At 66.5% G+C, this 111,659-nt stretch carries 108 protein-coding genes (1 of these 108 running past the window's edge); 67 read left to right on the forward strand and 41 right to left on the reverse strand.

The genetic code is table 11. The annotated features are described in order from the left end of the window. The 6 genes from AC1DY7_RS15235 to fadD3 all read right to left on the reverse strand — a co-directional run. On the reverse strand, positions 1–828 hold an 828-nt coding region (locus AC1DY7_RS15235), incomplete at its 3' end, for a DUF222 domain-containing protein (protein ID WP_477494542.1). 40 nt (positions 829–868) lie between these two features. Then, positions 869–2,029 carry a pyridoxal phosphate-dependent aminotransferase gene (locus AC1DY7_RS15240; RefSeq protein ID WP_477494543.1) on the reverse strand — a complete coding sequence of 387 codons (1,161 nt, stop codon included), beginning with the start codon at positions 2,027–2,029 and terminating at the stop codon, positions 869–871. 9 nt (positions 2,030–2,038) lie between these two features. Continuing rightward, entirely contained in the window at positions 2,039–2,974 is a 936-nt protein-coding gene (ipdE2, locus tag AC1DY7_RS15245) for an acyl-CoA dehydrogenase IpdE2 (protein ID WP_477494544.1), read from the reverse strand. Positions 2,975–2,977: 3 nt separating this feature from the next. Beyond that, entirely contained in the window at positions 2,978–3,931 is a 954-nt protein-coding gene (locus AC1DY7_RS15250) for an acyl-CoA dehydrogenase family protein (protein ID WP_477494545.1), read from the reverse strand. Continuing rightward, a complete protein-coding gene (locus AC1DY7_RS15255) occupies positions 3,928–5,058 on the reverse strand; it encodes an acyl-CoA dehydrogenase family protein (RefSeq protein WP_477494546.1) in 1,131 nt (376 codons plus the stop codon). The genes AC1DY7_RS15250 and AC1DY7_RS15255 overlap by 4 nt, the downstream gene beginning before the upstream one ends. After that, on the reverse strand, positions 5,058–6,578 hold the full coding sequence (gene fadD3 / locus AC1DY7_RS15260) for a 3-((3aS,4S,7aS)-7a-methyl-1,5-dioxo-octahydro-1H-inden-4-yl)propanoate--CoA ligase FadD3 (RefSeq protein WP_477494547.1): 1,521 nt from the start codon (positions 6,576–6,578) through the stop codon (positions 5,058–5,060). Before fadD3 ends, AC1DY7_RS15255 begins: the two co-directional genes overlap by 1 nt. A gap of 47 nt (positions 6,579–6,625) precedes the next feature. Here fadD3 and ipdE1 point away from each other — a divergent pair, with 47 nt between their 5' ends. From ipdE1 to AC1DY7_RS15290, 6 genes are all read left to right on the forward strand, one after another. Next, on the forward strand, positions 6,626–7,774 hold the full coding sequence (gene ipdE1, locus AC1DY7_RS15265; protein WP_477494548.1) for an acyl-CoA dehydrogenase IpdE1: 1,149 nt from the start codon (positions 6,626–6,628) through the stop codon (positions 7,772–7,774). Then, the gene (ipdF, locus tag AC1DY7_RS15270; protein ID WP_477494549.1) at positions 7,771–8,559 is read left to right on the forward strand and encodes a (5R,7aS)-5-hydroxy-7a-methyl-1-oxo-2,3,5,6,7,7a-hexahydro-1H-indene-carboxyl-CoA reductase; all 789 of its coding nucleotides are present in this window, start codon (positions 7,771–7,773) and stop codon (positions 8,557–8,559) included. The genes ipdE1 and ipdF overlap by 4 nt, the downstream gene beginning before the upstream one ends. Before the next feature lie 45 nt (positions 8,560–8,604). Next, positions 8,605–11,247, forward strand: coding sequence for a cellulase family glycosylhydrolase (locus tag AC1DY7_RS15275; protein WP_477494550.1), 2,643 nt, complete (start codon positions 8,605–8,607; stop codon positions 11,245–11,247). Between the two features lie 54 nt (positions 11,248–11,301). Beyond that, positions 11,302–11,940 (forward strand): TetR/AcrR family transcriptional regulator, encoded by a 639-nt coding sequence (locus AC1DY7_RS15280; RefSeq protein WP_477494551.1) that lies wholly within the window; start codon positions 11,302–11,304, stop codon positions 11,938–11,940. Next, entirely contained in the window at positions 11,940–13,088 is a 1,149-nt protein-coding gene (gene fadA6 / locus AC1DY7_RS15285; protein WP_477494552.1) for a steroid 3-ketoacyl-CoA thiolase FadA6, read from the forward strand. Before AC1DY7_RS15280 ends, fadA6 begins: the two co-directional genes overlap by 1 nt. 106 nt (positions 13,089–13,194) lie before the next feature. Then, positions 13,195–13,617: a DUF6636 domain-containing protein gene (locus AC1DY7_RS15290; protein ID WP_477494553.1), complete on the forward strand. Its 423-nt coding sequence runs from the start codon at positions 13,195–13,197 to the stop codon at positions 13,615–13,617. Between the two features lie 163 nt (positions 13,618–13,780). Here AC1DY7_RS15290 and AC1DY7_RS15295 read toward each other — a convergent pair whose 3' ends face one another. Beyond that, positions 13,781–14,893 carry an NDMA-dependent alcohol dehydrogenase gene (locus AC1DY7_RS15295; RefSeq protein ID WP_477494554.1) on the reverse strand — a complete coding sequence of 371 codons (1,113 nt, stop codon included), beginning with the start codon at positions 14,891–14,893 and terminating at the stop codon, positions 13,781–13,783. A 49-nt stretch (positions 14,894–14,942) separates the two neighbouring features. On the opposite strand from AC1DY7_RS15295, the gene AC1DY7_RS15300 reads away from it, so the two are divergent. Continuing rightward, entirely contained in the window at positions 14,943–15,920 is a 978-nt protein-coding gene (locus AC1DY7_RS15300) for a cation diffusion facilitator family transporter (RefSeq protein WP_477494555.1), read from the forward strand. On the opposite strand, the gene ipdC is transcribed toward AC1DY7_RS15300, so the two are convergent. Genes ipdC through echA20 form a run of 4 tightly spaced genes read right to left on the reverse strand, consistent with a single transcriptional unit; the run spans position 15,917 to position 19,364 of the window. Next, entirely contained in the window at positions 15,917–16,987 is a 1,071-nt protein-coding gene (ipdC, locus tag AC1DY7_RS15305; RefSeq protein ID WP_477494556.1) for a (3aS,4S,5R,7aS)-5-hydroxy-7a-methyl-1-oxo-octahydro-1H-indene-4-carboxyl-CoA dehydrogenase, read from the reverse strand. The two genes, AC1DY7_RS15300 and ipdC, sit on opposite strands and share 4 nt — an antisense overlap. A gap of 3 nt (positions 16,988–16,990) precedes the next feature. Then, a complete protein-coding gene (gene ipdB, locus AC1DY7_RS15310; protein ID WP_477494557.1) occupies positions 16,991–17,737 on the reverse strand; it encodes a cholesterol ring-cleaving hydrolase subunit IpdB in 747 nt (248 codons plus the stop codon). Continuing rightward, a complete protein-coding gene (locus AC1DY7_RS15315; RefSeq protein WP_477494558.1) occupies positions 17,737–18,615 on the reverse strand; it encodes a CoA transferase subunit A in 879 nt (292 codons plus the stop codon). The genes ipdB and AC1DY7_RS15315 overlap by 1 nt, the downstream gene beginning before the upstream one ends. Then, complete coding sequence (echA20, locus tag AC1DY7_RS15320) at positions 18,612–19,364, reverse strand: (7aS)-7a-methyl-1,5-dioxo-2,3,5,6,7,7a-hexahydro-1H-indene-carboxyl-CoA hydrolase (protein ID WP_477494559.1); 753 nt, start codon at positions 19,362–19,364, stop codon at positions 18,612–18,614. The genes AC1DY7_RS15315 and echA20 overlap by 4 nt, the downstream gene beginning before the upstream one ends. Positions 19,365–19,421: 57 nt before the next feature. Between echA20 and AC1DY7_RS15325 the strand changes: the two genes are divergently transcribed. After that, positions 19,422–20,195 carry an SDR family oxidoreductase gene (locus tag AC1DY7_RS15325; protein ID WP_477494560.1) on the forward strand — a complete coding sequence of 258 codons (774 nt, stop codon included), beginning with the start codon at positions 19,422–19,424 and terminating at the stop codon, positions 20,193–20,195. Between the two features lie 14 nt (positions 20,196–20,209). After that, complete coding sequence (locus AC1DY7_RS15330; protein ID WP_477494561.1) at positions 20,210–21,115, forward strand: SDR family oxidoreductase; 906 nt, start codon at positions 20,210–20,212, stop codon at positions 21,113–21,115. Here AC1DY7_RS15330 and AC1DY7_RS15335 read toward each other — a convergent pair. Further along, the gene (locus AC1DY7_RS15335) at positions 21,112–22,368 is read right to left on the reverse strand and encodes a histidine phosphatase family protein (protein WP_477494562.1); all 1,257 of its coding nucleotides are present in this window, start codon (positions 22,366–22,368) and stop codon (positions 21,112–21,114) included. The genes AC1DY7_RS15330 and AC1DY7_RS15335 overlap by 4 nt on opposite strands. A 270-nt stretch (positions 22,369–22,638) precedes the next feature. Here AC1DY7_RS15335 and AC1DY7_RS15340 point away from each other — a divergent pair, with 270 nt between their 5' ends. Next, the gene (locus AC1DY7_RS15340; protein ID WP_477494563.1) at positions 22,639–22,902 is read left to right on the forward strand and encodes a hypothetical protein; all 264 of its coding nucleotides are present in this window, start codon (positions 22,639–22,641) and stop codon (positions 22,900–22,902) included. On the opposite strand, the gene AC1DY7_RS15345 is transcribed toward AC1DY7_RS15340, so the two are convergent. Genes AC1DY7_RS15345 through AC1DY7_RS15355 form a run of 3 tightly spaced genes read right to left on the reverse strand, consistent with a single transcriptional unit; the run spans position 22,883 to position 24,931 of the window. After that, positions 22,883–23,362, reverse strand: coding sequence for a nitroreductase family deazaflavin-dependent oxidoreductase (locus AC1DY7_RS15345; RefSeq protein ID WP_477494564.1), 480 nt, complete (start codon positions 23,360–23,362; stop codon positions 22,883–22,885). The genes AC1DY7_RS15340 and AC1DY7_RS15345 overlap by 20 nt on opposite strands. Positions 23,363–23,371: 9 nt before the next feature. Beyond that, a complete protein-coding gene (locus tag AC1DY7_RS15350; RefSeq protein ID WP_477494565.1) occupies positions 23,372–23,758 on the reverse strand; it encodes a DUF8021 domain-containing protein in 387 nt (128 codons plus the stop codon). Between the two features lie 9 nt (positions 23,759–23,767). After that, positions 23,768–24,931 carry a steroid 3-ketoacyl-CoA thiolase gene (locus AC1DY7_RS15355; protein ID WP_477494566.1) on the reverse strand — a complete coding sequence of 388 codons (1,164 nt, stop codon included), beginning with the start codon at positions 24,929–24,931 and terminating at the stop codon, positions 23,768–23,770. A gap of 123 nt (positions 24,932–25,054) precedes the next feature. On the opposite strand from AC1DY7_RS15355, the gene AC1DY7_RS15360 reads away from it, so the two are divergent. The 24 genes from AC1DY7_RS15360 to AC1DY7_RS15475 all read left to right on the forward strand — a co-directional run bounded on the left by AC1DY7_RS15360 (position 25,055) and on the right by AC1DY7_RS15475 (position 53,145). Beyond that, the gene (locus AC1DY7_RS15360) at positions 25,055–26,287 is read left to right on the forward strand and encodes a cytochrome P450 (RefSeq protein ID WP_477494567.1); all 1,233 of its coding nucleotides are present in this window, start codon (positions 25,055–25,057) and stop codon (positions 26,285–26,287) included. Positions 26,288–26,328: 41 nt separating this feature from the next. Continuing rightward, a complete protein-coding gene (locus AC1DY7_RS15365) occupies positions 26,329–27,327 on the forward strand; it encodes an acyl-CoA dehydrogenase family protein (protein WP_477494568.1) in 999 nt (332 codons plus the stop codon). A 34-nt stretch (positions 27,328–27,361) separates the two neighbouring features. Further along, positions 27,362–28,525 (forward strand): acyl-CoA dehydrogenase FadE29, encoded by a 1,164-nt coding sequence (gene fadE29 / locus AC1DY7_RS15370; protein WP_477494569.1) that lies wholly within the window; start codon positions 27,362–27,364, stop codon positions 28,523–28,525. Then, positions 28,522–29,481, forward strand: coding sequence for a bifunctional MaoC family dehydratase N-terminal/OB-fold nucleic acid binding domain-containing protein (locus AC1DY7_RS15375; protein ID WP_477494570.1), 960 nt, complete (start codon positions 28,522–28,524; stop codon positions 29,479–29,481). The genes fadE29 and AC1DY7_RS15375 overlap by 4 nt, the downstream gene beginning before the upstream one ends. Further along, the gene (locus AC1DY7_RS15380; RefSeq protein ID WP_477494571.1) at positions 29,478–29,888 is read left to right on the forward strand and encodes a MaoC family dehydratase; all 411 of its coding nucleotides are present in this window, start codon (positions 29,478–29,480) and stop codon (positions 29,886–29,888) included. The genes AC1DY7_RS15375 and AC1DY7_RS15380 overlap by 4 nt, the downstream gene beginning before the upstream one ends. Before the next feature lie 2 nt (positions 29,889–29,890). Beyond that, positions 29,891–31,045, forward strand: a complete 1,155-nt coding sequence (locus AC1DY7_RS15385; RefSeq protein ID WP_477495043.1) for a lipid-transfer protein — start codon at positions 29,891–29,893, stop codon at positions 31,043–31,045. Between the two features lie 97 nt (positions 31,046–31,142). Continuing rightward, entirely contained in the window at positions 31,143–32,246 is a 1,104-nt protein-coding gene (locus AC1DY7_RS15390) for a hypothetical protein (protein WP_477494572.1), read from the forward strand. Positions 32,247–32,252: 6 nt separating this feature from the next. After that, on the forward strand, positions 32,253–33,011 hold the full coding sequence (locus AC1DY7_RS15395; protein WP_477494573.1) for a hypothetical protein: 759 nt from the start codon (positions 32,253–32,255) through the stop codon (positions 33,009–33,011). A gap of 452 nt (positions 33,012–33,463) precedes the next feature. Next, positions 33,464–34,285 carry a response regulator transcription factor gene (locus tag AC1DY7_RS15400; RefSeq protein ID WP_477494574.1) on the forward strand — a complete coding sequence of 274 codons (822 nt, stop codon included), beginning with the start codon at positions 33,464–33,466 and terminating at the stop codon, positions 34,283–34,285. A 169-nt stretch (positions 34,286–34,454) separates the two neighbouring features. Further along, a complete protein-coding gene (gene glmS, locus AC1DY7_RS15405) occupies positions 34,455–36,245 on the forward strand; it encodes a glutamine--fructose-6-phosphate transaminase (isomerizing) (RefSeq protein WP_477494575.1) in 1,791 nt (596 codons plus the stop codon). A 49-nt stretch (positions 36,246–36,294) separates the two neighbouring features. Further along, a complete protein-coding gene (locus tag AC1DY7_RS15410; protein WP_477494576.1) occupies positions 36,295–37,188 on the forward strand; it encodes a glycosyltransferase family 2 protein in 894 nt (297 codons plus the stop codon). 59 nt (positions 37,189–37,247) lie between these two features. Beyond that, complete coding sequence (locus AC1DY7_RS15415) at positions 37,248–38,231, forward strand: NAD-dependent epimerase/dehydratase family protein (RefSeq protein ID WP_477494577.1); 984 nt, start codon at positions 37,248–37,250, stop codon at positions 38,229–38,231. Positions 38,232–38,360: 129 nt separating this feature from the next. Then, positions 38,361–38,708, forward strand: coding sequence for a hypothetical protein (locus AC1DY7_RS15420; protein ID WP_477494578.1), 348 nt, complete (start codon positions 38,361–38,363; stop codon positions 38,706–38,708). Further along, the gene (locus tag AC1DY7_RS15425; protein ID WP_477494579.1) at positions 38,705–39,661 is read left to right on the forward strand and encodes a glycosyltransferase family 2 protein; all 957 of its coding nucleotides are present in this window, start codon (positions 38,705–38,707) and stop codon (positions 39,659–39,661) included. Before AC1DY7_RS15420 ends, AC1DY7_RS15425 begins: the two co-directional genes overlap by 4 nt. Then, positions 39,658–40,455 (forward strand): polysaccharide deacetylase family protein, encoded by a 798-nt coding sequence (locus tag AC1DY7_RS15430; RefSeq protein ID WP_477494580.1) that lies wholly within the window; start codon positions 39,658–39,660, stop codon positions 40,453–40,455. The genes AC1DY7_RS15425 and AC1DY7_RS15430 overlap by 4 nt, the downstream gene beginning before the upstream one ends. Beyond that, the gene (locus AC1DY7_RS15435) at positions 40,448–41,842 is read left to right on the forward strand and encodes a lipopolysaccharide biosynthesis protein (RefSeq protein WP_477494581.1); all 1,395 of its coding nucleotides are present in this window, start codon (positions 40,448–40,450) and stop codon (positions 41,840–41,842) included. Before AC1DY7_RS15430 ends, AC1DY7_RS15435 begins: the two co-directional genes overlap by 8 nt. Then, positions 41,830–43,974, forward strand: coding sequence for a hypothetical protein (locus tag AC1DY7_RS15440; RefSeq protein WP_477494582.1), 2,145 nt, complete (start codon positions 41,830–41,832; stop codon positions 43,972–43,974). Before AC1DY7_RS15435 ends, AC1DY7_RS15440 begins: the two co-directional genes overlap by 13 nt. Continuing rightward, entirely contained in the window at positions 43,971–45,545 is a 1,575-nt protein-coding gene (locus AC1DY7_RS15445; RefSeq protein ID WP_477494583.1) for an amino acid adenylation domain-containing protein, read from the forward strand. The genes AC1DY7_RS15440 and AC1DY7_RS15445 overlap by 4 nt, the downstream gene beginning before the upstream one ends. Next, complete coding sequence (locus AC1DY7_RS15450; RefSeq protein WP_477494584.1) at positions 45,542–45,763, forward strand: acyl carrier protein; 222 nt, start codon at positions 45,542–45,544, stop codon at positions 45,761–45,763. The genes AC1DY7_RS15445 and AC1DY7_RS15450 overlap by 4 nt, the downstream gene beginning before the upstream one ends. Next, positions 45,760–47,148, forward strand: coding sequence for a flavin monoamine oxidase family protein (locus tag AC1DY7_RS15455; RefSeq protein ID WP_477494585.1), 1,389 nt, complete (start codon positions 45,760–45,762; stop codon positions 47,146–47,148). Before AC1DY7_RS15450 ends, AC1DY7_RS15455 begins: the two co-directional genes overlap by 4 nt. Further along, positions 47,145–48,581, forward strand: a complete 1,437-nt coding sequence (locus AC1DY7_RS15460; protein ID WP_477494586.1) for a KamA family radical SAM protein — start codon at positions 47,145–47,147, stop codon at positions 48,579–48,581. The genes AC1DY7_RS15455 and AC1DY7_RS15460 overlap by 4 nt, the downstream gene beginning before the upstream one ends. 82 nt (positions 48,582–48,663) lie before the next feature. After that, the gene (locus tag AC1DY7_RS15465; protein WP_477494587.1) at positions 48,664–49,575 is read left to right on the forward strand and encodes a hypothetical protein; all 912 of its coding nucleotides are present in this window, start codon (positions 48,664–48,666) and stop codon (positions 49,573–49,575) included. Positions 49,576–49,756: 181 nt separating this feature from the next. Continuing rightward, positions 49,757–51,088, forward strand: coding sequence for a xylan 1,4-beta-xylosidase (locus AC1DY7_RS15470; RefSeq protein WP_477494588.1), 1,332 nt, complete (start codon positions 49,757–49,759; stop codon positions 51,086–51,088). 431 nt (positions 51,089–51,519) lie between these two features. Beyond that, positions 51,520–53,145: a hypothetical protein gene (locus AC1DY7_RS15475; RefSeq protein WP_477494589.1), complete on the forward strand. Its 1,626-nt coding sequence runs from the start codon at positions 51,520–51,522 to the stop codon at positions 53,143–53,145. A gap of 67 nt (positions 53,146–53,212) precedes the next feature. Here AC1DY7_RS15475 and AC1DY7_RS15480 read toward each other — a convergent pair whose 3' ends face one another. The 3 genes from AC1DY7_RS15480 to AC1DY7_RS15490 form a co-directional block, all read right to left on the reverse strand. Beyond that, positions 53,213–53,866 (reverse strand): GAF and ANTAR domain-containing protein, encoded by a 654-nt coding sequence (locus tag AC1DY7_RS15480; protein WP_477494590.1) that lies wholly within the window; start codon positions 53,864–53,866, stop codon positions 53,213–53,215. A 122-nt stretch (positions 53,867–53,988) separates the two neighbouring features. Next, positions 53,989–54,723, reverse strand: a complete 735-nt coding sequence (locus tag AC1DY7_RS15485; RefSeq protein ID WP_477494591.1) for a GAF and ANTAR domain-containing protein — start codon at positions 54,721–54,723, stop codon at positions 53,989–53,991. 550 nt (positions 54,724–55,273) lie between these two features. Then, entirely contained in the window at positions 55,274–55,399 is a 126-nt protein-coding gene (locus AC1DY7_RS15490; RefSeq protein WP_477494592.1) for a hypothetical protein, read from the reverse strand. 30 nt (positions 55,400–55,429) lie between these two features. Here AC1DY7_RS15490 and AC1DY7_RS15495 point away from each other — a divergent pair, with 30 nt between their 5' ends. Beyond that, positions 55,430–56,095: a LuxR C-terminal-related transcriptional regulator gene (locus tag AC1DY7_RS15495; protein WP_477494593.1), complete on the forward strand. Its 666-nt coding sequence runs from the start codon at positions 55,430–55,432 to the stop codon at positions 56,093–56,095. Beyond that, positions 56,055–57,299, forward strand: a complete 1,245-nt coding sequence (locus AC1DY7_RS15500) for a glycosyltransferase family 4 protein (RefSeq protein WP_477494594.1) — start codon at positions 56,055–56,057, stop codon at positions 57,297–57,299. The genes AC1DY7_RS15495 and AC1DY7_RS15500 overlap by 41 nt, the downstream gene beginning before the upstream one ends. A gap of 15 nt (positions 57,300–57,314) precedes the next feature. Here AC1DY7_RS15500 and AC1DY7_RS15505 read toward each other — a convergent pair whose 3' ends face one another. Beyond that, complete coding sequence (locus AC1DY7_RS15505; protein ID WP_477494595.1) at positions 57,315–58,175, reverse strand: MaoC/PaaZ C-terminal domain-containing protein; 861 nt, start codon at positions 58,173–58,175, stop codon at positions 57,315–57,317. 1 nt (position 58,176) lies between these two features. Beyond that, the gene (gene kstD / locus AC1DY7_RS15510) at positions 58,177–59,865 is read right to left on the reverse strand and encodes a 3-oxosteroid 1-dehydrogenase (RefSeq protein ID WP_477494596.1); all 1,689 of its coding nucleotides are present in this window, start codon (positions 59,863–59,865) and stop codon (positions 58,177–58,179) included. 73 nt (positions 59,866–59,938) lie between these two features. Here kstD and AC1DY7_RS15515 point away from each other — a divergent pair, with 73 nt between their 5' ends. The 6 genes from AC1DY7_RS15515 to AC1DY7_RS15540 are packed head-to-tail and all read left to right on the forward strand — an operon-like array spanning position 59,939 to position 66,451. After that, positions 59,939–60,724: a 2-keto-4-pentenoate hydratase gene (locus AC1DY7_RS15515; protein WP_477494597.1), complete on the forward strand. Its 786-nt coding sequence runs from the start codon at positions 59,939–59,941 to the stop codon at positions 60,722–60,724. A 26-nt stretch (positions 60,725–60,750) separates the two neighbouring features. Continuing rightward, entirely contained in the window at positions 60,751–61,668 is a 918-nt protein-coding gene (locus tag AC1DY7_RS15520; protein WP_477494598.1) for an acetaldehyde dehydrogenase (acetylating), read from the forward strand. Continuing rightward, entirely contained in the window at positions 61,665–62,714 is a 1,050-nt protein-coding gene (gene dmpG / locus AC1DY7_RS15525) for a 4-hydroxy-2-oxovalerate aldolase (protein ID WP_477494599.1), read from the forward strand. Before AC1DY7_RS15520 ends, dmpG begins: the two co-directional genes overlap by 4 nt. 29 nt (positions 62,715–62,743) lie before the next feature. Beyond that, positions 62,744–63,730 (forward strand): permease, encoded by a 987-nt coding sequence (locus AC1DY7_RS15530; protein ID WP_477494600.1) that lies wholly within the window; start codon positions 62,744–62,746, stop codon positions 63,728–63,730. Beyond that, complete coding sequence (locus AC1DY7_RS15535; RefSeq protein ID WP_477494601.1) at positions 63,727–64,392, forward strand: TIGR03943 family putative permease subunit; 666 nt, start codon at positions 63,727–63,729, stop codon at positions 64,390–64,392. The genes AC1DY7_RS15530 and AC1DY7_RS15535 overlap by 4 nt, the downstream gene beginning before the upstream one ends. Continuing rightward, positions 64,349–66,451, forward strand: coding sequence for a RecQ family ATP-dependent DNA helicase (locus tag AC1DY7_RS15540; protein ID WP_477494602.1), 2,103 nt, complete (start codon positions 64,349–64,351; stop codon positions 66,449–66,451). The genes AC1DY7_RS15535 and AC1DY7_RS15540 overlap by 44 nt, the downstream gene beginning before the upstream one ends. Here AC1DY7_RS15540 and AC1DY7_RS15545 read toward each other — a convergent pair. Continuing rightward, positions 66,413–67,093, reverse strand: a complete 681-nt coding sequence (locus AC1DY7_RS15545; protein WP_477494603.1) for a GNAT family N-acetyltransferase — start codon at positions 67,091–67,093, stop codon at positions 66,413–66,415. The genes AC1DY7_RS15540 and AC1DY7_RS15545 overlap by 39 nt on opposite strands. Positions 67,094–67,229: 136 nt before the next feature. Here AC1DY7_RS15545 and AC1DY7_RS15550 point away from each other — a divergent pair, with 136 nt between their 5' ends. After that, a complete protein-coding gene (locus AC1DY7_RS15550; protein ID WP_477494604.1) occupies positions 67,230–67,676 on the forward strand; it encodes a hemophore-related protein in 447 nt (148 codons plus the stop codon). On the opposite strand, the gene AC1DY7_RS15555 is transcribed toward AC1DY7_RS15550, so the two are convergent. Next, positions 67,673–68,563, reverse strand: coding sequence for an IclR family transcriptional regulator (locus tag AC1DY7_RS15555; RefSeq protein WP_477494605.1), 891 nt, complete (start codon positions 68,561–68,563; stop codon positions 67,673–67,675). The genes AC1DY7_RS15550 and AC1DY7_RS15555 overlap by 4 nt on opposite strands. Positions 68,564–68,695: 132 nt before the next feature. Here AC1DY7_RS15555 and AC1DY7_RS15560 point away from each other — a divergent pair, with 132 nt between their 5' ends. Genes AC1DY7_RS15560 through AC1DY7_RS15570 form a run of 3 tightly spaced genes read left to right on the forward strand, consistent with a single transcriptional unit; the run spans position 68,696 to position 71,750 of the window. Beyond that, complete coding sequence (locus tag AC1DY7_RS15560; protein ID WP_477494606.1) at positions 68,696–69,823, forward strand: hypothetical protein; 1,128 nt, start codon at positions 68,696–68,698, stop codon at positions 69,821–69,823. 2 nt (positions 69,824–69,825) lie between these two features. After that, on the forward strand, positions 69,826–70,608 hold the full coding sequence (locus AC1DY7_RS15565) for an SDR family oxidoreductase (protein WP_477494607.1): 783 nt from the start codon (positions 69,826–69,828) through the stop codon (positions 70,606–70,608). After that, on the forward strand, positions 70,608–71,750 hold the full coding sequence (locus AC1DY7_RS15570; protein ID WP_477494608.1) for a sulfotransferase family protein: 1,143 nt from the start codon (positions 70,608–70,610) through the stop codon (positions 71,748–71,750). The genes AC1DY7_RS15565 and AC1DY7_RS15570 overlap by 1 nt, the downstream gene beginning before the upstream one ends. 3 nt (positions 71,751–71,753) lie before the next feature. On the opposite strand, the gene AC1DY7_RS15575 is transcribed toward AC1DY7_RS15570, so the two are convergent. Continuing rightward, positions 71,754–72,407 carry a sensor domain-containing protein gene (locus AC1DY7_RS15575; protein ID WP_477494609.1) on the reverse strand — a complete coding sequence of 218 codons (654 nt, stop codon included), beginning with the start codon at positions 72,405–72,407 and terminating at the stop codon, positions 71,754–71,756. Positions 72,408–72,670: 263 nt separating this feature from the next. Between AC1DY7_RS15575 and AC1DY7_RS15580 the strand changes: the two genes are divergently transcribed. Beyond that, positions 72,671–73,468 (forward strand): phthiotriol/phenolphthiotriol dimycocerosates methyltransferase, encoded by a 798-nt coding sequence (locus AC1DY7_RS15580; protein ID WP_477495044.1) that lies wholly within the window; start codon positions 72,671–72,673, stop codon positions 73,466–73,468. 19 nt (positions 73,469–73,487) lie between these two features. Here the strand turns inward: AC1DY7_RS15580 and AC1DY7_RS15585 are convergent, their stop codons facing one another. After that, complete coding sequence (locus AC1DY7_RS15585) at positions 73,488–73,943, reverse strand: hypothetical protein (protein ID WP_477494610.1); 456 nt, start codon at positions 73,941–73,943, stop codon at positions 73,488–73,490. 4 nt (positions 73,944–73,947) lie between these two features. After that, the gene (locus AC1DY7_RS15590; protein WP_477494611.1) at positions 73,948–75,102 is read right to left on the reverse strand and encodes a 3-ketosteroid-9-alpha-monooxygenase, oxygenase component; all 1,155 of its coding nucleotides are present in this window, start codon (positions 75,100–75,102) and stop codon (positions 73,948–73,950) included. A gap of 97 nt (positions 75,103–75,199) precedes the next feature. Here AC1DY7_RS15590 and AC1DY7_RS15595 point away from each other — a divergent pair, with 97 nt between their 5' ends. After that, positions 75,200–75,724, forward strand: coding sequence for a gamma carbonic anhydrase family protein (locus AC1DY7_RS15595; RefSeq protein ID WP_477494612.1), 525 nt, complete (start codon positions 75,200–75,202; stop codon positions 75,722–75,724). Here AC1DY7_RS15595 and AC1DY7_RS15600 read toward each other — a convergent pair. Genes AC1DY7_RS15600 through AC1DY7_RS15620 form a run of 5 tightly spaced genes read right to left on the reverse strand, consistent with a single transcriptional unit; the run spans position 75,711 to position 80,036 of the window. Then, positions 75,711–76,334, reverse strand: a complete 624-nt coding sequence (locus tag AC1DY7_RS15600) for a hypothetical protein (protein ID WP_477494613.1) — start codon at positions 76,332–76,334, stop codon at positions 75,711–75,713. The two genes, AC1DY7_RS15595 and AC1DY7_RS15600, sit on opposite strands and share 14 nt — an antisense overlap. Before the next feature lie 60 nt (positions 76,335–76,394). Then, positions 76,395–76,796 (reverse strand): nuclear transport factor 2 family protein, encoded by a 402-nt coding sequence (locus AC1DY7_RS15605; protein WP_477494614.1) that lies wholly within the window; start codon positions 76,794–76,796, stop codon positions 76,395–76,397. Beyond that, positions 76,793–77,968 (reverse strand): thiolase domain-containing protein, encoded by a 1,176-nt coding sequence (locus AC1DY7_RS15610; protein ID WP_477494615.1) that lies wholly within the window; start codon positions 77,966–77,968, stop codon positions 76,793–76,795. Before AC1DY7_RS15610 ends, AC1DY7_RS15605 begins: the two co-directional genes overlap by 4 nt. Before the next feature lie 2 nt (positions 77,969–77,970). Next, positions 77,971–79,026, reverse strand: a complete 1,056-nt coding sequence (locus AC1DY7_RS15615; protein ID WP_477494616.1) for a thiolase domain-containing protein — start codon at positions 79,024–79,026, stop codon at positions 77,971–77,973. Positions 79,027–79,034: 8 nt separating this feature from the next. After that, entirely contained in the window at positions 79,035–80,036 is a 1,002-nt protein-coding gene (locus AC1DY7_RS15620; protein WP_477494617.1) for a Zn-ribbon domain-containing OB-fold protein, read from the reverse strand. A 58-nt stretch (positions 80,037–80,094) separates the two neighbouring features. Here AC1DY7_RS15620 and AC1DY7_RS15625 point away from each other — a divergent pair, with 58 nt between their 5' ends. From AC1DY7_RS15625 to AC1DY7_RS15635, 3 genes are all read left to right on the forward strand, one after another. Then, complete coding sequence (locus tag AC1DY7_RS15625) at positions 80,095–81,126, forward strand: LLM class F420-dependent oxidoreductase (RefSeq protein WP_477494618.1); 1,032 nt, start codon at positions 80,095–80,097, stop codon at positions 81,124–81,126. Between the two features lie 88 nt (positions 81,127–81,214). After that, positions 81,215–81,895 carry an acetoacetate decarboxylase family protein gene (locus tag AC1DY7_RS15630; RefSeq protein ID WP_477495045.1) on the forward strand — a complete coding sequence of 227 codons (681 nt, stop codon included), beginning with the start codon at positions 81,215–81,217 and terminating at the stop codon, positions 81,893–81,895. 8 nt (positions 81,896–81,903) lie between these two features. Beyond that, a complete protein-coding gene (locus tag AC1DY7_RS15635) occupies positions 81,904–83,100 on the forward strand; it encodes a cytochrome P450 (protein ID WP_477495046.1) in 1,197 nt (398 codons plus the stop codon). Here the strand turns inward: AC1DY7_RS15635 and AC1DY7_RS15640 are convergent. Then, entirely contained in the window at positions 83,097–83,498 is a 402-nt protein-coding gene (locus AC1DY7_RS15640; RefSeq protein WP_477494619.1) for a nuclear transport factor 2 family protein, read from the reverse strand. The two genes, AC1DY7_RS15635 and AC1DY7_RS15640, sit on opposite strands and share 4 nt — an antisense overlap. A gap of 118 nt (positions 83,499–83,616) precedes the next feature. On the opposite strand from AC1DY7_RS15640, the gene AC1DY7_RS15645 reads away from it, so the two are divergent. Continuing rightward, positions 83,617–84,966, forward strand: a complete 1,350-nt coding sequence (locus tag AC1DY7_RS15645) for an MFS transporter (RefSeq protein ID WP_477494620.1) — start codon at positions 83,617–83,619, stop codon at positions 84,964–84,966. A gap of 59 nt (positions 84,967–85,025) precedes the next feature. On the opposite strand, the gene AC1DY7_RS15650 is transcribed toward AC1DY7_RS15645, so the two are convergent. Continuing rightward, a complete protein-coding gene (locus tag AC1DY7_RS15650; RefSeq protein ID WP_477494621.1) occupies positions 85,026–85,826 on the reverse strand; it encodes a crotonase/enoyl-CoA hydratase family protein in 801 nt (266 codons plus the stop codon). A 33-nt stretch (positions 85,827–85,859) separates the two neighbouring features. Here AC1DY7_RS15650 and AC1DY7_RS15655 point away from each other — a divergent pair, with 33 nt between their 5' ends. Both AC1DY7_RS15655 and AC1DY7_RS15660 read left to right on the forward strand, forming a co-directional pair. Next, on the forward strand, positions 85,860–87,545 hold the full coding sequence (locus AC1DY7_RS15655) for an acyl-CoA synthetase (RefSeq protein WP_477494622.1): 1,686 nt from the start codon (positions 85,860–85,862) through the stop codon (positions 87,543–87,545). Continuing rightward, positions 87,545–88,666 carry an NAD(P)H-dependent flavin oxidoreductase gene (locus tag AC1DY7_RS15660; protein WP_477494623.1) on the forward strand — a complete coding sequence of 374 codons (1,122 nt, stop codon included), beginning with the start codon at positions 87,545–87,547 and terminating at the stop codon, positions 88,664–88,666. Before AC1DY7_RS15655 ends, AC1DY7_RS15660 begins: the two co-directional genes overlap by 1 nt. Positions 88,667–88,671: 5 nt before the next feature. Here the strand turns inward: AC1DY7_RS15660 and AC1DY7_RS15665 are convergent, their stop codons facing one another. Continuing rightward, positions 88,672–89,760, reverse strand: a complete 1,089-nt coding sequence (locus AC1DY7_RS15665) for a glycosyltransferase (RefSeq protein WP_477494624.1) — start codon at positions 89,758–89,760, stop codon at positions 88,672–88,674. A gap of 127 nt (positions 89,761–89,887) precedes the next feature. Beyond that, positions 89,888–91,441, reverse strand: coding sequence for a succinic semialdehyde dehydrogenase (locus AC1DY7_RS15670; protein WP_477494625.1), 1,554 nt, complete (start codon positions 91,439–91,441; stop codon positions 89,888–89,890). Positions 91,442–91,570: 129 nt separating this feature from the next. On the opposite strand from AC1DY7_RS15670, the gene AC1DY7_RS15675 reads away from it, so the two are divergent. After that, positions 91,571–91,963 carry a VOC family protein gene (locus AC1DY7_RS15675; protein ID WP_477494626.1) on the forward strand — a complete coding sequence of 131 codons (393 nt, stop codon included), beginning with the start codon at positions 91,571–91,573 and terminating at the stop codon, positions 91,961–91,963. On the opposite strand, the gene AC1DY7_RS15680 is transcribed toward AC1DY7_RS15675, so the two are convergent. The 6 genes from AC1DY7_RS15680 to AC1DY7_RS15705 form a co-directional block, all read right to left on the reverse strand. After that, the gene (locus AC1DY7_RS15680; RefSeq protein ID WP_477494627.1) at positions 91,903–92,631 is read right to left on the reverse strand and encodes an AraC family transcriptional regulator; all 729 of its coding nucleotides are present in this window, start codon (positions 92,629–92,631) and stop codon (positions 91,903–91,905) included. The genes AC1DY7_RS15675 and AC1DY7_RS15680 overlap by 61 nt on opposite strands. 66 nt (positions 92,632–92,697) lie before the next feature. Beyond that, positions 92,698–93,423, reverse strand: a complete 726-nt coding sequence (gene lpqN, locus AC1DY7_RS15685; RefSeq protein WP_477494628.1) for an envelope biogenesis lipoprotein LpqN — start codon at positions 93,421–93,423, stop codon at positions 92,698–92,700. Positions 93,424–93,604: 181 nt separating this feature from the next. After that, positions 93,605–94,411, reverse strand: a complete 807-nt coding sequence (locus AC1DY7_RS15690; protein ID WP_477494629.1) for an SDR family NAD(P)-dependent oxidoreductase — start codon at positions 94,409–94,411, stop codon at positions 93,605–93,607. A gap of 9 nt (positions 94,412–94,420) precedes the next feature. Further along, positions 94,421–95,941: a long-chain-fatty-acid--CoA ligase FadD17 gene (gene fadD17, locus AC1DY7_RS15695; protein ID WP_477494630.1), complete on the reverse strand. Its 1,521-nt coding sequence runs from the start codon at positions 95,939–95,941 to the stop codon at positions 94,421–94,423. 2 nt (positions 95,942–95,943) lie between these two features. After that, positions 95,944–97,053, reverse strand: a complete 1,110-nt coding sequence (locus AC1DY7_RS15700) for an acyl-CoA dehydrogenase family protein (RefSeq protein ID WP_477494631.1) — start codon at positions 97,051–97,053, stop codon at positions 95,944–95,946. 8 nt (positions 97,054–97,061) lie between these two features. Then, positions 97,062–98,243, reverse strand: coding sequence for an acyl-CoA dehydrogenase family protein (locus tag AC1DY7_RS15705; RefSeq protein ID WP_477495047.1), 1,182 nt, complete (start codon positions 98,241–98,243; stop codon positions 97,062–97,064). 188 nt (positions 98,244–98,431) lie between these two features. On the opposite strand from AC1DY7_RS15705, the gene AC1DY7_RS15710 reads away from it, so the two are divergent. The 12 genes from AC1DY7_RS15710 to AC1DY7_RS15765 all read left to right on the forward strand — a co-directional run bounded on the left by AC1DY7_RS15710 (position 98,432) and on the right by AC1DY7_RS15765 (position 110,238). Then, positions 98,432–98,623, forward strand: coding sequence for a ferredoxin (locus tag AC1DY7_RS15710; protein WP_477494632.1), 192 nt, complete (start codon positions 98,432–98,434; stop codon positions 98,621–98,623). A 13-nt stretch (positions 98,624–98,636) separates the two neighbouring features. Next, a complete protein-coding gene (locus tag AC1DY7_RS15715; RefSeq protein WP_477494633.1) occupies positions 98,637–99,572 on the forward strand; it encodes a 3-oxoacyl-ACP reductase in 936 nt (311 codons plus the stop codon). A 275-nt stretch (positions 99,573–99,847) separates the two neighbouring features. Continuing rightward, complete coding sequence (locus AC1DY7_RS15720) at positions 99,848–100,612, forward strand: MlaE family ABC transporter permease (protein ID WP_024453767.1); 765 nt, start codon at positions 99,848–99,850, stop codon at positions 100,610–100,612. A gap of 9 nt (positions 100,613–100,621) precedes the next feature. Next, positions 100,622–101,464 carry an MlaE family ABC transporter permease gene (locus tag AC1DY7_RS15725; protein WP_477494634.1) on the forward strand — a complete coding sequence of 281 codons (843 nt, stop codon included), beginning with the start codon at positions 100,622–100,624 and terminating at the stop codon, positions 101,462–101,464. A 7-nt stretch (positions 101,465–101,471) separates the two neighbouring features. After that, positions 101,472–102,674, forward strand: a complete 1,203-nt coding sequence (locus AC1DY7_RS15730; protein WP_477494635.1) for an MCE family protein — start codon at positions 101,472–101,474, stop codon at positions 102,672–102,674. Continuing rightward, positions 102,674–103,711 carry an MCE family protein gene (locus tag AC1DY7_RS15735; RefSeq protein WP_477494636.1) on the forward strand — a complete coding sequence of 346 codons (1,038 nt, stop codon included), beginning with the start codon at positions 102,674–102,676 and terminating at the stop codon, positions 103,709–103,711. Before AC1DY7_RS15730 ends, AC1DY7_RS15735 begins: the two co-directional genes overlap by 1 nt. Continuing rightward, positions 103,704–104,762 (forward strand): MCE family protein, encoded by a 1,059-nt coding sequence (locus tag AC1DY7_RS15740; protein WP_477494637.1) that lies wholly within the window; start codon positions 103,704–103,706, stop codon positions 104,760–104,762. Before AC1DY7_RS15735 ends, AC1DY7_RS15740 begins: the two co-directional genes overlap by 8 nt. Next, positions 104,759–106,180 (forward strand): MCE family protein, encoded by a 1,422-nt coding sequence (locus AC1DY7_RS15745; protein ID WP_477494638.1) that lies wholly within the window; start codon positions 104,759–104,761, stop codon positions 106,178–106,180. Before AC1DY7_RS15740 ends, AC1DY7_RS15745 begins: the two co-directional genes overlap by 4 nt. Further along, positions 106,177–107,340, forward strand: coding sequence for an MCE family protein (locus AC1DY7_RS15750; RefSeq protein WP_477494639.1), 1,164 nt, complete (start codon positions 106,177–106,179; stop codon positions 107,338–107,340). Before AC1DY7_RS15745 ends, AC1DY7_RS15750 begins: the two co-directional genes overlap by 4 nt. Continuing rightward, positions 107,340–109,046 carry a virulence factor Mce family protein gene (locus tag AC1DY7_RS15755; RefSeq protein ID WP_477494640.1) on the forward strand — a complete coding sequence of 569 codons (1,707 nt, stop codon included), beginning with the start codon at positions 107,340–107,342 and terminating at the stop codon, positions 109,044–109,046. The genes AC1DY7_RS15750 and AC1DY7_RS15755 overlap by 1 nt, the downstream gene beginning before the upstream one ends. 11 nt (positions 109,047–109,057) lie before the next feature. Further along, entirely contained in the window at positions 109,058–109,753 is a 696-nt protein-coding gene (locus AC1DY7_RS15760) for a mammalian cell entry protein (RefSeq protein WP_477494641.1), read from the forward strand. Next, positions 109,753–110,238, forward strand: a complete 486-nt coding sequence (locus AC1DY7_RS15765; RefSeq protein ID WP_477494642.1) for a mammalian cell entry protein — start codon at positions 109,753–109,755, stop codon at positions 110,236–110,238. The genes AC1DY7_RS15760 and AC1DY7_RS15765 overlap by 1 nt, the downstream gene beginning before the upstream one ends. Here AC1DY7_RS15765 and AC1DY7_RS15770 read toward each other — a convergent pair. After that, positions 110,235–111,659: the 3' portion of an alpha,alpha-trehalose-phosphate synthase (UDP-forming) gene (locus tag AC1DY7_RS15770; RefSeq protein ID WP_477494643.1), read on the reverse strand. 39 nt of this gene lie beyond the right edge of the window; the window shows 1,425 of its 1,464 coding nt (coding positions 40–1,464); the start codon falls outside the window, past its right edge — the gene reads right to left on this strand; it ends in the stop codon at positions 110,235–110,237. The genes AC1DY7_RS15765 and AC1DY7_RS15770 overlap by 4 nt on opposite strands.

A 111,659-nucleotide genomic window follows, 5' to 3' on the forward strand; every position in this document is an offset into this window, starting at 1 on the left:
GACGAGGGTGCAGGCGAACCCGGCGGGCACGGGTCCGTAGCCGTCGAGCCAGGCGGGTTCGTCGTCGTCGCCGGCGAGGGTGGTGTCGGCCATCACGAGGTGCAGTGCGATCGGGGCGGGTTGTTCGGCGGGGCGGCCGGTGATGCGTTGCACCACCGTGTCGGCCATGACCTGGCCCCGAGTCCGGCCGTCGCAGGTGGTGTCGGCCTCGCGTTTGAGGGTGGCGTAGACCGCGACGCCTTGGGCAACAGGGAGTAACGCCGTCACATACACCATGGTGTCGGGTGCCGGGCGGATCCAGACGCACCGGTCTTTGGTTGCGTTGGCGTTGCGGTCGATGACGGCGGCCAGGTCGAGGCGGATGACGATCTTGCGGGCTTCGGCGGCGATGCGTCGGTCACCCCAGCCTTCGAGCCGCGACGTATCGCTGCACAACTCGGCGTCCAGTTGGCGGCGGTCCGGCACCGACAGGCAGGCCGACTCTTTGACGATGAGGGTGGCGCGCCATTCGTTGAGCACGCCGGATTCCAGGGCGGCCAGGGTGTGGGGCATTTCGCGGACCAGGGYGGTGGCCAGTCCGAGGTGGCGACCGCCGCGCACAGGTGCGTCGTGGCGGGCCAGGGCCACTTCGGTGGCCAGTCCGCGGCCGCGTTTGTTCGTCGAGACGCCTGCGGCTGCTTCGGTGGCGTGGCGTTTGGTGGCCCAGGCTTCGGTGGCGCGGGCCTGTGCTGCCGCGGCGGCGGCCTTGAGATGCTCGAAGCGTTCGACCGCGGCGCGCAGGACCGCTTCATCGGCGTCGGCATCGAATTCGAACAAACTTTCGAACATGAGGACGACGATACGCGCCGCCACCGACAAGCTCGGCGAGTCAGCGTAGCCAGGGCCCCATCCGGGTAAGTGCCTCGTCGATGTCGGCTGCCGCGCCGGCGAAGGACAGCCGGACGAACGACCCGCCGTGCACGGTGTCGAAGTCGACACCCGGCGCGATGGCCACTCCGGTGTCGGCCAACAACTTCGCGCAGAATGCCAGGGAGTCGTCGGAGTACCGGGAGATGTCGGCGTAGACGTAGAACGCGCCGTCGGCGGGCGCGAGACGGTCCAGTCCGATGGCGGGCAGGCCGCGCAGCAACAGGTCCCGGTTCACGGTGTAGTCCTGCACCAGGGCGTTGGCCGTCGCCAGGGACTCGGGCTCGAACGCCGCGACCGCAGCCAGCTGCGGCAGTGTCGGCGGGCAGATGGAAAAGTTCCCGGTCAGGCAGTCGACGGCGCGGCGCAGCGGCTCGGGCACCAGCAGCCAGCCCAGCCGCCAGCCCGTCATGGCGAAATACTTCGAAAAGCTGTTCACCACAACGGCATTACGCGAGGTCTCCCACGCACAACTGGTGGCCGGCGCACCCGGGTACACCAGACCGTGGTAGATCTCGTCGCTGACCAGCTGCACGCTGTTGGCGTCGCACCAGGTGGCGATCGCCGCCAGATCGGCCGGGGCGATCACGGTCCCCGTCGGGTTGGCCGGGCTGGCGATGATCAGGCCTTTCACCGACGGATCGAGGGCCGCCAGCATGGCTACAGTCGGCTGGAATCGGGTCTCGGGTCCGCACGGCACCTCGACCACGTCGCAGCCCAACGCGGACAGGATGTTGCGGTAGCACGGGTAACCGGGGCTGGTCACCGCGACGCGGTCGCCCACGTCGAAACACGACAGGAACGCCAGCAGGAATCCGCCGGTGGAGCCCGTGGTGACGACCACGGCGTCCGCGTCGACCTCGATGCCGTACGAACGCCGATATGACGCGGCGATGGCCTCGCGGAGTTCCGGAATGCCCAGTGCCACGGTGTAGCCGAGGTTGTGGTTCTCCAAGGCGTCGGCCGCCGCCGCCCGTACCGGGGCGGGGGCCTGCGCGCTGGGCTGCCCGGCGGACAGGTTGACCAGATCTCCGTGGGTGCGCTGCCGCTCCGCGGCCGCCAGCCAGACGTCCATCACGTAGAACGGCGGGATACCGGCACGCAGCGCCACGGGATTGGTCACCCGTTCACGCTAGAACACCTCGGCTTCGAGCCTGCGCAGGTGCTCTCGCGGGGGACCGAGCAGCTGCGCGCTGCCGTGCGCCCGCTTGAAGTACAGCTGGATGTCGTGCTCCCAGGTGATGGCGATTCCGCCGTGCATCTGGACGGCCTCGGCCGTCACCGCCGACAGTGTCTCGCTGGCCAGGACCCGGGCCAGCGCCGCGGAGGCGGGCGTGGGTTCGGCGATCGCCTCGTAGACCACTGCCCGCGAAGCGGACACCTGCACGTACAGGTCGGCCATCCGGTGCTTGAGGGCCTGGAAACTGCCGATCGGCCGGCCGAATTGCACGCGGTCCTTGGTGTAGGCGACCGTCAGGTCCAGCGCACGAGCCGCCGCGCCGATCTGTTCTGCCGCCATCAGCAGGGCGGCGTAGTCGGCCAGCCCGGGGTCAGCGCCGAGAGCCGTGGTCTCACCCGGGGTGACTGCCGACAGCCGCCGGGTCAGGTCCATGGTGGGCTTGGCCTCGGTGGTGAACGTGTCCCAGCGGGTCAGCTCGGTGCCGTCGGACGCGATCACCACGTCGGCGATTTCGCCGTTGATCACGAAGTCGGGATCGAAGACGACGGTGCCTATCGCGGTGCCTTCGGCCAGTCCCTCCAGCGGCTCATGCGCGTCGACGGCCAGCAAGGCCAACTCGGCGAAGGTGGTCCCCAGCAGTGGCGTGGGCACCAGTGCCTTACCGAGTTCTTCCAGAACCACAGCGGCGTCGGCCAATTCGCCGCCGGCGCCGCCGAGATCCTCCGGCACGACCAGAGCGGCCGCACCGACCTGTTCGCACAGCAGCTTCCACAGCGCCTCGTCGTAACCGCGCTCGGATTCCATCGCCGCGCGAACGGCTTCCGGTCCGGCGTGTTTGTCGACCAGTGCGGCGACGGTGGTGCGCAGCAGTTCGCGTTCTTCACTCATGGTCTACAAAGCCTCCAGCAGTCGGCGTCGATGCAGGGTGGGGTCGCCCCACGCCGAGCGCAGCGCCTGCACCCGAAGCAGTAGCAGCGACAGGTCGTGCTCCTGGGTGAACCCGATGGCGCCGTGGGTCTGCAACGAGTTGCGGGCGGCCAGCAGTGCGGCATCGGCGGCGGCCACCTTGGCGGCGCTGATATCCCGCGCGGTGTCCGGCGAACCCTCGGCCAATGCCAGGGCCGCGCCGTACACCAACGGCCGGGCCAGTTCGACGGCGATGTGCACGTCGGCCAGCTTGTGCTTGAGTGCCTGGTAGGAGCCGATGATCCGGCCGAACTGGGTGCGCTGCTTGGCGTATTCGACCGACTGGTCGAGCATCGCCTGCCCCGCTCCGACCAGTTGTGCGGCGGTGGCCAGCACGCCGAACTCGTAGGCGCGGGCCGTGTCAGCCGGGCGTGCGGCTCCGGATGCGGTCACGTCGAACAGTTTCCGGGTGGGATCAACGGAGTCGTGTGCGGCGCCGGCGGATGCGTCGGACACCTGACCGTCGGCGGCCAGCAGCGTCAGGCCGGCGACGTCGGCGTTGACCGCCCGCGGAACCGACGGCGGCAGGGCGACGGTGGCGATCAGCTCGCCGGCTGCCAGCGCGGCGGCTCGTTCGTCATCTGCCAGCAGGATCGGCGCCACCGCAATGGATTCGGTGACGGGTCCGGGGACCGCCCAGTAGCCGAGACGTTCCAGGGCGACCACCAGGTCCACCGGATGCGCGTCGATACCGTCGTACTTTTCGGGGACCAGGAGGGCAGTCACGCCGAGGTCGGCCAGCTGGGCCCACACCTTGCGGCCGGCGGCGGTGTCGCCGGCGGCCCATGCGCGCACCGCGGCGGGTACGTCGGCAGCGCTCAGTGCGGCGTCGATGCTGGACGCGAAATCACGCTGCTGTTCGTCAATCTCGAAATTCATTTCGGCTCTCTCGGCAAGCCCAGCAGACGCTCGGCGATGATGTTGCGCTGAATCTCGTTGGTACCCGCATAGATCGGTCCGCCCAGGGCGAACAGCAGCCCCTCGGTCCAGTGGTCGACGATCTCAGCGTCGGCGCCACGCAGGTCCAGGGCGGTCTGGTGCAGTGCGACATCGAGGTCCGACCAGAACACCTTGGTGACCGACGATTCCGCGCCGAGTTCGCCACCACCGGCCAGCCGGGTTACGGTCCCGAAAGTGTGCAGCCGGTAGGCCTGCGCCTTGATCCACGCATCGGCCACCCGATCGGTGAAAACCGGGTCCGGGTTCGACTTCCATTGCGCGACCAGTCGTTCCGCGGGCGCCAGGAAGCGGGCCGGGCTGCGCAGCGACATGCCGCGCTCGTTGCTGGACGTGCTCATCGCGGCGCGCCAGCCCTCGTTGACCTCGCCGATGACGTCTTCGTCCGGCGCGAAAACGTCGTCGAGGAAGACCTCGCCGAAGCCGGTGTCGCCGCCGAGTTGCGCGATGGGACGCACGGTGATGCCGTCTGCCTTCAGGTCGAACATGAAGTAGGTCAGGCCCTTGTGCCGTTGAGCTTCCGGGTCCGAGCGGAACAGGCCGAAGCCGCGCTCACCGAACGGGGCACGCGAACTCCAGATCTTCTGCCCGTTGAGCTTCCAGCCGCCGTCGACCCTGGTGGCGGTCGACCGCAGGGAGGCGAGGTCGCTGCCCGACTCCGGCTCGGACCAGGCCTGGGCCCAGATCTCTTCACCGCTGGCCATTTTCGGCAGAACCCGGTCCAGCTGTTCCTTGGTGCCGTGCGCGAACAGGGTGGGGGCCAGCATCGAGGTGCCGTTGGCACTCGCCCGCCCGGGAGCTCCGGCGCGAAAGTACTCCTCTTCGAACGCGACCCATTGGAGCAGGGTCGCGTCGCGGCCGCCGTACTCCTTCGGCCAGGCGATCACCGACAGGCCTGCGTCGAAAAGCACCTTGTCCCAGACCCTGTGCTGTTCGAAGCCTTCGAGGGTGTCGTAGGACTTCGTCGGGAAGGACTCCCGGTTGGCCGTCAGGAATTCGCGGACCTCGGCCCGGAACTCCTCGGTTCCCTCATCGAAATTCAGGTCCATCAGATCGTCTCTCGCAGTTGTGGTTTGACCACTTTGCCTCCTGGGTTACGCGGCAGAACATCGAGGAACACCACCGAACGTGGTGCCTTGAAGTTCGCCAGATGTTCGCGTGCGTAGGCGATCACGGCCGTCTCATCGAGTGCGGTGCCGGGCTTGAGCACCACGAAGGCCTTGCCGACCTCGCCGAGCCTGTCGTCGGGAACGCCGATCACCGCCGAGTCGGCGACACCGTCCAACCGGGCCAGCACCTGTTCGATCTCGGCGGGGTACACGTTGAATCCGCCGCAGATGTACATGTCTTTGAGCCGGTCGGTGATGGTCAGGTTGCCCGCTGCGTCCAGGGTGCCGATATCGCCGGTGTGCAACCAGCCGTCGGAATCGATGGCAACCGCGGTGGCGTCCGGGTCATCCAGGTAGCCCAGCATGACGTTCGGGCCGCGCAGCAGTACCTCGCCGGAATCAGCAAGGCGCAGTTCGAAATCCGCGATCGGTCGGCCACACGTGGTGGCGACGGTGACGGCATCGTCCGACGAGCGGCACATGGTGCCGAATCCGCTGCCCTCAGTCAGGCCGTACGCGGTCAGCACGACGTCGATGTCGAGTTCGGACTGCATCCGTTCGATCAGCACCACCGGCACCACCGCGGCACCGGTCACCGCGAACCGCAGCGAGCTCAGGTCGTAGTCGCCGCGCCGCGGGTGATCCAGCAGCATCTGATAGATCGTCGGCGGGCCGGGCAGCACGGTGATCTTCTGCTCGGCAACGGCTTTCATCGCCTGCTCGGGGTCGAAGGTCAGCTGCGGAATCAGGGTCGCGCCGGTCTGCAGGCAGGCCAGGATGCCGGCCTTGAACCCGAAGTTGTGGAAGAACGGGTTGATGCACAGGTAGCGGTCGGCGCTGGTGACCTCACCGCATGCCGCCCAGGCCGCCGACGCATCCAGGGATTGCCGGTGCGCGCACCGCACCCCCTTGCTGCGCCCGGTGGTGCCGGAAGTGAACAGGATGTCGGAGACGTCGTCGGGTTGCACCGCCGCCGCGCGCGCGTCGACGGCATCGAGATCGGCGCCGCGGGCCACGAACTCGTCCCATGTGCCGTCTGCTTTGTCGATGGGCACCCGCACGATGTGGCGCAGCGCGGGCAGGGCATCGCGGTCGAGTTGCGCCGTGCGGTCGGCGCCGAGGAACTCGCCGGCGGCGATCAGCAGAGGAGCCTCGGTGCGGGCCAGGATGTCGGCGGCCTCGCTGGCCGTGTAGCGCGTATTCAGCGGCACGACGACGGCGCCCGCGTAGTGCGTTGCCAGGGCGGCGACGACCCAGTGCCAGGTGTTGGGGGACCATATGGCGACGCGGTCACCCGCGACCACGCCCAGGTCGATGATGGCGGCCGCGGCCTGGCGTACTTCGTCGCGCAGCTGTCCGTAGGTGAGGCTCTTATCGGTCGTGACCAGCGCGTCGTGGTCCGAAAGCTGCACGGCAATACGGTCCAGCACGGCTGGAACGGTCCGCGGGTCGGTCGTCATCGACGCTCCTCTAACAAAGCAAGTGCTTGGTAGGTTAGCCTACAAGGGTGATAGAGGTCGAGGACTTCCGGGCCGAGGTCCGGCAATGGCTCGCCGATAATCTCGTCGGCGAATACGCAGCGCTCAAGGGCCTCGGCGGCCCGGGTCGCGAGCACGAGGCGTTCGAAGAGCGTCGCGCGTGGAACCAGCATCTGGCCGCCGCCGGGCTGACCTGCCTGGGCTGGCCCGAGGAGCACGGCGGCCGCGGACTGACCGTCGCCCACCGGGTCGCGTTCTACGAGGAATACGCCAAGGCCGACGCTCCCGACAAGGTCAACCACTTTGGTGAGGAACTGCTCGGGCCCACGCTCATCGCCTACGGCACCCCCGAACAACAGCAGCGGTTCCTGCCCAAGATCCTCGACGTCACCGAACTTTGGAGCCAGGGCTACTCCGAACCCGGCGCCGGCAGTGACCTGGCCAATGTGGCGACGACGGCGACCCTCGACGGCGATGACTGGATCATCAACGGCCAGAAGGTGTGGACGTCGCTGGCGCACTGGGCGCAGTGGTGCTTCGTGGTGGCCCGCTCCGAGAAGGGTTCCAAGCGGCATGCGGGGCTGTCCTATCTACTGGTGCCCCTGGACCAGCCCGGCGTCGAGGTCAGGCCGATCATTCAGCTGACCGGTGACTCCGAATTCAACGAAGTGTTCTTCGATGACGCCCGCACCGACGCCTCGCTGGTGGTCGGGCAGCCCGGCGACGGTTGGCGGGTGGCGATGGGCACGCTGACCTTCGAGCGCGGAGTGTCCACGCTCGGTCAGCAGATCCGTTACGCCCGTGAGCATTCCAACCTGGTAGAGCTCGCCAAGCGCACTGGCGCAGCCGACGACCCACTGATCCGCGAGCGGCTCACCCGGTCCTGGATCGGATTGAAGGCGATGCGGTCCTACGCCCTGGCCACCATGGATGTGGAACAACCGGGGCAAGATAACGTCTCGAAACTGTTGTGGGCCAACTGGCATCGTGAGCTCGGCGAGATCGCGATGGATGTGCAGGGCACCGCTGGACTCACGCTGGATGACGGCGAGTTCGACGAATGGCAGCGGCTGTACCTGTTCTCCCGCTCTGACACCATCTACGGCGGATCCAACGAGATTCAGCGCAACATCATCGCCGAGCGGGTGCTCGGCCTACCCCGAGAGGCAAAGGGATGAGTCTCGCCGACGCTCCGAAAGAGATTGAGGGCCACGGACTTCTGAAGGGCAAGGTGGTCCTGGTGACCGCCGCCGCCGGCACCGGGATCGGATCGACGACGGCACGTCGGGCGCTGGTGGAGGGTGCCGACGTCGTGGTGTCCGACTTCCACGAGCGCCGCCTGAACGAGACCCGCGACGAACTGGCGGCCCTCGGGCTGGGCAAGGTCGACGCCGTGGTCTGCGACGTCACTTCCACCGAGGCCGTCGACGCGCTGATCACCGGCGCGGTGGAGAAGGCCGGCCGGATCGATGTGCTGGTCAACAACGCCGGACTCGGCGGTCAGACCCCGGTGATCGACATGACCGACGACGAATGGGACCGCGTCCTCAACGTCACGCTCACCTCGGTCATGCGCGCCACCCGGGCCGCGTTGCGGTACTTCCGCGATGCCCCGCACGGCGGCGTCATCGTCAACAACGCCAGCGTGCTCGGCTGGCGCGCTCAGCACTCGCAGTCGCACTACGCGGCGGCCAAGGCCGGCGTGATGGCGCTGACCCGTTGCAGCGCAATCGAAGCCGTCGAATACGGAGTGCGGATCAATGCGGTGTCGCCGAGCATCGCCCGGCACAAGTTCCTGGAGAAGACATCGTCGGCGGAACTGCTCGACAGGCTCGCGGGCGATGAAGCCTTCGGCCGCGCCGCCGAACCGTGGGAGATCGCGACCACCATCGCCTTCCTCGCCAGTGACTACTCCAGCTACCTGACCGGCGAGATCATCTCGGTGTCGAGCCAGCGCGCCTGACAATTTCGCAGATTTCCGCGACGATGTGAGTTAGCGTCCGATTTCATGCAACAGGTATCGGCGTGGGTAGGTGCCGGGCTCGTGACGGCAGGTGTCTCGGCAGCCATGCTGGCCGGCGCAGGCGTGGCCACGGCGGAGACCCCGGCCGGTTCGGACACGGGAACATCCTCGGCGAGCGCTCATTCTTCCAATGAGGCTGCTGCGGAAAATAATTCGGTCAAGCCCACCGCAAAACCGCATCGCAAGAAGAAGAGTCGCGTCACCGACACCCGCGAGTCGGCGACGGCCGCGGTACAGGCCGCCGCAGACTCCGATGCCCCGGCGGCCAAGCCGGCGCACCGCCGCCGGTCGACGGTCGCCAAGGCTGCCGACTCGACACCGGCGCCCGCCGTCACCGCCGCACCCGTGGCCAAAGAGTCGGTGGCCCAGAAGGTTTCCGCAACCGCGATGCCGCTCGCGACGGCGGGCGGCACCGCGGCGCCCAAGGTGCCCGCGGTCGTCGGTCTGGTCCAGTCGGTCGTCGCCGGTGCCGCGCGCGAGATACGGGTGATCGTCAACGGCGTAAGCACCGTCGCTGCGGCCGCCGTGCATGCGGTGCAGGTCGTTGCGACGGGGCCGGTTCCCACGTCGCCCGTCGGCATGTTCCGGCGTTTCGTCTACACACCCGTGCACACCGTGGCCGAGGCCTGGATCGGCACCGAACTCGGGCACCAGGTCAACGGCGTCGTCAACAGCGTCGCCGGCTCGTACGTCATCGGGGACGGCGCGGCGGGCACCGCCGAACATCCCGACGGCGGCGCGGGTGGCTGGCTGCTCGGCGACGGCGGCGCGGGCTGGACCAGCACGGTCGCCGGACACGCCGGCGGTGCAGGCGGTAAAGCCGGGTTGCTCGGCGACGGCGGAGCGGGCGGTGACGGCGGTGCCGGAGCGACCGGTGGTCGCGGCGGAACGGGTGGCGTGCTCCTGGGAATCGGTGGCGGCGGTGGTGACGGCGGCACCGGAACGACGGGTGGCGCCGGCGGCAAGGGCGGTGACGGGTCCGGTCTGTTGTTCGGGATCGGCGGCCTGGGTGGCGACGGCGGAGATGGGATCGACGGCGGCAGAGGCGGAAACGGCGGTGACGGCGCTCGCGTGCTCGGCAGCGGGGGCGACGGTGGCGACGCGGGCGACAGCGGTGTCGGCGGCGAACCGACCGGCCTGCCCGCGCTCGGCGGGGCAGGTGGCAACGCGGGCCTCCTCGGAACACACGGTGACGTAGGGCATTTCGGAGCATCGGGGAGCGCCATTGCGGCGTCGGTTGGGGGACTGTCGACCACCGGGACCTGGATCACCAATAGCGATGGCCAGGTCGTCCTCTTGCATGGCGTCAACCAGGTGTACAAGCTGGCACCGTTCGAGCCGGCCGCCAGTGGGTTCAGCGAGGACGACGCGGAGTTTCTGGCTGCCAACGGATTCAACGTGGTGCGCCTCGGCGTCATCTGGGAGGCAGTGGAACCCGAGCCCGGCGAGTATGACACCACCTACCTGGCTTCGCTCAAACAGACCGTGCAGATGCTGGCCGACCACGGCATCTACACCTTGCTGGACATGCACCAGGACCTGTACGGCGGCACGTTCGCCGGCGAGGGCGCCCCGGAATGGGCGACCCAGACCGGCGGGTTGCCCAACCAGAACTTCGGTTTCCCCGGCAGCTACTACCTGAATCTCGCGATGAACCATGCCTGGACCCAGTTCTGGAACAACGCCGGGTCGCCGACGGGGCTGGGCCTGCAGGATGCCTACGCCCAGATGTGGGAGAACGTCGCGAGCTATTTCAGTGGCAACACCGCGGTGATCGGCTACGACGTGATCAACGAGCCGTTCCCGGGCTTCTCCTGGCTGCCGACCCTGCTCGGCAGTCCCTTCTTCGGATATCAGCAGTTGACCCCGTTCTACAACCAGGTGATCTCGGCAATCCGGGCCGTCAACCCGACCACGCCGGTGTACATCGAACCTGCGAACCCGGCGGTGTCCGAAATCTTGGACATCCTCGGCTTCCCCACCAGTCTCGGCACGGTCGATGACCCGAATGTTGTTCTGGCATTTCATGATTACTGCGGCGGATCGAGTCTGTCCGCGCTGTGCGGCTATATCGCCAAGGCGCTGGCCCGCGGCGCGCACAACTACGCGGCGCACCACGGGATACCGGCTTTCATGAACGAGTTCGGGGCCACCAGCGCCAAGGGGGATCTGACCAAACAGATGCGTGCCGGGGACAGCTACCTGATGAGCTGGGCCGTGTGGGCCTACACCGGCAAGGGCGACATCACTACCAGCGGAACGCATGACGGCGAGGCGCTCGTCTACGACCCGGAGCAGCCGCCGACCGGTGACAACGTCAACACCGGCAATCTGGCGATCCTTTCTGCGCCGTATCCGCAGGCGGTGTCCGGCACCCCGAAGAAATGGTCCTACGCCGACGGCATGCTTGCGTTCGAGTACTCCACCGCGAAGGCGGACGGCTCCGGCAACTTCGGCGAGGGTGCGCTGACCACCATTTCCGTCCCGGCCGTGCAGTACCCGAACGGTTACCAGGTGACCGTCACCGGTGGGCATGTGGTGTCGGGGCCCAACGCGACCAAGCTCGTCATCGCGGCAGAGGACGGGGCGTCCGCGGTGAGTGTCACGGTGACCGGCGCTGCGGTGTGAGTGCCGAGCACCACACATTCGACCTAGCAAGCGCTTGGTTGCTATGCTGCAGTGATGGCGACGGATCCGCCCAGTCAGCCGGCGAGCAGGCGTGACGAGCTCCTTGAGCTTGCCGCCACCATGTTCGCGGAGCGTGGCCTGAAAGCGACCACCGTCCGCGACATCGCCGACTCCGCAGGCATCCTCTCGGGCAGCCTGTACCACCATTTCAAGTCCAAAGAACAAATGGTCGAAGAGGTCCTGCGGGACTTTCTGGACTGGTTGTTCGCCAAGTATGAACAGATCGCGGCCACCGAGGCCAGCCCGCTGGACCGGCTCAAAGGGCTGTTCCTGGCTTCCTTCGAAGCGATCGAGCACCGGCACGCGCAGGTGGTCATCTATCAGGACGAGGCCAAGCGGCTGTCGGCGCTGCCGCAGTTCGCCTTCGTCGACAAGCGCAACCGCGAGCAGCGCAGCATGTGGCTGGATCTGCTGAACCAGGGCATCGCCGACGGGTCGTTGCGGCCCGATCTCGACGTGGACCTGGTCTACCGCTTCATCCGCGATACCACCTGGGTGTCGGTCCGCTGGTACCAACCGGGCGGGCCCCTGACGGCCGAGGAAGTCGGCCGGGAGTACCTCGCCATCGTTCTCGGCGGCATATCGATGAGCGTCAGCGAAGAGCATCAGGCAACGAAAGAAGGAGATCAGTAATGGGTGAGGCCTACGTCATCGATGCCGTTCGCACCGCGGTCGGCAAGCGTGGAGGATCGCTGTCGGGCGTGCACCCCGTCGATCTGGGTGCGGCCGCCTGGCGCGGGTTGTTCGACCGCACCGACCTGGATCCCAGCGCCGTCGACGACGTGATCGCCGGCTGTGTGGACGCCATCGGTGGTCAGGCCGGCAACATCGCCCGGCTGTCCTGGCTGGCCGCCGGTTACCCCGAAGAGGTACCCGGCGTCACCGTCGACCGCCAGTGCGGCTCCTCGCAGCAGGCTATTTCCTTTGGCGCACAAGCGATCATGTCCGGCACTGCCGATGTCATCGTGGCCGGCGGCATGCAGAACATGAGCCAGATCCCGATCAGTTCGGCGATGATCGTCGGCGAGCAGTTCGGATTCACCTCGCCCACCAACGAGTCCAAGAGTTGGCTGCATCGCTACGGCGACCAGGAGATCTCGCAGTTCCGTGGCTCCGAACTGATCGCCGAGAAGTGGGACATCTCGCGTGAGGACATGGAGCGGTTCGCGCTGACCAGCCACCAGCGCGCGCAGGAGGCCATCCGGTCCGGGTACTTCGAGAACGAGATCATCGCCGTCGATGGGTTCGTCACCGACGAAGGCCCCCGCGAAACCTCGCTGGAGAAGATGGCCGGGCTGAAGACGCTCGTCGAAGGTGGCCGCCTCACCGCGGCGATGGCCAGCCAGATCTCCGACGGAGCCAGCGCGGTGCTGCTGGCCTCGGAGGACGCGGTCAAGACGCACGGCCTCAAGCCCCGTGCCCGCATCCATCACATCAGTGCCCGCGGCGCCGACCCGGTGTACATGCTCACCGGTCCGATCCCGGCCACCCACTACGCATTGCAGAAGACGGGGCTGAAGATCGAGGACATCGACACCGTCGAGATCAACGAGGCGTTCGCCCCCGTCGTTCAGGCGTGGCTGAAGGAGACCGGTGCCGACCCGGCCAAGGTGAATCCGAGTGGCGGCGCCATCGCCCTTGGGCACCCGCTCGGTGCGACCGGCGCCAAACTGTTCGCGACCATGCTGAACACGTTGGAGCGCACCGGCGGCCGGTACGGCCTGCAGACGATGTGCGAGGGCGGCGGCACTGCCAACGTCACCATCATCGAGCGTCTCTGACCCCGTCTTCAAAAAAGGGCGCGGCGCCAAGATTCCATCAAGGCGCCGCGCCCATTCTTTGTCTCAAGCAGCCCCGCTCCGGGGCTCACCAGACAAAGGGACAGCCATGCAGAACAAGGGCAGTAAGCTCGCAGCGATCGTCGTTGCCGCAACGGCTTTCGCGGCGCCGGCCACCGCAGCGGCGGCCTTCCAGTCGCCGTCGACCAACATCACCTGCTACATGGGACATCACATCGACGGTGCCGTTTCGGTGACCTGCGCCATCGCCCAGAAGTACTGGGTGGCGCCACCCCGGCCCGATACCTGCCATCTCGACTGGGGCAGCCGGTTCCGCCTCGAGCAGGCCCTGCCGGCCCGCTTCGATTGCTACGGCCAGTCGATGCCGGTGCCCGAGCAGACGCTCGCCTACGGCAGGTCGATCTCGGACGGCACGCTGGTCTGCTATAGCAAGACCACCGGGATCACCTGCAGCGACACCTATACCGGGCACTACTTCAAGGTGTCGCGGGAGGGCTATGAATTGGGCTGATGGAATCCATCGCAGGAAACCATTGGACCTGAACTGGATCGGCGGGTGTCATCGATGACATGGTGCACACCCTGATCCGCGTTGCGGGAATCGTCCTACTTGCCACTGTCACCGGTACAGCCTGCGTCTTGGAGGTGGTGGCCGCGTGGCCGCTGCGGTGAGGTCAGTGATCGTGAATGATGACGCCGCGGAAATTGCGGCCGGCGAGCATGTCGTCGAACGCCTCGTTGATGTCGTTGAGTTTGTATTCGGCGGTGACGGTCTCGTCGAGTAACAGCTGTCCCTGCCGGTACAGGCTGAGCAGTCGCGGGATGTCGGCACGCGGATTGGCCTCGCCGTAAAGGCTGCCCAGCAGCCGCTTCTGGAACAGGGTGAACATCGACATCGGCAGCACCGGCGTGATGTCGGTGGCCGCCGCGATGCCGGTCAGTACGACGGCGCCGCCCTTGCGGATCAGGTCGAGTGCCTGCCCGATCATCGGACCCTCGACCAGTCCCACGGTGAGGATCGCCGAGTCGGCCATCACCCCGCGGGTCAGCTCGGCGACGAGCGCGGTGGCTTCGGCCATCGACGTCGCGAAGTGCGTGGCGCCGAACACGGTCACCTTGTCGCGCTTGTCCTCCACGATGTCCACGGCGATGATCCGCTCGGCGCCGGCGAGCCGCGCCCCCTGGATCGCGCCGCTACCGACGCCGCCGCAGCCGATCACCACGACGGTGTCGCCGGGGCGCACGTCGGCAGTGTTGACCGCCGAACCCCATCCGGTGGTGATACCGCAGCCGATGAGGCAGGCCCGGGACAGCGGCAGGTCGTCATCGATCTTCACGACCGATGCTTCGGAGACGACGCCGTACTGCGCGAAGGTGCCCAGCAGCAGCGCCACGCTGACATCCTGGTCGCCGATGTGGCGGCGGTAGGTGCCGTCCAACTGTGTTCCGTTGAGGAGCATGGCGCCGAGGTCGCACAGATTCTGGTGTCCGGTGGCGCACCACCGACATTTCCCGCAGGCCGGCAGGAAGGAGGCGACGACGTGATCGCCGGGCTTGAGGTCCCGAACCCCGGGGCCGACCTCCTGCACAATCCCGGCACCCTCGTGACCACCGATGAACGGAAACGGCGCGGGGAAGTCCCCGGTTCGCGGGTGATGGTCGGAATGGCACAGACCGGTGGCCTCGAAGGAGACCAGCACCTCGCCCTCGCGCGGCGGATCAAGATCGACCTCTTCGATGCTCCAATCACCGTGGACGTTCCAGAGCACGGCCGCTGACATCTTCATGGGTGCCTCCTCGACAGTGAGGCCAGTGTAGGAAGGCCTAGGGTTGTGTATGGGCAATTCGGGGGAAGACGACACCCAGAACGAGAGCCTGCTGACCGTCGTCATCGCGCTCGGCGCCAATGTGCTTATCGCCGTGGCGAAGACGATCGTCTCGGGTTTCACGGGATCGGCGTCGATGCTGGCGGAGGCCGCGCACTCGTGGGCCGACACCGGTAACGAGGTGTTCCTGCTGATCGGCACCCGGCGGTCGATGAAGCCCGCGGACGCCGCGCACCGGCTGGGCTACGGCAGGGCCGGCTACATCTGGTCCATGTTCGCGGCCTTCGGCCTGTTCACCATCGGGGCCGCGGTATCGATCTGGCACGGCGTGCAATCCCTGGGCGGGGAGTCGGAGTCGACGTCCTACGGCTGGGCGTATGCGGTGCTCGGAGTGTCTTTCCTGCTGGAGGGCACGTCGTTCCTGCAAGCGCTGCGGCAGACGAAAACCGGTGCCGCGCAGCGCCGTATCCACCCGTTGCGCTACGTACGGGCGACGTCCAATCCGATGCTGCGGTCGGTCTTCGCCGAAGATCTGTCCGCGCTGATCGGCATCGTCATCGCCGCCGGCGGCATCCTGGCCCACCAACTGACCGGGAATGCGATCTGGGATGCCATCGGTTCCATCCTGGTCGGCGTGCTGCTCGGCGGGGTCGCGCTGTTCCTCATCGGGCGCAACATGGATTTCCTCACCGGTGAGGGTGTCAGTCCATTGGCGTGCAACACGGTCCTCGAGGGACTACTCGCCCACAAGGACGTCGAGCGTGTCAGCGACCTGCACATGGAATGGGTTGGCGCAGATCGGATCTACCTGGTCGCGGCCGTCGACCTGGTGGGCGACGCGGCCGAATCCAGCATCGCCGCGCGACTCAACGCGATCGCCGACGAACTGCAGTCCCGGCCGACCATCGTGCGCGCGGTCCTGACCCTCACCCGGCCGGGTGATGAAACTGATCTGCGGCCCGGTGAGCTGCCCGACTGGTACCGCTAACTGATGTACGAGCCGGCCGACTGCAGATGAGCGATGGCCTCGGCGACGATCGCCGGGACCAACTCCGCGCAGGATGGCAGATCGTCGAGGATGCCGGCCACCTGACCCGAGGCCAGCACGCCGGCTTCGGTGTTGCCCTCGACCAGCCCGGCCTTGAGCAGCATCGGGGTGTTGGCGGCCATGACCACCTGCGACCAGGTGAGTTCCTTGCCGTGCCGCATCGCCAAACCGTCGGTGACCATGGACTTCCACGTCATGCCGGACATCTTCTTGAACTTTTGGGCGTTGGCCACCGCTGCCGCCAGACCGCGCACCGGCGAACCGTTTTCGAGCTTCTCGACCAGACCGGTGCGCAGCACCCGGTGCGGCATCCCGTCGACGCGGGTGGACACGACGGTGCCGTCCAGCGCCGAATCCAGATAGCGCTGCTTGACGGCGTCGGGCACGGTCGAATCGGAGGTCAGCAGGAACCGGGTGCCCATCGCCACGCCCGCGGCGCCGTAGGACAACGCGGCGGCCAGTCCGCGGCCGTCGAAGAACCCGCCGGCAGCGATCACCGGCATCCCGGTGTCCTTGACCGCGTCGAGCACCGACGGCAGCAGCAGCGTGGTGGCGATCGGACCGGTATGGCCGCCGCCTTCGCCGCCCTGCACGATCACCGCATCGGCACCCCAGGCCGCCACCTTCTTGGCGTGCTTGGCCAGCCCGACCGACGGGATGACCACCACGCCGGCCTCTTTGAGCCTGGCGATCAGGTCCGGTTTGGGAGCTAGAGCGAAGGAGGCGACTTTGACTCCTTCGCGGATCAGGAGGTCGACGCGGTCATTCGCGTCGCCGGCGTCGGCACGGATGTTGATGCCGAACGGTTTGTCGGTGGCGGCCTTGACCTTGGTGACGGCGGTCTGGAGCTCCGCCAGCGTCATGGTCGCCGAGGCCAGGATGCCCAGGCCGCCCGCATTCGAGGTGGCCGCGACCAGACGGGCACCGGCGACCCAGCCCATCCCGGTCTGTACGACGGGGTGCTCGATGCCGACCAGTTCGGTCAGGGGTGTGACCAGCTTGCCCATGAGTTAAACCTTGACCTCTTTGTCGCGGAGCGACTTCGGATCGATCACGTCGCGCAGCAGGCGCTGCTCGTCGGCGTTCGGCAGGCGGGTGGTTGCGGCGTCGGCAAGTCCGTGCACCTCGAAGGAGGTGTTCTCGGCGACCTGATCGGCCTCGACTCCGGGGTGCAGCGACACCGCACGGAACTGGTGGTCCGGTCCGTTGAAATCGAAGACGCCGAGGTTGGTCACCACCCGGTAGATGTTGGCGAACCGGTAGGCGGGATTGGCGGGATCCACCTTGTCCCAGCCGATTCCGGACACGATGTCGACCGACTCGGTGAACACGCGCTTGGAGTGGTTGCCGACGAAGTAGCTGGTGGCGTGGTTGATGGAGTTGCCGGGTGCGCCGCGAACACCGAACATCTGCCGGGTCGGGTGCTGGATCGGCCCGAACGCGGACAGGTTCTGGTTGCCGTAGCGGTCGATCTGGTTGGCGCCCATCACCACATGGCGCCGGCCCCAGGACAAGGTCTCGAAGACGCGGTTGAACGGCATCCAGCCCTCGATCGCGGCCGGCGCACCGATGGCGGGGGTGTCGGCGATGATGCGCGCCTCGCCGTCGGTCAGCACGATGTCGGGGGAGAAGGTCAGGCGCGCCAACCGGGCACCGATCTGGACGATGGTCGTCATCGGCGAGACCATGATCTCGCCCGCATCGCGGAACAGTTCGGCGCACGCGACGGCGCACACCTCGGCACGGGTCACCGACATCACTTGGCTCCTTCCTTCAGCGACTCCGCGAATGCGCGCACGGCCGCTTGATAATCGGCTTCGCTACCGGACAGGTACGTCTTGACGAATTCGGCCCAGGTCTCGTCCGAGCCTCCTGCTTCGGCGTAGTGCCGCTGGAACTTCTCGTCACGGCGGTAGTCGGGCTCGTTGATGGTGAAGTGCGCGCCGTTGGGGGCCTCCACCACGGTGTCGACCATCATCCGGTTGATCAGCAGCTGCTGTGGCACCACCGAACTCACCAATTCCTCGGTGGAGACCACTTTCTCCACGCTCAGGAAACGCTTCTGCGCGGACATCAGGAACAGGTCGTCGAAGTACGGATCGATCCCGGTGTATGCGGCATTGCCTTGGGCGTCACCGAGATTCAGGTGCACGAAGGCCGCGTCCAGGTTCAGTGCCGGCATGGCGACAAGTTCGTCGTCGCCGTAGGGGGACTTGACTGTCTTGAGCTCGTCGCCCCAGAAGGTGCGGACATCGCTGCCCAGTCCGGCGCGAATCGGCAAGAACGGCAGGCGTTGTGCGGCGGCTTGCAGGCCGCAGCGCAGCATGCCCTCGTCCATCTCGCGGGCCTCGATGGCGCCGGTGGTGCGCGCTTTGGCGAACCATGGGTCGTAGAACGGCGGCGAGTCCAGCGACACGAATCCGTAGTAGGCCCGCTTGACCTTGTCGGCCGAGCACAGCAGACCCAGATCTGGTCCGCCGTAGGTCACGACGGTCAGATCCTTGACATCGGTGCGCAGCAGGGCGCGGACGAAGGCCATCGGCTTGCGCCGCGAACCCCAGCCGCCGATACCGATGGTCATCCCGCTCTCGATCGAGGCGACGGCCTCGTCGAGAGTTGTTCGCTTGTCTGTCATTTGGTCCCCTTATCAGTACCGGCGAACGCATCGCGGTGCTCATCGGAGACACCCGCGAGGTTCAACTCGAACGTGAATCCTTGCTCCATCCGATAACGAGCGGTGACCGGCTGGATATCGATGAAGTTCAGTGCTTCCTTGGCCGCGCGGATCACCCGGGTGTCCTTGCTGGCGATATCTCGCGCCACGCGCAGCGCGGACTCGTCGAGGTCGGCGCGGGGCACGACCTCGTGCACGGAGCCGAAGTGGTGCAGCGTGTTCGCATCCACGGTGGCGGCGGTGAAGAAGAGCCGGCGCATCAGGTGCTGGGGGACCAGCCGGGACAGGTGGGTGGCTGCACCCAGTGCGCCCCGCTCCACCTCGGGCAGCCCGAATTTGGCGTCGTCGGAGGCGACGATGACGTCGGCGTTGCCGACGAGACCGATGCCGCCGCCGACACAGAAGCCGTTGACTGCCGCGACGACGGGCACCTCGCACTCGTACACCGCCCGGAAGGCGTGGTAGCAACCGCGGTTGGCGTCGATCAGGGCGGTGAAGCCCTCGGTGTTCTGCATCTCCTTGATGTCCACACCGGCGTTGAAGCCGCGGCCCTCGGCTCGCAGGATCACCACGTGGGTGCTGCGGTCACGGCCCGCGGCGGTGATGGCATCGCCCAGTTCGAACCATCCCCGCGAGGGGATGGCGTTGACCGGCGGGTAATTCACGGTCACCGAGACGATGCCCGGTTCGACTGTCGTGGTGGTGATCATCAGTCACTTCCTGGAGGGTCGCTACCTAAGCAAGCACTTGCTTGGTACGCTAGCACAGTGACTGACGCGGCTGGAATCAATCTGCAACTCGCTGGCCGGGTGGTCCTGGTGACCGGTGGGGTGCGCGGGGTCGGCGCCGGAATCAGCTCGGTGTTCGCAGCTCAGGGCGCCACGGTCGTGACGTGCGCGCGCCGCCCGGTGGAGGGTTCGCCGTATGAGTTCCACTCCTGCGACATCCGCGACGACGACTCGGTGAAGAACCTGATCGACGCCATCGTGGACCGGCACGGCCGCCTTGACGTGGTGGTCAACAACGCGGGCGGTTCCCCGTACGTGCTCGCCGCCGACGCGTCGGCGAAGTTCAGCACCAAGATCATCGAACTCAACCTGATCGGCGCCTTGTCGGTGTCCACCCACGCCAACGCCGTGATGCAGTCGCAGGACTCGGGCGGCTCGATCGTCAACATCTCCAGCGTCAGCGGACACCGACCGACCCCCGGGACTGCCGCGTACGGGGCAGCCAAGGCCGGCATCGACAACCTCACCTCCACCCTGGCGGTGGAATGGGCGCCCAAGGTCCGGGTGAACTCGGTGGTCGTGGGCATGGTCGAGACCGAGCAGTCGGAGTTGTTCTACGGTGATGCCGAGTCCATTGCCGCGATCTCGAAGAACGTGCCGCTGGGCCGGCTGGCCAAGCCCGATGACATCGGCTGGGCCACAGCGTTTCTCGCCTCCGATGTCGCGTCCTACATCAGCGGCGCCTCGCTGGCGGTGCACGGCGGTGGCGAGCCGCCGCACTACCTGTCGACCACAACTGCGGACATCAAATAAAAGGAGAAACTGCAATGGGTTTGCTTGACGGCCGCGTGGTCATCGTGACGGGCGCCGGTGGCGGGATCGGCCGCGCACATGCGCTCGCCTTCGCCGCCGAAGGGGCGCGCGTGGTGGTCAACGACATCGGTGTCGGCCTGGACGGCTCGGCGGCCGGCGGCGGCAGCGCCGCGCAGGGTGTCGTCGACGAAATCATCGCTGCCGGAGGCGAAGCCGTGACCAGTGGCGCCAATGTCGCCGACTGGGCGCAGGCCGAGGGGCTCATCCAGACCGCGGTGGACTCCTTCGGTGGCCTCGACGTCCTGGTCAACAACGCGGGCATCGTCCGCGACCGGATGTTCGTCAACGCGACCGAAGACGAGTTCGACGCCGTGACCGCCGTCCACCTCAAGGGGCACTTCGCCACCATGAGGCATGCCGGGGCGTACTGGCGCGCGCAGTCCAAGGCGGGCAACACTGTTGACGCCCGCATCATCAACACCAGCTCGGGCGCGGGCCTGCAGGGCAGTGTCGGGCAGGCGACCTACAGCGCCTCCAAGGCCGGCATCGCAGCCCTGACCCTGGTGGCCGCCGCCGAGATGGGCCGCATCGGCGTGACCGTCAACGCCATCGCGCCATCCGCCCGTACCCGCATGACCGAGACCGTGTTCGCGGACATGATGGCAACGCAGGACTCGGATTTCGACGCCATGGCGCCGGAGAACGTCTCGCCGCTGGTGGTGTGGCTGGGCAGCGTCGAGTCCCGCGACGTGACGGGCCGGATCTTCGAGGTCGAGGGCGGCATCATCCGGGTCGCCGAGGGCTGGGCCCGTGGCGGGGAGACCGACAAGGGCGCCCGTTGGGATCCGGCCGAACTCGGCCCGGTGGTCAGCGACCTGCTGGCCAAGTCCCGCACCCCGTTGCCGGTGTTCGGCGCCTAAGCGGCCGCCTTCTCCGAGGATTCCGTTGCGGTCTTCGGTTCGGGCTTCGGTTCGGGCTTGGCCTTGTGGCCCTTGCGCTTTCCGGGCTTGTCGGTAACGGGCTTCTCCGCGGCGTCGCTCGCGTCGTCGGAGGACGCGGCCGGAGATGTCTTGACGGCTTCCGGCTCGTCCTTCTTCGACGCCGCGGTGCTCTGAGGGGTCGCTTTGGCGGTGGTCGCCGAATGCTTACGGGCCTTCTTGGCGGCCGGGGTTGCGGGTTCGGCCGCGGATTCCGCAACGGCTGCTGACGTCGCCGCAGCCGAGGTCGCGGTCGCCGCGGACACAGATGCCAATGCCGCCGGTGGTGCGGCACCCTTGAAGACGGTGCCGGTCCGGATCGAGGTGACCACGCTCTTGATCACCTTGACCGGGAAGCTCGCCACCGCCTTGATCGTGTCGGCCACTCCCTTGCCCAGGGCGGCGGCGATCTTCGCGACATTGCGGGTGCCCAGGGCCTGAACCACATCGTGGATGGCCATCTGCGGTGCGGTGACCATGTCGCGGACATTGACGAACAGCTTCGTGGGCAACGCGGGGTTCTGCGTCACCTTGACGCCGGCCCAGTCGACCAACGTCCAGCCTTCCTTCGGGCTGCCCGTGACCGTGACGATGTCGGTGTTGTCCAGGATGTGCGTGAGCATCAGGGTCAGATCGGGATTCTTGACGTTCATCAGCGTCCACGCCATGATCGCCAGGCCGTGCGAGAAGGCCACCGGGTTCTCGCCTCCGGTGTCGGCGATGGTCTGGACGGCCTTGTTGAACCGGCTCTCGAAATCCGCCCCGGTGAGGTCCGCCGACCCGGGCATCGGCACGGCGTAATTGCCCGTCACCCAAGCGAACGCGGTCAGTGCGTACAGGATGCGTTGCACGCCCGAAGTCTGCGACGCGCCTTCGTAGGCGCCTGCCTGAATCTCGTGCAGACCGTTCAACTGCGTTTCGGTGAGCCCGCTCAGTTTCTGGAACGGTGCCGCGGTGTCGAACGTCCGGATCATGTCGGAGTAGAAGATGCCGGTGTGGTCGACACCGTCGTTCATCAACTTGTCCGCCACGGTATCGGCCTGGTCCTGGCCGGTGGGTGTGAGCCCAGGGCCGGGAATCTCGGTGTTGATGCAGCACGAGGTGTTGCCGTAGGACTCGCCGTGCCGGACGAAGGTGATGGTCATCGCGTTGGCAGGCAGAACCGCCGTCACCAGGAGTATTGCCGCGGTGAACATGGCCAGGACTGTGCCGAGAAGCCTACGAGGCCAACCGTTTTGCATCAGAATCTCCATCGGTGCGGGAGTCGGGTCCACAAAATGTACAAGTTTCACAATCTGTCTAGAGGCGTTTCTGTCACCTGCGTCAAGAAATTACGGCAGCGGGGCGGCGGCGACACCGCGTCGCCGGATAACAGTCGGTGACGCCGCCGCTACAACTAGGCTGACCCCATCGACGCCTACAACGGACAACTGAGCCCCGCCAGGATCTGGTGGGGCATGGTTCCGGTGACCATCGTGGTTACGGGACTGGTGGTGCTGGCAATCGCCGGCGAACGATCCTGGGCCCTGCCGCTCACCGGCCTCGTACTGCTGCTGGCGCTCACCCTGTTACTCGGAATCAGCGATGGCAGAGGCGGATTCCCGGTGGCACGTGGTGAACGGGCCGCGTTCGCGGTGCTGGCCGTCCTGTCTGCGGGGACGGTGCTGGTGCCGTATCTGCCCGCCTACTTCGGGGCCAGGCAGTTGGCGCCTACGCGGGATCGCAGATGACGATCGGGATCTTGCGCTCGGTATAGGAGCGGTAGTTCACGAAGTCCGCGTACATCGCGTCGAGCTTGGGCCAGTACTCGTCACGCTCGGTGTCGGTGGCTTCACGTGCGGTGAGCGCCAGGGTTTCCTGCTTGGTCTGGAACGAGACCGCCGGGTTTGCCCGCAGATTCAGGTACCACATCGGATTGGTGTCGCGTCCGCCCTGCGACGCGACCAGGACGATGCGCTTGCCCTCTTGGAGGAACAGCAACGGGCTGTCCCTCGGCTCGCCGGATTTGCGACCGGTCGTGGTGAGGATCCCGACCTCGGCACCGTGCAGGAACTTGTCACCCAGGCGGCCGTTGGTCTTCTTGAACAGCCAGGTCTGAGCGCGCGACATCCACTTGATCGCGGTGCCGACACCCTTCGAGTTCAGCGACTGGACCTGCTTGGGACTGAGCGGACGCGACTGCTTGGCCATGCGGGGACCCTATCGGCTGATGAACGGTGTCAGGGAAGCGCGGATGTGGTGGATCTTCGGCGAACCGCTGGGGTCGGCGACCGGGATGAGGAAGGTCTCGTCCACATGCGAGCACACCCGGCGCCCGAACAGTCGAGGTTTGGTCAACACGTCGAACCTCGCCCGGATGTGGTCACCGTCGACGCTGAATTCCGGCGGGGTGGTCGCTTCGATGATCTTGAACTGGGGGCCGTTGTTCAGGCTGCGCCGCAAGTGATCTCCGGAACGGCCGGTCTTCAGACCCATCTCGATGCGCACGCAGTCCGGCGTGAACGGCACATCGTCGGCCCGGTGGGTGACCAGAGCATCGATGTAGGCCTGCGCCGCTGCGATGCGGTCCGCTTCTGCAAAGGACACCGGCCGGGCTCAGATTCTTTCGATGATGGTGCCGGTGGACAGGGCGCCACCCGCGCACATGGTGATCAGCGCGGTGCTCTTGTCGGTGCGCTCCAGTTCGTGCAGCGCCGTCGTGATGAGGCGGGCACCCGTCGAGCCGACCGGATGGCCCAGCGCGATCGCGCCGCCGTTGACGTTGACCTTGTCCATATCGGCCTCGTGCGCCCGCGCCCACGACAGGACCACGGAGGCGAACGCCTCATTGATCTCGACCAGGTCGATGTCGCCGAGTTTCATCCCGGCCTTCTCCAGCACCTTCGCGGTGGACTGCACGGGTCCGTCGAGGTGGTAGTAGGTCTCGGAGCCCACATTGGCCTGCGCGACGATCCGGGCCCGCGGCTTCAGCCCATGGGCCTTGGCCACGTCGCTGTCCATCCACAGCACCGCGGCCGCACCGTCGGAGATCTGCGATGAGGTGCCGGCGGTGTGAATGCCGCCCTCCAGCACCGGGTTCAGGGCGGCCAGCGCCTCGGGGGTGGTGTCCCGCAGGCCCTGGTCCCGGGTGACCAGCGCCCACTCGTCGGTCGGGCGCTTGTTCTCGTCGAGCACCGGCGCGGAGATGGCGGAGATCTCGCGGTCGAAGCGGCCTTCAGCCCAAGCCTGCTTGGCCTTCGCCTGTGACGCCAGCCCGAAGGCATCGATATCGGCGCGGGTGATGCCGCGGCGCTTGGCGATCCGCTCGGCGGCCTCGAACTGGTTGGGCATGTCGATGTCCCACGACGAGGCACGGATGATGCTGCGATCGGGGCCGGCGTTCGCACCCAGGCCCACCCGGCTCATCGCCTCGATGCCGCAGGCGATCCCGATGTCGATGGCGCCGGTGGCGATCAATCCGGCGATCAGATGGTTGGCCTGCTGGGCGCTGCCGCACTGGCAGTCGATGGTCGTCGCGCCGACGTGCTCGGGCAGTCCGGCGGTCAGCCACCCCACGCGGGTGATGTTGTTGGACTGCTCGCCGTACTGGGTTACGCAGCCGCCGATGAGTTGCTCGACATCGCCGGCGTCGATACCGGCCTTCTCGACCACGGCCTTCTGGACGGCGCCGAGAAGCTCGGTGGCGTGCAGGCCCGACAACCAGCCATTGCGCTTGCCGATGGGGCTGCGGGTGGCTTCGACGATGACAGGATTACCCATGCCGTCAGGCTAGAACACGTTTCATTACTCTGACAAGCGGCGATGCCCCCGTGCCTTTCATCAGCGATGGAGGCATGTTTTACTGGCACTAGAACACGTTGCATTCTTAGGAGCGCAAAGCTTATGCCATCCCTCATCCCAGCTGACTTCGATCTCCTCGACGCGACGCTCAACCTCGAGCGCCTGCCCGTCGAGGAACTGGCTGAACTTCGAAAAACCGAACCCGTGCACTGGGTCGACGTGCCCGGCGGCACCGGTGGCTTCGGTGACAAAGGCTACTGGCTGGTCACCAAGCACGCGGACGTCAAAGAAGTGTCCAAGCGCAACGACATCTACGGCAGCTCACCCGACGGCGCCATCCCGGTGTGGCCCCAGGAGATGACCCGCGACGCGGTCGACCTGCAGAAGGCCGTGTTGCTGAACATGGACGCCCCGCAGCACACCCGGTTGCGCAAGATCGTCTCCCGCGGTTTCACCCCGCGGGCCATCGGCCGGCTGGAGGCCGAACTGGCCGAGCGGGCCCAGAAGATCGCCGAGACCGCCGCAGCCGAGGGTTCCGGCGACTTCGTCGAGCAGGTATCGTGCGAGCTGCCACTGCAGGCCATCGCCGGGCTGCTCGGTGTCCCGCAGGAAGACCGCGACAAGCTGTTCCGCTGGTCCAATGAGATGACCGCCGGTGAGGATCCCGAGTACGCCGACGTCGATCCTGCGATGTCGTCCTTCGAGCTGATCACCTACGCCATGAAGATGGCCGAGGAACGGTCCAAGAATCCGACCGAGGACATCGTCACCAAATTGATCGAAGCCGATATCGAGGGCGAGAAGCTCTCCGATGACGAGTTCGGTTTCTTCGTGGTGATGCTCGCGGTGGCCGGCAACGAGACCACCCGTAACTCGATCACGCACGGCATGATCGCCTTCTCCGACAATCCGGAGCAGTGGGAGCTGTACAAGAAGGAGCGCCCGGGGACCGCCGCCGACGAGATCGTGCGCTGGGCCACACCGGTTTCGGCCTTCCAGCGCACCGCGCTGGAGGACACCGAACTGGGTGGGGTGACGATCAAGAAGGGCGAGCGCGTGGTGATGTCCTACCGCTCGGCCAACTTCGACGACGAGGTCTTCGAGAACCCGGACAATTTCGACATCATGCGGGACCCGAACCCGCATGTCGGTTTCGGCGGCACCGGCGCGCACTACTGCATCGGCGCCAACCTGGCCCGGATGACCATCAACCTGATCTTCAACGCGGTGGCCGACCACATGCCCGATCTGAAGTCCGTCGGCGAGCCCGAGCGGCTGAAATCCGGCTGGCTCAACGGCATCAAGCACTGGCAGGTCGACTACACCGGTAAGTGACCGGTCAGGCACTGACCGGACAAGGCTCAAGGAGGAGTCGGGTGGATTTCAGTCCAAACCCGGAGCAGCAGGCTGTCGCCGACGTGGTGACCTCGGTGCTGGATCGGGACAATAGTTGGGACGCACTGGTTTCCGGTGGCGTGACCGCACTCGCGGTACCGGATCGGCTCGGCGGTGACAGTCTCGGCCTGCTCGAGGTCGCCACCGCGCTGACCGAGATCGGACGGCACGGCACCATCAGTCCGGCCCTGGCAACCCTCGGTCTCGGGTTGGTTCCGCTGCTGGATCTCGCCTCGGCCGAGCAGCAGGACCGCTATCTGGCGGGCGTGGCCACGGGCTCGGTGCTGTCGGCTGCGCTCAACGAGCAGGGTGTGTCCCTGCCCGAGCGGCCCACCACCACCTACGCGGGCGGAAAGATCAACGGCACCAAAATCGGTGTGCCCTACGCCGAATCGGCGCAGTGGCTGCTCGTCACCACAGACACTGCGGTGGTGGTCATCGCACCGACGGCGGCCGGGGTGACCCTCGCCAAGACGCCGACCGCCAACGCCTCCGACGAGTACGTGGTGACCTTCGCCGACGCCGAGGTAGACGGGGTGCTGGACGGGGCCACCGTCGGCCGGGTCAACCAGTTGGTGCTCGCCGCCACGGGTGCGTTCGCGGCGGGTCTGGTGGCCGGCGCGTTGCGCCTGACTGCTGACTACGTGGCCACCCGTGAACAATTCGGCCGGCCCCTATCGACCTTCCAGACGGTCGCCGCGCAGCTCTCCGAGATCTACATCGCCTCGCGGACCATCGATCTGGTCTCCACCTCGGTGGTGTGGCGGCTCTCCGAGGATCTGGATGCCACCGACGATCTGGCCATCCTGGGCTACTGGTTGACGTCGCAGGCCCCGCCGGCGATGCGGTTGAGCCATCACCTGCACGGCGGCATGGGTATGGACATCACCTATCCGATGGATCGCTATTTCTCCTCGATCAAGGACCTCACCCGGTTGCTCGGTGGTCCCACGTATCGGCTGGATCTGGTAGGAGCGTGACATGGGCGAGCGAAGCGACGGGATGTAAAACAGTATGTACATCGACCTGAACCCGGAACAGCGCAAGCTGCAAGCCGAACTGCGGGAATACTTTTCGACTCTCGTCACGCCCGAAGAAGCCGCGGCCATGGAGTCCGATCGGCACAACGAGGCCTACCGCGCGGTGATCAAGCGGATGGGCACCGACGGCAAACTCGGCGTCGGCTGGCCCAAGGAGTACGGCGGCCTGGGCTTCGGCCCGATCGAGCAGCAGATCTTCATCAACGAGGCCAACCGCGCCGACATCCCGTTGCCCATGGTCACCTTGCAGACCGTCGGACCCACCCTGCAGGTCCTGGGCACCGAGGCGCAGAAGAAGAAGTTCCTGCCCGGAATCCTCACCGGTGACGTGCATTTCGCGATCGGCTACTCCGAACCCGATGCCGGCACGGATCTGGCCTCGTTGCGCACCAGCGCGGTGCGCCACGGCGATGAGTACATCGTGAACGGCCAGAAGATGTGGACGACGGGCGCGCACGACGCCGACTACATCTGGCTGGCCTGCCGCACCGATCCGGAAGCCGCCAAGCACAAGGGTATTTCGATCCTCATCGTCGACACCAAGGATCCCGGCTACTCCTGGACCCCGATCATCCTGTCCGACGGTGCGCACCACACCAACGCGTCCTACTACAACGACGTCCGGGTGCCCGCCGACATGTTGGTCGGCGAGGAACACGGTGGCTGGAAGCTGATCACCACCCAGCTCAACCACGAGCGGGTCGGCCTCGGGCCGGCCGGTCGGGTCGCGGGCGTCTATGAACACGTCCGGGCCTGGGCAGAGAAGCCGGGCGCCGACGGGGTGGCCCCGATCGAACACGATGACGCGAGGCATCTGCTCGGCCAGATCAAGGCCATCTGGCGGCTCAACGAGCTGCTCAACTGGCAGGTCGCGGCGTCGGGCGAAACCATTGCCGTCGCCGATGCCGCGGCCACGAAAGTCTTTTCCACCGAACGCATCCAAGAGGTCGGCAGGCTGGCCGAGGAGGTGGTCGGCAGGTTCGGCAACCCGGCCGATCCGGATACCGCGCACCTGCTGGACTGGCTGGACAAGATGACCAAGCGCAATCTGGTCATCACGTTCGGCGGCGGTGTCAACGAGGTGATGCGCGAGATGATCGCGGCGTCGGGTCTCAAGGTGCCCCGGGTTCCGCGGTGAGCGATCTGCAAAGCGGAATCGACGCGATCATTGCGTCGGGACGCGGGGAGCCGACGGTGAGCCGGGACCCGGTGAACCAGCCGATGATCCATCACTGGACCGACGCAATCGGCGACGCCAACCCGATCTACGTCGACGACGCCGCGGCCATCGCGGCGGGGCACGACGGCATCGTCGCGCCGCCGGCGATGATCCAGGTGTGGACCATGATGGGGCTGGGTCGCGCGCGTTCGGACGACGATCCGTTGGCTCGTGCGATGAAGTTGTTCGACGACGCCGGGTATGTCGGGGTGGTCGCCACGAACTGTGACCAGACCTACCACCGTTATCTGAAGCCGGGCGAGCAGGTCGCCATGAGCGCCGAGATCGTCAGCATCATCGGCCCCAAGCAGACCGCGCTGGGCGAGGGCTACTTCATCAACCAGAAGATCCGCTGGCATGTCGGCGACGAGGAAGTCGCCGACATGGACTGGCGCATCATGAAGTTCCTGCCGGCCGCCAAGCAGGCGGTCGCGGAAACTGAGCTGGTGCCAGAGGATCTGGACCCGGACAAGTTGATGCGGCCGTCGTCGTCGCGGGACACCAAGTTCTTCTGGGACGGGATCAACGCCCACGAGTTGCGCCTTCAGCGCCGCCCGGACGGCACCCTGCAGCACCCGCCGGTGCCCGCGGTGTGGGCCGACAAGGACGCGCCCGTCGACTACGTCGTCGCATCCGGCGAGGGCACCGTCTTCAGCTATGTCGTGCACCACGCACCGAAGGTGCCCGGCCGGAGCCTGCCGTTCGTCATCGCCCTGGTCGAACTCGACGAGGGGGTACGCATGCTAGGCGAGCTGCGCGGAATCGATGCTGAGCAGGTGAAGATCGGATTGCCGGTTCGCGCAACGTATCTCGACTTCCCGGACAGTGAAGTCAGCCCCGCCTGGTCGCTGTACGCATGGGAGCCGCAAGCATGAGTCTCACCGTCAGCGATGTCCACGTCGGCACCAAGCTGCCCGAACTGCAGATCTACGGCGACCCGACGTTCATCGTGTCGACGGCCATCGCGACCCGCGATTACCAGGATGTGCACCACGACCGGGACAAGGCGCAGGCCAAGGGCTCCAAGGACATCTTCGTCAACATCCTCACCGACACCGGACTGGTCGGTCGGTACGTGACCGACTGGGCAGGCCCGAGTGCGATCGTCAAGTCGATCAAACTGCGCCTCGGCGTGCCGTGGTACGCCTACGACACCATCACCTTCCGGGGTGAGGTGACGGCGGTCGACGGCGAGCTGGTGACGCTGAAAGTGGTGGGTAGCAACAGTCTTGGCGACCACGTGATCGCCACGTCCACCTTGACCATCGGAGGCGCGCAGTGAGCCTGTCGGGTAGAGCGGCGATCGCCGGTATCGGTGCCACCGACTTCTCCAAGAACTCCGGCCGCAGCGAGCTGCGACTGGCCGCCGAAGCGGTGCTCGACGCACTCGACGACGCGGGGCTCTCACCGTCCGATGTCGATGGCCTGGTCACCTTCACCATGGATTCCAATCTGGAGACCGCGGTCGCGCGGTCCACCGGAATCGGTGACCTGAAGTTCTTCAGCCAGATCGGCTACGGCGGCGGTGCCGCCGCCGCAACGGTCCAGCAGGCCGCTTTGGCGGTCGCAACCGGTGTCGCGGAAGTCGTTGTGGCGTATCGGGCTTTCAACGAGCGGTCGGAATTCCGTTTCGGTCAGGTGATGACTGGCCTGACGATCAATGCCGATTCCCGCGGTGTGGAATACAGCTGGTCCTACCCGCACGGACTGAGCACGCCGGCCGCCTCGGTGGCGATGATCGCCCAGCGTTACATGCACGAATACGGTGCCACCAGTGCCGATTTCGGTGCGGTGTCGGTTGCTGATCGCAAGCACGCCGCCACCAACCCGAAGGCTTTCTTCTACGGCAAGCCGATCACCATCGAGGATCACCAGAACTCACGGTGGATTGCCGAGCCGCTGCGGCTGCTGGACTGCTGCCAGGAGAGCGACGGGGGTGTGGCCATCGTCGTCACCACCCCGGAGCGGGCCAAGGACCTCAAACACCGGCCGGCGATCATCGAGGCCGCGGCCCAGGGTGCGGGCGCCGACCAGTTCACCATGTACTCGTACTACCGGGATGAGCTCGGGCTGCCCGAGATGGGCCTGGTCGGCCGTCAGTTGTGGGAACAGAGCGGTTTGTCGCCCGCGGACATCCAGACAGCGATCCTGTACGACCACTTCACCCCGTACACCCTGATCCAGTTGGAAGAGCTCGGCTTCTGCGGCAAGGGTGAGGCCAAGGACTTCATCGCCGGCGGCGCCATCGAGATCGGTGGGCGGCTGCCCATCAACACCCACGGCGGTCAGCTGGGTGAGGCCTACATCCACGGGATGAACGGCATCGCCGAGGGCGTGCGTCAGCTGCGGGGCACCTCGGTGAACCAGGTCGAGGGCGTCGAGCACGTGCTGGTGACTGCCGGCACCGGTGTCCCGACGTCGGGTCTCATCCTGGGCTGACGGCCTGACCCCCGTCGGCAGAGAAGTGTGTCGGGGGACGTCGCGGGCACGGTAGCCTCGATAGTGCTGTTCATTTGTGCTCGAGGGGGGCCTTGGCATGGGCATACAGCCCGATATCAGTCCGTTCGGTTCACAGACGGTGACCGGACCGGGCTGGCCGAACGTCGATGAGGATGCGCTCGGTGCTGCCGCCGCGCAGTATGAGGCGCTGGCCGCAAAGATCTCCGGGACCGTGGTGCCGCAGCAACAAGGTCAGCTGATGAAGCTGGCCGACGTGTGGCAGGGCGGTTCGGCGATCGCCGCGGCAGGCGAGGCGACCACGATCATCGGCGGCCATGAATCCAACGGCGCCCAGGCCGCCGCCATCGGCGCGAAGTTACGCAGCATGCAGGCCGCCGTCGTGGCCACCAAGACGCTGGTGAACACCATGGCCGAAGAGACGAACGCCGAGTGCATGGCCCTGCAGTCCATGCCGTACAGCAACGCCCAGGAGCTGGTGCAGGCGCGGATCAAGCTCGGGTTGTCGCAGAACACGGCGACGGTGACCGGCAATGCCACCGAACTCGCCAACACTGTCGGGGCTCCGCCGCAGGTTCCTGCCTCAGGTCCGCCGGAGGTGGGGGCGCAGCAGCTGGCGGGCCAGGATCCGCAGCAGGCGATGCAGATGCTCAGCCAGATGGGATCCATGCTCACCCAGTTGCCGCAACAGCTCGGGCAGGCGCTCGGCCAGGCGCCCCAGCAGATGATGCAGCCGCTGCAACAGTTGACGCAGCCGCTGCAGCAGCTCACCTCGATGCTCGGCAAGGGTGGCTCGCCCTCGGGCGCCGGGATGGGGCCCTCACCGTTCTCGGCCTTCTCCAACCATCCGCTGGCCGGTGGTTCCGGAGCGGGCGGCGGGGCGGGCATGGTGCGGGCCGCGGGGTTGCCGGGAGGTGGCGGCGGTGGATCTGCGCAGACGCCGTTGATGGCCAGCCTTGTGGGCAAGACCCTGCCCGTCGCGGTGGCACCCGCCGAGGCCGCGGCCGGAGCGATGGTCGGTGGCGTGGCTCCCGTCGCGGCCGGTGGCGGCAGCGGTATGGGCGGTATGGGCGGCGGGATGATGGGCCAGCGGGGAGCAGCGGGTGGCGGCACGAAACAAGGTCTGGCACTGCCGCCTTCACTGGACTACGGGGAGGACGATGTCGATGACGACGAATGGTGAACGCCGATGAACAGCCCGCTGGAGAAGCCCGAAGGGCTCACCTGGGACGCCGCCTCGGTCGAGCTTCCCCCGATGCCGGTGATTCCGCCCGGTGCCGACGCGATGAGTATGACCATCGCTTCGGTGCTTCCGATGCTGGAAGCGTCCTTGACTGCCGACGTGACGGCGCTGTCGACCAAGGAGAACACGTTCTCCGGCAAGGTGGGCGCGGCGCAGTCGGCGTATCAGAACGCCGACGAGTCGGGAGGCCAATCGGTCGGTCAGATGGGCCAGATGCTGGGCCAGGTCGGACAGATGGCGCAGGCCCCGATGCAGGCGATGAGCAGTCTGGGGGGCCAGACCGGCAGCTTCGGCTCGATGATGCAGCAGGCCATGGGCAGCGCCGGCCAGGGCGGTGGCTCGGGCTCGGGGTCCGGCGGCGGCGCGGGCGGTCTGGGTCAGCTCGGTCAGCTCGGGCAGATGGGATCGCAGCTGGCCGGGCAGATTCCCACCGACCAAGGTCGCCCGGATGACCGTCAGCAGCAGCAGGACCAGCGGCAGTTCGAACAGGACCAGCGCGAGACGGAGCAGAATCAGCGCCAGAGCGAGCAGGACCAGCGTCAGCATCAGCAGGACGAACGGCAGTCGCAGCTGGACTCCCGCGCTGCGGCGCCGTCGCACGGCGCCGCACCCGCACCCGCACCCGGGGCCGCGGGTCCGGCCCCGGTGTCACCGCATGAGCACTCCAGGCCGTCCGGCGGCAGCGACGCGGCGCGGCGGGTTTGATCGAGCTGGGATGCTTCGTGCCCGCCCAGGCTGATCGTCAAAGGCGTTGTCCGTCAACGTCTTCAGATTCATCAAGCGGGGCATGCCGGTCGACATCTGACGTCAGCGCACCGAGGCGGACATTCGTTCGCGCGCAGGTGTGAGATTTTGGCAAAATTTGGTCACGTTCGTACAACTGTGCCAATTGCTGATGGCTTTGGTCGACTGCGTCGCCGACGTTTGCTTCGAGGCCGCGAAGCGTCTGATATCTCCTGTTGGGAGCTGATGTTTCGCGCAGGTGGCCGACAGTGACCGCCTGGGTGCGAGTCGCTGTCGTTCGTAGCTGGTCGGTAGTTGCAACGACTCGTAGCGTTCTGGCAAATTCTGCGAGGCGTAAATTGATCTCGCAAGACTCGTGACATAGTGCCGCCGCTCGCTCACACTGGGGTGGGTGTGCACGGGGAGGTGTGGTCATGGCTGAGTGCATCGCCAATCGTGTGCAGTCTCAAGCAAGTCCTCATGACAGCCGCCGTGACGCATCGTCCGGATCGAATGACGTTGCTCACCAATGGAAGTCGGACGGTCGGGTCGATTTGACGCTGCTTCCGAGCCGGGCGGCCGACCGGGATCGGCCACCTCGCGATATGAGCCTGTTGATCGTCGACGACTGTATTCTGCACTGCGAGACCCTGACTGCGACATTGGTGGCGAACGAATTGCCGGCACCCAGCGTGGCAAGGGACCTGCCGTCGCTGATCGCCGCGCTGAGCGACAGCTCGCCGGCTGCGGTCCTGATCGACTTCGATGCGCGCGACAGCGCCATGTTGCTGCGAGTGGCATCCGACATCTGCCCGACCACCAAGGTGGTTGTGCTGGGGATGTCGGAGGATGATGAGCAGGGCATCGTTGCGTGCGCCGAGGCGGGCGCCGCCGGTTACCACCTGCGATCCGAGTCGCTCGACGACCTGCTCACGCTGCTGTGCAGGATCGCTGACGGTGGCGCGCTGTGCTCGTCCCGGGTGTCAGCAATCTTGCTTCGGAGGCTGTCGGCGCTGGCCGCCGAGCGCAAGCCGATGGACCACGGACTAGCTCTCACCGGGCGGGAGGCGCAGATCCTTCGGATGCTGGAGATGGGCCTTTCCAATCGTGAGATCGCCGAGCACCTCTGTATCGCAGTGCATACCGTGAAGAGCCACGTGCACAGCCTGCTGGGCAAGCTCGGAGTCAATACCCGCGCCGAGGCGGTCACCCGGCTCCATTCATTCGCCATCAAGGAGCCCGACCAAAGGGACTAGACCGGGTCCGGTCCCAATTTGGCTCCGATGACCTATATACGGTCAGCTCCGAATTGCCCGATAGTTGGCTCGTGATTCAGGGTTCAGCTAAGCGCCGGCATTCGCCAAACATGTGGCCGCACAAGGCACACCACGCCGGTCCTGCCGGTACTCTGGGTCGGGGGCAGTGATGTGCGGGGTCATCGCATGCCGGACGGACGGCCCGGTGGTCGACTATCTTCTCGCCGCTCTGCATCGTCTGGAGTACCGCGGCTACGACTCGGCCGGAATTGCCGCAACGACCGTTGCCGGCGACATCGCGACAGTACGTGCAGTAGGCCGCGTCGGTGTCCTGGACCGGCGGCTACGCCAGTGGGCCGGCCCCGCCTTCGGATCGGTGGGTGTGGGCCACACCAGGTGGGCAACCCATGGCGCAGTGACCGAGGCGAATGCGCATCCTCATTCGGATTGCAGCGGCCAACTCAGCTTGGTGCACAACGGCATCATCACCAACGCAGAGCAGCTTCGGGACGTCCTGACGGCAGCCGGTCATGTCTTCGCCACCGCCGTGGACAGTGAGGTCCTGGTCCACCTGATCGAGGAGCACCGGCGGCACTGCGGGGACCTGTTCGAGGCCGTTCGGGCTGCGCTCGCGCATGTCCACGGATCCTGGGGACTGGCTGTTCTGGATCAGCGCCGCGGGACGATAGTGGTTGCCGCCCAAGACTCCCCGTTGGTCATCGCACGCACCGGGCACGGTGACTTTGCGACCAGCGATGTCACCGCGGTCGCCGACTGGGCCGACGAGTTCCGGGTTCTCGAGGACGGCGATGTCGTCGAACTCAACGGGTCGAACCGGTGGAGCCACCGCGGGTCCGCTGCGCGGACGCCGATTGTCGCCCGCTACACCGGGCATCCGAGCGACACGACGCTGAACGGCTACTCGGATTTCATGGCGAAGGAGATCGACGAGCAGCCGGAAGCGGTTGCCCGGCTGCTTGATCGGTTGGGTGACGGCATGGCCACGGCAGGTCTGTGGTCCGATCTCGGCTTGCCTCCATTCGGCTGTCTGGAGATCATCGGATGTGGCACATCCCTGAATGCCGGCCGGGTGATCGCGACGATGGCGCACCGGCTCGGCGGCGTGCCCGTGCATGTCAGCGTCGCCAGCGAAGCCGCCGCAGAGCTCCCCGCCGGCCCCGGCACGCTTCGCCTGGCGATCAGCCAGTCGGGCGAAACGGCAGACGTTCTACACGCGGTCAATTCGATCGGTGCAGAGAATGTGTCATTACTGGCCCTGACCAACAACCCGCATTCGACCCTGGTCCGCCGCGCCGATGCCGCGGTGATGTGCGCGGCCGGGACAGAGATCGGGGTCGCCGCTACAAAGACCTTCGTCTGCCAGATCGTCGCTGGTGCAGCGCTGATGATCTCGGCCCTGGTGGCCTCTGAGCGGATTTCGGCCGACGTTGCCACCGGACTTGCCGACCAACTCCGCCGGATGCCGGAACGGCTGGCACTGGCAGCCACGGTGGCCAAATGCCTGGTGCCACCGATCGCCGAACAACTCACCGCGGAGAGCGGTTTCATCTTCATCGCGCGTGGTACCGGGATTCCCTATGCCGCCGAAGGTGCACTCAAGCTCAAGGAGCTCACATATCGGTGGGCCGAGCATTGCGCCGCAGGCGAATTGAAGCACGGTCCGCTGGCCCTCGTGACCGACGGAACCCCGGTGGTCGTGGTCGCCAACTCGGAATGCGGCCTGGCCGCCAACGTGGCCGAGGTGCGGGCTCGGGGCGGGCGTGTGATCGACATCGGGCCGGCCGGGAGTGCGCTACCCGTCCTGGACGGTCCAGACTTGCCTTGGGGTCCCCTCGCGGCAACCGCTCCGCTTCAGATCTTCGCAAGGACCCTCGCGTTGGCCCTGGGTTGCGATGTGGACAAACCACGCAATCTCGCCAAATCCGTCACGGTCGAATGATTCTCGACCTGATTGCCCACCATCAGCCGCACAGATTTGGAGTCCGCACATGACCGATATCTCCTCCACCAACGGAAACTCAACCAATGGGGTGGCGACGCAATTGCCGAATGAGATCACCCGCGTTCATGCCAGGAGCCCGGCGCCTGCCGGATCTCGGACCAGACGAACCGCGGGGGCGTCGGCCGCCAAGACACCCACCGTCAGCTTGGTGATCCCGGCGCGCAACGAGGCCCGCAACATCGCCTGGGTACTAGAACAGGTTGCCGGCGAGGTGACCGAGATCATCCTGGTCGACGGCAACTCGACCGATGTCACACTGGTCACCGCACTGAGTTACCGCCCGGATATCAGGGTGGTACCCCAGGTAGGTGTGGGCAAGGGCAGTGCGCTGCGCACGGGCTTCCTGGCCGCGACGGGCGACATCATCGTGATGATGGATGCCGACGGAAGTATGGCGCCCCAGGAAATCCGGCACTATCTGCATTTCCTGGCCAATGGCTTCGACTTCGTGAAAGGTTCGCGATTCATCTGTGGGGGTGGGTCGCTGGACATCACGCGGCTGCGCCGGCTCGGCAACCGATTTCTGCTGGCAGTCTTCAATTCCCGGTACGAGGCCGATCTCACGGACCTGTGCTACGGGTTCTGCGCCTTCCACCGCCGCTACCTGGAGCACCTCGGCCTGTCGGCGACGGGCTTCGAGATCGAAGCCGAGATGGTGGTCCATGCGATGAAGGCCGGTCTGCGGATAGCGGAGGTGCCAAGTCTGGAAATGCCGCGCAGATCGGGGAAGTCGAATCTGCACGCGATCCGCGACGGGTTCAGAGTGCTTCGGACCGTCCTGGAGGACTCCCAGTTCGGTCCACTGCGGTTCGCGACGCGAATGATGCCGGGCGGCAACGCTCCTCGGCTGTCACGCTCTCCTGCCCTGGACCGGACATGAACGGGCCGAACACACCCCGCTGCGGGTTCAACGCAACGTCGAAGAGGAGTTGACTGGTAATGCGAGCTCTCGTCACCGGCGCCGCCGGTTTCATAGGATCGACCCTTGTCGACCGACTTCTCGGCGAAGGCCATCAAGTGGTCGGAGTCGACAATCTCAGCACGGGTGTCGTCGCCAACCTCACGCACGCTCGGCGCTGCAATACTGCCGGGACGCGGCGATTCAGCTTCATCGAGGCCGACATCCAGGCACCCGAGCTGACCGACATCGTCGCAGGCACACATCCGGACGTCATCTTTCACCTTGCTGCGCAGGTGGATCTCCGGGCATCGGTGTCCGACCCGCAGTTCGATGCGCGAAGTAATGTGCTCGGCACCATCAATCTCTGCGAGGCCGCCCGCCGGAACGGTGTCCCCAGAATTGTCTATGCGGCCTCGGGCGGTTCGCGGTACGGAACACCGCAGCGGCTGCCGGTGGACGAAAGTGCGCCCCTGGATCCGTTGTCACCCTATGCAGTGGCGAAATTGGCAGGGGAACTGTACCTGCGGGCATATGCCGGAATGTACGGGATCACGACGATCTGCCTGGCTCTGGCGAATGTCTATGGGCCGCGCCAGAATCCACACGGCGAGGCCGGCGTGATCGCGATCTTCGGAAACGCACTGATCAACGGCCGCCAGGTCACCGTGTACGGTGACGGCTCTGCCGCCCGCGACTACATCTATGTCGACGATGTGGTGGATGCGTTCGTCCGGGCCGGCACCGCCTGCCTGACGCCCGTGGGTACCTACAACATCGGAACCGGCAGGCAGACAACAGTTGCAGATGTGCATCGACGCATCGCTGCCGTGCTCGGCAGCGATGCGATGCCCGAGTATGCCGCCGCCCGCACCGGGGAGTTGCAGGCGATCGCACTGGACACCGCCAGGGCAGAACGGGAACTGGGGTGGAAGGCTGCCGTCGACGTCTCCACGGGAATCGAGCGCACGGTCGACTGGTTGCGCAGTGTCCTCACCCCGGTCCCTGCCGCAGCCGGCGCATAAGGGGTTGTCGTGCCGATCAAGAATCACACCAAAGCTGCAGAAAAGTTCCGCAGGACCACGCCGGCGCTGCCGGAATCCACTTGGCAGACAAGGCTGGCTGCCGGAATCGTAACGGCACTATGCGGATTGGTGGTCGCATTCGGCGTCACCGAATCGTTAGGACTACGCGGCCGTGCACTGGTGGTGGCTTTCGCCATGGGAGCTCCCGCATTTGCGATCGCCCGACTGTTGCCCAGTGCCGGTACGGCTGTCGCACTGATCGTCGGCGCCGCGGGGGCCATCGCCGTGAACGTCCTGGTCGAGCAATCCATGCTGTCGGCCGAAGCCTGGTCGCCCACCGGGGGCGTCATCGCCGTGGGGTTGGTCGCCGCCCTGCTGCGGTTGTGCCCGCTGCCCGCCGCGGACCATGGTCTGCACCGGCGGGGGCGAGTATCGGCAATGCCCGTCGGGCTGAACACCGGAGCGGGTGAGAAATGACCACCGAGTGCCCCACGGTGAGCGTGGTGATCTGTGCGTACACGAATGACCGGCTGGAGGATACCCTCGCCGCTGTCGGGTCGGTTCGCGGCCAGCGACGGGCGGCGGACGAGATTGTGGTCGTCGTCGACCACAATCCCGATCTGTTCGTCGTATTGCGTGCGGCGCTACCCGAGGTGACGGTGGTCGAGAACAGGCACAAGCGCGGTCTGTCCGGCGGCAAGGACACCGGTGTGGAAGTCACCACCGGCGATCTGGTGGCCTTCCTGGACGACGATGCGGTTGCACACCCCGACTGGTTGGGACACCTATGCGATGCCTACACCGACGAGAGCATCGTGGGTGTGGGAGGCACCACTCTTCCGCTGTGGACTTCCGCGCGGCCGCGATGGTTCCCGGAGGAATTCGACTGGGTCCTCGGCTGCACGTTCGCGGGGCGCGACCCCGGGCCGGTCCGAAATCTTCTGGGCGGCAATGCATCCTTCCGGCGCGAGGTGTTCGCGGTGGCGGGGGGGTTCCCGAGTCACATCGGCAGAACATCGACGCAGCGGCGTCCATTGGGCTGCGAGGAGACGGAGTTCTGCATCCGCGTGAGTCAGCATCGCCCGGACTGGACCTATGTGTTCGAACCGCGGGCGATGATCTGGCACCGGGTTGGGCCTGAGCGAGAACGGTTCGGCTACTTCCGTTCTCGGTGCTTCGCGGAGGGGTTGTCCAAAGCCGAGGTGACGCGCAGTGTGGGTGCTTCCGACGGACTCTCGGCTGAGCGCAGTTACACCGCGCACACCTTGACGCGCGGCCTGGTTCGCGGCCTCGGCGAGACGCTGCGTGGCGATCGCTCCGGTATCGAGCGCTCTTATGCCATCTCGGTGGGGTTACTGGCGGCGGCCGCTGGCTACGCCCGCGGTGGCGCGCCGATTCGCCGGGGACACGTGGCGGACGGCACCCGATGACAGAGTCGATTCCGATCCTGATGTACCACGCCGTCGCCGAGCAACCGCCGGCTGCGACGCGACGCCTGTCGGTCTCACCCGACTCGTTCGAAGAACAGGTCACTCACCTCGCTGAGCACGGCTTCACCGGTCTGACGTTCTCGGATCTGGCCGACGCGTTCGCCACCGGCCGGGCGCTGCCCGAGCGGCCAGTGGTGCTCACCTTCGACGACGGGTATGCAGACTTCGCCGCCGCGGCGTGGCCGATCCTTCGGCGCCATGACTTTCCGGCGACGGTCTTCGTCACCACTGGGTGGATGGCGGACGCCGGACCGGACGCCGCACCCGGGTCGCTGGACCGGATGCTGACCCGGGCCCAGATCCGAGAGCTCGCGGCCAACGGCATCGAGATCGGGGCCCACTCGCACAGCCACCCGAAGCTGGATCTGCTTTCGGACGGCAGTCTTCGCCGCGAACTCGGGGACAGCCGGGCATTGCTCGAGGATTGGATCGGTGCACCGGTGACAGCACTCGCCTACCCCTTCGGCTATTCGAATCCCCGGGTGCGGCGCATCGCTCGCGCCGGTGGCTACCGTTGCGCGGCGGCGGTACGCAACGTCCGCGCGACCCGATTCGACGACCCGTTCATGATTCCCCGGCTCACCATCCGGCGCAGCACCGACAGCGACGTCTTCGGCGCCGTCATGGCGCGGGCCGACGATCGGATCTTCTGGCGTGACCGTCTGCTCACGGCCGGATGGGCGTCGGTCCGCGGCGCGCGGCATATCGGAAAGCGGGTGCTGGGCGATGTCTGAGTCCATCGCCACAGCCGATGCAGGGGACGACATCGTCACCCTCACAACGTCCGACAGCCGACGCCTGGGTCTGGGGGACCGGCCCTTCCTGCGCAACGCCTACGCCCTGGTCCTCAACACCGGGATCTCCGGCGCGCTCGGTCTGGCTTACTGGGTTCTGGCGGCGCGCCACTACAACGACGCCGACGTCGGTCGCGGATCGGCCGCCATCTCGGCACTGATGCTGCTGACCGGTCTGGTGTCGGTCAACTTCGCAGGCACGCTGAACCGCTTCATCCCGAACACCGGTAAGCGGACGGGCGCCGTCGTCGCGTTCACCTATCTCGTCACGTCCGCGATCATTGCCGTGCTCGCCGTCGCGCTCCTGGTCGCGCTGCACTGGTTCGGCGGACCTGCGTACGACCTCATCCGCGAACCACAGACGCGGATGTGGTTCGTTGTCGCCGCCGTCGCGGCAAGCGTGGTCACGGTGCAGGACAGCGTATTGACGGGTTTGCGGGCAGCAGTCTGGGTGCCTGTCTGGAACGCCGCGTTCGCCGTCGCCAAGATCATCCTGCTGCTGGTGCTGGCCCGGTCCATGCCCCATTCCGGACTCTTCTTCTCCTGGATCATCCCCATGATCGTCGTGCTGTTCCCCGTGAACTTGCTCATCTTCGTCCACCTCCTCCCGCGGCATGTACGCACATCGACGCACGAGGCCACGTTGACGGGTGCCGAGATCGGCCGATTCTTCGCCGCCGACTACCTCGGCGCGCTGTTCCTGTACGGAACGATGTTCGTCGTTCCGGTGCTTGTGGCGACACGGGTTTCGCCCCAGACCTATGCGTACTTCTTCTTGGCATGGGCGGTGGCCAGCATGATGAATCTGGTAGCCGTCAACATGGCGGTGCCCATGGTGGTCGAAGCGGTACACGACCCGGCGCGGCTGGCCGGCTATTGCCGCGCGGCGCTCGGACGTGTTCTGAGTCTGCTCTGCCTGGGAGTTGTGGTGATCGGCCTTGCGGCACCGCACACGTTGGGGCTGCTGCGCCACGGTTACCTCGACGCCGTCCCGCTCCTTCAGTTACTGGCATTCGCCAGCTTGCCCAGCGCGGTGGTGGACATCTACCTCGGCACGCTACGAGCCCGATCCATGCGGGGGCGGATCATCGGGGTGCAGTGTCTGCGGGCCGTGTCGGTGCTGGGGCTGGTGCTCGTCCTACAGCACTACCAACAGGCTTTCCAGCACTTCGGTGACCCGAGGCTGACCGCGGTAGGCGTCGCAGTACTGCTCGGTCAGCTCGTCGTGATGTTGTTCGTACTTCCAGATCTCGGACGCCTGCTCGGTTGGCGCCGGCGCTCTGCCTCGCCGGTGCCCACGCATCAGGAGCAGCCATGTCTGCCTTGAGTTACGCGGGAGAGCGTGAGGTGGTGTTCCCACCTCCGCGGCAACGGCTCACCGGAGACGGAGAAGCCGACCGGCACGGGACGTCTTGGCCGGACGGTGGTCAGCACGTGCGCGTGGCCATGCTGTGCGGGTTGACGTTCGTGGCAATCACGTTGTATCTCAGCGAACTACGCAATACTGATCTCTCGGCCCTGAATGGCCTCGGGCTGATCTCGGTGCTACCGGTGCCCACCTTGATCGGCTTGGGCCTTCTGGCTGTTGCCTTCGTCGGAACAATTTCGCTTCCCCACCAATGTGTTTGGCTGCTCACCGCGCAACTGGTGCTGCTGACCCTCATGCTGCACGGCATCGCGACTTTTCTGGAGTCCGAGCCACGCTTCGCGATCAGTTGGGTGCACGCCGGTTTCGTGGAGTTCATCGGCCGCACCGGGACCACGGCACCGGCCCTGGACTGCAGGTGGTCCTGGCCGGGATTCTTCGGACTCGCCGCATTCTGGGCCGGGTCGGGCAAGCTGGAAGCGTTGCGCGACGTTCTCACCGTGGCCCCGGTGGTGAGCAATCTGCTCTACCTGCTCGCACTCGGACTGCTGATGAGCACGTTCAGGATGTCCTGGCAAGCGAAGTGGCTCGCGGCGATGTTCTTCGTCCTGCTCAACTGGGTGGGGCAGGACTACTTCTCGCCTCAGGGCTGCACATTGTTGCTGTACCTGCTCTTCGTGACGTTTCTCGTCAGGTGGTTCCGTCAGCGCGACACCACGCCACGGAATCTCTCGCGGATTCTGGGCCGCGGCGCGAAACTCTGGTGCTGGGCATGGGGCGGTGCAACACCGGGCGAATTGCCTCCGCGCCAGCTGATGCCCGCGGAACGCGTCGTGGTGCTGGCCGTGGTGGTGGGACTGTTCGCCACGGCCACCGTCTGCCATCAGTTGACGCCTTTCGCGATGATGCTGAGCGCCACCGGATTGGTCGTCATGCGCCGGTGCACTCTGACGGGTCTTCCGGTGCTGCTCGGTGTGCTGCTCTTGGCGTGGATCAGCTACATGACCCAGGCGTATTGGGGAGGGCACTTCGGCCAGGTGATGAGCGGTGTCGGGGATGTCGGCGGGACGATGTCCTCGAGCGTCGCCGACCGGGCCAGCCTCGGCAATCCGGAACATCAGTTCGTCGTCCACGCCAGGATGTTCACCACCGTGCTGGTCTTCCTGATCGCCGGTTGGGGACTGTTCCGGCGCCGGCGGCGCAGGGTCGAGGACCGGGTGCTGCTGGTGCTGACCGGCGCGCCGATCGGGCTGGCAGTCATGCAGAGCTACGGCGGCGAAATGGCCCTGCGTGTTTACCTTTTCGCCCTGGCGCCCGCGTGTGTGCTCGCTGCGCTGGCGTTCTTCCCGCACCCGGCGGCACGTCCGTCGATCCTGACGCGATGCCTGGCAGCGGTGTGCGCTCCGGTGTTGTTGTTCTCCTTTCTGATCACCCGCTATGGCAACGAGGCGTTCGAGCAGATTCCGGCCGGCGCGGTCAGCGCTGTCCGGACGGTCTACGAGACGACCTCGGGCAGCGTCAAATTCCTCTACGTCACCGCTGTTCCCGAGCTCGACTCAACCCCTTTCATGCCGCTGGGCTACCGCGACGTGGAACGGGTGCATTGGTCGAACACCATGGCACCGGCCGACCCGGCGAACCTGGGCGGGGTGTTGCAGGCGATGCGAGACCTGGGCCCCAGCACGTACCTGATCACCACGCGCAGCCAGGAGGCTTTCGTCGTGTTCGGTCAGGCGTACCCCAAGGATTGGGGAGAGCGGTTCCGCCGCGCGCTGGCCGCCGCTCCCGGAGTTCAGGTGATCGTTGCGAACCCGGATGCGTCCGTCTACGCCCTCGACTCGCCGCGCGGAAAAGCTGCCCCACCGCCCGCGCCGACCTCGACGGGGCTGCAGGTGTGGAGCACCCCGTGGACTCCGGTGGGGTTGGGCTTCCTGGTCATGTTGGTGTGCACGCTGGGAGTACGTGAGGCGTGGCGAATGAGCCTGGCGCCGGATCAGCGCAAGCGGCTGCGGCCGCTCACGTTCGCCGCCGCGGTTCTGCTGGCCGGGTTCCTGCTCGTCGTCGCCGAGCGCTTTCTGATGCTGACCTCATGACGAAGTCCGATAACCGGGTCGAGCCGATCACCACCCCTCCTAAACGACTGGAAGCCATGTCGCGCAACACTTTCTCGGGTGCAGGGGCCGTCGGCGCGGATGTGTCGGAAGACTTCGCCGCCGTGGTTCGGACGTGGCCGGACCGGGCCGCCATCGTGGCCGGCGCAACGACGATCACCAACAGAGAACTCGAACAGCGCGTCCATCGCACCGCATCGCGTTACCGGGCCTGCGGATTGGGTGCGGCGGGCCGGTCCAGCCGGATCGGCACTCTGGTGTCGCATACGCCGGCCGTGGTGGAACACCTGCTGGGAATCCTGCATGCCGGCGGGGCCTACTGCCCCATCGACGAGGCCCTTCCGGCAGCCCGCAAGCAGGCGCTCGCCGAGGCGCTCGGCCTGGATGGACTGATTGCGGCGGTCGCCGATCCGGCGAATCCGCGGACGGGTACTTCCGCCGGAATCCCGGTGTGGCACCACGGTGATCCGGCATACGTGTTGTGCACCTCGGGTTCCACCGGTGCGCCGAAGCCGGTGGTCGTCTCGCGGGGCGCGCTGGCCGTGACGGTGCGGGCGCTACGTGCGCTCTTCGGGCTCACCCCCGATGATCGGGTGCTGCAGTTCGCATCGCTGGGCTGGGACACCTGTCTTGAGGAGATTCTGCCGGCGCTGACCAGCGGGGCGACACTGGTTTTCGACGAGGACGCGCACTCTGGCTCGTTTCCGCGCTTCATCCGCATGCTGGCGCAGCAGCAGGTGACGGTGCTCGATCTGCCGACAGCTTTCTGGCACGAACTCGTGTTGTACCTGCACGACGAATGTGCCGCACTGCCGGCCGGTATCCGGCTGGTCGTCATCGGCGGCGAACGGGTCGATCCGACCCGACTGCGGCAGTGGCGAGAGCTTGCCGCCGCGCATGTCGGGTTGCTCAACACCTACGGATGCACCGAGACGACGATGATCACCCACGCGGTACAACTGTCCGGCCCCGGCACCGAGCCAGAAATCGCGGCCCTCGACGAGGCGCCACTCGGCCGCCCACTGCCCCATGTCCGCGATCACGTCACCGATGACGGAGAGCTGCTGGTGTCGGGACCGTCCCTGGCCACCGGATACCTCGGCTCTCCGGACCTCAGCGCGACCAGGTTCCCCGTCACCGACCATGGAACGGGACCGGCTCGGTGGTTCCACACTGGTGATCTAGTCGCCCGGGGTGAGAACGGCCTGTTGTATTCACGGGGCCGCGCCGACGAACAGTTGAAAGTCCTTGGGGTGCGCGTGCATCCGGCCGAGGTGGAGGCTCAGCTGAACACACATCCCGCCGTCGCGGGGGCGGTCGTGCTGGGCGAGGACCGATTCGGGCAGATACGCCTGGCGGCTTATGTCGTTCGGGCCGGGACCACCACCGCAGCCGATCTCAGGCGTTACCTGCGCGAACGGCTGCCCAGCCAGTTCGTGCCGAGCCGGGTGGAATTCGTCGAAGCGCTGGCATATACGCCCAGCGGAAAAGTCGATCGATTGGCAACACGAAGGACCGCCACGGACCACGAGAGAAAAGGTGCAGACCGATGAATGACAATCAGATCGTCAAGATCTTCAGCCGGGTGCTCAACACCCCGGAGGTGGATCCGGATTCCGACTTCTTCGAACTCGGCGGGGATTCGTTGCTGGCCACCCGCGTGCTGAGTGCGATCGCGCGGGAGTTCGGCACCGAGCTGGCCTACGACGAATTCATCGAGAACCCTTCGCCGGCAGGGCTGTTGGAAAAAGTGGCAGCGGTGACACCATGAGTGACGGGCGGACGCGAGTCGTCGTCATCGGCGCGGGGCTGGCAGGGCTGACCGCCGCGGCCGACTTGGTGGCGGCGGGGGCCGACGTCACCGTACTGGAAGCACGGGATCGGGTGGGCGGCCGGATGCGCGGCATCCCGGTGTCCGCCGATGTGGTCGCCGACGGCGGCGCCGCCTATCTCGGTGTGCAGCACACCGAACTCCTTGCCCTGTTGGGGCAGTACGGACTTGGCCTGGTGTCCACGGATATGGACGGTGAGAGCACATTTCTGATCTCGGAGGTGCGGACCACCAGCCCGGCCCGGGTGCCGCCGCTGGACGCGGTCGCTCTCGGTGATCTGTTCGATCGACTTGAGGACCTCGTCGACCAGGTGCGGCCCGACGCACCGTGGGAGAGCCAGGATGCGGAGACCCTCGACCGGGTGACCGTCGCGCAGTGGCTCACCGACGAGATCAAGCACCCGGATGCGCAGACCTATTTCCCGCTGTTCATCGGTGAGATGATGGCGGCCGATCCGGCCTTGATCTCGTTGTTGCACATGGCGTTCTATCTCCGCTCTGGTGGCGGCATCCGCTACCTCAACGCTTTCGAAGGCGGGGCTCAGCAGTGGCGGATCGACGGCGGTGCGCACCTGCTGTGCGAGGCGATGGCCGCGCGGCTGGGCCGGCGCGTGCGTCTGGGGCGCCCGGTCTCTTCGATCGAGCAGAACGCCGATGAGGTTCTGGTCCGGTGCGTCCCGGCAAAGGGTCGCATGACCGCCACGTACCGGGCCGACCAGGTCGTCGTCGCCATCCCGCCGCTGTTGGCGCAGCAGATCGATTTCCGGCCTGCGCTGCCCGTCCCGCGGGCGACGGCGGTCACCGGCCGCGGTTGTGCGGTCAAGGTGCACCTGAGCTACCCGTCCCCGATCTGGCGCGAGGACGGCTTGTCCGGCTGGTCGGTGAGCACCCACGGGCCGCTGCTCTCCACCGTCGACGACTCGCCGCCGGACGAATCCGCCGGTGTGCTGACCGGATTCGTCACCGGTGCGGTGGCAACGGAATACAGCGCCATGTCGCACACGGAGCAGCAGGACGCGGCGATCGCCCATGTCGGGCGGCTCTTTCCGGACCTGCCGCAGCCCAGCCGTTGCGAGGTGACAGATTGGCTGGCCGACGAATACAGCAGGGGATGTTATGCCGCCCTGTTCGGCCCTGGTGACTGGTCAGTGCTCGGCCCGACGCTGACCCAACCGCACGACCGCGTGCACTGGGCGGGTACCGAGACCAGTCTTGAATTCTTCGGACTGATGGAAGGGGCGATCAGGTCGGGCCGGCGGGTCGCCACCGAATTGATCCAACGCACCGAGCAGCCGAAAGTCTCACGAAGGGTTATGACGTCATGACAACACTTGCCGCACCCATGCAGTCCGGCTTCACCGCCGTGGCAGAACAGCCGTATACCTACGCACGCAAGGAATTGTCCGAGCCGGACTGGCGACGTTACCCGGGCTGGGCGACGGTGAGTGAGGCGGAGTGGGGTGATCCGCAGTGGCAGCGCGCACATTCCATGAAGAACCTCGGACAACTGCGCGCGGTGGTGGGAGATTTGCTCGAGGACCGGTTCTACGCTGATCTGGCCGACGATCAGCAGCATCGGGCGACGATGTCGATGCTGCTACCTCCCCAGATGCTGAACACGATGGTTCCAGACACCTTGGCGGGGCACCGCGACCTCACCGAGGCCTTCTACAGCGATCCCATCCGGCGGTACATGCTTCCGTTGCGCAGCGATCGCGAACCGGAATGGGGCTCACATCCATTCGCCGAGCGGGACTCGCTGCACGAGAGCGATATGTGGGTGGTGGAGGGGCTGACCCACAGATACCCGACCAAGGTGCTGGCCGAAATGCTCTCGACGTGCCCGCAGTATTGCGGGCACTGCACGAGGATGGATCTGATCGGCAATTCCACGCCCACGACGATCAAGACGAGACTGACCCTGCAGCCGGCCGACCGGCAGGTGCAGATGCTGGAATATCTCCGCGCCACACCGACGGTGCGCGATGTGGTGGTTTCCGGCGGCGATGTGGCCAACGTGCCATGGCCACGGCTGGAGGCGTTCGTCATGCAGCTGCTGGAGATCGACACCATCCGCGATATCCGTTTGGCGACAAAGGCACTCGCCGCGCTACCGCAGCACTGGCTGCAGACCAAGGTCGTCGACGGGGTCGCCCGGGTGGCGAACCTGGCCGCAGCCCGCGGGGTGAACCTGGCCCTGCACACCCACATCAACCACGTGCAGTCGGTGACTCCGCTGGTTGCCGCCGCCACGCGGGCGCTACTGGACGCGGGGCTGCGGGATGTGCGTAACCAGGGGGTGTTGATGCGCGGGGTGAACGCCACGGCCGACGACCTGCTCGACCTGTGTTTCGCGTTGCAGGGCGAAGCCAACATCGTTCCCTACTACTTCTATATGTGCGACATGATCCCGCACGCCGAACACTGGCGGACCGCGTTGTGGGAGGCCCAGGATCTGCAGTTGTCGATCATGGGCTACCTGCCCGGCTTCGCGACTCCCCGAATCGTCTGCGATGTGCCCTTTGTCGGTAAACGATGGGTACATCAGGTTTCCCGATACGACCGGACCCGAGGAATCTCGTACTGGACCAAGAACTACCGGACCGGTTTGGAAGTAGCGGATGACGATGCGCTGAACCGGGTGTACCCGTTCTACGATCCGATCGACAGCCTGCCGCCGGCCGGACAGCAGTGGTGGCGGAAGAGCTGCAGCAAGCCCCGCCCCGCAACGCATCCAGCTGAGATCGGCGCGCTGTGAGACCCGCCTCCGACGGCGGCACCGTATCTGACCGGTACGGTGCCGCCGCAGGTGCGGACGGAGACGGTCATGGACGTGTGCGATGGCCGTCGAGCTGACGCCGATCACGGATGGCGACGTGGCCGCCGTCGCGGAGTTCCTGCATGCGAACCACAATGACAGCGTCCCCTGGGCACAGTCGTGCGCGGCAGTGCCGTGGAAGGGCGAGGCGCCGAACCGGGGGTTCATGCTCCGGGACGATCATCGTGTGGTCGGCACCCTGCTGGCGCTCTATTCCGAACGGCTGATGGAAGGGCGGGTGGAGCGGTTCTGCAACATGGGATCGTGGTGTGTACTGCCCGATTACCGCTCCAGGAGCCTCTCGCTGCTGAGAGCGCTGCTGGCGCAGGACGGTTACCACTTCACGGTCCTCTCGCCCGATGAAGGGCCACAGGAGATCCTGGCCTGGCACGGGTTCCGGTTCCTTGACACCGCTGCGGTTCTCATTCCGAACATGCCGTGGCCCACCCTGCCCGGCCGGACGAGAATCAGCGCAAACCCGGCCGTCATCGAGGAAACGCTCGTCGGGCCGGATCTCGAGATCTACCACGACCACGCGGGTGCGCTCGCGGCACAGCATCTCGTGCTCATCAGTGGACAGGACTCCTGTTACGTCATGTATCGGCAGTTCCGCTACCGGGGGATGGGTGTGTTCGCGATGGTCCTGCACGTCAGCGATCCTGACCTGTTCCGTCGCGCCTGGATCCCGTTTACCCGGCACCTGTTGGTCAAGCACCGGCTGGTGGCGACCCTGGTCGAACTGCGGCTCATCGCGCAGCGGCCCGGTCTGTCGTTCACGCTGAACGACTGGCCCAAGATGTTCCGCAGTGACACTTTGGGACCCGGGCAGATCGATCTCCTCTACAGCGAGCTCGAGTGCGTGCCCTGGAGCCGGGGCGGCCCACCGAGCCAGACGCCTTCCGCGGTAAGGGTTCGACGAGGAGAAGGGATTTGATTCGACATGATGGTAATGGCCATGACCGCACTGGCGGGGTGTGCTGTCGCGGCGGCCGGCTTGTGTGCCGGTCTCGTCGCCGTCAACGCAGCTCTCCTCTTGGTGCTTCGATCGCGCATTCCCCAAACGCATTTCCAGAACCTGGAATCGTGACGAGGCGCCCATTCAACCGGGGCAGGCCATGGCACGGCACATCCGGGTAACGCAGGGCCCCGGCAAGCGGCGGCGCTGGTTCACCGTCGCGCTGACCACCGTGGCCGTCCTGACGGCGCTGGTACTGGTGGTGTGGCTGTCGTCCGCCGGGCGCCCCGCCGCCCACGGAATTATTGACACACATTGGCCTGGATGGGGATTCACCCACACGCAGTTCAGTGCCGATGATGGTGAGCCGGCCGCGGTGGCGACCGCCGAAGGTACGGTCGGAGCGGTACCGATGGTGCAGGCCCAGCACATCATGGGCTTCGGCGCGGACAACCCCGAGCCTTCCCCCGGGGTATACGACTTCGCCAGCCTGGACCGCAGAATGGCTTTCATTGGCCGCACCGGGGGTGTTCCGGTACTCATCCTGTGCTGCTCCCCCGACTGGATGAAGGGCGGGGCTGCCGGATCGACCGACTGGAGCCGCCTGGAGGCCGCCCCGCTACCGGAGCATTTCGCCGATTTCGCGGCTCTGACCGCAGCGGTGGCGAAACGCTACCCCTACGTTCGGCATTTCATCGTCTGGAACGAGTTCAAAGGATTCTTCGATGATGAGCGCAAGCGCTGGGAGGCAAAGGAATACACCGATCTGTACAACTCGGTCTACGACGCGCTGAAGGCGGTGAATCCGGCGAACCAGGTCGGCGGGCCCTACCTGGACTTCGCCCAGCCGTTCGATGTATCCCACAGCGCGCCTGGGTTGCGTGGCTCGTGGGGTGCGGTGGACCAACGAGTCCTCGATGCATTCGTGTACTGGAAAGTGCACCGCAAGGGGGCCGACTTCGTGGCAGTGGACGGGCATGCCACCACCGGTCCGGGTGTCCAGAACGAGTTCGCGGCGCTGGAGAAATTCGGGGCCGTCGGCACGTGGCTCCGAAAACAGGTGGACCTGCCCATCTGGTGGGTGGAGTGGTACGTCCAGCCGGCCGATCCCGATTGGTCGGCGCAGCACGTGGTCGCCTTGCGGGTGGCCGCCATGATCCAGCTCGCAGGTAGCGGAGCGGACACGGTCCTGTACTGGAATCCGCGTCCCGGCGGCGCGGACTGTGTGACATGTCTGTGGACCGACACCGGGAATGCCGACGGCGGCCATCCGCTGCCCTTTCTTACCGACGTCCTGCAACGCCTCGCCGTGTCGTTCCCGCCGGGATCCGACCGACGGAAGGTATCCATGGTCAACGGCCTACTCTCGCTTGAGTCGCAACGAAATCTGTTGATTGTCAACACCACCGGAGCGCCGATCGCCGCAGGCGTGGACGGTCGGCGGATCGAACTTGCGGGTTACGAAACACGCTGGATCACCGACCTCCCTTAGGGCAGCGCCTGAGGGCGTGTCGCCTGCCGTGGCTGGAATGAAAATCATTCCACTGCAGCAGATCCTGAACTGTGGGCAAGGGAACTAGTACCCGAGGTACGTGGTGACTGGTCCTCCGCGACTCGGAAAATGGGCCTAGCGAGCCTCAATAGTTCAGTGCGGCTGCGCATCTGCGCTGATTGCAACGAGAACCGATCGCCGGCAGGCAGTTCGCCGAACCTCACGGTGCCCCTGGAACTAGTCCGGGTTCAGCTGAAGATGGCTCCGATGGCTCATGTACGGGCCCGTCCCGGACACCGATAGTGAAGGGGTGCTCGGCTAACTGCGAACCGTTGTAGGGGAACGGAAGCCGTGGATGTATCGGGTCAAATCAGCAAACGAGGCCATGTCTGCCGGGTGCCGACAGGCGTCATTCCGAGGAGGTTCCTACCTTGTCCAAACAATGGATGTGCGCGCCGCGGATATCGGCCCGCCAGTACATCACCACCGGATTCACCGGAGCAGCGATGGTCGGGATCGGCGTCCTGCTCGCAACCCCGCCAGGGGCCCCTGCACCGGTCACCGCCCAAGTGCAGCTGGTATCGACCGAGTACGCGCTGAGTCCGCAAGACCTGAATTGTCTTCCGCTCACCGGCTGTGGCGTGCTCGGGGCGGCGGGCTCACCGACACCCACAGCGCTGGCCGCGGCCGTGACCAACGTGAAGATGCGACCGATGATCGGCCCGGGCGGATGGCTGATCGGCAACGGTCTCAACGCCGATCCGCTCACCTGCACCGCGCCGTGCAACGGCGGCAACGGCGGGTTGCTGTGGGGTAACGGGGGCAGCGGCGCCTTCGGCGGGCGCGGCGGCAACGCCGGACTGCTCTTCGGCAACGGCGGCACCGGATCGGCGGGCGTCGGCGCGGTGTACGACGCGACGACCGGGGCGCTGGTCACCGCCGCCACCGCAGGTGGTGCCGGCGGCAATGCCGGCATGTTCGGCAAAGGTGGTGCCGGCGGCAAGGGCGGCGATGACATCCAGTCTCAGATCCCGGAGGATCTGGTCCCGCTGGACGCCACAGGTGCAGCTGCGGGTAAGGGTGGCCGGGGCGGTGTGATCGCCGGCAACGCGGGGAAGGGCGGGCAGGGTGGTAGTGCAGTCTCGGTGAGCGGCAACGCCACCGGAGGTGCCGCTGGGGCCGGCGGGCGCGCCACCATGGGAGACGCCGGTGACGGCGGCCTCGGCGGGTTCGCCGAGGCCTACGATCTCGGAAGTACCGCCACCGGCGGCGCGGGTGGAGCCGGAGGCAACACGGTCATGGGTGACGCCGGTGACGGCGGGATGGCCGGATACGGCAGCGCCAACGGGGGCGTCGGTGCCGGCGGAACACCCGGTAACGGCGGCAGCGCAGCCGTCGTCGGCAATGGCGGCAAGGGTGGTCAGGCAGGCGACAGCTACAACCAGGCCCCCGCCGACGATCAAGGTTCCGCTGACGTCACCGGAGTCACCGGCGGTAAGGGTGGCAAGGGCGGGTTGATGAGCGGCAACGGCGGTACCGGCGGTGACGGCGGCTTCGCGTCCTCCAAGAACGGAAACTCGACCGGCGGCGCGGGTGGCGCCGGTGGCGGGGCGACCAACGGTGGGGGTGGTGGTGGCGGTGGCGGCGGTATCGGCGTCTCAGAAGGCACCGGAACCACGGCCACAGGTGGCAGTGGCGGAGCCGGCGCACGGACGACCAATGGCACCGGCGGTGGGGGCGGCAAGGGTGGCAACAGCAATTCCACCGATGGGGTCTCCCAAGCAGGCAAGGGCGGTGCCGGCGGCTCGGGCGGCGGCGTCCGCCGCGGCGGCAAGGGCGGGGACGGTGGCACCGCTACCGGTGGAGGAACCAATACCGGCGGCGCAGGCGGTGCGGGCGGCAAGGGCGGCCCGGTGGCCGGACGAGGCGGTAACGGCGGCGGCGGCGGCAACGCGTCCGGTGGCACCTCCAACACCGGCGGCACCGGCGGCGGCGGTGGGGCGGGCGGTACCGGTGCATCGCAGGGCAACCCCGGCGGAAATGGAAGTGGTACTTAGCCTTTCGTCACGCAGGTGGGTGCTGGTGTCGGACGGTCAATGTTCGGCACCCGCACTCGCGCACCTGTCAGCCGGGGTTGAGGATGGCGGCGGTGTCGGCGCCGTCGACGACCGCCCGTGCGACCTCGGCAAGGCGCTGGTGGGTGCTTCTGGCGTAACCGCGCAACAGGTTGAAGGCCCCGTCCATGTCGACCCGGCCTCGTTCGGCGATGACGCCCTTGGCCTGCTCGATGACCGTCCGGGTGTTCAACGCGGTTTGCAGCTGTTGATTCAGGACATCCGATTGCGAGGCGATACGTTGATGGACGATCCCGATGGTTGCCACGTCGGCGAGCGCCTGACCGATCGCGACATCGGTGTCCGACATCTTGCCGACATCGGCGCGAAGCAGGTTCAAGGCACCGACGCGATCTGTGCGCAAACGTAGCGGCAGGGCATGCACGGACAGAAAGCCATAGTCGATGGCCCGGTCGGCAAACTCCGGCCAGCTAGCCATGTCGACACGCAGATCCTCGACGACCACCGGTTCTCCGGTTCGGTAGGAGAGCAGGCACGGACCGTTGTCATTCTGGATCTGGAAGAGCTCCAGCAGGCGGGTTTGTTCGCTGTTGGAAGCCAGCACCTGGAAGTCACCATGCACGTCGGCGAGCACTATTCCCGCGGCGTCAATCGGTAGCAATGCCATCGCATTCTCCACGAGTTGCTGGGCCAACTCGACCATGTCGAAGTCTGCGACCAGCGTGTCTGCCAGTCCCACGAATGCGCGGGCCAACCCCTCGTAACGATCCACATTGCTCCTTCCGGTATTCTGCCACGGTGCGGCTTCCTGGTTAAGACGTATGGTCAAGGCCGCGGTATCTGGTCGCCCGCGGTATCCGGGTCGATGTGCAGACGGCCGTGCACGACCTCGGCTGCTACGTCGTCGAGCCCGCGGCCCTGGGCGAAGGCATATGCCTGCAAGCGCGCATAGGCGTCGCGCACGTTCACCCCGAGCTGTGCGACCACCATCCCGGTGGCCTGGTGGATCTCCCGGGACGATCGGGGTTGAACCCACCAATGATCCAGCGGATCCAGCTCGTTTGTGGTCCCGGATGCAAGTAGCAGGTAGGTGATGAGGACCGCGACCGCGACCGCGTCGGCGAAATCGCGATTGCTCAGTTCCCCCGCGGGTTCAAGGTAGAGGCTTAGGACCCCGACCCGGATCGCCCCGAGCTGTAACGGCAACGCGTGCACCGGCCCGATGCCGGCCGCTTCGGCCTCCTGCGCGAACAGTGGCCAGCCGGAACTCGGTCCGGCCGCATCCGGCGTGGAGACGGGGCCGCCGAGGGTGAAGGCGTCCACCGCGGGCCCTTGCCCCAAGGCGATCTGGGCCCACTCCATACGTTCGGCGACATCGTCACTCGCACTGAGGAATTCGTGTCCCTTGTCGCCCGATATGACGGAGATCCCGACGCGCTGCACCGGCAGTGTTTCCAGGCATGCCCTGCACAGTTGCACGGGGCCGCGGGTGTCCGCCGGTGCCTGTCTGAGCGCTGCCAGGAATCGGGCGCGGATATCTGATCGATCACCGTCGATCACCAGACGGAGCAAACCGAGGTAGATCCGGTTCCCCGGTCCATCGTGGTGGTCATCAGGTCACCGCTTCCCGTGGAACCGGTGCAGGACCATCGTGATATTGCATCGATTGCACGTATGACACTACATGTCGCGTTCCTCGGTTTGCCCACTCGACATTGAGATGCGGATTCAGCTACGTTAGTTGCATTCGGGAAAAACGTCTGACGGGGTTGTCAAATCCGTTGCGGAAACTTCATCGCCTGGATTAGCGTGTGTGTGGTCAAGCCGCCCCAGTCCCTGGTCGTTTGAGTCAGAAGCAACTACTCGAACATCCGGACATTCAGAAGATCGTACGGCCGATGCCACGCGATGGGATGACCACCAACCCGCACCGCGGTAATCGTTCGTATGGTCGTCCGAAGTGTCTCAGCGGTACGCGCAGCAGCGCTCGGTTGTTCGATCACCACTCGACCGCAAGCCCTTGCGGTCGAGGTCGTTCAACGGAGGTATTGGTATGAGGGCTTTCGGGTCGGTTGCGCCGCGAACAGTTCCTACCGATGATGAGCTGGTATTACCCGATAGCCGGGTAACCGGCGGCGACCAGGCGCAGCACGGCCGGCGGCCGGCGGCGGCGCCGGTGTTCGGTGATCTGGCCGCCCTGGCCGCCCTGGCCGGTAGTGGCGTGGCGACTGTGCATTCGCCGACGGTCCTGGAGACGCTTCACGAAATGAAGATCCTGATCGTCGACGATTGCGTGCTGCATCGGGACAGTCTGGCCGCGGCACTGGCCGCAAACGGCACGCCGGCCGCGTGCTGTGCCTGGGACCTGCTCACGTTGGCCACCGCCATCCGGGACATTCCGGGCTGTCTGATGTTGCTGAACATCGCAACCCGTAACAGTGAGGCACTGCTGCGAACCGCACTGGCAACCGATCCGGATGTACGGGTGGTCATTCTGGGTGTTTCCGACGACGACGACGACGGGGTCATCGAGTGCGCCGAGGCGGGCGCCACCGCGTACCACACCCGTACTGAGTCGTTCGAAGAACTACTCGACGTGATGGGAAAGGTCGCCGCAGGTGAACCCTCTTGCTCACCGCGAGTCTCGGCGATCCTGCTTCGCCGACTGGCCGCGCTCGCCTCAGAACGGCAACCCGACGTGCAAGAACTGGTTCTCACCGCCCGTGAGGCACAGATCCTCGGAATGCTGAAAATGGGCTTGTCGAACCGCGAAATCGCTGCTCAGCTGTGTATCGCCGTTCACACGGTCAAGAACCACGTGCACAGCCTGCTGACCAAGCTCGGTGTCCGCACCCGCGCCGAGGCCGCAGCACTTCTTCACCCGACGAACTATGCCGTGGCCACCCCGGAGATCCAGTCCGGGTGCAGCTGAGAATTGGATCTTCGGGCCTATATACCTGCGGCCGCCGGAGTCCGATATTGAGTGCATGCTCTCCACGAGGGCTGTCGCACCGGGGTGCGGACTCCTAGATCTGAAGGACCAGACCATGGATCAGCTCCACATCAACGGAAAGTGGTTGGCGCAGAACCTTCCGGGAGCAGGCCGCTTCTCGGCGGAGATGGTCATGGCCATCGCAGAAACCGGCCGGTGCGATCTCGTTCTGCATATTCCAGCGGATGCTGTTGCGCCGCTGCCGTCATGGACCGCCGACAGTGGTGTCGAGATCCGCCGAGCTCCGTTCTCGGGCAGCATCTTTGAACAGTTCTACTTGCCGATGGTTACCGGTGGTCGGCTCTTGCTGAACTTCGCCGGTTCGGCACCGCTGATCAAACGCAGACAGTTGGTCACCATGCATGCCGCCACAGCGTTTCGATGTCCTCTGGGGTACCGGAAGGCATCCGTCGTTGCGCAGCATGCGCTGTACTGGATCCTCGCCCGCGCCGCCGACGGCCTGATGACGGTGTCCGAGTTCAGCGCACACGAATGGTGCGATGTGCTGAGGATCGATGTCGACCGGTTCATGGTGGCAGGCGGCTCGGCTGATTCGCTGGCGGGTGTGTGCCCGAAACGTCCGGAGTCGATTCCCGGCGGTGATCACTACCTGGTAGTCGGCAGTCCGTCCCGGCACAAGAATCTCCACGCACCGGTGACGGCGATGACGGGCTCTGGGCGCAGGGTGGTCATCGTCGGAGCGGCGGACGATCTCACGAATTCGCTTGCGGCCCAGCTATGTGATGACCTAGCGGTGGTCGTGGAACGGGTCACCGATGCCGAGTTGGTGTGGCTCTACCGGCACTCGCGGGCCCTCGTCGTGCCCTCCACCTATGAGGGTTTCTGCTTGCCGGCGCTGGAAGCGCAAACGCTGGGTTGTCCAGTGGTGTGTTCAGACTCGGCGGCAATACCGGAGGTGTGCCGCGACGGAGCACTCTATTTCGACCCGGACGATCCAGACATGCTGTTGGCTCAGCTCGACCGGCTCGAGTCGGAGATCGGACTCGCCGACGATCTCAGGCGGCGAGGCTGCGCGAACGCGCGACGCTATTCGTGGATCGAGTCCGCCGAGCGCGTCGTGGACTGGGTCACGTCGACGCGGTTCGTCCGGCGTCCAGGCCGGGAGAGCCGCCTGTGCGTTTAGCGGAATCGATACCGGCTACGCCGGGATCAGCTCCACGCCGGACAGCACGACCGCGTCGTCCCGGCTGGGTGCGGTCAATTCCCCGATGAGCTTGCCTTCGTGGCGCCAGATGTTGGCCCGCAACGTCTCACCGGGAATCACCGTGCCGGCGAATCGTGCACCGTAGGAACCCACCTGGGTTACGTCCCCGTCGAAGAAGTGATCGACGATCGCCTTGCATCCGATGCCGTAGGTGCACAAGCCGTGCAAGATGGGCCGGTCGAAACCGGCGGCCTTGGCGAACGCCGGATCCGAATGCAGGGGATTGCGGTCGCCGCACAGCCGGTACAGCAGCGCCTGCTGGGGCAGCGTCGGCAGGGCGATCTCGGCATCGGGGGCCCGGTCGGGTAGTTCCACCGAGGTCGAGGGCCCGCGCTCGCCGCCGAAGCCACCTTCGCCGCGGGCGAAGATGGAGCGCTTCGTGGTCCACAGCACGGTGCCGGACTCGTCGGTCACCGTCGACTCGCTGACGATGACGGCGGCCTTACCCTTGTCCCAGATCTCGGTGAAGCGTTGCTTCGACCAGGCTCTGCCGCTGGTCGGGATCGGTCGGGGCACCGTCACGCCCTCGCTGGCGTGCAGCACCTTGGACAGCTCGATGTCGATACCGGGGAACTGCACCGTCGGCGCCTCGGTCATGTGGAAGCTGACCGCGACATTGCCGAAGGTGGGCAGCACCTGCGGGGTGTTGTCCGTCAGATAGCGCAGCTCGCGCTCATCCATCGGATCGGCACCCGCGCCGAGCCCCAGGTGGTACAGCTGGATATCGCTACTGGTCCAGGAGAATTCGAGTGGTTCCAGGTCGGCAGCGAGTGCCTTCTCGACATCGATCGGCATGTCAGCCCTTTCCGGCCGCGGCAATGGCGAGCGCCGCCAGGTATCCGAAGGTCATGGCGGGCCCGATTGTCCCGCCAGGGCCGGGATAGGTGTGACCCATCACCGGCGAGCTGACGTTACCCGCGGCGTAGAGGCCGTCGATCACGGAGTTGTCATCACGCAGCGCGCGTCCGTCGTTATCGGTCCGGATTCCGCCCTTGGTACCCAGGTCGCCGGGCACCATCTTGGCCGCGTAGAACGGGCCGTTCTTGATCTCGCCCAGGTTCGGGTTCGGCTTGTTGGTCGGATCGCCGTAGTAGCGGTCATACGCGCTTTCGCCACGGTGGAAGTCCTCGTCCGCCCCGGCACGGGCGAAGCCGTTGAAGCGTTCGATGGTGGCGTTCAGCGCTTCGGCGGGCAGGCCGGTCTTCTCGGCCAGCTCGGCCAGTGTGTCGGTCTTGATGACGACGCCGGACTCGATCCACTTCTTCGGGATGCGCTGTCCGGGCTGCAATCCCGCGAAGATGTAGCGGTCGCGGTACTGCTGGTCGAAGACCAGCCAGGCCGGCACGTTCTCGCCGGGGCCCGAACCCTGGCCGTACTGGCCGCCGTACATGTGGTGGCAGGCCTCGACGTAGGGCATCGATTCGTTCATGAACCGCTTGCCGTTGAGGTTCACGATGATCGACCCGGGGGAGTTGCGCTCGGACAGTGCAAACCACGGTGCGTCGACCAGCGGGACCGTCGGCCCCCACCACGAATCCTCCATGAGTTCCAGTGCGGCGCCCAGCTTCTCGGCGGCCAGGATGCCGTCTCCGGTATTGGCCTTGGCGCCGACGGTCCACTCGGTGGTGATGGGCGCGCGCTGGTACTTCACCCGCATCTGTTCGTTGTGCTCGAAGCCGCCGGAGCCCAGGATGACACCCTTACGGGCCCGGATCAATTGCGGCTCAGCCGATTCCGGCGATCCATCGGCGCGGACGTAGATGCCGCGGACCACGCCGTCCTCGACGTAAAGATCGGTCAGCGCGGTGTTCAGCAGCACCGGCACGCCGGCCTTCTGCAAACCGATGCGCAGCGGCGCGATGAGGGCGCGTCCCATGCCGACCAGGTTCTTGCCGGTGGCGTTGGCCCACACCGAGCGCACACCGACCTTGATGCTGCGCAGCACGCCGCGCGGGTGGCGCTTGAGCTGGTTGAGGCGGACGTAGTCCTGCTGCAGCACCACCATGTTCAGCGGCACCTTGCCGTACGGCGGCTCCAGGCCCTTCTCGTCGGCCCCGAGCTTCTTGGCGTTGAACGGCTTGGGTTCCACCGACCGCCCGGTGGCCTTGCCGCCCGCGGTCTCCGGGTAGTAGTCGGAGTAGCCCGGCACCCAGCACAGCTTCAGCGGGGAGTTGGCGAGCACGAACGACAACATCTCCGGGCCGCGCTCCAGATAGGTGTCGATCTTCTCCGCGGGCACCACGTCGCCGATGATCGTGTGCAGGTATTTGCGTGCGGCGTCGGCGGTGTCTTTGACCCCGTCACGCTTGAGGATCTCATTGTTCGGGATCCACACGCCGCCGCCCGATCGTGCCGTCGAACCGCCGTAGTGCGGAGCCTTCTCAACGACTAGTGTCGAGAGACCCTGGTGAGCAGCGGTGAGGGCGGCGACCATGCCGGCAGCGCCGCTGCCGACCACGACGACGTCGTACTCCTGTCCAGTCATGTAGAACACGTTATAGAATGGCCCGGCCTGGGTACAACTGCGCCGGTCAAAGTGATGAGGGGAATTCACCTAAATGCTGAGTGTTGAGGTACGCGACGAGCTCGCGGCGGATCTCGCCCAGGCCGAGCGCAGCCGGATCCCGACCACCCCGCTGACCGACCGGTATGCGGATATCGACGTGGTGGACGCCTACGAGATCCAGCTGATCAACATCCGGCAGCGGGTCGCCGAGGGTGCCCGGGTGATCGGGCACAAGGTGGGTCTGTCCTCGGAGGCCATGCAGAAGATGATGGGCGTCGACGAGCCCGACTACGGCCATCTGCTGGCTGACATGCAGGTTTACGAAGACGTCCCGGTTCCCGTCGGCAGGTTCCTGTACCCGCGCGTGGAGGTGGAGGTGGGCTTCCTTCTCGCCGATGATCTGCCGGGTGCGGGTTGCACCGAGGACGACGTGCTGGCCGCGACGGCGGCGTTCGCGCCGTCGATCGAACTGATCGACACCCGCATTACCGACTGGAAGATCAAGTTGTGCGACACGATCGCCGACAATGCGTCCTCCGCGGGGTGGGTGCTGGGGCCGGAACGGGTGTCGCCCAAGGACATTGACATCAAAAACATAAACGCTGTGCTTAAACGCAACGGTGAGGTGGTCGCGGAAGGCCGCAGTGACGCTGTGCTGGGCAATCCCGTCACCTCGGTGGCCTGGCTGGCTCGCAAGGTCGACCAGTTCGGGGTGCGCCTCAAGGCCGGGGACATCGTATTGCCGGGTGCATGCATGCGTGCGATAGATGCACGTCCGGGTGACGATTTCGTAGCAGATTTCGACGGACTAGGTTCAGTCAAACTTTCATTTGAGTGATGTTTTCGAGTTAAGAGGACGTTTTTATGGCTGCCAAGGCTTCAGTGGCGATTGTCGGGTCGGGCAACATCAGCACCGACCTGCTGTACAAGTTGTTGCGGTCGGACTGGCTGGAACCGCGCTGGATGATCGGGATCGATCCCGAATCCGAGGGTCTGGCCCGGGCGCGCAAGCTGGGCCTGGAAACCAGCGCCGAAGGCGTGGATTGGCTTCTGGCGCAGAGCGAATTGCCGGATCTGGTGTTCGAGGCCACCAGCGCCTACGTGCACCGCGACGCCGCGCCGCGATACGAGGCAGCCGGTATCCGCGCCATCGACCTGACCCCGGCGGCCGTCGGGCCCGGGGTGATCCCGCCGGCGAACCTGCGCGCGCACCTGGATGCGCCGAACGTCAACATGGTCACCTGCGGTGGGCAGGCCACCATCCCGATGGTGTACGCGGTGTCCCGTGTCGTGGACGTCCCCTACGCCGAGATCGTGGCGTCGGTGTCCTCGGCGTCCGCCGGGCCGGGTACCCGGGCCAACATCGACGAGTTCACCAAGACCACCAGCGCAGGCGTGCGCGATATCGGTGGGGCGGCCAAGGGCAAGGCCATCATCATCCTGAACCCGGCCGAGCCGCCGATGATCATGCGCGACACCATCTTCTGCGCGATTCCCGAGGACGCTGATCACGCCGCGATCACCGCGTCGATCAAGGACGTCGTGGCGCAGGTGCAGACCTATGTGCCCGGCTACCGGTTGCTCAACGAACCGCAGTTCGACGAACCGTCGGTGGTCAACGGCGGCAACCACGTCGTCACCGTGTTCGTGGAAGTGGAGGGTGCCGGGGACTACCTGCCGCCCTACGCTGGAAACCTGGACATCATGACCGCCGCGGCCACGAAGGTCGGCGAAGAAATCGCGAGGGAACGGGCGTCGGTCTCGGGAGGTGCGCAAGCATGAGTGCAGAAGTTTGGTTCGATGCGAGCTGGGACGTCCGGATGACCGACACGTCGCTGCGCGACGGGTCCCATCACAAGCGGCACCAGTTCACCAAGGACGAGGTCGGCGCGATCGTCGCGGCGCTGGACAACGCGGGTGTTCCGGTCATCGAGGTCACCCACGGCGACGGGCTGGGTGGCTCCAGCTTCAACTACGGATTCTCCAAAACCCCTGAGCAGGAACTGATCAAGCTCGCCGCCCAGACGGCCAAGGAAGCCAAGATCGCCTTCCTGATGCTGCCCGGTGTGGGCACCAAGGAAGACATCAAGGAAGCGCAGAACAACGGCGGCTCGATCTGCCGGATCGCGACGCACTGCACCGAGGCCGACGTCTCCATCCAGCATTTCGGGCTGGCCCGCGAACTGGGTCTGGAGACCGTCGGGTTCCTGATGATGAGCCACACCATCTCCCCGGAGAAGCTGGCCGCCCAGGCGCGCATCATGGCCGACGCCGGTTGCCAGTGCGTCTACGTCGTCGACTCCGCGGGCGCGCTGGTGCTCGACCAGGTCGCCGACCGGGTGGCCGCGCTGGTTGCCGAGCTCGGTGACGATGCTCAGGTCGGTTTTCACGGCCACGAGAACCTGGGGCTGGGCGTGGCCAATTCGGTCGAGGCGGTACGCGCCGGGGCCAAGCAGATCGACGGGTCCTGCCGTCGCTTCGGCGCCGGTGCGGGCAACGCGCCGGTCGAGGCGTTGGTCGGGGTGTTCGACAAGATCGGCGTCAAGACCGGTATCGACTTCTTCGACATCGCCGACGCCGCCGAAGAGGTGGTGGCTCCCGCGATGCCGGCCGAATGCCTGCTGGACCGCAACGCACTGGTGATGGGTTATGCCGGGGTGTACTCCAGCTTCCTCAAGCACGCGGTCCGCCAGGGTGAACGCTATGGCGTACCCGCCCACGAGCTGTTGCTCCGGGTCGGGCAACGCAAGCTCATCGGTGGCCAGGAAGACCAACTCATCGACATCGCTCTGGAGATCAAGCGCGAGCAGGACGCCGCGAACGCCTGATTGTCAGCAGGCCCCGGCAAGATGGGGGCATGGCCACCACCGAGTCAACTCGCCGCCGAGTGGGCTCTCTGGAGTTCCTCCTGGTCGGCCTCATCGTGCTGGCGCTGTCGGCGGGTGCGGTCAGCGGTGTGCTGGCCACGCATCCACGGCTGGCGGCCGCCGCGACCATCTTCTGCGGGGTGTTCGTCCAGGCGCTGCCCTTCCTGGTGTTGGGCGTCATCGTCAGCGGGCTGGTCGCGGCCTTCGTCACCGCCGAGCGGTTGCAGCGTTGGCTGCCGCGCAGACCGGTGCTCGCCGTCGCCGCGGCCGGTGTGGGCGGCGCAGCCCTGCCGGGATGTGAGTGTGGTTCGGTTCCGGTGGCGCGCCGGCTGTTCGGCGGGGGCACCGGCGGTGCGGCGCTGACATTCATGCTGTCCGCCCCGGCCATCAATCCGGTCGTCCTGGTGGCCACCGCCGTTGCGTTCCCCGGTCAGCCGCAGATGGTGGTCGCCCGTTGTGCGGCATCGCTTCTCGCCGCGGTGACCATGGGTCTGCTGTGGCAGCGCTGGGGCCGCACCGAGTGGGTTACCCGTACCCTGCCGACGTTGCATGACGATTCGGCACCGCGCTGGGCGGTCTTCAGCGGCGCCGCCCGGCACGACTTCCTGCAGTCGGCGGGCTATCTGGTGATCGGTGCCGCCGCGGTGGGCCTGTTGCGCGCGTTCGTCCCGGCGTGGGTGTTCGAGCATGTGGCAGGCAATCTGGTGGTCGGGATCGTCTCGATGGCGGTGCTGGCGGTGGTGCTCGCGCTGTGTTCGGAGGCAGACGCTTTCGTCGCGGCCGGTTTCACCATGCTGCCGCTGCTGCCCCGGCTGGTGTTCCTGGTGGTCGGCCCCGCCATCGACGTCAAACTCTTCGCCATGCAGGTCGGCATGTTCGGCCGGGCCTTCGCGGTCCGGTTCGCACCGGTGACGCTGGTGGTGGCGACGGCCAGTGCCACCGTGGTGGGCCTGCTGGCGCTGGGGACCGGGTCATGACCCGGGTCACGCAGAACACCCTGGTGCTGCTGATCGGCCTGAGTGCGGGACTGCTGGTGGTGAAGGGCACCTACCTCAACTTCGTCAAACCCGGTCTGCTGCCGTGGCTCATCGCCGCGTCGGTGCTTCTGGTGGTGCTGGGGCTGGTCGGCTTCGTCGCCGACGCCCGGCATGGTGCGGGCGAACACCACCGTCACCGCGACATGGCTTGGCTGCTGCTGATCCCGTTGGCGCTCACGGCTTTTGTGACGGTGCCGGCCGTGGGCGTGGTCGGCGCGACACCCGAGTCGACAGCAGCAACCCAGCCGCCTCTGCGACCCTTCCCGCCGCTGCCGCCGGACGGCACGGTGTCGCTGCCGGAAGTGCTGATGCGTGCGGCCGCCGACTCCACACACAGTCTGGACAACCGTTCGATCGCCACCACCGGTTTCACGATGGGTGCCGACCTGGCACGTGTGGTCATCATCTGCTGTGCCGCGGACGCGCAACTGGCCCGGATCCATCTGTCCGGCAACATTTCTGCCCATCCCGATGACACCTGGCTGCGCGTCGAAGGGCGCATCGTCCCGGGGTCCTCCAACCCATCCACCCACTTCATCCCGACGCTGGAGGTCACCCGTGCCGTCCCCATCCCCAAGCCTGTCAACACCTACGCGTACTGACGCCCAAGCCATCCTGGCTCAGCTCGCCGGCCCGGAAGCGGTGCTGCGGGACGACCAGTGGACCGCGATCGAAGCGCTGGTCGTCGGGCGACGGCGGGCACTCGTGGTGCAACGTACCGGCTGGGGAAAGTCCGCGGTGTACTTCATTGCCGCCAAGCTGCTGCGGGCAGGCGGGCGGGGTCCGACGGTCATCGTGTCGCCCTTGTTGGCGTTGATGCGCAACCAGGTGGCCGCCGCGCAGCGAGCGGGGGTGGCGGCCGCGACGATCAACTCCAGCAATGTCACCGAATGGCAGGACGTTCACCAGCGGGTGACCGCGGGCGAGCTCGACGTGCTGCTGGTCAGTCCGGAACGGTTGAACAATCCCGATTTCCGGGACGCGGTGCTGCCGGCGTTGGCCGCCGACGCCGGCCTGGTGGTGGTGGACGAAGCGCACTGCGTCTCGGACTGGGGTCACGATTTCCGTCCCGACTACCGGCGTATCCGGACCCTGATCGCCGAATTGGGTTCCGATATACCGGTTCTGGCGACCACGGCCACCGCCAATGATCGTGTGGTCGACGATGTGGCTTCACAATTGGGTGTCGGCGGCGGGGATACCGTCGTGCTGCGCGGCGGGCTGGACCGCGAGTCGCTGCGGCTGTCGGTGGTACAGGCCGGCGGCCCTGCGCAACGCGCGGCATGGATTGCGGCGCAACTGGAATCGCTACCCGGCTCGGGCATCATCTACACCCTCACGGTGTCCCAGGCCCACGATATCGCCACGTTGCTGCGCGAGCGCGGTTTCCCGGTGGCCGCCTACACCGGATCGACCGAGACCGCCGAGCGGGAGCAACTGGAGGCCGACCTGCTGGCCAACCGGGTCAAGGCCCTGATCGCCACCTCGGCGCTGGGCATGGGATTCGACAAACCCGACCTCGGGTTCGTCGTGCACCTGGGTGCGCCGTCCTCGCCGATCGCCTACTACCAACAGGTCGGCCGCGCGGGCCGTGCCACCGCCAGCGCGGAGGTGATCCTGCTCCCCGGCCGTGAGGACGCGGACGTATGGCGCTACTTCGCCTCGGTGGCGTTTCCTTCGGAAGCCATGGTGCGCAACGTGATCGGCGCCCTGGAGCCGGACCGGGCGTTGTCCACGGCGGCGCTGGAACCGCTCGTCGATCTGAACCGGTCCCGACTGGAGATGGTGCTCAAGGTCCTTGACGTCGACGGCGCGGTGCGCCGGGTCAAGGGCGGCTGGATCAGCACCGGTCAACCGTGGGGTTATGACGAGCCGCGCTACCGGCGCCTGGAGGAAGCGCGTCAGCGCGAGCAACAGGCGATGCTGGACTACCAGGCGACGACGGGGTGCCGGATGGCGTTCCTGCGCAGCCAACTCGACGATCCCGAGTTGGAGGACGGTCACCGGTGCGGCCGCTGCGACAACTGCGCGGGCTCGCGCTACCCCAGCGCCGTCGACGTCTCGGCGGCCGAGTCGGCGCGCGAACAGTTGATGCGCCCCGGCGTGGAACTCGCGGCGCGCAAGCAATGGCCCACGGGGCTGGCGTCGCTGGGGATCGACCTGTCCGGACGCATCAACGACGGCGCCGAGCCCGGTCGCGTCATCGGCAGGCTCACCGATCTGGGTTGGGGCAGCAGGCTGCGGCGGCTGCTGGACGGTCCGGACGGTGAGGTGCCCGACGATCTGGTGCAGGCGGTGATCGCGGTACTCAAGGCATGGGACTGGAAGACACGGCCCACCGCGGTCCTCGCTCTGGATTCGGCGACCAGGCCCCAGTTGATCCGCTCGACCGCGGCCCGACTGGCCGAGATCGGCCGGCTCACCGACCTGGGGGTGTTGCAGTACAGCGCGACGCATCGACCTGTCGGCGCGGCGAATTCGGCCTATCGGGTGGCTGGGCTGCTCGACGCCTGGGTGCCGCCGACCCACCTCGGCGAAGGCCCGGTGCTGCTGGTCGACGATCTGACCGACACCGGATGGACGCTGACCATGGCGACGCGGGTGGTGCGTCAGGCCGGCGCGTCAGCCGTCCTGCCGTTCGCGCTGGCCGGGGTACGTTGACGAGAACCCCAGCTGCGCGGCGACCGCTTCGATACCGGTGAGCTCGATATCGTTGCGGCGGATGGTGTTCCACTGTGCGCGATCCATCGCGAAGGCCAGCATGGTGTCCGGCCGGCCGCGGCGGGCCTCCTGCGTCGTGCCGGTGCGCACATAGGGTAGTGACCCGGTGACGCCCAGCGAGGCAGCGTTGTCATGCCAGGCGCGGGTGGTGGCCTCGTCGGCGCCGAAGCCCGCGAAGATCAGATGCAGCGCAGCGTGGCGGGTCTCCCGCCCGATCCCGCGACGCTGGTACGCGCGGCCCAGCCACGATCCCGTGGTGACCGATCGGCGGGCCGGGAACTCCTCGGCATGCACCGTGCACACCCCGACCGCCCGTCCGCCGGAGATCACCGCGAGTGGGATGTCCCAATGCGCGGTCGTGATCTCCGCCCGGCACCGCCAGTAGTACTGCAGGCTGTTGCGTTCCAGCTGGGGTGAAGGGGCGTCGGTCCAGGGCTCCGAGAACGGCATGGTCGCCGGGTCGTGGATGCCCTGGGCGGCCAGCAACGCCAGCTCGGCGGCCAACTCGTCGCTGATATGGCGCAGGGTGACCGTCGGGGTGTTCACTTCCAGGCCGGACAGTGGCCACGCCGGATACGTCATGGCCTCATCGCAGCACATCCGGTGGTCGACTGACCAGCGAGTTTTGCCACTCCTGTAACGGCTGAGTTTGCTGAGGCGAAGTGCTCTACAGGGCCGGGGACATCCTTGCGCGGCCCGCAGCAAAGGAGTGGACAACATGGCCCGTATCGAGATCTTCCGGCGTGCCGCCCTCGGCCTCCTCATGGCCGGCGCCGCCGGAGCGGTGCTCGGCATGCCGACCGCGTGGGGCGATCCCGAAAGCCCGGAAACCCCGAACACACCGGAGGTTCCGGCCACCACGGCACCCGTCGCTGCGCCGGCAGCAGGTGACTGCACCGCCGCCGGCCTGGCCGACACCATCACCTCGGTCAGCAAGGGTCTGTCGGTGTACTTCGCCGCGCACCCCGACGTGAACGCGGCACTGATCGACTTCACCCGGCAGCCGGCGTTCGTCGCGGTCGGGCAGTTCGACGGGTACTTCAAGGACCATCCGCAGCAAGCCGACGAGCTGCGTGCCATCCAGGCGCCGCTCACCGCGTACAAGGAGCGGTGCGACCTGCAGGTGTCCCCGACGGACGCGCTCGCCGTCCTCGCCGAGGTCTAGGCCGGACTCGACCCGCCCAGCTGCGTTGTCAGGGCGGCCGCGGTGGTCATCACGACGCGCGCGCGTTTGGTGATCTCGCTGTCGGTCAGGGCATACCCGATCTGCAGCGAGACCACCATGACCTGGCGCCGGTGGTGGTCGAACACCGGAGCGGCGATGACGCTGATGTCGTGCCGCGCCCGCGGACCTGCCTCGCTCGGCAGATACACCCGCTCACCGATATCGGACACCAATTCGCCCAGCAGGGCCCGTAATTCGGCGGGCAGCGTGCTCGACATCCCCGCCATCAGTGCGTACAGCCGCCGGCCGCCGGGGGTGAGCCGTTCCACGAGATAGCCGGTCGTCCGGCACTCGGCGATGACGCGCTCCAGGCGGTCGCTGTCGGTGCGCAGCGGAATGGTCGGTTCCTTGGCCAGCCAGTCCCGTACGGCTTGCTCGTCCCACAGCACGAACATCAGCCCGACGGGCGGAGCGAACGGGTAGCTCTGACCCACCCGCACGGTCGGCGGGGTACCCGTCGGGGTGACGAGCTCCAGCAGGGTGATGCGGTCATCGACGATCCCCGAGAGTGCGGCGGTGGCATCGAACTTCTCGCTGAGGCGCCCGAGCTCGGCCCGGGCGGCGGGGCTGACCCGCATGGATTCCTGGGCGGTGTGGCCGAGGCTGATCAGCGCCGGGCCCAGCCGGTAGGTCTTGTCGGTGTGGTCGCGCACCAGGTATCCGGCGCCGGTCAGGGTGGTGACGATGCCCAGGCAGGTGGGCTTGCTCAGGTCGACTCGTCTGGCCAACTCGGACAGGCCGAACTGCTGGTGTGGATGGCGGGCCAGGAAATCCAGGACGGCGACCACCCGAGCGGTGGGGGGAGAGGCGCGGCCGGTGTCAGGCATGTCAGAAATGTACCAAGCCGTTCCATATATCGACCGGAGACGCCGTTGACGCCGACTGGAACACGTTCTAGTCTTCAGTCGGAATGTCTACCGATGCGGTCCAATAATGGACCGTGAAAGGCGTGCTCCCGAATGTATTCGCAGCCGTTCATCGATGCGGTCGGCGAGGCCGAACGCCTCGTCGCCGCAGCCCCGTTCATCGAATCCGAAGCCGACCTGCTCGAAGGTCTGCAGTACCTGGCAGGCTGCATCGCCGCCTGCACCCACGTCGCCTTCGACTATGACCGCGACCACCCGTTCCTGCACAGCGGCACCGGCCCGTTCACCAAGATGGGTTTGGACAACCCGGACACCATGTACTTCGGTACGCGGGTGCAGCCCGGCCACGAATATGTGGTGACGGGCCGGCGGGGAACCACCACCGATGTCAGCTTCCAGCTGATCGGCGGGGAGTACACCGACGAGGTGGTCCCCGACAGTGAGACGGCGTTCGACGACCGCAAGCTGGAGATCGCCGCCGACGGCACCTTCGAGTGGCGCTTCACCCCGGACAAGCCCGCCCAGCTGGTGATCCGCGAGGTCTACAACGACTGGTCCGCGGCGCGGGGAACCTTCGCCATTGCCCGCGCCGACACCGCAGGCACCGCACCGGAACCGCTGAGCCGCGAGCTGATCGAAAAGCGTTATGCCGTCGCGGGTAAGCAACTGGTGCAGCGCGTGAAGACGTGGCTGCAGTTCCCGAAATGGTTCTACGACAACCTTCCGGTGAACACCCTGACCGCACCACGATTGACGCCCGGCGGGCTGGCCACCCAGTACTCCTCGGTGGGGCATTACGACCTCGCGCCCGATCAAGCGATCGTCATCACGTTGCCGGTCACCGATGCGCCGTACCTCGGCTTCCAGTTGGGCAGCCTGTGGTACATCTCGCTGGACTACATCAATCACCAGACCTCGCTGAACGGCACTCAGGCCCAAGCGGATCCGGACGGCAAGATCCGCATCGTCGTCTCCGAGGCGAACCCCGGCGTGACGAACTGGTGTGAGACCCTCGGCCACGGCAAGGGCTATCTGCAGTTCCGCTGGCAGCGGGTGTCGCGCGAGCTGACCGAGACCGACGGCCCGACCCTTGAGGTGGTCGCACTGACCGATGTACCGGCGACGCTGCCGTACCACGAAGCGAACAAGATCTCGGATGACGATTGGCGGGCACGGATTGCGCTGCGCCAGAAGCTGATCGGCGAGAGGATGGTGGGTTGACCATGACAGGTCTGTTGCAGGACAAGATTGTCGTCATCAGCGGTGTCGGGCCTGCGCTCGGCACCACCCTGGCCCGTCGATGTGCCGAGGAGGGGGCCGATCTGGTGCTGGCCGCCCGTACGGTCGAACGCCTCGAAGAGGTCGCCGGTCAGGTGACCGCACTGGGCCGGCGCGCGGTGGCCATCGGTACCGACATCACCGACGATGCGCAGGTCGCCAATCTGGTGTCGGAGTCGCTCGCGGCGTACGGCAAGGTCGATGTGTTGATCAACAACGCTTTCCGGGTGCCGTCGATGAAACCGTTCGCCAAGACGAGCTTCGACCACATCCGCGAGACCGTCGAGCTCACCGTGCTCGGTGCGCTGCGGCTGATCCAGGGCTTCACCCCGGCGCTCACCGAGGCCAAGGGTTCCGTGGTGAACGTCAACTCGATGGTGGTCCGGCACTCCGACCCCAAGCAGGGCGCCTACAAGTTGGCCAAGTCCGCGTTGCTGGCGATGTCCCAGTCGCTGGCCAGCGAGCTCGGCGGCGCCGGAATCCGGGTGAATTCCGTTCTGCCCGGATATATCTGGGGTGGCACACTGCAGGGCTACTTCGAACACCAGGCCGGAAAATACGGCACCACCGTGGACGAGATCTACAAGGCCGCTGCGGTGAACAGCGATCTGAAGAAACTGCCCACCGAGGACGAGGTGGCCTCGGCCATCCTCTTCATGGCCAGTGATCTGTCCAGTGGTATCACCGGGCAGACGTTGGACGTCAACTGCGGGGAGTACAAGTACTGATGTCACGAACCAACGTAGGCACCGTCGAGGACCTGCATGCATCCGCGGTAAAGGCTTGCGGGCTGGACGATTTCGGCAGCGACGACGACAACTACAAGGAAGCGCTGGGCGTGCTGCTGGAGTCCTATCAGCGCGACGCCGACCTCACCGAGTTCGGCAGCAAGATGCAGCGCTTCTTCGTGCGCAACGCCCTGGTGGCCCGTCTGGTGTCCGAGGCGGCGTTCAAACAGTATCCGCAGCACGCCGACGTACCGATCGAGCGGCCCATCTTCGTCACCGGCCTGCCCCGCACCGGCACCACCGTGATCCACCGGCTGCTCACGGCCGACCCGCGACACCAGGGCCTGGAACTGTGGCTCGCCGAGTTCCCGCAACCCCGCCCGCCGCGCGAAACCTGGTCGCAGAACCCGGTCTTCCAGCAGCTCGACGCGCAGTTCACCAAGGCGCACGAGGAGAACCCGGACTACACCGGCCTGCACTACATGACCGCTGACGAGGTCGAGGAGTGCTGGCAGCTGTTGCGCCAGTCGCTGCACTCGGTGTCGTACGAGACGCTCGCGCACATCCCCACCTATTCGCGGTGGCTGGCCCGTCAGGACTGGACCAAGTCCTATGCGCGGCACCGCCGCAATCTACAGCTGATCGGGCTCAACGAACCCGAGAAGCGCTGGGTACTCAAGAATCCCAGTCACCTGTTCGCCCTCGATGCACTGTTCGCGACCTACCCGGATGCGCTGGTGGTGCAGTGCCACCGACCTGCGGAGACGATCATGGCGTCGATGTGCTCACTGGCCCAGCACACCACCGAAGGCTGGTCGAACACCTTCGGTGGCGATGTCATCGGCGCGGACTCGATGGAGACCTGGTCGCGAGGACTGGAACTCTTCGATGCCGAACGGGCCAAGCATGATCCGGCTCAGTTCTGCGATGTGGACTACTTCGAGTTCATCAAAGATCCGGTGGGCGCCGTCGAGGGCATCTACCAGACCTTCGGGATCGACTTCACCGACGCGGCCCGCCTGGCCATCGCCGACAGTCACGCCGAGAGCCAGCAGGGGCCGCGCGCGCCGAAGCACACCTATTCACTGGATGACTACGGGCTGACGGCCGAGCAGGTCAAGGCGCGGTTCAACGGGCTCTGACCGTCACGCCGTCGTATTCACCAGCAGCTCAATGCGTTTCAGTGTGTCCTTGGCCAGCGCGCCGACGTCGTAGCCGTTGACGGGACCACAAGCGGTGATCTCGACAGCCGCGTTGTACGCGGCGACGAACGCGTTGTCACAGCCCCAGTCGGCGCTGTGGAAGGACCACGCCACGATGCTCGGTGAGTCCGAGTCGACGCGCGGGTCCATGGTGAAGTGGTACTCGCGGCCCTTCATGCTGGTCACGAGGAACGGCGTATCCCGGCAGGATTCGATGGTGGCGTGGGCCCCGACAAGCGCGGCCTTCGGATCGAAGTCCGAGGGGTAGACGGCGGCGATCTCCTCGATGTAGACCTCGCGTCCGTCCATCGCGACCCAGTGTCCGCCGTCGGTGACGACGGGGTGGCGGTCGACGATGAAGGGCGCGTCCTGCTCCCGGGCCACGCCGGCGCAGGACTTGGGCTCGACGGTGACGAACCGATTGCCGTCCTTGCTCTGGACGTGCTCGCTGAGTAGGTCGCCGACCTGTGCGGCGATGATCGGGCCCACTCTGGGCGCAGCTTGCGGCAGGGCGGTGTCGACGAAGCGGGTGCAGCCCGTCAGCGCGAGCGCACATGCGAGGACGCCGATGACGGAATTCACCCGCGGTGGCCGCATTCGGGATTTTGTCCGGACGGCCTTCCGCGACGGCATGCCTGATGCTATCGGGCAGATCCGGGAACGGGCCGTTGACGAGTCATTTCGCCGCGCGGATCCTGGCAACCAGGCCTGTAATTGGTTGCGACCGGAACATGTGCTTGTTGTGATGGCAAAGACGTCCGGCTGCGAATCCCCACTCATGTGGCGAAGCTCACAGAAGTGCTCCATAGTGCTTTGACATGACGACTTCTTCGACCAAACCCTATCGCCGGGACTGGCTGATGCGGGTTGTCGGTATCTCACACCGACATTTTGGCAAATTGGTGTCCAGTTACGGCTATCGCATTCTCACCAAGAGTTTGGGTGACGACGATCTGCACTTCCTGAACTGGGGCTACGAGGAGGATCCCCCGATGGGTATCCCGCTGGAGGCGGCCGACGAGGTCGACCGCTATTCGATCCAGCTGTATCACCGCACCGCCGACCAGATCGAGCTGGCCGGTAAGGATGTCCTCGAGGTCAGCTGCGGGCACGGGGGTGCGGCGTCCTACGTCAGTCGCTACATGAAGCCGGCCTCCTATACCGGACTGGACCTCAATCCGGCGGGCATCGCGTATTGCAAGGCACATCACCAACTACCGAATCTGACGTTCGTGCACGGCGACGCCGAACATCTGCCGTTCCCCGACGGGTCGTTCGATGCGGTGATCAATGTCGAAGCGGCGCACCTCTATCCGCATTTCACCCAGTTCCTCGCCGAGGTCGCGCGGGTGCTGCGTCCCGGCGGTCACTTCCTGTATGCGGATCTGCGCGGCGGGACGGGGAATGATCTGCAGCAGTGGGAGAAGGACCTCGACGACTGGTCACTGACCGAGCTGTCGCAACGTCCCATCGAAGCGGAGGTGCTGCGGGGTCTGGAGAAGAACACGGTCCGGCATACCGAATTGATCGCCAAGCACATGCCCAGGCCGATCCGTGGGGTGGCTCGCGACATCGCCGGTGTGCAAGGCGCCCGGCTGTACAACCAGGTGGAGAGCGGTGACATCGTCTACCGCATCTACGATTTCGTGAAGGCGTGACCGGTCGGCAGCGGTAACGTTAGCCGTCACCCGGCGAGGGTGCGGTCGACACTTCTTCCAGGCAGCCTTCCGCGACGGCATGCTTGATGGAGTCCGTCAGCTTCGGACAAGACCGGGCACGGGCGGGATCCCCACCGGCGTCCCTGATCTCACTGAACACGGCACACCGCTGGGTGGCCTCGCTGCTCCATTGCACCGACGTCTGTTCCGGGCCGAGCTTCTTCACCTGTACCGCGACATGGCAGAACCGACAGTCCACCGACACCAGGCCGGAGGTCAGATACCGTTCCCGGTCGCGCGCGGTGGCCTCCCGGACGGCGGCCGCGCGGCGTGGGTCGTCAGCGAAATCCGGTGCCTTGGACCATGATCCGGACGCCGACGTGGTGCCGCCCGCGTGATCGTGATCGTCGTCGTCGTGGCCGAGCAACTCCAGCATCGAGCGGGCCAGCCTGTCGACATCGGGCGTCTGGGTCATGGACTCACGCCTCCGCCGGCTGCTCGGCCTTCTGGGCTTCCTGGCGCTTGAGATTCTCCTCCACCTCGACATGCCACTTCTCGTTGGCGGCCGTCGTGTCGACCTCCATCTCGAAGCGGTCGGTCATGTCCGCGGTGACATCGGCGGCGTCGACGTAGAACTGTTGGTACCAGCGGCGCATCTGGTAGACGGCGCCGTCCTCCTCGACCAGGAGCGGGTTGTCGATGCGGGTCTTGTGCTTCCAGATCTCGACGTCCTGCAGGAAGCCCTTGCTGACGCCCTCGGTGAACACGCGGGCCAGCTTCTCGGTGGTCTTCTCGTCGAGGCCCTTCGGCTTCTCGACGATGACGCCCCACTGCAGCATGAAGCTGTTCTGGCTGACGGGATAGTGGCAGTTGATCAGGATGGACTCGGCCTTGAAACCGCCGTAGTTGTTGTGCAACCAGTTGATCATGAACGACGGGCCGAAGTAGCTGGCCTCCGAGTCGAGGTGCGCCTCGCCGTAGGTGGTGCCCAGGTCGTTCACGTCGGGACGGCCGACGTTGTGCAGGTACTGCGAGGCGACATGGCCTTCGAAGACGTTCTTGAAGTACGTCGGCAGTCCGTAGTGGATGTAGAAGAAGTGCGCCATGTCGGTGACGTTGTCGATGATCTCGCGGCAGTTGCTGCCCTCGATGAGCATCGAGTTCCAGCGCCATTCGGTCCAGTCGTCGCTGACGGATTCGGGGATCTCGGGGATGCGCACTTCGGCCGGCGGTGGGTTGCCTTCGGCGTCGTGCCACACGAACAGCAGGCCGCCGCGCACGTCGGTCTCCCAGGCGCGGGTGCGGGCCAGCCGCGGGGTGCGCTTGGCGTAGGGGACCAGCTTGCACTTGCCGTCGCCGCCCCAGCGCCAGTCGTGGAACGGGCACGCGACGGTGTCACCCTTGATGGTGCCCTGGGACAGGTTGCCGCCCATGTGACGGCAGTACCCGTCGAGGACTTTGACCTCGCCGTTCGAGTCGGCGAACACGACGAGCATGCTGCCGAAGATCTCGACGCCGTGGGGCTTGCCGTCGAGGAAATCGGTGACCGGCCCGAGGCAGTGCCAGCCGCGGGCATAGCGGTCCGGCAGCGCTCCGGTGTCGATCTCGCGGACGCTCGCAGATTCGGTACTCACGGTGGGCCTCCCGTATCGGTCTTCTAACTAGAACACGTTACAGTTTTGGTCCTCGTTCGCGCAATGCATGTATGCCCACCTGCGGTATATGTGAACCATGCCTCTTTATGAATTCGAGGGCCGAGCTCCCGTGGTGGACCCGACCGCGTTCGTCGCGCCGACCGCCACGCTCATCGGGGACGTGCACGTCGCCGCCGGGGCCTCGGTCTGGTTCAACGCGGTGTTGAGGGCCGACTATGCGCCGATCATCATCCGCGAGGGAGCCAACGTGCAGGACGGATCGGTCCTGCACGCCCCGCCGGGTATCCCGGTCGATGTGGGTCCCGGAGCCACCATCGCGCATTGCTGCGTCATCCACGGTGCCCATATCGGCAGCCATGCGGTCATCGCCAACCATGCGACCGTGCTCGACGGAGCGGTCATCGGTTCCAGGACTCTGGTCGCCGCGCATGCGCTGGTGACCGGCGGCACCAAGATTCCCGACGAGGTGCTGGTGACGGGCTCACCCGCCAAGATCAAGGGGCCGATCGCGGGCACCGGCGCCGAGATCTGGATCAACACCAACGGTGTGGCGTACCAGGATCTGGCGCGCCGCTACGCCGAGGGACTCAGGGCTGTGTAGCCAGGCCGGTGCGCAGCGCGATCGCCTGCATCTTGCCGACGTTGGTGACGAACCCGTCGGTGGTGGTGTCGCCGATCGCGCTCTGGAACTCCATCCGGACCAGGGCACGGTCGACGGTGAAGAACATCAGGGTGACCGACTTGTCCTCTTCGGGTTTGGCGCCCTTGACGACGACGCCGCCGGTGCCCACGGCGATGGGTTGCGGGGTGCCGCCGGCCACCAGCGAGGGCAGCGTCGCCTGCGCCTGCTTCAGGGTGGCCTCGGCCGTCGCAGCATCCGGATAGATCAGCACGACGCTGCTGATGGCGCGGTCGTCCTGGTCGTTGACGAAGAAGGCACTGGCGCCCGGTTGTCCGTCGGGCTGTGACTGCGCCGACTGCTGGTGGAAGGTGTCCTCTTCATCACTGAGGTCCTCGGCGCTGATCAACAGGCGCTCGTAGTTCGGCGCGGCCTTCGCCGGTGACGACGATGTCGTCGTCACTGGGGGCTGCGCCGGAAATCCGGGCAGGCTGGTCGCCGCGGGCGTGCTGCCGTTGGTGCCGGCGCAACCGCTGATCAGGGCCGCCGCGAGGGCGATGGGGGCAATGGCGGACGTGTTGAGGCGCAGCACAGTGATCTGTTGACTCTTACAAACTAGGGAACAAAGCGTCCTCAACGCTACGCGACGGCATCAGATCTTGCGGGCGCCCGCCGTGGCCGCCGCCAGCTCCCAATACGCCCGCAGAGCGGCGATTTTTCCCTCCGCGTTCACCCGGTAGGTGAACACCCCGTCGGCTTGCACGCGATACCCGCTCGAGACGATCACGATGTGACCGACGTTGGCTTCCTCGTCGCCGCAGACATATGTCTTGTCGAAGTGGAACTCCAACTGGCTCGGGGCGATCGCCATATCGAAGAATCTGGCGATCGCCTCCTTGCCTCGATGACCGTTGCCCTCGGGGTCGAAGTGCGACGGACCGATCGGGTCCTCGACGATCGCGTCGTCGGCGAACAACGCGAGCCAGGCGTCCTTGTCGCGGGCGACGGCCGCTTCGCGCGACCGCCGCCCCGCAAGGGTGACCGGTGCCGTCACTGTGCTGGTTTGTCGCTGGAGACGACCCACATCGAGTAGTACTGGGCGCCGCCACCGTAGGCGTGGCCGAGGGCTTTGCGCGCGCCCGGGACCTGATGGTCGCCCGCCTTGCCCATCACCTGGATGGCCGACTCGGCGAACCGGATCATTCCGGACGCACCGATCGGGTTCGACGACAGCACGCCGCCGGAGGCGTTGAACGGGATCCGTCCGCCGATGGCGGTCTCGCCGGCCTCGGTGAGCTTCCAGCCCTCGCCCTCGGCCGCGAAGCCCAGGCTCTCCAGCCACATCGGCTCGTACCAGGAGAACGGCACGTAGACCTCGGCGGCGTCGATCTCGTCGATGGGTGAGGTGATGCCCGCGGCCTTCCACAGCGCGGCCGCGGCGTCGCGGCTGGCCTGCGGGTTGACCTGATCACGGCCGGCGTAGGCCAGCGGCTCGGTGCGCAGCGCGGTGGCGTGGATCCAGGCGACGGGATTGCCATTGGCGAGATGCGCCTCGGCGGCCTCTTCGTTGCCGATCACCATCGCGGCCGCTCCGTCGGACGACGGGCAGGTCTCGTCGTAGCGGATCGGGTCCCACAGCATCGGGGAGGCCATCACCTTCTCCAGCGTGATGTCGGGCTGATGGAGGTGCGCCAAGGGGTTCTTCGCGCCGTTGAGCCGGTCCTTGACCGCCACCATGGCGCCGATGTGGTTCGGGGCGCCGGAGCGGCGGATGTAGGCGCGCACGTGCGGGGCGAAGTAGCCGCCCGCGCCGGCGCCCACCGGCTTGGTGAACGGCACCGGAATACTCAACGCCCACATGGCATTCGATTCGGACTGCTTCTCCCACGCCATGGTCAGCACGCGCTTGTACTTGCCGGACTGAACCAGGCTGGCCGCGACGATCGCGGTCGAACCACCCACCGAACCAGCGGTGTGCACCCGGATCAGCGGCTTGTTCGTCGCTCCGACCGCGTCGGCCATGAACAGTTCGGGCATCATCACGCCCTCGAAGAAGTCGGGCGCCTTGCCGACCACCACCGCGTCGATATCGTCGAACGTCGATCCGGCATCGGCGAGCGCACGGTCGATGGCCTCACGCACGAGGCCGTTCATCGACACGTCGTGTCGCTTGGCGACGTACTTCGTCTGCCCGGTGCCCAGCACCGCGGCAAGCTTGCCCGCCATCTTTATTTCCCTTCCAGGACGGCGACGAGATTCTGTTGCAGCGCAGGGCCGCTGGTGGCGTGCGCCAGCACGCGCTGCGCAGAACGAGAGAAGATGTGCTGCGCGGCGAAACCGATGCGCTCCAGTCCGGCCGAGAACATCGGGTTGGCGGACAGCGCGCCGCCCGACGGATTGACCTTCGTCGAGGCCCCCAACCCGATGGCCTCGGTGAGGATCAGCTGCTGATGGGTGAACGGGGCGTAGATCTCGGCGATGTCGATCGAACCCGCGTCACCATTCAGGGCCGCCTTGGCCGACGCGGCGGTGGACGGCGAGGCCGTCAGGTCGCGGGCGCCGAGGATCGGTGTCTCGATGCGGTGCTCGAAACCGGTTATCCAGGCGGGGTTTTCGCGCAGTTCGCGCGCTTTGTCGCCGGATGCCAGCACGATCGCGGCGGCCCCGTCGGTGATCGGCGCGATGTCGTGGCGGCGCAGGGGGTCGGCGAAGAACGGCCGCGACAGCAGATCGTCAATGCTGCCGGTGACCTCTTCTTTGTCGGTGCGGCCGCCGGCGGCGTAGGAATCGAGGGCCACCTGAGCCATCTGCTCGGCGGTCCACTTACCGGCATCCAGTCCGGCGCGGGCCTGCAACCCGGCCATCGACACCGAGTCCGGCCACAGCGGCCCGACGGTGTACGGGTCGGTCTGCAGGGCCAGTACCCGGCGCAGCGTGCCTGCCGAGGACTTGCCGAAGCCGTACACCAGGGCCGTCTCGACCTGCCCGGTGAGCAGCTTGATGTAGGCCTCGTAGAGCGCCCACGCGGCGTCCATCTCGACGTGCGACTCGTTGATGGGCGGGATGGCACCGATCGAGTCGATCGCGGAGATGAACGAGAAGGCGCGGCCGGCAAGGTAATCCGAGGATCCCGAGCACCAGAAGCCGATATCGGTCTGCTTGAGGCCGAGCTCCTCGTACAGCTTGTGGAAGCACGGCATCAGCATCTCGACGCCGTTGGTGGTGCCGTCGGTGCGGCGGACGTGGGGCGCGTGTGCGAAGCCCACCACTGCGATGTCAGTCATGTCTGCCTTTACAGGTGGTGCTTGTAGGAGTCGTAGTCGGCATCGGGCTCACCCGTCGGCTTGAAGTAGTCGATGTTGTCGATGCCCAGGCCCCACTCCTCGCGGGGCTTCCACACCGCCTGTACGCGCATACCCATCCGCACATCCGCCGGGTCGATCTCGACGACCAGGTGCAGGAACGGGATGTCGGCGCCGTCGAGCAGCACGTAGGCGGCGACGTAGGGCGGCTTGATGCGCTGCCCCGGGAACGGGATGTTGATGATCGCGAACGTGGTGACCGTGCCGACATCGGGCAGCTCGAGGAACTCATCGAGCGCCAAACCCGTTGCGGGATCGGCTTCCTTGGGTGGGAAGTACACCTTGCCGGGCTGGCCGTCGCGGCCACTCTTGGTGCGGCCACCCAGCAGCTTGCCTTCCTCAAGGGCCTTGAGGAACGTGGTCTCGGGCAGTGAGGCGGTGTGCTGGATCTCGATGAAGCTCGGCGTCACCTGCACCGTGATGGGGTCCCGGTCATCGGGCGCGCCCTCGGGTTCCGGATCCTCACCGGGAACGAAGTAGGCGATGTCGGTGATGGCGCCGACCGGCTCGTCGATCCAGTGCGCGTGCACCCGGTCGCCGGTCTTGAGCGTGCCCTCGGGCGCGTCGACCGCGTGCAGCAGTGCGGTGTCCGCGCCGTCCAGCTTGATCAGCGCCCAGGCGAACGGCCGGTCCAACGGCTGGCCCTCCAGAGGCGTCGGCTGCCAGGTCCACGACTGCACCGTGCCGACGGCGCTGACGGGCACCACCTCGGTCAGGGCCGCGTAGGTGACCGGGTCATACTCGGCGGGCGGTACATGTACCCGGCCGTCCGATCCGCGGACGCCGACGATCCGTCGTTCGCGCAGTGCGGTGAAGAACTGGGACAGGAGTGGTCCGACTGAACGGGTGTAGTCGAATGCGAGCTTCAGCGGCGCCGAGAGAGGCCGCTCATGCTTGTCGATCTGCACCGGGCTGCTTTGGCCTGTGGTCACGGCATCGAGTAGAACAGGTTCTAAGAATGGTTTCAACCACCGGTCGAGAGGTGAGCTTATGAAGCTGGGTTTGCAGTTGGGCTACTGGGGCGCGCAGCCCCCGACCAACCACGCCGAACTGGTCGCTGCGGCCGAGGCGGCGGACTTCGACACCGTCTTCACCGCCGAGGCATGGGGCTCGGACGCCTACACCCCGCTGGCCTGGTGGGGTCGCGAAACCACGAAGCTGCGGCTGGGCACCTCGGTGATCCAGCTGTCGGCGCGCACCCCGACCGCCTGCGCGATGGCCGCGCTGACGCTGGATCACCTGTCCGGTGGCAGGCACATCCTGGGTCTCGGCGTGTCCGGTCCGCAGGTGGTCGAGGGTTGGTACGGCGCCAAGTTCCCCAAGCCGCTGGCCCGCACCCGCGAGTACGTCGACATCCTGCGCCAGGTCTGGGCCCGCGAGGCGCCGGTGCACAGCGCCGGACGGCACTACCCGCTGCCGCTGACCGGCGAGGGCACCACCGGACTCGGCAAGAACCTCAAGCCGATCACCCACCCGCTACGCGCCGACATCCCGGTGATGCTGGGCGCCGAGGGCCCGAAGAACGTCGCCCTGGCTGCCGAGATCGCCGACGGCTGGCTGCCGATCTTCTACTCGCCGCGCATCGCGGGCATGTACAACGAATGGCTCGACGAGGGCTTCGCGCGCCCCGGAGCGCGGCGCACCCGCGAGACCTTCGAGATCTGTGCGACCGCGCAGGTCGTGGTCACCGACGACCGACCGGCGATCATGGAATTGATGAAGCCGCACCTGGCCCTGTACATGGGCGGGATGGGAGCGGAGGACACCAACTTCCACGCCGATGTGTACCGCCGGATGGGCTACGCGGAGGTCGTCGACGACGTGACGAGGCTGTTCCGCAACGACAAGAAGGATGAAGCGGCCAAGGTCATCCCCGACGAGCTGGTCGACGATTCGGCGATCGTCGGCAACCTGGACTACGTCAAGGGACAGATCAAGGCGTGGGAAGCATCCGGCGTCACGATGATGGTGGTCGGGGCTCGGTCGGTCGAGCAGATCAACGATCTTGCCGGGCTGGTGTAGACACTTCTTGCCAGTTGTCTAGAACGCGTTCTAGATTTGGCGTGTGACCCAAGCCACGCAGCACACCATCGCCGGCACCATCCTGACGATGCCGGTGCGGGTGCGCACCGCGCAGCAGCACATGGCCATGTTCTCGGTGAACGCCGACGCCGCCCAGCGGATGGTCGACTACAGCGGTCTGCAGGTCTGCCGGTACCGGCCCACCAAGGCCATCGTGGTGCTGATGCTGATGCACTACCTCGACACCGATCTGGGCCAGTACTACGAGTACGGCACCAATGTCATGGTCAATCCGCCCGGCTCCAACGCGTCGGGGTTGCATGCATTGCAGTCGGCCGGGGCGTTCATCCACCACCTGCCCGTCGATCAGGCGTTCACGCTGGAGGCCGGCCGGACCATCTGGGGTTACCCGAAGGTGATGGCGGACTTCAGGATTGATGACGGGAAACCGTTCTCCTTCGACGTCAGCATCGAGGGCAGCCACGCCGTCGGGATGGATTTCAGCCCGGGGTTGCCGGTGCCCGGGATGTTCACCTCGCGCCCCCAGGTGCATCCGACCTACTCGCACCTGGACGGCGTCACCCGCGAAACTTCGGGTGAGATGCGGATGACGGGTGTGCGGTACCGGCCGGGTGGGGTCCGGGTGCGCCTCGGTGCACATCCCTACGCCAGAGAACTCGCCGAACTCGGCTTCCCCAAACGGGCCTTGTTCTCGGGGTCCGCGCAGAACGTGGACATGACTTTCGGTGACGCCAAGGAGATCGCGTGACATCTGTAATCGCCAAGCCCGATGTGGATCTGGCCGACGGCCGCTTCTACGCCGACGGTCCCGCCGCCCGCGAGGCCTACCGGTGGATGCGGGCCAACCAGCCGGTGTTCCGGGACCGCAACGGGCAGGCCGCCGCCGCGAGCTATCAGGCGGTGCTCGACGCCGAACGCAACCCGGAACTGTTCTCCAGCGCCGGCGGTATCCGGCCCGACCAGCCCGGCATGCCGTACATGATCGACATGGACGACCCGGCGCACCTGGTGCGGCGCAAGCTCGTCAACGCCGGCTTCACCCGCAAGCGGGTGATGGACAAGCTGCCGTCCATCGAGCGGCTGTGCGATGCCCTGATCGACGGGGTGTGCGAACGCGGTGAGGCCGACTTCGTCCGTGAGATCGCCGCTCCGCTGCCGATGGCGGTCATCGGGGACATGCTCGGCGTGCTGCCGACCGAACGCGAGATGCTGCTGCAGTGGTCCGATGACCTGGTGTGTGGATTGTCCTCGCACATCGATGAATCGGGCATCCAGAAGCTGATGGAGACGTTCGCCGCCTACACCGCGTTCACCATGGACGTCATCGCCAAGCGCCGCGCCGAACCCACCGACGACCTGTTCTCGATCCTGGTGCACTCCGAGGTGGACGGCCAGCGGATGAGTGACGATGAGATCGTCATGGAGACCCTGCTGATCCTGATCGGCGGCGACGAGACCACCCGGCACACCTTGTCCGGGGGCACCGAGGCGCTGCTGCGACACCGGGATCAGTGGGAGGCCCTCGTTGCGAATCCGGAGCTGCTTCCGGGTGCCATCGAGGAGATGCTGCGCTGGACCTCACCGGTGAAGAACATGTGCCGCACCGTCACCGCCGACACCGAGTTCCACGGCACGGAGCTCAAGGCGGGCGAGAAGATCATGCTGATGTTCGAGGCGGCCAACTTCGACGAGGCCGCGTTCGAGAACCCCGACGAGTTCCGCATCGACCGGAACCCGAACAGCCACCTGGCATTCGGCTTCGGCAGCCACTTCTGCCTGGGCAACCAGCTGGCCCGTCTCGAGCTGAAGCTGATGACCGAACGCGTGCTGCGCAGACTGCCGGACCTGCGACTGGCCGACGGCGCGCAGGTGCCGTTGCGGCCGGCCAACTTCGTCAGCGGCCCCGAGGCGATGCCGGTGGTGTTCACCCCGGTCCCGCGGGTGCTCGACTAGAGGTTCTCCAGGAGTATCCGGTAGCGGCGCTCACTGAATCGCCAGACACCGTCTACCTTGCGCAGCCGGTCGTCGTAGGCGCCGACGAGTTGCCGGGTCGTGTTGTCGTGCAACCGGAAGTTCTCCAGGCAGAACGAGGTGGCCGCGGCGTGGTCGCCATCGACCTCGATGGAACCGATCTGGGTGATGAAAGACATCTGCGCCAACGCTTTCCAGATGCCGTCCCAGTGGGCCCGCAACGCATCGATGCCCTGGCATTCGCCGCCGACGCCGCGGCGGGCGCCGTCGGCTGTCCAGCAGTCCAGGTAGTCGTCGAGGGCCCCGCGCGTCACCGCGCCGGCGTAACTGTCGAAACGTTCCCTGATGGCGAGCCGGTCTTCGATCGCGCCGCGAAACATCGGTGAGCTCCATTCCTCGGTTACGGGTGTCCCCGCGAATGTAAGGGCTCTGCAAGAATTCGGCGCCAAATCCGGCAGAGCCTTCACTCGGGGCACCCCGGACGGCTACAGATGGTGCATGACGACATCGACATCGACATCGGCGGACACCCGCCGCGCCATCTGGAACACCATCAGGGGGTCCTCGGGCAACCTGGTCGAGTGGTACGACGTCTACGTCTACACCGTCTTCGCGTCGTACTTCGAGAAGCAGTTCTTCGATCCGGCCGACCAGAACTCGACGATCTACGTCTACGCCATCTTCGCGGTCACCTTCCTGACGCGGCCGCTGGGTTCCTGGTTCTTCGGGCGGTTCGCCGACCGCCGGGGCCGGCGCGCCGCGCTCACCATCAGCGTCTCGCTGATGGCGTTGTGCTCGTTGGTGATCGCGGTGGTGCCGGGCCGGGAGACCATCGGCGCCGCCGCCCCGATCATCCTGATCCTGTGCCGGTTGGTGCAGGGCTTCGCCACCGGCGGCGAATACGGCACCTCGGCGACGTACATGTCCGAGGCGGCGACACGGGAACGGCGTGGGTTCTTCTCGTCGTTCCAGTACGTCACCCTGGTCGGCGGTCACGTGCTCGCCCAGTTCACCCTGCTGATCATCTTGACCACGCTGAGCACCGATCAGGTGCACGAATTCGGTTGGCGCATCGCGTTCGCCGTCGGCGGCGCGGCCGCCATCGTGGTGTTCTGGTTGCGCCGCACCATGGACGAATCGCTGTCCCCGGAGCAGCTGGAGGCGATCAGGGAGGGCAAGGACACCGGCGCAGGATCCATCCGTGTTCTGCTCACGCGCTACTGGCGGCCGCTGGTGCTGTGCTTCCTCATCACTCTCGGCGGCACCGTGGCGTTCTACACCTACAGCGTCAACGCGCCCGCCATCGTCAAGGCGACGTACAAGAACGAGGCGATGACCGCGACCTGGATCAACCTGATCGGGTTGATCTTCCTGATGCTGCTGCAGCCCGTCGGCGGGATCATCAGCGACAAGGTGGGCCGCAAACCGCTGCTGGTGTTCTTCGGTGTGGGTGGCGTGCTCTACACCTACGTGCTGATCACCTATCTGCCGCAGACGCATTCGCCGCTGCTGTCGTTCCTCCTGGTCGCCGTCGGCTACGTGATCCTCACCGGGTACACCTCGATCAACGCCCTGGTGAAATCCGAGCTGTTCCCGGCGAACGTGCGCGCGCTGGGTGTGGGAGTGGGCTACGCCCTGGCGAATTCGGCCTTCGGCGGCACCGCGCCGCTGATCTACCAGGCGCTCAAGGCTCGCGACCAGGTGCCGCTTTTCATCGGCTACGTGACGGTCTGCATCGCGGTCTCGCTGGTGGTCTACCTGTTCTTCATCAAGAACAAGGCGACCACATACCTGGACCGGGAGCAGGGCGACGCGTTCGTGCCGTCGCCGGCGCTTCAGGACAGGTAACCCCCGCGACTTGTGCACGTTCCGTCACGCTCAGCGATACGGAACGTGCACACGTCGCGCTACTTCATCTGGAATTTGGGTGCGCGCTTCTCCTTGAACGCCAACGGGCCCTCCTTGGCGTCATCGGAGAGGAACACCGGGATGCCGTTGGCGGTGTCGGGCTTGAACGCGTCGAGCTCGTGCATGCCCTCGGAGTCCCGGATGGTCTTGAGGATGGCCTGCACCGCCAGTGGCCCGTTGTTGTTGATCACCTCGGCGATCTCCAGGGCCTTGTCCAGCGCGGTGCCGTCGGGCACGACGTAGCCGATCAGCCCGTAGTCCAGCGCCTGCTGCGCGGTGATGTGCCGTCCGGTGAGCAGCATGTCGCACGCGATCGTGTACGGAATCTGGCGCACCAGGCGCACGGCGGAGCCGCCCATCGGGTACAGGCTCCACTTGGCCTCGGAGATGCCGAACTTGGCGCTCTCGCCGGCGACGCGGATGTCGGTGCCCTGCAGGATCTCGGTGCCACCCGCGATCGCGGGGCCCTCGACGGCGGCGATCAGCGGCTTGGTCAGCCGGCGGCCCTTGAGCAGGCCGTCGATGCGCGACGGGTCGTAGCTGCCGTCCTTGAACGAGTCACCCGGCGGCTTCTTGGTGGCGCCCTTGAGGTCCATGCCCGCGCAGAAGTAGCCGCCGGCACCGGTCAGGATGCAGGTGCGGATCTCCGGATCGCTGTCGACGCGGTCCCACGCCTCGACCATGATCGAGAGCATCTCGCCGGAAAGGGCGTTGCGGGCCTCGGGACGGTTGAGTGTGACGATCAACGTGTGTCCGCGCTGCTCAATGAGGGCGTCGGGTCCTTTTTCGGTCTCGCTCACCGGTGCCTGCCTCCATGTTCGGTAACCCCAGACTTGTCACGAAATGTAACACGTTCTAGTTTAGGTTCCGTGGCCCTGAATATCGCCGATCTCGCCGAGCACTCCATCGACGCCGTACCGGACCGCGTCGCCCTGATATGTGGTGACGAGCAGCTGACCTATGCCCAGTTGGAGGAGAAGGCCAATCGCCTGGCCCACTATCTCCAGGATCAGGGCGTCAAGAAGGACGACAAGGTCGGGTTGTACTGCCGCAACCGCATCGAGATCGTCATCGGGATGCTCGGCATCGTCAAGGCCGGCGCCATCCTGGTCAACGTCAACTTCCGCTACGTCGAGGGCGAGCTGAAGTATCTGTTCGAGAACTCGGACATGGTCGCGTTGATCCACGAGCGCCGCTACGCCGACCGGGTCGACAATGTGCTGCCCGAGACGCCGAACGTCAAGACCGTCCTGGTGGTCGAGGACGGGTCAGACGACGACTTCAAGCGCTACGGCGGCGTGGAATTCGAGGCCGCGCTCGCCGAGGGATCGCCCGAGCGCGATTTCGGCCCGCGCAGCGAGGACGACATCTACCTGCTCTACACCGGCGGCACCACCGGGTTCCCCAAGGGCGTGATGTGGCGCCACGAGGACATCTACCGGGTGCTGTTCGGTGGCACCGACTTCGCGACCGGCGAGCCCATCGCCGACGAGTACGACCTGTCCAAGCAGGCCGCCGCGAATGCACCGATGATCCGGCTGCCCATCCCGCCGATGATCCACGGCGCCACGCAGTCGGCCACCTGGATGGCGCTGTTCTCCGGCCAAACCGTCGTGCTGACACCGGAATTCGACGCCGACCAGGTGTGGCGCCTGATCCACGACCACAAGGTCAACCTGTTGTTCTTCACCGGCGACGCGATGGCGCGCCCGTTGCTCGACGCGCTGCTGGCGCACCAGGATGAGGGAAACACCTACGACCTGTCGTCGCTGTTCCTGCTGGCCAGCACCGCGGCGCTGTTCTCCACCAGCCTCAAGGAGAAGTTCCTCGAGCTGCTGCCCAACCGCGTCATCACCGATTCGATCGGCTCCTCGGAGACCGGCTTCGGCGGTACCAGCATCGTCGCCAAGGGTCAGAGCCACACCGGCGGACCGCGCGTCACGATCGACAAGAACACCAAGGTGCTCGACGAGGACGGCAACCCCGTCGTGCCGGGTTCGGGTGTGCGCGGCATCATCGCCAAGTGCGGCCACATCCCGGTCGGCTACTTCAAGGACGAGAAGAAGACCGCCGAGACCTTCCGGACCTATCACGGTGTGCGGTATGCGATTCCGGGTGACTACGCCGAGGTCGAAGCCGACGGCAGCGTGACGATGCTGGGCCGCGGCTCGGTGTCGATCAACAGCGGTGGCGAGAAGATCTACCCCGAAGAGGTCGAAGCCGCGCTCAAGGGCCATCCCGATGTGTTCGACGCACTGGTGGTCGGTGTGCCCGACGAGCGCTTCGGCCAGCATGTCGCGGCCGTCGTGCAGGCGCGCGAGGGCACTCAGCCGACGCTGGCCTCCCTCGATGCGTTCGTGCGCACCGAGATCGCGGGATACAAAGTGCCGCGCAGTCTTTGGCTGGTCGACGAGGTGAAGCGCTCTCCGGCGGGCAAGCCCGACTACCGGTGGGCGAAGGACACCACCGAGGAGCGGCAAGCCGACGAAGTGCACGCCAAGCATGTAGGAGCCAACTGATGCGTACCGAACTCTGCGACAAGTTCGGGATCGAATACCCGATCTTCGTCTTCACCCCGTCGGAGAAGGTGGCCGCCGCGGTCAGCAAGGCCGGCGGCCTCGGTGTGCTGGGTTGCGTGCGGTTCAATGACGCCGACGACCTGGAAGAAGTCCTGCAATGGATGGACGCCAACACCGACGGCAAGCCCTACGGTGTCGACATCGTGATGCCGGCCAAGATCCCCACCGAGGGCACGGCCGTCGACATCAACAAGCTGATTCCGCAGAGCCACCGCGATTTCGTCGCGAAAACCCTTGCCGATCTGGGTGTTCCGCCGCTTCCCGAGGACGAGGAGAAGAGCGAGGGCGTGCTGGGCTGGCTGCACTCGGTGGCGCGGAGCCACGTCGAGGTCGCGCTGAAGCACCCGATCAAGCTGATCGCCAACGCGCTGGGCTCCCCGCCCGTGGACGTCATCGAACAGGCACACGCCGCGGGCGTTCCGGTGGCTGCGCTGGCGGGTAGCGCCAAGCACGCGCTGCGCCACGTCGAGAACGGTGTCGACATCGTCGTCGCGCAGGGTCATGAGGCCGGCGGGCACACCGGCGAGATCGGATCGGTCGTGCTGTGGCCGGAAATCGTCGACGCACTGGACGGTAAGGCCCCGGTGCTGGCCGCCGGCGGTATCGGCACCGGCAAGCAGGTGGCCGCGGCACTGGCGCTCGGCGCCCAGGGTGTCTGGATGGGCTCGGCCTTCTTGACCGCCGCGGAGTACGACCTGGGCCACCGACTGCCCGGCGGCACGTCGACGATCCAGGACGCGCTGCTCCGCGCGACCACCGCGGATACCGTGCGCCGCAAGATCTATACCGGCAAGCCGGCCCGGCTGCTGAAGACCAAATGGACCGATGCCTGGGACGCCCCGGACGCCCCGGAGCCGCTGCCGATGCCGTTGCAGAACATCCTGGTCAGCGAGGCGCACCAGCGGATGAACGATTCGGACAACCCGGACACGGTCTCCATGCCGGTGGGCCAGATCGTCGGCCGGATGAACGAGATCCGTCCCGTCGCCGACATCATCGGCGAACTGGTGAGTGGATTCGAGCAGACCACCAAGCGACTGGACGGCATCGCGGGCTCCTGAGCTCGTCAGGGCCGCAGCGAGATCAGTAGTTCGGCCGCCGTGGCTGCGGCATCCGCCCCGCGGATCTCGTCGCCGATTCGGGTGGCCGCGGCGCGCACGCCCGGATCGGTGAGCAGCGTCTCGATGGCATCACGCACCGCGCCGACTCCTGCGAACCTGGTCATCGAGCGGCCCGCTCCGGCGCGAGCGACCGCCGATCCGATCATGCGTTGATCGGACAGCGCGCTCGAAGGCAGGAACAGGATCGGCACATCGTGCGCCAGCGCACGGAAGGTGGTGGCGTGGCCGCCGTGCCCGATCAGAAGTGAGCAGTGCGGCAGGATCTCGCGGTGATCGGCGTAGCCGACGACATCGACGTTCGGTGCACGCGGCAGGTCCGCGGGGTCGATCACGCCGCCCGTCGTGACGACCGCGCGTACCGGCAACGTGGCCAACGCTGCGATGACCTTCTCCAACGTGCTCCGCTGACCGCGAAAGCCGTTGGTGGACAGGCTCACCAACACGAGCGGGGGATCGCTGGGCAGGCTCGGCCTGCCGTCGACGACCGCGCCGACCCAGCGGATGTTCGCGGGCTGGTGCCCCCGGGCGCCAGGATCGAGGTGTTGCACTGTCGCCACGATGTTCACGTTCGACGAATTCCACAGCTGGGCCGCGTTGTTGCCGTACAACCGCGCCAAGGTACCTGCCCCGAGGCGGTGCGGGCCGTCGATGTATCCGCGAATCGTGTGGGTGAAGGCAGCGTTGGTGATGCCCGCGCGTTGAACCGCCTTGAGTGCTGGTAGCAGCATGCAGTCGACCACGGCGACGTCGGGGCGGCGATCGGTGCAATACCGGCTGACGTCCTCGGCGATGCCGGGATCGTTGAACATCGGAACCCACTGCAAGGCACTCTTCTCCGCCTGAGGTTCCCACGGGCGGGCCTTGCTGTACGGCGCGAATTGCAGTCCGGCACGTTCCACGGCGTCGCGCAGTCGGGGATGGCCGAGCACATGCACGCGGTGCCCGCGTCCGGCGACGGCAGCCGCGACGCCGAGCAGCGGCGGCACGTTGCCGCCACCGTCCATCGTCACGAACAAGAAGTCGGCTGTGTTCACGCCCACCGAGTGTTGCGTGCCATGCCCTGCCTGTAAAGCCGACGGATCAGACGCCTGTCGCCCCGGCGATCCGTTCCCGGATCAGATCCGCGTGCCCGCAAGCCCACGCACGGCCTGGCCCGTTCGATCACCGGCCGGGCAGCCGCTGCACGGCCTGGATCATCGGGGTCAGCGCCTTCTGCCACCAGGCGGACGGAATGCCCAGCGGCGGATCGAGATTGAGCACCCGGGCGGTGGACACCGTCTGCGACTCGGTGTACTTGAGGATGCCGTCGGCACCGTGGCGGCGCCCGACCCCGGAGGCCTTCATGCCGCCCATCGGTGCCGCGGTGCTCCCGAACGCCAGCGCGTAACCCTCGTCGACGTTGACGGTGCCGGCCTGCAGCCGGGCCGCGATTGCCTCACCCTCGGCCTTGCTGCCCGCCCAGACGCTGGCGTTGAGCCCGTACTCCGTGTCGTTGGCCTTGGCGATCGCCTCGTCCACCGAATCGACGGGGTAGATGGACACCAGCGGACCGAAGGTCTCGTTGCGGCCGCATTCCATCTCGTCGGTGACGTCGGTCAGGACGGTCGGCTCGAAGAACAACGGACCGATGTCGGGCCGGGCGTTGCCGCCGGCAATCACCTTGGCGCCCTTGGCTTTCGCGTCGTCGACATGGCCGGACACCGTCTTGATCTGGTCCTCGGAGATCAGGCTGCCCATATCGGCGCTGAAATCGTAGGCGGTGGACAGCTTCATCGCCTTGACCTGCTTGGCGAACTTGGCGGCGAACTCGTCGGCGACCGACCGTTCGACATAGATCCGCTCGATCGAGATGCACAGCTGCCCGGCGTTGGAGAAGCACGCGCGGGTGGCGGCCTTGGCCGCCACATCCAGGTTGGCGCCCTTGGTGACGATCATCGGGTTCTTGCCACCCAATTCGGCGGAGAAACCGATCAGTCGGCTGCCGCACTGTTCGGCCAGGGTCCGGCCGGTGGACGTGGAGCCGGTGAACATCAGGTAGTCGCAGTGCGCCACGATCGCGGTGCCGACCACCGAGCCGGGGCCGGGCACCACGGCGAACAGGTCACGCGGCAGCCCGGCCTGGTACAGCAGTTCGGCGTTGGCCAGCGTGCAGTACGGCGTCTGGCTGTCAGGTTTCACCACCACGGCGTTACCTGCCAGCAGCGCGGGGATGGAGTCGGAGATGGACAGCGCCATCGGGTAGTTCCACGGCGAGATCACGCCGATGACGCCCTTGGGGTGGTAGTTGACCACTGTCTTCACCACGCCGGGCAACAGGCCTTGCACCCGCTTGGTGCCCAGCAGTTTGACTGCCTCCCGCGCGTAGTAGCGCGCGTTGAGGATCATGTCGACGATCTCTTCCTGGGCGGCCGACCGGGCCTTGCCGGTCTCGGCCTGCGCGACGTCCATCAGGGAGTCGCGGTTGGCGATCACCAGATCACGGAAGCGCTCGATGACGGCGGCCCGCTCGGTGACCGGGCGGGTGGCCCATTCGGCCTGTGCGGCGCGGGCTTTGGTGAACGCGGCCGCGACATCGTCGGCGTTGCCGACCGGGATGGTGGTGAGTTCCCGCCCGGTGAACACCTCGTCGATCGGTTTGGACGGGCGGGCGTCCGCATCGTCGATGGCGACCAGCGTGCGCAGATGGGCGAAGTCCGCGGCGGATGGAGCGGGCATGGTCGACTCTCCCTTACTGGTGAGTAACTAGTAGTCAGGGCAAACCTACTCGGTACCGGCGGTATCGACCAGGCCGGTTTGTCCGATTCGTTCACGACGCCGCCCGCGCGCGGGCCCTAACCTGCGGTGATGAGCATTCACCTGAGTTCTGTGGTCATCGAGATCGTGCCCGCCGACCTGCGCCGGTCCCTGGACTTCTATCGGCTGCTGGGACTGGCCGTCCCCGAGGGAGACGAGCCGCATGTCGAGGTGGCACTGCCCGGCGGCAACCGGCTGGCGTTCGACACCGAGGAGGTCATCGCCGGGATGCATCCCGGCTGGACGCCGCCGGACTCTGCTGGCCGGCTGGCGCTGGCGTTCGGTGTGGAAGCGCCCGCGCAGGTCGACGCGCTGTATGAGCGGCTCACCGCCGCCGGACATCCTGGCATGCTGGCACCGTTCGACGCACCCTGGGGGCAGCGCTACGCGACGGTCAGCGATCCGGACGGCACGTCGATCGACCTGTTCGCGGCGGCAGGCTGACCCGCGACCAATTGACCGAGTGGCAATCCGGCCAACGTGCGGATCTCGCGGTGCAGGTGCGGCTGGTCGGAGTATCCGGCCCGGAACGCGACCTCTGCCGGTGCGACGCCGGTGTCCAGCAGCCGGGTTGCCCGCCGGAACCGGAGGACTCGGCGCAGCATGGCGGGACCGTACCCGTAGACCGCGGTGCACTGGCGCTGCAGCGTGCGCGCAGACCACCCGGCTTCGCGTGCGGTGTCGGCCACCGACGCGCCCCGGGCCAGGTTCCGGGTCACCTCGCCCAGGGTGGTCAGCGACCACGGCGCCGTTTCCGGTAGGGGTGGGTAGGCGGCCATCGTCTCGGCCAGTTCGGTCAGTGAGCGGTCCCGGCCGACGGCACGCAGCTCGCTCAGGGCAACGCGGGTGTCGCGGACCTCGGCGGCCGGGACCCCGAGCAACCGGGGCAGCACCCCGGGGTGGAAACGCAAGCCGCGCACCGGCTCCGGGCCGGATCGGCTGAGAAAGGCGGTGGTGTCCGGCCCCGCGACGAGGGTCTGGTCCTCCCGCCGGATCAGATCCATGCAGCCGTCCGGCAGGATGCGGGCTGGCCCGGTGAGTCCCGTTGCTGTCCAGCCACATTCGACCAGTGCACTCAGGCCTGGCGGCGGGGCGAGCTCGCGGTAACCCACAACCCGACGCTACCCGACGAAAATGCCCCCACGGGCGTACCCGTGGAGGCATCCTCAGCGAACAGGTCAGGGCGTGATGGTGGTTCCCGAGTCGATGGCGTCGGTCGCCGCGCTCACGATGTCCATCTGGTTCTCCAGGCCGTCGGCGTTGAGCTGCAACACATAGAGGCCGTCGGCGCCGGGGATGATGACGGTCTTCTGCGCGACGATCTTCTTCTGGCCGTCCTGGACCCAGGTGCCGCCCAGTTGGAAGGCGGGGTACTCGCCGAGGGTGCTCGACGCGCCCTCGTTGAGCGGCTCGTAGCCGGACAGGTTCTGCAGCTCACCCGGGGCCAGTTCGAGGATCTTCTGCTCGTCGACGTTGCCCGTCAGCTTCGACACGATCGCGACGACGCTCGGGGTGTATTCCTCGGCCTCGGGACCGGTGTAGACGATCGCTCCGTAGGCCCAGTCCGGGGTATCGGCGCCGGCCGACTCCCAGCCCTCGGGCAGCGGCAGATCGATGGTGGGCGAACCGGGGTCACCACGGTGAACCTGGGCTTCCTGAATGTTGTTCGCCTTGATGTACTCGGCGATGGTCTGGTTGGGACCGGCCGCATCCTCCTCGCGCGGGGCCACCTTGGGCTTCTTGGTGGCCGTGGCGGACTTGCTGGTCGACGTCTTCTCCGACGACGACGCAGTGGTCTTCTCGCTACTGCTCGTCGCGGTCTTGGTGTCCGAGCCGCAGCCCGACAGGACCACGGCGAGGGCGGTCGCTGCGGCCGCCAGACCGGTGAGCGCAGATGCTCTCATGACAGAACTCCTCGGGGGTCAAAGGTCTTCAGGTGCCATTGCGGCAAAGTTTGCCGCTGTGCATTTCCGATCGGAAGCGTAGCTCAGTGGGGCGTTCGACGTGCTGAGTAGAACTACTCGAATTCGCGGACCAGAAAGGGTCGCCAGATTCGGCAAATACTTTTACGATAATTGGCCCGGTTCAGCCCGGACCCAGCGTGTAAGAGCCGGTTTCGGGATGTCGGTACCAGCCACCCGCGGCGTGGGTTCCGCCGTCGACATGAATGGTCTGTCCGGTGATGTAGCTGGACAGATCCGATGCCAGAAATATCGCCGCCCCGGCCATTTCGTCGACATCGCCGCCGCGCCCCATCGGCACCATTCGGCCGGCACGGGCAAAGCGTTCCGGCGAACCGATCCGGGCCAGGCCCTCGGTCATGGTGAAATCCGGTGCCAGCGCATTGATCCGAATTCCGTGCTCGGCCAATTCCAGCGCCGCGGTCTGGGTGTAGTTGATGACACCGGCCTTCGCGGCGGCATACGCGGCGTATCCCGGGGCCGCTCGCACCCCCTCGATGGAGGTGATGTTGATGACGCTGCCGCCTTCGCCCGCGGCGGCCATCACCCGTGCGACCCGCTGGGTACAGAGCAAGACATGGCGCAAATTGGCCCGGTACAGGGCATCCCAGCCGTTCTCCGAGGTCTCCAACAGCGGTGACGCGAAGGTCCCCCCCGCGTTGTTCACCAGAATCCGGACCGGGCCCAACTCGTCGACCGTGCGACGCAACGCCTCATCGACGGCGTCCGCGTCCCGCACATCGACGACCAGGCCGAGCGCCCCGATATCGGCGGCCGCACCTGCGCAGGTCTGCGGGTTGCGTTCCCAGAGGGCCACCTTGGCGCCGAAGGCGCGCAGCCCGGCTGCGATTCCGCGGCCGATCCCCTCACCACCACCGGTGACCACCGCGACCCGGTCGGTCAGGGAGACGGCGGACGGGTCGATGGCCATGCGCGCACTCTAGCTGCGCAGGGTCTGCCGTTGGATGGTGTGCACCGGATCGGCGCAGTCGGTCGCCTCGGCCGACAGTTCCCGCTTGAGCACCTTGAAGGTCTCGGTGCGCGGCAGTGCGGTGCTGACCCGGACGAATGACGGCCACTGTTTGGGGCCGAGGTCAGCCTGCTCGGCAAGAAACGCCGTGAATGTGTCGGCGTCGAAGGACGCACCGGGCACCGGCACCACCGCCGCCATCACCCGGTCACCCACTGCGGGGTCGGGGACGGGATACACGGCGGCCTCGGCGATGTCGGGATGACGTAGCAGGATCCGCTCGATCGGCGCGGTGCCCAGGTTCTCGCCGTCGACCCGCATCCAGTCGCCGAGGCGCCCGGCGAAATACACGAAGTCGGCCTCGTCCCGGTAGGCGAGGTCGCCGGTGTGGTAGACGCCGCCGGCCATCCGCTCGGCCTGGGCGTCGGGGGAGTTGTAGTAACCCCGAAACCAGCCGGCACCAGTCGGATTCACGATTTCGCCGACCACCCCGGGCGGGCACGGCTGTCCGGTCTGCACGTCGATGATGGCCACCTCGTCGGTCAGTGGCCCCAGCGACCCGTCCGGGGTCTCGGGGGTCCTGGCGATCGCCACGCCACCCTCGGTGGAGCCGAATCCGTCCACCACCCGCACACCGAACCGGTCGGCGAAGCGCACCAGATCCCGCGGCGCCCCTTCGTTGCCGTACAGGAACTTCAGCGGGTTGTCGGCGTCGTCGGGTTGCGCCGGGGTGGTGAGGATGTAGGACAGCGGCTTGCCGACGTAGTTGGCGTAGGTGGCGCCGTAGCGGCGCACATCGGGGATGAACTGCGAGGCAGAGAACTTGCGCCGCAACGCGATCGAGGCGCCCGCGGCCACCGCCACCGCCCAGCCCGCCATGATCGCGTTGGAGTGGAACAGCGGCATGGACAGGTAGCACGTGTCGGCGGGGCCGAGCCCGAACCGGTCGGCCAGCATCCGGCCGGGGAAAGCCACCTTGTCCTGGGTGACCCGGACGGCCTTGGGGTCTCCGCTGGTGCCGGAGGTGAAGATCAGCATGAAGAGATCGTCCGGGGACAACTCGGCGAAGCGCACCGGAGTGCCGGCATGGGCCGCGAGTTCGGTTGTCCACTCGTGTGATTCGACGTCGATGTGAGAGACGCCTGCAGGCACCTCGGCACCCGAATCGGCCAGCACCAGCTGGCAATCCGCCCGCTCGATGTCACTTGCCAATGCCGCGCCACGCCGCGTCGGGTTCAGACCGACCGGAACCAGCCCGGACAGGCCCGCCGCCACCAGCACGCTGGAGAAGAACGGCGTGTTGCCCAGCAGCACACCGACATGCGGCGGCCTGCTCGGGTCGAGGCGGGCGCGCAGGGCCGCGGCCAGCTGGGCACCCGCGGCGATATGGTCGCGCCAGCTGGTGAACTCGGCACCGCAATGGATGCCGCGGTCCGTGACGCCCGCGAGTGGTAGCAGCAGCCCGCCGACGGTCGAGCCCGTGTCGGGCACGGTCAGGCCGGGGTGTCGGCCAACTCGCGGCCGATCTGCAGCAGCTGCCCCGTCGCCCCGCCGAGGGCGAACTCGGTCTGCTTGGCGGCCAGGAAGTACCGGTGGATCGGATGATCCGTGTCGATACCGACACCACCGTGCACGTGCACCGTCGTGTGTGCGACGCGGTGGCCTGCGTCGGCCGCCCAGAATGCGGCACTGGCCACGTCGATGTCGGCGGGCAGATCCTCGGAGAGCCGCCACGCCGCCTGGGTCAGCGTCGACCGCAGTGCCTTGACGTCGATGTATCCGTCGGCCAGTCGAGAGGACACCGCCTGGAAACTGCCGATCGGCCTGTCGAACTGCTCGCGCTCGCGGGCGTACACGGCGGTGAGTTCCAGGGCGCGCTCCAGCACACCGAGCTGGAATGCGGTGCGGCCCAGCGCGGTGCGTACCGTCAGCCAGTCGAGCACCTCCTGGCCGCCGACGACGCGGGACGCGTCGACGCTGGTACCGCCGAGCTCCAGATGACCCACCGTGCCGTGACCGGTGGTGTCCAGCGTGCTCACGGAGACGCCCGGATCTGCGGCGGTGATCACGAAAACCTGGACACCGGAGGGAGTTTCGGCAGGCACCAGGAAGGCGTCGGCCACCGGGCCGTAGGCGACCTGGGTGCGGGATCCGGTCAGTCGGTACACAGGACCGTCAGGCCCTGAAGAAGACGCAGCCTGCACCGGGCCCTCGCCCATCTCACCGTCGAGCGCGACCGTGACGACCTTCGCGCCGTTGATCGCGGGCACGGCCCAGTCTTGTTGCAGCGCTTCGGAGCCGAACTTGGCCAGCGCGCCCGCGGCGAGCACCGAGGACTCCAGGTAGGGCACCGCCGCGAGCTGGCGGCCCAGTGCGGTCAGCACGGCGGCCTGTTCCAGCACGCCGAAACCGCCGCCGCCCAACGTCTCCGGCGCGGCCGTCGACAGGATGTCGGCGTCGATCAGCTTGGCCCAGAGGTCGCGGTCGAAGCGCTCGTCGAGTCCGTCGAGCACGCGCTGGTGTTCGGGTGTGCAAACCGATTCGGTGATGGTGCGGACCAGGCCGCCCAGATCGGTGGATGCTTCGGTAGGGGTGAAATCCATGATGGTCCTTATCGGTTCACTCGGGGCAGGCCGAGCGCGACCATGCCGATGATGTCGCGCTGGATCTCGTTGGTGCCACCGCCGAAGGTCAGGATGAGGCACGAACGGTGCATGCGCTCCACCCGTCCACGCAGCAGGGCGCCGGGCGATCCGGTGCGCAGCGTCGCCGAGGTGCCGAGCACCTCCATGAGCAGCCGGTAGGCCTCGGTCGCCAGTTCGGTGCCGAACACCTTCGCCGCGGACGCGTCGGCGGGGGAGGGCGCGACATCCTCGGCCGACGCGAGCTCCCAGTTGATCAGCTTGAGCACCTCGGCCTTGGCGTGCACCCGGGCCAGGTTCAGCTGCACCCACTCGGCGTCGATCAGGCGCTTGCCGTGCACATCTTTGGTGTTCTGGGCCCATTCGCGAACCCCGTTGAGCGCCAAGAAGATCGGCTGCGCGGAAACCAGCGCGACGCGCTCGTGGTTGAGCTGGTTGGTGACCAGCTTCCAGCCCGCGTCCTCATCGCCGACGAGCGACGTCTTGGGCACCCGGACGTCCTGGTAGTAGGTGGCACTGGTGTCGACACCGGACATGGTGTGCACCGGCGTCCAGGAGAAACCCTCGGCGGTGGTGGGGACGATCAGCATCGAGATGCCGCGATGCTTCTTCGCCTCGGGGTTGGTGCGCACGGCCAGCCACACATAGTCGGCGTAGGCGATGAGGCTGGTCCACATCTTCTGGCCGTTGATGACGTAGTCGTCCCCGTCGTGCACGGCGGTGGTGCGCAGCGACGCGAGGTCGGTGCCGGCGCCGGGCTCGGAGTAACCGATGGAGAAGTGCAGATCGCCCGCGGCGATCTTGGGCAGGAAGAAGTTCTTCTGCTCCTCGGTGCCGAAGTGCATGATCGTCGGCGCGACGCTGTTGATGGTCAGGAACGGGACCGGGACGTTGGCGAGGGCGGCCTCGTCGTTGAAGATCAGGCTCTCCATCGGCGTGCGGGCCTGGCCGCCGTACTCCTCGGGCCAGTTCAGCGTCAGCCAACCGTCCTTGCCCATCTGCGACACGGTTTCGCGATAGACGTTGCCGCGGCCCATCTCGCCGTCGCTGGCGGCCAGGGCGTCGGCACGCTCGGGTGTCATCAGTTTGGTGAAGTACGACCGCAACTCGCGGCGCAACTCCTCCTGCTCGGCGGTGTAACCGATCCGCATATTGACGTCCTCACTGTCGGGTGGCGTTGCCATGCCGCGTTGTATCGAAGGTGCTCAACGGCACCTTTTTCTCAACCGGTTGTAACACGTTCTAGTCTTGGGGTCCAGGGCGGTATGGTTAGCCGGCACATTGGCAGGGCTGTGCAGGCCCCGGAGATCAATTGCGTGAAGAACACGAGGAGGTTGTCATGCGTGTGGAAGTCGACCGCGATCGTTGTGAAGGCAACGCGGTATGTGTGGGTATTGCCCCCGACCTGTTTGATTTGGACGACGACGACTATGCGGTGATCAAGGCCGACCCGGTGCCGGCCGACCAGGAGGACCTGGCCGAGCAGTCCGTCGCCGAGTGCCCCCGCGCAGCGTTGATCCGAAAAGACTAGAGGTATTCATAAATTGACTTCGTCATCGCAGAATTCAGCTGGAAACGACGCCCTCGACCTGTCCGGCAAGGTCGCCGTCGTGACCGGTGCCGCGGCCGGTCTGGGCCGCGCGGAAGCCGTCGGTCTGGCCCGTGCCGGCGCGACCGTGGTGGTCAACGACATCGCTGCCGCCCTGGACAAATCTGATGTGCTCGACGAGATCGCCGCGGCCGGCGCCAAGGGCGTGGCCGTCGCCGGTGACATCAGCGCCCGCAGCACCGCCGACGAACTCGTGTCGACCGCGGACGGCCTCGGCGGCCTGAGCATCGTGGTGAACAACGCGGGCATCACGCGGGACAAGATGCTGTTCAACATGTCCGACGAGGACTGGGACGCAGTCATCGCCGTACACCTGCGCGGCCACTTCCTGCTGACCCGCAATGCGGCCACCTATTGGCGGGCGAAGGCGAAAGAGGCGGCGGACGGCCAGGTTTACGGCCGGATCGTGAACACCTCGTCCGAGGCCGGCCTGGCCGGACCGGTGGGGCAGGCCAACTACGGCGCGGCCAAAGCCGGGATCACGGCGCTGACGCTGACCGCCGCCCGCGGCCTGGGCCGTTACGGGGTGCGAGCCAATGCCATCGCGCCGCGCGCCCGCACCGCCATGACCGCCGACGTGTTCGGTGACGCGCCGGAGCTGTCCGACGGTCAGGTCGACGCGTTGTCGCCCGAGCACGTCGTGACCCTGGTGACGTACCTTTCCTCGCCCGCGGCCGAGGCCGTCAACGGGCAGCTGTTCATCGTCTACGGCCCGACGGTCACGTTGGTTGCCGCGCCGACGGTGGCGCAGCGCTTCGAGGCCACCGGCGACGCGTGGGACCCGGCGGCACTGAGTTCTGCGCTCGGCGGCTTCTTTGCTGAGCGGGATCCGGAAACGGGATTCTCCGCCTCTGCGCTAATGGGTTCTTGAAATCGAGAACGCCATACCCGAGTGACTGATGGGGATTAGAACACGTTCTAAAATGATGCAGGTCACACTGGTCTTGACCAGCGGAAACAAGAATTTTTCGGCAAGATTGCGGTTCTTTGACACTGTGAACGTGTTCTAGTTAGTATGAGCCCGCTCACTAAGCCGAGCGTGTAGACCAGGGGTGGAAAGGCCGCCGGAGCGAACAGATACCCGCTATATTCGGGCTCTTCGCCAACGCGGGGTCATTCTTCCCCCAACCGAGAACGGAGCCGAGGTTGATCGAACAGCTTGCGGCTCCGGCCCGGGCCGTGGGTGGGTTCTTTGAGATGACCATCGACACCTTCGTCAAGATGTGGCAGCGGCCGTTCCAGTTCCGCGAGTTCCTCGACCAGACCTGGATGATCGCCCGCGTCTCACTGGTCCCCACGCTGCTGGTGTCCATTCCGTTCACGGTCCTGGTGGCCTTCACGCTCAACATCCTGCTGCGCGAGATCGGCGCGGCCGACCTGTCCGGTGCCGGCACGGCGTTCGGCACCATCACCCAGCTCGGTCCGGTCGTGACCGTTCTCGTGGTCGCCGGTGCGGGCGCCACCGCCATCTGCGCGGATCTGGGTGCGCGCACCATCCGCGAAGAGATCGACGCCATGCGCGTCCTCGGTATCGACCCGATCCAGCGGCTGGTGGTGCCGCGTGTGCTGGCCTCGACGTTCGTGGCCCTCCTGCTCAACGGCCTGGTCTGCGCGATCGGCCTGGCAGGCGGCTACGTCTTCTCCGTGTTCCTGCAGGGCGTGAACCCGGGAGCTTTCATCAACGGCCTGACCATCCTGACCGGACTGGGTGAACTGGTGCTCGCCATGTTCAAGTCCGTGCTGTTCGGGTTGATGGCCGGCCTGGTCGGCTGCTACCGCGGGCTCACCGTGCAGGGCGGCCCCAAAGGTGTGGGCATCGCGGTGAACGAGACGGTGGTCTACGCCTTCATCTGCCTGTTCGTCATCAACGTCATCTTGACCGCCGTCGGCGTCCGGGTTCTGGAGCGGTAGGTCCACTCGATGAGCTATGACGTGACCTTGCGCGTGCGCCGGTTCTTCCGTGGCGTGCCCGCCATCGTCGACAATGTCGGCGAACAGGCGCTGTTCTACGGCGAGACCATGCGCTACATTCCCAACGCCCTGACCCGGTATCGCAAAGAGACCATCCGGCTGGTCGCCGAGATGACCATGGGCGCGGGCGCTTTGGTGATGATCGGCGGCACCGTCGGTGTCGCGGCGTTCCTGACCCTGGCGTCGGGCGGCGTGATCGCCGTGCAGGGTTACTCCTCGCTGGGCAACATCGGCATCGAGGCCCTCACCGGCTTCCTCTCGGCCTTCCTCAACGTCCGCATCGTGGCGCCGGTCATCGCGGGTATCGCGCTGGCCGCCACGATCGGGGCCGGCACCACCGCACAGCTCGGCGCCATGCGGGTCGCCGAGGAGATCGACGCGGTGGAAGCCATGGCGGTGCATGCCGTTTCGTATCTGGTGTCCACCCGCCTGATCGCCGGGCTCATCGCCATCATCCCGCTGTATTCGCTGTCGGTGCTGGCCGCGTTCTTCGCCGCACGGTTCACCACGGTGTTCATCAACGGCCAGTCCGCGGGCCTGTACGACCACTACTTCAACACGTTCCTGATCCCCACCGACCTGCTGTGGTCGTTCCTGCAGGCAATCGTCATGTCCATCGCGGTGATGCTGGTGCACACCTACTACGGGTACAACGCATCCGGCGGTCCGGTGGGCGTGGGCATCGCCGTGGGCCAGGCCGTGCGCACCTCGCTCATCGTGGTCGTCACCATCACCCTGTTCATCTCACTCGCCGTGTACGGCGCGTCCGGCAACTTCAACCTCTCCGGGTAGGCGGCCAGTGTCTTCCGGAAGCGCCAAGCGCAGCCATGTCAGGATCGCCGCCGCGATCCTCGCGCTGATCGTCGTCGCCGCAGTGGTGTTCACCTATCTCTCGTACACGGCTGCCTTCACCAAGACCGACACCGTCACCGTCACCTCCCAGCGGGCCGGCCTGGTGATGGAAACCGATGCCAAGGTCAAGTACCGCGGCATCCAGATCGGCAAGGTCACCAACATCGCCTACGCCGGCGAACAGGCCAAGCTGACCCTGGACATCGACCGCAACCAGATGCGGTTCATCCCGTCCAACGCTGTGGTGAAAATCGGCGGCACAACGGTTTTCGGTGCCAAGTCGGTGGAGTTCCTGCCGCCCGAGGATCCGAAGAAGACGCACCTGCAGCCGGGCACCAGCATCGCGGCCAGCAGCGTCCAGCTGGAAGTCAACACCCTCTTCCAAACCCTGACCGACCTGCTGCACAAGATCGACCCCATCAACCTGAACGCCACCCTGACCGCGCTGGGCGAAGGCCTGCGCGGCCACGGTGATGACCTGGGCGCCACCATGGCCGGCCTGAACACCTATCTGGCGCAGCTCAATCCGAAGCTGCCGACGCTGCAGTCCGACATCTCCAAGGCCGGCGTCGTCGCCAACATCTACGGCGACACCGGTGCGGATCTGGCCACCGTGCTGGACAACGCGCCGAAGCTGTCCAAGACCATCGTCGACGAGCAGGACAACCTGAACGCCGCGCTGCTGGCCGCCACCGGATTCGCCGAGAACGGCACGGCCACGCTGGCGCCGGCCGCCGACGACTACATCGCGGCCATCAAGCGGCTGCGGGCGCTGGCCAAGGTAGCGGCCGACTACTCACCTGAATTCGGCTGCCTCTTCAAGGGCGTCAAGAAGGCCAACGAGACGTTCGCGCCGGTGATCGGCGGAATCCGGCCGGGCCTGTTCGTGGCGTCGAACTTCCTGCCCGGTGCCCCGGCGTACACCTACCCCGAGAGCCTGCCGATGGTGAACGCCTCCGGTGGCCCGAACTGCCGTGGGCTTCCGGACGTGCCCAGCAAGCAGTTCGGTGGCAGTTGGTACCACACCCCGTTCCTGGTGACCGACAACGCCTACGTGCCGTTCCAGCCGAACACCGAGTTGCAGTTCAACGCGCCCTCGACGCTGCAGTTCCTGTTCAACGGGGCGTACGCCGAACGGGATGATTTCTGATGCAGAGCCAGAGGCGGACGTTGATCAACGTCGCCGTATTCACGGTCGCGATGCTGTTGGTCGCCGCGGGCCTGGTGGTGGTGTTCGGCCAGTTCCGATTCGCCTCCAGTACCGCGTATCACGCCAACTTCGCCGAGGCGTCCCGGTTGAAAGCCGGTCAGGACGTACGCATCTCCGGTGTGCCGGTGGGCAGCGTCAAGACCGTGAAGCTCAACCCCGACAACAGCGTCGACGTGGCCTTCGACGTCAACAAGCGCTACCAGCTGTACACCTCGACACGCGCCGTCGTTCGCTACGAGAACCTGGTCGGTGACCGCTACCTGGAGATCACCTCGGGCCCCGGCGAGCTGCGCAAGCTCCCGCCCGGGAGCACGATCGCACGCGAGAACACCCAGCCCGCACTGGATCTGGACGCGCTGCTGGGCGGATTGCGCCCGGTGCTCAAGGGCCTGGACGGGTCGAAGGTCAACGAGGTCAGCAACGCCGTCATCGAACTGCTGCAGGGTCAAGGTGGCGCCATCCAGAACCTGCTGGCCAATACCAGCTCGTTCAGCCAGAACCTGGCCAACCGGGATCAGCTCATCGGCGACGTGATCACGAACCTGAACACCGTGCTGGGCACCGTCGACGCGAAGGGCACCCAGTTCAACGCCAGCGTCGATGAACTGCAGAAGCTCATCACCGGTCTGGCCGAAGGCCGGGATCCCATCGCCGGCGCCATCGGGCCCCTGGCCTCGGCCTCGAGCGACCTGACCGAGATGCTGGAGGCATCGCGGCGCCCACTGCAGGGTGTCATCGAGAATGCCCGGCCGTTCCTGCAGCGGGCCGACGAGCGCAAGGCCGACATCAACAAGGTGATCGAGCCGCTGGCCGAGAACTACATGCGGCTCAACGCCCTCGGTGCGTACGGCTCGTTCTTCAACATCTACTACTGCTCGATCCGGATGAAGATCAACGGACCGGCGGGCAGCGACATCCTGATCCCGTTCGGCGGCCCACCGGACCCGACCAAGGGGAGGTGCTCGGAAAATGGCTAGCCCCAGCGGCAGCAACACGTTACGGACCGGCATCCTCGGCATCTTCGTGGTGGCCTGCCTGGTACTGATCTCCTTCGGTTACACCGGCTTGCCGTGGTACCCGCAGGGCCGCAACTACGAGGCCTACTTCAGCGATGCCGGCGGAATCTCGCCGGGTAACGACGTCGCGGTGTCCGGCATCAAGGTCGGCAAGGTCACCTCGGTCGCCCTGGCGGGCGATCAGGCCAAGGTGGGCTTCACCGTCGACCGCAACATCAAGGTCGGCAACCAGACGCTGGTGTCCATCAAGACCGATACCGTGTTGGGCCAGAAGTCGCTGTCGGTGACCCCGAAGGGCAACGGGGATTCGACGGTGATCCCGGTGGGGCGCACCACGACTCCGTACACGTTGAACACCGCGTTGCAGGATCTCGGCGGCAACGTCAGCGCCCTGGACAAGCCCAAGTTCGAGGAGGCGCTGCAGACTCTGACCGACACCCTGCACGACGCCACCCCGCAACTTCGCGGAGCGCTGGACGGGGTCGCGAGCCTGAGCCGCAGCCTGAACAAGCGGGATCAGGCACTCGAAGAGCTGCTGATGCACGCCAAGAACGTGTCCGACACGCTGGCCCAGCGCGCCGATCAGGTGAACAAGCTGGTCACCGACGGCAACCTGCTGTTCGCCGCGCTGGATGAACGCCGGCAGGCCCTGAGCAGCCTGATCGCCGGTATCGACGATGTCTCGCACCAGCTTTCGGGCTTCGTGGCGGACAACAAGCGCGAGTTCGAACCCCTGCTGCGACGACTCAACGCGGTGATGGCCAACCTGCTGGAACGGCGCGAGCACATCGGCGAGGCGCTCAAGCGGCTGCCCGGCTATGCCACCGCGCTCGGCGAGGTGGTGGGCTCGGGACCGGGCTTCCAGATCAACCTGTACGGTCTGCCGCCGGCAACCATCTCCGAAGTGCTGTTGGACACCTACTTCCAGCCCGGCAAGCTGCCGGACAGCCTCGCCGACATGCTGCGCGGATACATCTCCGAGCGCACGCTGATAAGGCCGAAGTCGCCATGACCCAACCTGATTCGACATCATCGCGTGGCAAGTGGCTGCGCCGCGGCCTGGCCGTGGCGCTGGTCGCGCTGCTCGCCGTCGGCGTCTACCTGGTGTGGCCCAGCCGTGGCGGCCAGAAGGTCGTCGCGTACTTCACCACCGCGGTCGGCCTGTACCCCGGCGACGACGTCCGGGTGGTCGGCGTACCGGTCGGCAAGATCGACTCGATCGAGCCGCGGGCAACCGACGTGAAGATCAGCATGACGCTGGACGACGGCATCAAGGTGCCTGCCGATGCCCGCGCCCTGATCATCGCGCCGAACCTGGTGTCCGCCAGATTCATCCAGCTGACACCCGCCTACACCGGGGGTGACACCCTGGCCGGTAACGCTCAGATCGGACTGGACCACACCGGCGTTCCGGTCGAGTGGGACGAGGTCAAGGAGCAGCTGACCCAGCTTTCCGCCCAGCTCGGACCGAAAGACGGTGGCGTGCAGGGCCCGCTGGTGGCCGCCGTCAACCAGGCCGCCGACACCTTCGACGGCAACGGCGACTCGTTCCGGTCCGCGCTGCGTGAGCTGTCGCAGACCGCCGGGCGCCTCGGCGACTCGCGCACCGATCTGTTCGGCACAGTGCGCAACCTGCAGGTGCTGGTGAACGCGCTGTCCAACAGCAACGAGCAGATCGTGCAGTTCACCAGCCACGTGGCGTCGGTGTCGCAGGTGCTGGCCGCCAGTTCGGCCGACCTGGACCAGACCCTGGGCGCGCTGAACCAGGCGCTCGGCGATGTCAAAGGCCTGCTGCATGATTCGAACAAGTCGCTGATCGACTCTGTCGGCAAGCTGGCCGACTTCACCCAGATCCTCAACGACCACAGTGATGACATCGAGCAGATACTGCACATCACGCCCAACGGTCTGGCCAACTTCTACAACATCTACAACCCGGCGCAGGGCACCGTCGGTGGTTTGCTGTCGCTGCCCAACTTCGGAAATCCGGTGCAGTTCCTCTGCGGTGGAACCTTCGACGTCGGTGCGTCCCCGGACAACTACAAGCGCGCCGAGCTGTGCCGGCAGCGCATGGGGCCGGTGTTCAAGCGGATCGCGATGAACTACCCGCCGATCCTGTTCCACCCGATCGACAGCATCACCGCGTACAAGGGTCAGATCATCTACGACACCCCGCAAACCGAGGCGAAGGCGCAGACGCCGGTGCCGTACCTGCAGTGGCAGCCCGCGCCGGGTGTCACCCCGCCGACGTCGTCGCCGAACGGCAACCTCGCCGACCTGATCCTGCCGCCGCCCGCCGTGGTCGGCCAGGTCTCACCGGCCGGGCCGGTGCCCGCGCCGCCGCCGATGGGTGCGGGCCCGCTGCCCGGGCCGCCCGCGGCTCCGGCCGTGGCGACGCCACCACTGCCTGCGGAAGGAGCCGGGGGATGAGGCGTATCTTGTGGCGCGGCACCGCCCTCGGGTCCGGTGCGCTGCTGCTGGCCGGCTGCCAGTTCGGCGGGCTGAACTCGCTGGACATGCCGGGTACCGCGGGACACGGTTCGGGGTCGTACACGATCACCGTCGAACTGCCCGATGTGGCGACGCTGCCGCAGAACTCGCCCGTGATGGTCGATGACGTGACCGTCGGAAGCGTGTCCGGTATCGAGGCCGTCCAGCGCCCCGACGGTACGTTCTTCGCCGCGGTGAAGCTGTCCCTCGACGGTGACGTCGACCTGCCCGCCAACTCGACGGCCACCGTCGCGCAGACCTCCCTGCTCGGCTCGCAGCACGTGGCGCTGACCGCGCCGGAAGGCAAGGGCGTCGGCAGGCTGAAGCAGGGTGCAAACATCCCGCTGGGCAGCATCGGCCGCTACCCGACCACCGAGGAAGTGCTGTCCTCGCTGGGTGTGGTGGTCAACAAGGGCAATCTGGGTGCGCTGCAAGACATCACCGATGAGGCGTACGCTGCGATCGCCGGCCGCACCGGACAGTTCGCCGAGCTGCTGCCGCGGCTGGCGGAGCTGACCGCCTCGCTGGACCAGCAGACCAACGACATCATCGCCGCGGCCGACGGACTCAACCGGTTCGCCTCGATGCTGGCGCGCAGCAAGGACAACCTGGGCCGCACCCTGGACAGCCTGCCCAACGCGCTGAAGGTGCTCAACGACAATCGGTCCAACATCGTCGACGCGTTCGGCGCGCTGAAGAAGTTCTCCACCGTCGGTGCTCACGTCCTTTCCGAGACGAAGACCGATTTCACCGCCGATATGAAGGACCTGTTCCCGGTCATCAAGGCGTTCAACGACAATGTCGACGACATCATCGTGGACCTGGAACTGCTGCCGACGTTCCCGTTCCACTACAAGTACCTGCGCAACGCGGTGCGTGGTGACTATCTGAACGTGTTCGTGACGTTCGACCTGACCGCGCGGCGGTTCGGCGAATCGATGTTCACCACGTCGTTCTTCGACCCGAACATGAAGCACCTCGACGAGGTCATCAACCCGCCGGACTTCTTGACCGGTGCGATGGCCAACCTGTCCGGGCAGGCGGCAGATCCGTTCAAGATCCCGCCGGGTACGGCCACGCAGCACGGAGGTACCCCGTAATGCTGGACCGGCTGACCAAACTCCAGTTGTCGATCTTCGCGATCGTCACCGTGCTGACCGTCACCGCGATCTCGGCGTTCTATCTGCACGTGCCCGCTGCGCTCGGTATCGGCACCTACAACATCACCGCGAACTTCGTGGCCGGTGGTGGCCTCTACCAGAACGCGAACGTCACCTACCGCGGCGTCACGATCGGCCGGGTGGAGCAGGTCGGGCTGACCGATGACGGTGTCATCGCACACATGCGGCTCAACACCGACACCGAAGTGCCCGAGAACGTGACCGCGACGGTCAAGAGTGTGTCGGCCGTCGGCGAGCAGTACATCGACCTGGTGCCGCCCGGCGGGGGCGAGGCCCCGGCCGCCAAGCTCCTGCGCGACGGATCGAACATCGGCGTCGCGCACACCGCGATCGGTCAGGACATCGCCGGGCTGCTCCGCCAGGCCGACGATCTGGTGAGCAGTGTCGGCGACAGCCGCATCCAGGAACTGCTCAAGGAAACTTTCAAGGCGTTCAACGGTTCCGGGCCCGAGCTGTCCCGGCTCATCCAGTCCTCGCGCCAGCTGATCGACGAGGCCAACAACAACTACGGGCAGACGATCCAGCTGATCGACCAGGCCGGACCGTTCCTGGACGCCCAGATCCGCGCCGGCGACGACATCAAGTCCTCCGTCGACGGCCTGGCCCGGTTCACCTCGGAGGTGAACAAGGCCGACCCGCAGCTGCGCTCGGTGTTGCAGACGGTCCCGGGTGCGGTGGCCGAGGCGAACACCACCTTCGCCGGTATCCGCCCGACGTTCCCGCAGCTCGCGGCGAACCTGGCGGACTTCGGCCGGATCGGCGTGATCTACAACAAGTCGATCGAGCAGGCGCTGGTGATCTTCCCGGCACTGATGGCCGCGCTCAACACCGTCGGCGGCGGCCTGCCCTTCGATGAGGGCGGCAAGCTGGACTTCAAGGTCGACCTCGGCGATCCGCCGCCGTGCTCCACCGGCTTCCTGCCGCCCACCGCGATCCGCTCACCCGCCGACACCACCCTGCGGGAACTGCCCCCCGACCTGTACTGCAAGACCGCGCAGAGCGATCCGGCCGTGGTCCGCGGCGCGCGCAACTACCCCTGCCAGGAATTCCCCGGGAAGCGCGCACCGACCATTCAGCTCTGCCGCGACCCCCGCGGGTACGTGCCCGTCGGCAGCAACCCGTGGCGCGGGCCACCGGTGCCGTATGACACCCCGGTGGAGGACGGCCGTAACATTCTGCCGCCCAACAAGTTCCCGAATATCCCGCCGAGCGCGGATTACGATCCGGGACCACCGTCGGTGCAGCTGCCGCCGGGCGTGGTGCCCGGCCCGGGTCCGGCGCCCAACGCGCCGTTCCCGCTGCCCGTGCCGCCGAACGACAACCCGCCCGCACCGGCGTGGCCGTTCCACGCACCGCCGGATCAGGTGCTGCCGCCCTACGGCCGCACGCCGCCGCCACCACCCGGTCCACCGGCCGATGTACCCCCGCCGCCGCTACCGGCCGAGGCGCCTCCCGCCGACGCCCCGCAACCCCAGGCCAGTGCTCCGGCGAGCACCACCTACGATCCGAAGACAGGTGTGTTCGCGGATCCGTCCGGCGGCACCGGTGTGTTCGCCTCGGGCAGCGACAAGTTCGCGCCCGCGGAGAACTGGGTGGATTTGATGATGGCGCCAAAGCAGGTTTAGGCAGGTTTCAGATGGTTGAGGAACACACGGCGGAGGCCAACGAGCCGAAGCCGGTGCGTCGGCGTGCGTCGCGCGCGGCAGGGCCCGCGGGCGGTGAACCAGGGTTGACCCAGGAGTCGGTGGTGGTCGGCGCGCCGGCCCTGTCACGTCCCGGTACGCCCGCGGTGGCGGTTCCGCTGGCACGCAGGCAGCCCAACCGCGGCCGGGTGGCCGTCATCTCGGCGGTCGCCGCGGTGCTCGCGGCCGCGGTGCTCCTGACCGGGGTGCTGGTGCTGCTGACCCAGTACCGGCATTCAGAGGCCGCCACGGCCCGGCAACAACAGTTCGTGGACACCGCGGAGCAGACCGTGCTGAACATGTTCAGCTACAACCAAAACGACATCGACGAGAGCGTAAACCGCTTCGTCGACGGCACCAGCGGGCCGCTGCGGGACATGATGAGCCAGGGCAAGAACGTCGACAACCTCAAGGCCATCTTCCGCGACACCCAGGCCAGCTCGGAGGCCGTGGTCAGCGGAGCGGCGCTGGAGAAGATCGACGAGGTCGGTCGCAATGCGGCGGTGCTGGTCGCCGTGCGCGTCACCGTCACCGACATCGACGGCGTCAACAAGCCGTCGCAGGCCTACCGGATGCGGGTCGTCGTCCACGAGGACGACAACGGCCACATGACCGGATATGACCTGAAGTACCCCGAGGGTGGAAACTGATGCGCGGCAAGCTCATTGCGCTGGTAGTGCTGGTGTTCGCGCTCGGGCTGGTCGGGTTGTCGGCCGTGGGCGGCGCGCTGTACTGGGACCGGGTGCAGTCCCGTGCGGTGCAGGCCGCCACCGCGGAGTTGCCCACCCTGGCGACCCAGCAGATCCCCCGGGTGTTCGGCTACGACTACCAGACCGTGGAACGCAGCCTGACCGAAGCGGCCACCATGCTGACCCCCGATTACCGGCGTGAGTTCGAAGACCGCGCGGCCAAGGACATCATCCCGGCGGCCCGGGACCGCCAGGTGGTCAGTCAGGCGAACGTCGTCGGCGCGGGAATGCTGAACGCCCAACGGGATTCGGCGTCGGTGCTGGTGTTCATGAACCGCACCGTCACCGACAAGTCCAAGCAACCCGTCTACGACGGCAGCCGGCTGCGGGTCGACTACCAGAAGGTCGGCGGGCAGTGGTTGATCAAGTACATCCAGCCGGTCTAGTTACCGCGGCCGACGGCCAGCGCGTCCAGGAACGAACGGGCCCAGCGGTCCACGTCGTGGGCCAGCACCTGCCTGCGCATCGCCCGCATCCGCCGCTTACCTTCGTCGGCTGACTGGTCGAGCGCTTGCTCGATGGCCAACTTCACCCCGTCGGTGTGGTGCGGATTGCACAGGTAGGCCTGCCGTAATTCGGCTGCCGCACCGGTGAATTCGGATAGCACCAGTGCCCCGCCCAGGTCGCTGCGGCACGCCACGTATTCCTTGGCGACCAGGTTCATCCCGTCGCGCAGCGGCGTGACGAGCATGATGTCGGCCGCGACGAAGAAGGCGATCAGGTCGTCGCGCGGTATGGCGCGGTGCACGTAATGCACCACCGGCCTACCGATCTCGCCGTACTCACCGTTGATGTGGCCGACCTGACGCTCGATGTCCTCGCGCATCTCGATGTAGCTCTCCACCCGTTCCCGGCTGGGGGTGGCCAGTTGCACCAGCACCGTGTCGGTGCGGTCGGCGCGCTTCTCGGCGAGCAGATCGGAGAACGCCCTCAGCCGGACATCGATACCCTTGGTGTAGTCCAGTCTGTCGACACCCAGCATGACCTTCCGTGGGTTGCCGAGTTCGGCGCGAATCTCCTTGGCGCGCTGCCGGATTCCACGGTCACGTGCCTTGGTGTCGAGGTCGGCCGAGTCGATGGAGATGGGGAACGCGCCGACTTTCACCGTCCGGAAGCCGACCTGCACCTCGCCGAACCGGGATCGCACGCCGACCGTCCCGCGTGAGGTGTTGGCCCCGACGAGCCGGCGCGCCAGGATGAGGAAGTTCTGCGCCCCGCCGGGCAGGTGGAAGCCCACCAGGTCGGCGCCCAACAGGCCTTCGATGATCTCGGTGCGCCAGGGCATCTGCATGAAGAGTTCGACCGGCGGGAAGGGGATGTGCAGGAAGAAGCCGATGGTCAGATCGGGGCGCAGCATGCGCAGCATCTTCGGGACCAGCTGCAGTTGGTAGTCCTGCACCCAGATGGTCGCCCCGTGCGCCGCCGCCCTGGAGGTGGCCTCGGCGAAGCGGCGGTTCACGTCGACGTAGCGATCCCACCACTCACGGCGGTAGATGGGTTTGACGATGACGTCGTGATACAGCGGCCACAGCGTGGCGTTGGAGAAACCTTCGTAGTATTCGGCGACGTCATCGGCGGACAGGCGCACCGGGTAGAGACGCAGTCCGTCCTGGATGATCGGCTCTTCGTCGCTGTCCGCGACGCCCGGCCAACCGATCCAGGCGCCGTGCTGTTTGCGTAGCAGCGGCTCCAGAGCGGTGACCAGACCGCCGGGGCTGCGCTTCCACGTGGTGGTGCCGTCGGGCAACCGGACCTGGTCGATCGGCAGCCGATTGGCGACCACGACGAAGTCGGAACTGCCTTCGGT

The sequence above is a fragment of the Mycobacterium sp. P2_H7 genome, from assembly GCF_056403275.1.

What these genes read in the sequence shown, in the direction of transcription:
- AC1DY7_RS15565 (WP_477494607.1), top strand. Translation starts at nt 69,826, where the DNA reads ATGACAGGTCTGTTGCAGGACAAGATTGTCGTCATCAGCGGTGTCGGG.
- AC1DY7_RS15280 (WP_477494551.1), top strand. Translation starts at nt 11,302, where the DNA reads ATGGCGACGGATCCGCCCAGTCAGCCGGCGAGCAGGCGTGACGAGCTC.
- AC1DY7_RS15435 (WP_477494581.1), top strand. Translation starts at nt 40,448, where the DNA reads ATGTCTGAGTCCATCGCCACAGCCGATGCAGGGGACGACATCGTCACC.
- AC1DY7_RS15415 (WP_477494577.1), top strand. Translation starts at nt 37,248, where the DNA reads ATGCGAGCTCTCGTCACCGGCGCCGCCGGTTTCATAGGATCGACCCTT.
- fadE29 (WP_477494569.1), top strand. Translation starts at nt 27,362, where the DNA reads ATGTACATCGACCTGAACCCGGAACAGCGCAAGCTGCAAGCCGAACTG.
- AC1DY7_RS15470 (WP_477494588.1), top strand. Translation starts at nt 49,757, where the DNA reads ATGGCACGGCACATCCGGGTAACGCAGGGCCCCGGCAAGCGGCGGCGC.
- AC1DY7_RS15570 (WP_477494608.1), top strand. Translation starts at nt 70,608, where the DNA reads ATGTCACGAACCAACGTAGGCACCGTCGAGGACCTGCATGCATCCGCG.
- AC1DY7_RS15700 (WP_477494631.1), bottom strand. Translation starts at nt 97,053, where the DNA reads ATGGATTTCACCCCTACCGAAGCATCCACCGATCTGGGCGGCCTGGTC.
- AC1DY7_RS15545 (WP_477494603.1), bottom strand. Translation starts at nt 67,093, where the DNA reads ATGACGTATCCGGCGTGGCCACTGTCCGGCCTGGAAGTGAACACCCCG.
- AC1DY7_RS15585 (WP_477494610.1), bottom strand. Translation starts at nt 73,943, where the DNA reads ATGACCCAGACGCCCGATGTCGACAGGCTGGCCCGCTCGATGCTGGAG.
- AC1DY7_RS15355 (WP_477494566.1), bottom strand. Translation starts at nt 24,931, where the DNA reads ATGGGTAATCCTGTCATCGTCGAAGCCACCCGCAGCCCCATCGGCAAG.
- AC1DY7_RS15250 (WP_477494545.1), bottom strand. Translation starts at nt 3,931, where the DNA reads ATGAATTTCGAGATTGACGAACAGCAGCGTGATTTCGCGTCCAGCATC.
- AC1DY7_RS15670 (WP_477494625.1), bottom strand. Translation starts at nt 91,441, where the DNA reads ATGCCCGCTCCATCCGCCGCGGACTTCGCCCATCTGCGCACGCTGGTC.
- AC1DY7_RS15690 (WP_477494629.1), bottom strand. Translation starts at nt 94,411, where the DNA reads ATGGCCATCGACCCGTCCGCCGTCTCCCTGACCGACCGGGTCGCGGTG.
- AC1DY7_RS15360 (WP_477494567.1), top strand. Translation starts at nt 25,055, where the DNA reads ATGCCATCCCTCATCCCAGCTGACTTCGATCTCCTCGACGCGACGCTC.
- AC1DY7_RS15755 (WP_477494640.1), top strand. Translation starts at nt 107,340, where the DNA reads ATGCTGGACCGGCTGACCAAACTCCAGTTGTCGATCTTCGCGATCGTC.
- AC1DY7_RS15335 (WP_477494562.1), bottom strand. Translation starts at nt 22,368, where the DNA reads ATGTTCACCGCGGCAATACTCCTGGTGACGGCGGTTCTGCCTGCCAAC.
- glmS (WP_477494575.1), top strand. Translation starts at nt 34,455, where the DNA reads ATGTGCGGGGTCATCGCATGCCGGACGGACGGCCCGGTGGTCGACTAT.
- AC1DY7_RS15450 (WP_477494584.1), top strand. Translation starts at nt 45,542, where the DNA reads ATGAATGACAATCAGATCGTCAAGATCTTCAGCCGGGTGCTCAACACC.
- AC1DY7_RS15625 (WP_477494618.1), top strand. Translation starts at nt 80,095, where the DNA reads ATGAAGCTGGGTTTGCAGTTGGGCTACTGGGGCGCGCAGCCCCCGACC.
- AC1DY7_RS15465 (WP_477494587.1), top strand. Translation starts at nt 48,664, where the DNA reads ATGGCCGTCGAGCTGACGCCGATCACGGATGGCGACGTGGCCGCCGTC.
- AC1DY7_RS15390 (WP_477494572.1), top strand. Translation starts at nt 31,143, where the DNA reads ATGGGCATACAGCCCGATATCAGTCCGTTCGGTTCACAGACGGTGACC.
- AC1DY7_RS15765 (WP_477494642.1), top strand. Translation starts at nt 109,753, where the DNA reads ATGCGCGGCAAGCTCATTGCGCTGGTAGTGCTGGTGTTCGCGCTCGGG.
- AC1DY7_RS15500 (WP_477494594.1), top strand. Translation starts at nt 56,055, where the DNA reads ATGCCGTGGCCACCCCGGAGATCCAGTCCGGGTGCAGCTGAGAATTGG.
- ipdB (WP_477494557.1), bottom strand. Translation starts at nt 17,737, where the DNA reads ATGTCGGTGACCCGTGCCGAGGTGTGCGCCGTCGCGTGCGCCGAACTG.
- AC1DY7_RS15630 (WP_477495045.1), top strand. Translation starts at nt 81,215, where the DNA reads ATGCCGGTGCGGGTGCGCACCGCGCAGCAGCACATGGCCATGTTCTCG.
- AC1DY7_RS15460 (WP_477494586.1), top strand. Translation starts at nt 47,145, where the DNA reads ATGACAACACTTGCCGCACCCATGCAGTCCGGCTTCACCGCCGTGGCA.
- AC1DY7_RS15575 (WP_477494609.1), bottom strand. Translation starts at nt 72,407, where the DNA reads ATGCGGCCACCGCGGGTGAATTCCGTCATCGGCGTCCTCGCATGTGCG.
- AC1DY7_RS15395 (WP_477494573.1), top strand. Translation starts at nt 32,253, where the DNA reads ATGAACAGCCCGCTGGAGAAGCCCGAAGGGCTCACCTGGGACGCCGCC.
- AC1DY7_RS15380 (WP_477494571.1), top strand. Translation starts at nt 29,478, where the DNA reads ATGAGTCTCACCGTCAGCGATGTCCACGTCGGCACCAAGCTGCCCGAA.
- AC1DY7_RS15750 (WP_477494639.1), top strand. Translation starts at nt 106,177, where the DNA reads ATGAGGCGTATCTTGTGGCGCGGCACCGCCCTCGGGTCCGGTGCGCTG.
- AC1DY7_RS15535 (WP_477494601.1), top strand. Translation starts at nt 63,727, where the DNA reads ATGACCCGGGTCACGCAGAACACCCTGGTGCTGCTGATCGGCCTGAGT.
- fadD3 (WP_477494547.1), bottom strand. Translation starts at nt 6,578, where the DNA reads ATGACGACCGACCCGCGGACCGTTCCAGCCGTGCTGGACCGTATTGCC.
- AC1DY7_RS15345 (WP_477494564.1), bottom strand. Translation starts at nt 23,362, where the DNA reads ATGGCCAAGCAGTCGCGTCCGCTCAGTCCCAAGCAGGTCCAGTCGCTG.
- AC1DY7_RS15430 (WP_477494580.1), top strand. Translation starts at nt 39,658, where the DNA reads ATGACAGAGTCGATTCCGATCCTGATGTACCACGCCGTCGCCGAGCAA.
- AC1DY7_RS15440 (WP_477494582.1), top strand. Translation starts at nt 41,830, where the DNA reads ATGTCTGCCTTGAGTTACGCGGGAGAGCGTGAGGTGGTGTTCCCACCT.
- AC1DY7_RS15745 (WP_477494638.1), top strand. Translation starts at nt 104,759, where the DNA reads ATGACCCAACCTGATTCGACATCATCGCGTGGCAAGTGGCTGCGCCGC.
- AC1DY7_RS15520 (WP_477494598.1), top strand. Translation starts at nt 60,751, where the DNA reads ATGGCTGCCAAGGCTTCAGTGGCGATTGTCGGGTCGGGCAACATCAGC.
- AC1DY7_RS15295 (WP_477494554.1), bottom strand. Translation starts at nt 14,893, where the DNA reads ATGAAGATGTCAGCGGCCGTGCTCTGGAACGTCCACGGTGATTGGAGC.
- AC1DY7_RS15550 (WP_477494604.1), top strand. Translation starts at nt 67,230, where the DNA reads ATGGCCCGTATCGAGATCTTCCGGCGTGCCGCCCTCGGCCTCCTCATG.
- AC1DY7_RS15315 (WP_477494558.1), bottom strand. Translation starts at nt 18,615, where the DNA reads ATGACAGACAAGCGAACAACTCTCGACGAGGCCGTCGCCTCGATCGAG.
- AC1DY7_RS15425 (WP_477494579.1), top strand. Translation starts at nt 38,705, where the DNA reads ATGACCACCGAGTGCCCCACGGTGAGCGTGGTGATCTGTGCGTACACG.
- AC1DY7_RS15400 (WP_477494574.1), top strand. Translation starts at nt 33,464, where the DNA reads ATGGCTGAGTGCATCGCCAATCGTGTGCAGTCTCAAGCAAGTCCTCAT.
- AC1DY7_RS15660 (WP_477494623.1), top strand. Translation starts at nt 87,545, where the DNA reads ATGCGTACCGAACTCTGCGACAAGTTCGGGATCGAATACCCGATCTTC.
- AC1DY7_RS15455 (WP_477494585.1), top strand. Translation starts at nt 45,760, where the DNA reads ATGAGTGACGGGCGGACGCGAGTCGTCGTCATCGGCGCGGGGCTGGCA.
- AC1DY7_RS15760 (WP_477494641.1), top strand. Translation starts at nt 109,058, where the DNA reads ATGGTTGAGGAACACACGGCGGAGGCCAACGAGCCGAAGCCGGTGCGT.
- ipdF (WP_477494549.1), top strand. Translation starts at nt 7,771, where the DNA reads ATGAGTCTCGCCGACGCTCCGAAAGAGATTGAGGGCCACGGACTTCTG.
- AC1DY7_RS15505 (WP_477494595.1), bottom strand. Translation starts at nt 58,175, where the DNA reads ATGCCGATCGATGTCGAGAAGGCACTCGCTGCCGACCTGGAACCACTC.
- AC1DY7_RS15710 (WP_477494632.1), top strand. Translation starts at nt 98,432, where the DNA reads ATGCGTGTGGAAGTCGACCGCGATCGTTGTGAAGGCAACGCGGTATGT.
- AC1DY7_RS15410 (WP_477494576.1), top strand. Translation starts at nt 36,295, where the DNA reads ATGACCGATATCTCCTCCACCAACGGAAACTCAACCAATGGGGTGGCG.
- AC1DY7_RS15615 (WP_477494616.1), bottom strand. Translation starts at nt 79,026, where the DNA reads ATGACTGACATCGCAGTGGTGGGCTTCGCACACGCGCCCCACGTCCGC.
- dmpG (WP_477494599.1), top strand. Translation starts at nt 61,665, where the DNA reads ATGAGTGCAGAAGTTTGGTTCGATGCGAGCTGGGACGTCCGGATGACC.
- AC1DY7_RS15300 (WP_477494555.1), top strand. Translation starts at nt 14,943, where the DNA reads ATGGGCAATTCGGGGGAAGACGACACCCAGAACGAGAGCCTGCTGACC.
- AC1DY7_RS15705 (WP_477495047.1), bottom strand. Translation starts at nt 98,243, where the DNA reads ATGCGGATCGGTTACACCGCCGAGCAGGAGGAGTTGCGCCGCGAGTTG.
- echA20 (WP_477494559.1), bottom strand. Translation starts at nt 19,364, where the DNA reads ATGATCACCACCACGACAGTCGAACCGGGCATCGTCTCGGTGACCGTG.
- AC1DY7_RS15330 (WP_477494561.1), top strand. Translation starts at nt 20,210, where the DNA reads ATGGGTTTGCTTGACGGCCGCGTGGTCATCGTGACGGGCGCCGGTGGC.
- fadA6 (WP_477494552.1), top strand. Translation starts at nt 11,940, where the DNA reads ATGGGTGAGGCCTACGTCATCGATGCCGTTCGCACCGCGGTCGGCAAG.
- kstD (WP_477494596.1), bottom strand. Translation starts at nt 59,865, where the DNA reads ATGACTGGACAGGAGTACGACGTCGTCGTGGTCGGCAGCGGCGCTGCC.
- AC1DY7_RS15515 (WP_477494597.1), top strand. Translation starts at nt 59,939, where the DNA reads ATGCTGAGTGTTGAGGTACGCGACGAGCTCGCGGCGGATCTCGCCCAG.
- AC1DY7_RS15740 (WP_477494637.1), top strand. Translation starts at nt 103,704, where the DNA reads ATGGCTAGCCCCAGCGGCAGCAACACGTTACGGACCGGCATCCTCGGC.
- AC1DY7_RS15560 (WP_477494606.1), top strand. Translation starts at nt 68,696, where the DNA reads ATGTATTCGCAGCCGTTCATCGATGCGGTCGGCGAGGCCGAACGCCTC.
- AC1DY7_RS15275 (WP_477494550.1), top strand. Translation starts at nt 8,605, where the DNA reads ATGCAACAGGTATCGGCGTGGGTAGGTGCCGGGCTCGTGACGGCAGGT.
- AC1DY7_RS15735 (WP_477494636.1), top strand. Translation starts at nt 102,674, where the DNA reads ATGCAGAGCCAGAGGCGGACGTTGATCAACGTCGCCGTATTCACGGTC.
- ipdC (WP_477494556.1), bottom strand. Translation starts at nt 16,987, where the DNA reads ATGGGCAAGCTGGTCACACCCCTGACCGAACTGGTCGGCATCGAGCAC.
- AC1DY7_RS15290 (WP_477494553.1), top strand. Translation starts at nt 13,195, where the DNA reads ATGCAGAACAAGGGCAGTAAGCTCGCAGCGATCGTCGTTGCCGCAACG.
- AC1DY7_RS15610 (WP_477494615.1), bottom strand. Translation starts at nt 77,968, where the DNA reads ATGGCGGGCAAGCTTGCCGCGGTGCTGGGCACCGGGCAGACGAAGTAC.
- AC1DY7_RS15555 (WP_477494605.1), bottom strand. Translation starts at nt 68,563, where the DNA reads ATGCCTGACACCGGCCGCGCCTCTCCCCCCACCGCTCGGGTGGTCGCC.
- AC1DY7_RS15495 (WP_477494593.1), top strand. Translation starts at nt 55,430, where the DNA reads ATGAAGATCCTGATCGTCGACGATTGCGTGCTGCATCGGGACAGTCTG.
- AC1DY7_RS15445 (WP_477494583.1), top strand. Translation starts at nt 43,971, where the DNA reads ATGACGAAGTCCGATAACCGGGTCGAGCCGATCACCACCCCTCCTAAA.
- lpqN (WP_477494628.1), bottom strand. Translation starts at nt 93,423, where the DNA reads ATGAGAGCATCTGCGCTCACCGGTCTGGCGGCCGCAGCGACCGCCCTC.
- AC1DY7_RS15675 (WP_477494626.1), top strand. Translation starts at nt 91,571, where the DNA reads ATGAGCATTCACCTGAGTTCTGTGGTCATCGAGATCGTGCCCGCCGAC.
- AC1DY7_RS15480 (WP_477494590.1), bottom strand. Translation starts at nt 53,866, where the DNA reads ATGGTCGAGTTGGCCCAGCAACTCGTGGAGAATGCGATGGCATTGCTA.
- AC1DY7_RS15595 (WP_477494612.1), top strand. Translation starts at nt 75,200, where the DNA reads ATGCCTCTTTATGAATTCGAGGGCCGAGCTCCCGTGGTGGACCCGACC.
- AC1DY7_RS15580 (WP_477495044.1), top strand. Translation starts at nt 72,671, where the DNA reads ATGCGGGTTGTCGGTATCTCACACCGACATTTTGGCAAATTGGTGTCC.
- ipdE2 (WP_477494544.1), bottom strand. Translation starts at nt 2,974, where the DNA reads ATGAGTGAAGAACGCGAACTGCTGCGCACCACCGTCGCCGCACTGGTC.
- AC1DY7_RS15725 (WP_477494634.1), top strand. Translation starts at nt 100,622, where the DNA reads ATGAGCTATGACGTGACCTTGCGCGTGCGCCGGTTCTTCCGTGGCGTG.
- AC1DY7_RS15640 (WP_477494619.1), bottom strand. Translation starts at nt 83,498, where the DNA reads ATGTTTCGCGGCGCGATCGAAGACCGGCTCGCCATCAGGGAACGTTTC.
- AC1DY7_RS15645 (WP_477494620.1), top strand. Translation starts at nt 83,617, where the DNA reads ATGACGACATCGACATCGACATCGGCGGACACCCGCCGCGCCATCTGG.
- AC1DY7_RS15490 (WP_477494592.1), bottom strand. Translation starts at nt 55,399, where the DNA reads ATGCACAGTCGCCACGCCACTACCGGCCAGGGCGGCCAGGGCGGCCAG.
- AC1DY7_RS15255 (WP_477494546.1), bottom strand. Translation starts at nt 5,058, where the DNA reads ATGGACCTGAATTTCGATGAGGGAACCGAGGAGTTCCGGGCCGAGGTC.
- AC1DY7_RS15530 (WP_477494600.1), top strand. Translation starts at nt 62,744, where the DNA reads ATGGCCACCACCGAGTCAACTCGCCGCCGAGTGGGCTCTCTGGAGTTC.